Source organism: Streptomyces sp. NPDC050528, assembly GCF_044457795.1.
GTDB lineage: Bacteria > Actinomycetota > Actinomycetes > Streptomycetales > Streptomycetaceae > Streptomyces.
Window position 1 is genome coordinate 338,058 of record NZ_JBITHH010000004.1, and the last position, 112,883, is coordinate 450,940.

Sequence of the window (112,883 nt, forward strand, 5' to 3'; positions counted from 1 at the left end):
GCACGGCTGGGCGCTCACCCGGGTGTGGAGATCATCTGCCGGACAGGGCAGGCGCCTTTGCCGAGGGCGCACGGCTCGGCGCTCCCACCACGATCCAGGCCGCCGACCGGTTTCATCTGTGGCAGGGCATCGGCCGGGCCGTGGAGACCTGCGTCGCCGCCACCGCCAGTGTCTGAGCACACCAACGCCTACGAAAGCGGATGTTGAAATATCGAAAGGCAACTCGGTGCGCGTCGAACCGGCCCTTGAAGGCCGACGGGCGCAGCGCAAGAAGGCCGCGCACGCCGTGGTCCACGAACTGCTCGCCCAGAGCTGCTCCCGCAGAGCGGCCGCCAGGCATCTGGGGCTGGAGCCTCAACACCGTGTTGCGCTACGCACGAGCCGCCAACTGGCAGGACGCCCTTCGAGAGAACGGTCCCCGGCCCAGCCGGCTCGACCCGTATAAGCCCTATCCGGAGCGGCGGTCCCAGCCGCAGGCTGCACGAACGTGACCCACCTGCACCGCGAACTGATCGTCGAGAACGCCCCCGTCACCTACCAGCTGGTCCGCGCCTACATCGCCACCCTGCGCACCCCACCGTCGCAGGCGCCTCCTCCACCGACCGTGCGGCGGGTCACCGGCTGGTTCACCCGGCACCCCGCACCTCTCAGCGAAGACGAGCGCGCCGCACTGAAGGACGTCCTGGCCCGCTGCCCGGACTCACAGGGTTCGCACCCCACCTGCTCCGGAACTTCGACGCGGTGAGCGCCGGCCTCACCCTGCACTGGAGCTCCGGCGGTACGGACGGCGCCGTGAACCGCATGAAGAAGATCAAAAGTGCGTGGTGATCCCGAAGACGCGGCGGAGTCGCGCCATGTCCTGGCGGTCGCGTTCCGTTGGTTCGTACCCCTGATGGAAGTGGACCTGCTGCTCGGCGGACAAGCACGGGACGGGCGTTCCCTGGATGGTGCCCGTCACGAAGCAGGACGAGGGATAGGCGAAGGGACGTTGCGGGTCGGGTGACGCCTGCGCCGCTGAGCCGTCCTCACTGAAGACCAGGGGATGAAGGTCGATCTCCCGGTCGTCCGGAGCCTTCACGACGAATCGGATGGGCCTCCAGTTCAGGCTCTCCACGAAACCTGCCTCGGAGAGGGCCGTCAGCACGGCGGCTTCCTGGTCTTGCCGGTGCATCAAGTCCAGGTCGCGATGGTCTCGGCTCTGCTCGCCGATCAGAGCGTCGATTCCCCATCCGCCACCGACCCAGACATCAGCCTCCGCTCGTTGTAACAGGGCCAGGACGAACAACACGTCATCAGCTGTCATCACCCGACGCAGGCTAGGAGCGTCAGCGTCGGGCAGCGAGTGATTTCGTTCGGAAGAAGCACGGCATGTCCCGTGCAGGGGAGGCCTGCTACGTCTGCGGGTCAGCGGCCTTCGGCCCTTGGCCGGGACTCGGCGAGTTACTCTCCGCGACCGCTCCCCAAGATCTGTGCCAGAGCCACTTCTCACGAACAACTTCCCAGCCGACCAGCCGGTGACATCCGCTCGGACGGACAACGGACAACCCACGAACAGCGTCAGAGCCATCCTTGCGAAATCCATTGGTGCCCGGCTTGCTCCGCTGATGGACTGACGTCCCACCGTGAGTCTGCCGCGTGACGGAGGTAGTGGTTGTGACGGGCTATGGCGTGCTTGCCGAGGTGTACGAATGGCTCATCTCGGATGCGAAGTTGCCTCCAGCGGAGTTCGCCGCGTCGTTCGACGACGTCCTCAGTCTCCTGCCGTCGAACGCACACGTCCTCGACTGTTCGTGCGGAACCGGACAGTTGGCGGTTGGCCTCGCCGGTCGTGGCATGCGGGTTGTGGCAACTGACGCCAGCGAGGCGATGGTGCGCCGGACTGCAGAGCTGTCCGAGGAGTTCGGGGCATCCGTCCGGGCCGTACGGGCGAACTGGGAAGAGTTGCCCGACCATTTCCAGGACAACACGTTCGACATGGTGTTCTGCGTCGGCAACTCGCTTCACCATGCCGCGGGCGCGACCGGCAGGGGTGCCGCTCTGGAGTCGATGTCACGGCTTCTGCGCCCCGGCGGGCGCTTGGTACTCACATCCCGCACTTGGGAACTCGTGAGGGCCAGAGGTTCCCGGCTGGAGATCGGTGACCGACTCGTCCGCCGGAACGGTCGCGATGCCGTCGTGGTCTACCGCTGGGAGATCGCGCCGCATTGGGAGGAGGAGCACCACATCGAGATTGCGATCGCGCAAGTCGATGCGACCGGGTTGGTTCTTGTCCGCTCGGAACTGCTGTCCTGCTGGCCCTACCGGTACGAGGAACTCGAAGTCGAGCTGGACCGGGTCGGACTCCAAACGGAACTGAGCACGTTCGATCTTGAGGCCGAGAACTACATGGTGGTCGCGAGCAAGGTATGAACACCGGACTCTCCGTCCCTGGCCGGACCGCGCGGTTGCTCGCAGGACGCTCGCGCCCCCTCATCGATGCGGGTTCAAGTGGTCAACGCAACGCAACGCCTCGGACGAGGAGTGCTCGTCGATCAGACGGCGGTAGATCCGGGGTGACGGTGTGGCGCTGTTTGCTGGTCGCGTCCAAATGGATGAGCAGGATCTCGTCGATCAGCAGCGTGAGCGGATCCGGCTTCGACGGCCGCGCCGAAGCGGTTGTCGTGCGTGGCTGCGGCCAAGCCGAGGTCAGGACCGGCGCCGCGCTGCCGGGCCTCGCCGCCGCCTGCGGCCACGACACCCTTCCGGTACGACCACGCCCCCGCGTCCGTGCCCTGGTCACCGGCGACGAACTCACCCACACCGGCCACCCCGCCCCCGGCCAGGTCCGCGACGCCCTGGGCCCGATGCCGCCGTCCTTGGCGCACACGCTCGGCGGCGAGGTCACCGGCCCGCACCATGTGCCGGACCGCCCGACCAGTTCACTGGCCGACGCCTTGCGCCGCGCACCGTACGGCTCGGACGTGATCGTCGTGACCGGCTCCACGTCGGCCGGCGTCACCGACCAGCTGTGCGCCTTCCTGGCCGGGGACGGCGACGCCCGGTGGATCGTGGACACGGTCGCCTGCCGCCCAGGACATCCGCAACTCCTCGCCCAACTCCCCGACGGCCGCTGGATCTTGGGCCTGCCGGGCAACCCGTACGCTGCCGTGGTCGCCGCCCACACCCTGCTCGCCCCGCTCCTGGCCGGTCTCACCGGGCGCCCGATGCCAGCCCTGTCCCGCGTCGCGCTGACTGGGGACATTCGTACCGCGCCCGGACGTACCCGCCTGGTCCTGGTGACCTGGGACGGCGTCACCGGCCGCGCCGTAGGCGGTCATGGTTCCGCGTTCCTGCGCGGCGCGGCCCTCGCCGATGCCCTGGCCGCCGGACTGGCAGCCCCACGACCCGGTTCCCCTGATACTGCTCACGGGATGAGATGCGCCCGGCACAGGGCCATCGCCTTGACCAGGACCGGAGGGCACAACCCGCTTGCAGGCGCCGGAGCGAGGTACGTACGGTCGGCGCCATGACGGACGAATCCCTTCGCGCGGCACGGCTGCTCGACGCCCAGGCCAAGGCCGCCGAACTGTTCGCCGAGATCGAGACCCGGGACCTGGTCGCCGCGGGCCGGGGCGAACGCGAGGTGAGCGACCAGATCCGCGACCTGGCGAACGAGATGTTCGGGACCACGCACTACTGGCACAAGCGGATCGTGCGCTCCTGCCCCAACACCTTCCTCCCTTACAAGGAGAACCCGCCGGACCGCACCATCGCGGCCGACGACATCGCCTTCGCGGACTTCGGGCCGATCTTCGAGGAGTTCGAGGCCGACTTCGGGCGGACCTTCGTGCTCGGCGACGACCCCGTCAAGCACCGCCTGCGCGACGACCTCTCGACTGTCTTCGCCGCAGGGCGCCGCGCCTTCGCAGCGGACCCGGACATCACCGGCGAACAGCTCTACGCCAAGATCGAGCGACTGGCGGCCCAAGCGGGCCGGCACCTGGGCGGCTGGCAATCCGGCCACCTGGTGGGCGAGTTCCCGCCCGAGCACAACAACTGGGAGGACGTCGACTCCCACATCGTGCCCGCCAACGACAAGCCACTGCGGCGCACGGACGAGGCCGGACGACTCCTGCACTGGATCCTGGAGATCCATCTCATCGACCAGCAACGGCAGTTCGGCGGCTTCTACGAGGAACTGCTCACTCTCGGCTGAACCGGCTTAGGCACGTGCCTGCCTGCGCAAGCCCATCCATCGGCGATTTACGGTCCCCGAGCCGGTGGCCCGCATGCACCGACCATGGGTGCGCGACCGACGCGGTGTGAGCGGAGCGGGCTGTCAGGCACCCCCACCCCAAAGATCCCGGCACGCAAGGAGATCCGCATGTCCGCCGACCCCTGCCCGTACGCCGACGAGCCGGAGGCACAGGAGTTGACCGGAGGCGGCACAGCCCGCGTCTTCCGTATCGGTGAGACCGTACGCAAGCCGGTCATGCCCTGGAGCCCCGCCGTGCACCGACTGCTGGACCACCTCGAACGCCAGGGCTTCGAAGGCGCCCCCGCAGCGCACGGAACCGACGAACACGGCCGGATGATCCTGACCTACCTGGCGGGCGACGTCGGCAACTACCCACTGCCCGACTCGGTACGCAGCAGCCAGGCACTCACCACCTCCGCCCACCTCCTGCGCCGCTACCACGACGCCACCATCGGCCTCGCCCAAGACCCCGGCGGTGATTGGCAGTTCGAGGCTCTGGCGCCGGTCGAGGTCATCTGCCACGGCGACTTCGCCCCGTACAACTGCGTCTTCACCGGCGAGAAGGCCGTAGGGCTCATCGACTTCGACGCCGCCCGCCCCGGCCCGCGCGCCTGGGACCTCGCCTACGCCCTGTACCGCTACGCCCCGCTCACCCACCCCGACAACCACGACGGCTGGGGCACGACCGAGCAACAGGCGTACCGTGCCCGGGACTTCCTCGACGCGTACGGTTGCACGCGTCAGGAACGGCAGTCGGTGATGGACATGGCCGCACCACGGCTGGAGTCCCTCGCCGATTTCCTGGGCGAGGGGGCTGCGGCCGGTGACGAGAACTTCCGGCGGCACATCGAAGAAGGCCATCTCGCCCTGTACGTAAGGGACATCGACTACATCCGCGACCACGCCGAGGTCTGGGCCCGCCTCGTCGTCGGACCACGCGACGGGTGAATGGGACCGGCTGTCCGGCCTTGTCCTCTCAGGGAGCAGACTGGGGCGATCGAGTTAGAAGGGTGTCCGCTGTTTCCATGAAGTGGGTGTCGATGCGCGGCACGTCCGCCTACTGAGGGAGCGGGTAACGGCGGAAGACGGAGGTCTCGACCGTTCTCTGCGCTTCGGCGCGGTCGTTCCCGAAAGTCGCGGAGGATCTTCCAGCTATTCATGCAGGCGAAGGCGTGCCCGACGCGGGCGCGAACCTTGGGGTCTGATGATCTCCCTGTGCGTCAGCTCTGTGCGGTGGGAGTTGGCGGCGCGATCAGGCGGAGCCCCGCGTGCTGACGTGAGGTGCGGTTACTGCGGTGAGCTCCAGGAGTGGCCCCGGGGACGTGGACTTCGTCCCAGTAGGGGCTGCGCCTTGACGGGCGCGAGCGTCGCAACCTGCTTGTACGTCGGCGCGGACCGGCCGGTCACGCGGGCATGCCCGTACACGTCTCACTCCAAGTCCACGACCCGGTCCTGGGGGAGCAGGCTGGAGATCGGGACCTCGCGCGCCCTGCGGTCGGCGAGTGCTTGGGTGCGTACCTCGTCCAGATGCTTCACGTGGTCGAGCAGTCGTGCTTCGGCGCGGTCGGCGTCCTGGTCGCGGATGGCTTCGAAGATGGCGGTGTGCTGGGCCTGGATGGTGTCGCGGTCGAGCAGGTCGACGAAGACGGTGTTGGTCATCGGCCGGACAAGGTGTACCGAGGTCATCGCCAGTTCGAGAATGCGGTTGCCCGCCGCGCGGGTGATGGCCGTGTGGAACTCCAGGTCGGTGCTCAGCCACTCGGTGATGTCCAGTGCGGGGTCCTGTGCCCGGGCCAGCGGCGCGGCCATCGCCTCCAGGTCCGCGTCGGTGCGCCGCTCGGCGGCCAGGGCCACGCACTGGCGTTCCAGGGTCAGCCGTGCCTCGTCCACCTCTCCCACGGACACGTCCCCGGCCCGGAACCACAGCATGATCGCCTCGCTCAGGCGTGAGGCGACGTCCTCGGCGGCCGGGACCACCACGTAGGTGCCCCCTCCGCTGCCCCGGCTGGAGTTGATCATTCCGCTGGCCGAGAGGTGTTTCAGCGCCTCGCGGGCGGTGCCGCGGGCGACATCGAAGACGCCGGCGAGTTCCAGCTCGGTCGGCAGCCGGTCTCCGGGTTTCCACTGCCCTTTGAGAATCGCCTCGCGCAACTGCCGCGCGATCTGCCCTGCCGCGTCACGCCGTGTCAGGGCCTCGGGCTGGAACGCCGCCGCGGGCGAATCCCCCATGATCTCTCCTTCGGTGAAACCTTTTCGTTACCTCAGAGGCGCTTGCCCGGCACTGGACCTCCATCGGTGTCCAATGTTAGACATTGGATGTAGGACTAAGTGCTCGGCCTCAGATTACCTCACCGTCTCTGCCCTGGGAGGGCGCTGTGTTCGGAGGAATCCACGCACCACCGCCAGCCCGTCCGGCCGCACTGCGGCGAGCGCCCACGACGCCGCCGGTGGCTGCGCCGGGTCTACCGGAGCGGTCAGCGCCCCTCAGCTCCCTGTCCGTGAACCGTGAACCGTGAACCGTGAACCGTGTGCCCTGAGCCCGGCTCGGCAGACGGCACGCGTCACACCCCTTCACGGCAGCCGGAACCACCCCCGAAATGACGAGGCGGATACCGCGATGAACACGCAAATCGATCTGAACTGCGACATCGGCGAGGGCTTCGGCCGGTGGCAACTGCCCGCGGACGCCGACCTCATGGAACTCGTGACGACGGTGAATGTCGCCGCGGGGTTCCACGCCGGGGACCCCTCCACCCTTCGCGCCACCGTCGACCGGGCGGCGCACCGCGGACTGGACATCGGCGCGCATGTGTCGTTGCCGGATCTCGTCGGATTCGGTCGCCGCCGCATGGACCTGTCCCCCCAAGAGGCGTACGACATCTCGCTCTACCAGATCGCCGCCGTCGCCGGGTTCGCGCGCGCGGCCGGAACCGGGCTGACGCACGTCAAACCGCACGGCGCGCTCTATGCCATGGCCAGTGCCGACGCCGAGATCGCGCACGCGATCGCCCGCGCCACCGCCGCCTTCGACGATTCGCTGCGGCTGTTCCTGCTCGACGCACGCTTCGCGGACAGCATCGCCGCCGACCACAGCGTCCAGGTGGAGCCCGAGGGCTTTCCCGACATGGCGTACGCGCCGGACGGCCAACTCGTCCTCGAACGGTCCAAGCAGCCCTGGCCACCCGAACGGGTCGCCCACCGTGCCGTACGCATGGTGACCGAAGCGGTCGTCGACGCCGACGACGACTCCGAGATCCCCCTTCGCGCCCGGACGCTCTGCATACACAGCGACGCGCCGAACGCCGTACTCACCGCGCGCGCCGTGGTGGATGCCTTCGCCACGCACGACATCGCGCTGCGAGCGCTGAGCGATTTCGTCTGACCCCCCTTCTCCAGGCGCTTCCCCCGTCCTTTCCCAGGAGCAGATCATGACCGACCACTTCTCCGTCGACGAGACCACGATCGCCGACGTCCATGCCGCCTATCGGGCCGGAACCCTGACCGCCCGTGCCCTGGTCCAGGCATACCTCGGCCGCATCGCCGCCCTCGATGCCGCAGGGCCGGAGCTCAACTCGATCCTGGCCGTCAACGCCGAGGCGCTGACCGACGCCGACGCTCTCGACGAGCACCTGAGCTCCACGGGCGAACTCGTCGGCGTGCTGCACGGCATCCCCGTCGTACTGAAGGACCAGATCGAGACCGCCGGGCTGACCACGACGTTCGGATCGGAGACGGCGAAGGACTATGTGCCCGAGCACGACGCGACCGTCGTCGCCGATCTACGGCGGGCCGGCGCGATCATCCTGGCCAAGACGACCATGCCGGACTTCGCGACCTCCTGGCACTCGACCTCGTCGGTGAGCGGACTCACCCGCAATCCCTACGCCCTGGACCGTGACCCGGGTGGTTCCAGCAGCGGTACCGCGGCCGCGGTCGCCGCCAACCTCGCCACCGTGGGGATCGGTGAGGACACGGGCGGCTCCATCAGACTGCCGGCCTCCTTCTGCAACCTCGTGGGCCTCCGCGTGACTCCCGGCCTCATCAGCCGAAACGGCGTATCCCCTCTGGTGGAACCCCAGGACACCCCCGGACCCATGACCCGGACCGTCACCGACGCCGCTGTCCTGCTCGACGTCCTCGCCGGGTTCGACCCGGCCGACCCGTACACCGCCACCGCCGCCATCGGGCGACACCGCGGCAGCTACGCCGACGCCCTGGACGGTGCGGCACTGGGCAAGGCCCGGATCGGCGTGCTGCGCCAGGCGTTCGGGAGCGACGACGATCCCCGGGCCCGCGTGGTCAACACGGTCATCCACGCGGCACTGGACAAAATCACCGCGGCCGGCGCGGAACTCGTCGACGTGGCGATCCCCGACCTGGACCACTACGTCGCCTACACGTCGGTGTACTTCTCCCGCTCCCGCGCCGACATCGACGCCTTCCTCGCCGGGCGCCCGGGAATCGACGCCGAGTCCGTGGCCCAGCTGTACACCGATGGCCGGGCGCACCCCAACCTCGACCTGCTGGCCGGAATCGCGACCGGCCCGGCCACCCCGGTCGAAGACCCGGAGTACTACGGCCGATGGGAGGCCCGCGAACGCTTCCAACGCCTCGTCATCGGGATCATGGCGGCGAACGGACTCGACGCACTCTGCTTCCCCGACGTGCGCATCGGGGCCCCGACGCGAGATGAAGTGCTCGCTTCACGGTGGAGCTGTCTGGAGTTCCCGACCAACACGGTGATCGCATCCCAACTGTGGATGCCGTCGGTGAGCCTTCCCGCCGGATTCACCGACGAAGGCCTGCCCGTCGGGCTGGAACTCATGACACTGCCCTATCACGAGGCGGAACTGTTGAATCTGGCCTACGGCGTGGAGCAGACCACCCAGTCACGTCGGGCGCCCGACCTTCCGACCGTTGCCTGACAGCTCCTGTCCTTCGTAGCGCTCGCCGAGACGATCCCACGAGCCGTGCCGGGCCGGGTTTCCGGCGGAGCGCTGGACACCTCCGTCGACGCCGCCTTCGCCGCGTTCAGGACCAACGTCCGCGCCCGTCAGCCGAGTCGCTCGGCCTACGGCGCGGCACGGTGACTCCGTACGACACGACGTGCTGGTCATGCCGACCGTCCCCCGCACGGCCACGGGGATCCCGTCGGCCGACTACCCGCACGCCTGCCAACAGGTGGCCGGCGGATTTCCGATGCCTCCTGTCACCGGGAGGGGTTCATGGACCGATTCCGGAGCCGGACGACTCGGTACTGCCCGTCCGGTGTTCACAGCCAGGCGGGCAAGGCCGCCCATCCGACTTCGGCTCATCCATGACAGCAACCTCATCTGCGAGGTCTCGGACAGCAGCAGCACCGCCCCGCACCTGCGCCGCGCCCGCGTCTTCGACGAGGGAGGCCGCGGCCTGTTCCTCGTCGCCCAGCTCACCGAGCGATGGGGAACGCGCCACAACCGCACCGGCAAGACCATTTGGGCCGAACAGGCCATCCCGGTGCCGACAGTGGACCAGGCCGTCTGAACTCCCTTCATGTCCTCAAGGAGAGGCTCGATCCGTTTCCTTCTCCTGGCTCACCGTGTGTCGTCCAGCGCATTCCGAACCGGGCGGTCACCGGCGCGCACATCTGGTTCAGGGGGCCAGGATGTCTCGTTCGGTGGCCGCCTGCTCGCCGATGAGTGGCCGCAGTGTGCGGTGGGCGATGCGCAGGCCCTGTTTCACCTTGTCCTCGGTTCCGGACCAGACAGGGTCCTCGTGTTCGACGGAAACGGTGCCGGTGTAGCCGAGTTCGTGGAAGCGGTCGACGACACGGCGCCAGTCGACCTCGCCCAGACCGGGCACCCGGTAGCGCCACCAGCCCGTCTCCCAGGGGTTGTCGCCCTTGTGCACGGTGCCGAAGAAGCCGAACCGGTCGCGCTTGGCGGGGAAGAGTTCGACGTCCTTGGCCTGGGTGTGGACGATCCGGTCGATGTACGGCTCGATCGTCGTGAGGGGGTCGACGCCGATCCAAGTGAGGTGTGAGGGATCCCAGTTGAGGTAGAAGCCGAGCCCGAACATCCACTCCCACAGCTCGGGGGAGTAGGCGAGGTTGCCCGGGTAGCCGTCGGGGTGCCAGCCCTCCATCACACAGTTCTCGATCACGATCTTGACGCCGCGATCCGCCGCGTAGCCGACCAGCTCGGGCAGGATCTTCTCGCCCTCGCGCAGGTTCTCCACGACGGAGAGCCCCGGATCGCGTCCGATGAACGTGCCGACCGACTCCACGCCCAGCCGTGCCGCCACGTCGATCACATGCCGGAGATGGGTTCTGATCGCCTCGCGGGTCGCGGGGTCGGGGTGCAGGTTGTTCTCGTAGTAGGCCAGCGAGCTGATCTCCAGCCCGGTGCGGCGCAGCAGTTCGCGGGTCGCGTCCTCATCGACCGCGGAGAAGGACGCCACGGGGAGATGGGAGGCCTCGAAATCGCGGCCGCCCGTGCTGGGCCACACGGCGACTTCGAGGGTCTGATAGCCCTCGGCCGCGGCCCAGTCGGCGATGTCGTCGAGTGACAGGGACGGGAGGCAGGCGGTCAGGAATCCGAGCTTCATGGCGCGGGTCCTTCGGTGAGAGGGATGGGGGCGGGCAGCCGGGGCGAGGAGTCACAGGCGCCGGTCAGCCCAGGAGAGGAGCCGCATGCGTCGGCCGGTCGGGGTTCGTGGTGCGCGCCGGCCGGCTGGTCCGGGACAGCGGTCCGCGCGCACCGACCGGCCGAGGGCCGTGGCCCACTCGCACCGGTCAGTCGGGGATCGCGGTCCACTCGCGCTGATCGGCCGGGGGTTACGGTTCATGCGCGCCGCCTATCCAGGAACCGACGTCCACGCGCGCCGGTCGGCCGAGGCCAGGACCGCGTCGACGAGGTGGGCGGACCGGACACCGTCGAGCACGGTGGGCAGACCCTCCGGAGCCTCGCCGCGCAGAGCCGCGTAGGTGTCCTTGACAAAGTTCTCGAAGCACTCCAGGTAGCCCTGCGCGTGTCCGGCGGGCACGAGCGAGAGCCGGTTCGCTTCAAGGGAGTTGGACGCAGGATCGCGGACCACCGTCTCGGTGCGGTTGCCGTAGCCGAGCCACAGCGACTCGGGCAGCTCCTGGTCGAAGACGGCGCTGGCGTGCGCGCCGTCGAGTTCGAACCACAGCCGGTTCTTCCGGCCGGCCGAGACCTGCGAGACGGTCGTGGACACCAGGACCCCGTCCGTCGTCCGCCCGAGCACGCCGACCGCGTCCTCCGTGGTGACCGGGACGCGCACGGAGGACGCGAGCGAGCTCCCGGAGAACGACGGGCCCCCGGCACCGGGCCGTTCGGCCACCGTCGTGGCGGTCTCGGCCAGCACCTCGGCGATCCTGACCCCTGCCACCCACTCCACGAGGTCGAACCAGTGCGAGCCGATGTCGGCGAAGGCCCTCGACGGGCCGCCGGCCACCGCGTCCACCCGCCAACTGGTGCTCGTCGGCGAGAGCAGCCAGTCCTGGAGATACGAACCGTGCAGCAGCTGCCAGGGACCGAAGTCGCCGGCCAGGACCCGGGCCCGCAGTTCGCGGACCACGGGGTGATAGCGGTAGACGAACGGCACGGTGGCGATCCGGCCCGCGGCCGCGGCGGTGTCGGCGAGCGACCGGGCGTCGGCCGCCGAGGTGGCGATCGGCTTCTCGCAGACGACGTGCTTGCCCGCGAGCAGCGCGGCGCGCGCCTGGGCGACGTGGAGGTGGTTGGGCGTGCAGATATGGACCACGTCGACACGGTCGTCGCTCAGGACGGCGTCGACGTCCGGATAGCCGGCGTCGATCTGCCAGTCGTGTGCGACCGCCCGGCTCCGCTCAGGTGAGGAGGCCAGGATGCCGACCACGTCGGCGCCGGCCGCGCGGGCGCTGCGGACGTGGACCCCCGCGATCATGCCCGCGCCGAGGACGGCGACCCGTGGGCGCGGGATGCGGGGGTGTCGTAGCGGGGTTTCGGTGGCGCGTGTGGTGTGCCCGGTCGGGGCAGCCATGCAAGATCCTTTCGGCGCGTGCCGTACGGGAGCTCGCTGTTCCGGTCTCATCCGGGACCAACAGTAAGAGCCGGAGTTCTGTCAGGAAAGCCCTTTGAATATTGTCGTTTCTGGAATATTAATCGTCTGTTGGTGCCGTCGACCTCATCAAGGGAGCAACCGTGGCAGCACGACTGGGGGCCCCGAGCAGCGGCTCGCGCCGGCACCCCGACGCGGTGCGCAGCCAGATAGCCCGGCTGATCGCGGCCGGCGAGGCGTCCCACCGTCTTGATCTGTCCCGGCTCACCGGGCTTTCCCGGTCCTCGATCCACACGCACGTACAGGATCTGGTGGACGCGGGCCTGTTGCTCGGGGAGGACGCCGGCGGCGGGGGAAGAGGCAGGCCGGCGCTGCGGCTCAGCCTCGCGGGGGACGCGGGCGTCGTGCTCGTCGCCGACCTCACCACCTTCTCGACGCGCTGCCTGGTGACCGACCTGACCCAACGGGTGCTCGCCGACAGGGCCTTGCCCTGGCAGCTCGCCGAGGGCCCGGAGCGCACGGTGAACCTTCTGGTCGACCAGTTCACCGACCTGCTCGAACAGGCGAAGGTCCCGGTGGACCGGCCCCGCGTCCTGGTCGTCGGACTGCCGGGCCCGGTGGACGTGGCGCGCGGCATGGCCGTCCGCCCGCCGATCATGCCGGGCTGGGACGGCTTCCCGGTGGCCGAGCGGCTCGGGGGCGCGCTCGGCTGCCCCGTCCTGGTGGACAACGACGTCAACCTCATGGCGCTCGGCGAGGCGCGGACGGTGCCGTCCGAGCAGTTGCCCGTGCTGTTCGTGACCGTCGGCGCCGGCATCGGCGCCGGATTCGTGCTCGCCGACGGGACGCTGCACCGGGGCGCCGACGGAGCGGCCGGAGACATCGGGCACATCCGTGTCCCGGGCGCGGAGGAGGTGGTGTGCCGGTGCGGAAAGGCCGGCTGTGTCGAGGCGGTGGCGTCCACAGCCGCCCTCGCACGGCGGCTCGCGGCGAGCGGTGAACCGCCCCTCGACGTGGCGGAGGACGGTGCCGCGATGCGGGACTTCCTGGCCCGGCTGCGCGACGGCCTGCCGGACGCACTGCACGCCGCCCGCGCCGCCGGCGTGGCGCTGGGCGAGGTGATCGCCCTGTGCATCCACATGCTGAACCCCCGGCACGTCGTGGTCGGCGGAGAGATCGTCGAGGCCAGCGACGACCTGCTCTCCGCGGTACGGGGCGTGGTGTACCGACAGGCCCTGCCCCTCGCCACCCGCGAACTGTCCATCACCCGCAGCGAGTTGGGGCGGGACGCGGCGATGGTCGGTGCGATGGTGCTGGGCATCGAGCACCTGCTCTCGCCCGCCGGGATCGGGCGCTTCCTGGGGCCGCGCACCACCACCTGAGCCGGGCGGTCCGCCCAGTGAACCGGCGGCCTTTACCGCCTCTCGCCGCCGCCACTACCTTCCATCGTGTCTCGCACGTCCGGTCTCATCCACCGGCGGACCCGCTCCGCTCGACCGCGACCTGGGAGACACGGTGAACCGATCCACCCCTCGTGCACGCATCGGCGTCGTCGGCGCCGGCATGGTCTTCGACGCCTACGCCCGAGGACTTGCCTGGTACGGCGACCTGCCCGTCATCAGGATCGCCGACATCGACGTCGGCAGGGCCCGCGCCAAGGCCGAACAGCACGGCATCCCCGCGTACGGCACGCCCGCCGAGCTCTACGCGGACCCCGACGTCGACGTCGTCGTCAACATCACGCCCCCGACAGCCCATGGGGAGGTGACCCGGGACGCGCTCGCCGCCGGCAAGCACGTCTACAGCGAGAAACCCCTCGCCGCGACGGTCACCCTGGCCCGCGAGAACCTGGCCCAGGCCAAGGCGGCCGGGCGCGTCCTCGCCGGCGCCCCCGACACCTTCCTCGGCACGGCGGGCCAGACGGCACGGGCGGCCATCGACGGCGGCCTGATCGGCATGCCCTTCGCCGCCACGTCCTTCGTCCGCTCGTCCAAGGTCGAGGCCAAGCACCCCAACCCCGGCTTCTTCTTCCAGCCCGGCGGCGGCCCGACCCTCGACTGGGGTCCCTACCACGTGGCCGCCCTGGTCAACCTGCTCGGACCCGTCGCCGAAGTCGTCGGCACCAGCACGATCCCGAGCCCCCGCATCACCGTGACCACCCCGGACCGGGTCGTCGACGAGGTCGAGGTCACCGTCCCCACGACCGTCGCCGCCATCCTCCGCACGACCTCCGGCGCGATCGTCTCCACCCTGTACAGCTTCGACATCTGGGACATGACCCTGCCCCACATCGAGGTCTACGGCACGGAGGGCACCCTGAACATCCCCGACCCGAACCGCCACGACGCACCTGTCCTCATCAAGCGCCGTACGGACACGGACTGGTCCGAACTCCCGCCGGTCATCCCCCCCACCCGCGCCCCGGAAGCCGGCCCGTTCCGCGGCCACGGCGTGAACGACCTCGTCGAGTCCCTGCGCGGTCAACCGCTGCGCGTCCCGGGCGAGTTCGCGCTGCACGTGCTCGAAGTGCTGGAAGCCATCGAGCAGTCGACGTTCGCCGCCGGAGCCCGGGCCATCACCAGCCGCGCCGAGCGGCCCGCGCCCGCGGCCCTCCCGCAGTCCGTCTCCGCCTGAACCCCTCCACCTGAACCTCCCTGCCCGAACCTCCTCCGGCCCCGCACGCCGGCACCGAACCCGTGCACCACTGAATCGATCTCGCACGTCCCGAGAGGAAAATTCCATGCAGCGCAGAACCCGTGTAGTCGCGCTCGCGGCTGCGGCGATGCTGGCAGGCGCCGGTGTCACAGCGTGCGGCGGCGGCTCAAGCTCCGCCTCCGGTGACAAGACCATCACCTACTGGGCGACCAACCAGAGCACCAGCCTCGACGCGGACAAGAAGATCCTCCAGCCGGAGATCGACAAGTTCACCCAACAGACCGGCGTCAAGGTCAAGTTGGAGGTCATCCCCTCCGCCGACCTGCTCAACCGCATCCTCGCGGCGACGACCAGCGGCAAGGGCCCCGACGTACTCAACATCGGCAACACCTGGTCCGCGTCCCTCCAGGCGACCGGAGCCTTCGTCGCCTGGGACAAGGAACTGCTGGCCAAGGTCGGCGGCGAGTCCCGCTTCCTGCCCGCGGCGCTGAAGTCCACGGGCGCCACCGGCAAGGACCCGGCGAGCCTGCCGCTCTACACCAGTTCGTACGAACTCTTCTACAACAAGAAGCTGTTCAAGGCCGCGGACATCACCTCGCCGCCGAAGACCTGGAGCGAGTTCGTCGCCGACGCACACAAGCTCACCAAGGACACGAACAACGACGGCAAGACCGACCAGTGGGGCCTCGGGCTGCAGGGCGCCTCGTCCTCGTTCGCCGCGCACTTCGCGTTCATCCTCGGCACCCAGCACGGAGCCGAGGTCTTCGACGGCCACACCCCGAAGTTCGACGACACGGGCATGGTCGACGGGATCGACCAGTGGCTGTCCTGGATCGGCAAGGACGGCATCGTCAACCCGTCCGACGCCGAGATGACCGACAAGGTCGCCCTCCTGCAGAACTTCGCCTCCGGCAAGGCCGGAATGATCCTCGCCCAGTCCTCGACCGGCCAGACGCTCGGCCAGTACAAGATGACCACGGCCGACTACGGCGTCGTCCCGGTACCGGCCCAGGACCCGGCGGTCGCGGGCGGCAAGGACATCGGTTCGTTCGTCGGCGGCATCAACGTGGCGGTCTTCAAGAACACCGGGAACCTCGACGGTTCCACCCAGTTCGTGAAGTTCCTGACCAGCGCCAAGGAGCAGGTGTACCTCAACAAGACCTACGGGACGCTGCCCTCGGTCACCGACGCCAAGGACCCGGCGTTCGACACCCCGACGCTGGCCGTGGCCCGGCAGACTCTCGACTCCCGGGCCGTACCGCTTCCGCAGATCGCCGAGGAATCCCAGTTCGAGACCCTGGTCGGCCAGGCGATGAGCTCCTTCGCCGCGCAGACCGCGACCGGAAAGCAGCCCGGCAAGGCCAGGATCAAGAGCGAGATGACCGCGGCCGACCAGAAGCTCGAAGCCGGCAACTAGGAGCAGGACGATGGCAGTCATCAGTCCTTCCGGGACCCGCGAGAGCCCCGGAACCCCGGACACACCGAAACAGTCCACACGCGTCAGCCGCTTCCGGGGGCGCGGCCGCCGCTGGATCCCGTACGCCTTCCTGCTCCCCGCCCTGGCCCTCGAACTGCTGATCCACTTCGTGCCCATCGTGCTCGGTGTGGCGATGAGCGGCCTGCGGGTGACGCAGTACCAGATCAGCCACTGGTGGGACGCGCCCTTCACCGGTCTCGGGAACTTCAGGATCGTCCTGGACTTCGACGGCCCCACCGGCAAGGCACTGGCCCAGTCCTTCTTCGTCACCCTCGGCTTCACGGCCGTGGTCCTGTCCGGAGCCTGGCTCGTCGGCATGGCGGCGGCGCTCGCGCTGCAACGCGCCTTCCGCGGCCGGGGGTTGCTGCGGACGCTGTTCCTCGTGCCGTACGCACTGCCCGCGTACACCGCGGTCATCACCTGGCGTTTCATCTTCCAACGCGACAACGGCATGCTCAACCACCTGCTCGGCCAGCTCGGGCTGATCGACTCCAACCCGTTCTGGCTGATCGGCCACAACGCCTTCTGGGCCGAGTGCGTCGTCGCGATCTGGCGGATGTGGCCCTTCGCCTTCCTGATCCTCATGGCCGGCATGCAGGCGATACCGGGCGAGGTCTACGAGGCGTCGAGCATCGACGGGGCGGGCCCCTGGCGGCAGTTGCAGATGATCACGCTGCCGTTGCTGTCCTCGGTCAACAAGGTGCTGGTCCTCGTGATGTTCCTGCACACCTTCAACGACTTCAGCACGCCGTACATCCTGTTCGGCGGCTCGGCGCCGCCGGCCGGGGACCTGATCTCCGTGCACATCTACCAAAGCTCGTTCGCCACCTGGAACTTCGGCCTCGGCTCGGCCATGAGCGTGCTGCTCCTGCTGTTCCTGGCAGTGGTCAGCGCCTGCTATCTCGCCTTCACCCGGAGGACCGGCCATGAATCATGACACCCCGGGCTACCGGGCTTTCCGGTACGTCACCCTCACCCTGCTGTCGGTGTTCGTCCTGGCCCCGCTGTACGTCATGCTCGCCTCGTCGCTGAAGACGCTCCCCGACGTGCAGGGCGAGTTCACCTGGTTCCCGTCGTCGCCGACGTTCCAGTCCTTCGTCGACATCTGGCACACCGTGCCGCTGGCCCAGTACTTCGTCAACTCCCTGATCGTGGCCGTGACCGCGACCGTGCTGTCGGTACTGGTGGCGGTCTTCGCCTCCTACGCGCTGAGCCGCTGGACGTTTCCCGGCAGCGGCAGCTTCAAGTCGGCGGTGCTCGCCACCCAGATGTTCCCCGGCATCCTCTTCCTGCTGCCGCTGTACCTGCTCTTCGTCTACGCCGACCAGAACCTCGGCACCGACCTGGTGGGCACCCGCACCGGGCTCATCGTCACGTACCTGACCTTCTCCCTGCCGTTCGCGGTGTGGATGCTGGTCGGGTACTTCGACACGGTGCCGCGCGACCTCGACGAGGCGGCGAAGGTGGACGGCGCCGGCCCGCTGCGCACCCTGCTGCAGATCATCGTGCCCGCCGCGACACCCGGGATCGTCGCCGTGTGCATCTACGCCTTCATGACGGCCTGGGGGGAGGTGCTGTTCGCCTCGGTCCTCACCGACGAGCAGAGCCGCACCCTGGCCGTGGGTCTGCAGGCCTACTCCACCGAGGCGAACGTCTACTGGAACCAGGTCATGGCCGCCTCCCTGGTCGTGTCCGTCCCCGTGGTCGCCGGCTTCCTCCTCCTTCAGCGCTTCCTCATCACCGGATTCACCGCTGGCGCGGTGAAGTGACGGTGAAGTGACCAAGTGGCCCCGACAGATTGGAACTTGGCATGCCGGACATCGGCCTGCAGCTCTACACGTTGATGAACGTCCTGGAGGACCGTCCCGCCACGCTCGCCAGGATCGCCGACCTCGGGGTGACCTCCGTGGAACCCTTCCGTCTCGGCCGCACCGAACTGACCCGCGACGCGCGCCTGGCCGAGGCACGCTCCCTGAAGGCCGACATCGACGCGGCCGGCCTCACGGTCTCCTCGACGCACGCACGCCTGCCCGACGCGGAGGATCCAGGTTGGTTCTTCGAGGAGATGGCCGAGGCGGGCGTGCCCATCGCCATCGCCTCGACTCCCGAGGCACTCCCCGGATTCACCCGCGACGCCCTGGTCTCGGCCGACGGAGTGCGCCGGTACGCGGACCGCTTCAACGCCCTGGCCAAGGCCGCGGCCGTCCACGGCCTGCGGGTCGGCTACCACAACCACTTCTGGGAGTGGACCCTGCTCGACGACGGCCGCTACGGCTACGACGTCCTGTGGGACTCCCTCGACCCGTCGATCGTCGCCGAGGTCGACCTCTACTGGGCACAGACCGCGGGCCAGGTCCCCGCCGAGGTGGTCGCCAGGCTCGGCGAACGCGTCGAACTCGTCCACGTCAAGGACGGCCCGGCGGTCCGTGGCGAACCCCAAGTCCCCGCCGGACAGGGCTCGGTGGCCCTCGCGGACGCACTCGACGCCGGCCGGGACTCGATCCGCGTACACATCATCGAGGCGGACGGCATCGCGGAAGGGGCGGACATCTTCGACCTGGTAGCGGAGAGCGTGGCCTGGTTGAAGGAACGGGAGGGCGTGAGTTTCGGAACGTCGTGACCGTGAGGCGCGGGCGTCGGTGATCACCTCCGGGCATACGGAACGACCACCGACGCGGTCCCGGACATCGGTCGTCCTACCGCGCTCGCGCACGGACCTTGCCGGTTCTCGGTGAGTGACAGGGGTCCGAGCGCTTCACGGACCGACCTCAAGGCCACGGGCAGCGGCGACACGAATCCGCACAACACCTGCATCGCCAGCGGCCGGAACACCGAACTGGGCAACCTCCGCTGCACGGCGACGATGGAGGTGTACCGCTAGGCCGACGGCTCGGGCCCACGTGGCGGGGACCCGCGAAGGGCCTCGGCCGGAGAGTCTCGCGAATGCGCCATCAGGCCCACGTGACGTGTCGGTCCTCGGGGTGCGGATTGAAGGCATGGCGGTCCGGGCGTACCGGTCGCCCCGTCCGCCCGGACCGCCATGGAGGGCTCACCCGCCGTGCCGGAGCCAGCGCACCTGAGCACTGGTCAGGTTGAGGCGTCGGGCTTCGAGCGACCGGTCGAGCTGCTCGGTCGTTCTGGGGCCGATCGACGGCCAGATGCCGGGGTGGTGGAGGGTCCAGGCCAGGGCGACGGTCTCGGGCCGGGTGCCGAGTTGTCCGGCGAGTTCGCGGCAGCGGCGGCGCCGGGCCCGGTTGTCCTCGGTGTCGTACGGGTCGGGCCGGCCGTTGACCTGTTGTGTCCCGGTGCGTGCGAAGAACCCACGGGCCTGTGAGGACCAGCCGAGCAGGGGCAGGCGGTGTTCGCGGACGACACCGAGGAGGGCGGCGTCGGCGTGGAGACTGCCCTCCAGCAGTGCCGGATCGGGTTCCGCGAGGCTGAACTGGTAGCTGGCCACGAGGGTGTGCCCCCGTTCGGCCAGCTCGTGCGCGAGTGAAGTCAGGCGCTCCGCCCGCCAGTTGGAGACGCCGACGCGGCGGACGTGTCCGGCCTCGACGAGGCTCACGAGGGTGTCGGCGAGTTCGGTGACGGGCCGGACCGGATCGTCGCAGTGGTACAGCAGGAGGTCGATGACCTCGACGCCGAGGTTGTCCAGCGAGGCCCGTACGTGGTCATGCACGTTCTCGTGGCCGAGCGGGATGTCCTGGCCGGTGGTGTCGTGACCGATCTTGGTGGTCACGGCGAGCGTTCCGGGGTTCCTGCGCAGCCACTGGCCGACGGCCGCCTCGGCCCGGCCGCCCGCATAGCTGTGCGAGGTCTCGACCAGGAGACCGCCGGCGTCGGCGAAGTGGGAGAGCCGTTCGGAGGAGTCCTCGGCCGGCTCCGCTCCGAAGGGGCCGCCGAGGACGAACCGGTGCGCCGCGGTCGCCACGCCGTCCTGGTCGAGGAGGTCGTCGAGAAGGTCCAGGGGGGAGTGCGGCATCGGCCACATCCTTTCGTTCGCCTGCTGGATGTGGTCAGTCGTCCGAGGGAAGGCGCCGGAAGCCGTCGATCTCCGCGAACGGCCTCGGCAGGTAGTCCCGCAGCGAGATCTGGAAGGCGTTGAGCATCATCGCGGACATGCTGAAGCTGCCGACGCAGCCGATCAGGTCCAGCAGGCCGTCCTCGCCGAACAGCGCCAGCGCGGCGCCGTACGTCTCCTCCGAGACGAAGTGCTCCTCCAGCATCTCGTGCGCGAACGCGTGGAAGAGGCGCTCGTCCTCGGCCTTGAACCCCGGGTCCTCGCCACGTGCCATGCGGTCCAGGCACTCGGCCGGGACGCCCTCCACGATCGCCTGCTCGTAGTGGGCGTTCCAGGCGGACTGGCTGTCGAAGTGGCGCCCGACGATCAGCACGCTCAACTCCCGCAGCCGCTGCGGGAATCGCGACTCGTTGCGGCAGTACGCGCCGAGGTTCTCGACCCAGTGGGCCAGTTCCATGTTGCGCGCCCAGACCAGGAAGGGCGGCGGGGGTTCCACGCCGGCGCCGACGATGGTTTCGAGCAACTCGGTCTGTTCGGGGGTCAGGCTGGTCAGCGGGGTCAGTCGCATGTCCGTGGTTCCTTTCGGATGGGGTTCACCAGGCCGTGCTCTGTGCCAAGAGGAACCGTCGGTGGAAGTCGGCCTTCGCCGGTTCGGCAAGCGGGATCGGCGCCCAGCCGTGGCCGCTCTCGAAGACCTCCCGCACCTGCGGGCGGGTCGGCTGCCAGGCGGGGAGGCCCGGGCCGTTCGGGTCGCCGATGGTCGCGAAACGGCTGACGTACCCGGTGAGGAGCGCGGCGGTGTGCCGGTCCGTCTCGGTCCAGGACCGGTCCAGCGCGTCCAACGAGCCGAGCAGGTAAGGGATTTCGGATCCGTGGAAGGCACCGCGCGCCTCGCCGTCGGCGCCGGGTGGGGTGCGGGTCCAGAAGTGGGTGAAGACGGGGCTCCTGGCGCGGTGCGCCCACTCGCCGACCCAGAGATGGGTGCTGGTGCGGGCCGTGTCGCTGCGGGCCGCGTTGTGCTGCTCGGTCGCTTCGGCGTCCGTCGTCGCCGGATACAGGGTCAGGAACTCCTCGGTGAACTCCCCGTAGCGTCGGGCCGCGTTGCGTTCGTACGCCGCCACGGTCAGCCGGGTTCCCGGTCCCGCGCCGCTCTCGTCGCGGTTGTTGCCGACGATGAGCGGGACGTCGTTCTGGGCACCGGCGGCGAGCGTTTCGGCGTAGGTGCGGGGCAGCGCCCAGCCGTCGACCACGGGCCGGAACAGCGGGGGCGGCGGGGAACCGGGGATCTCCGGGTCGTTCGCCGTGCTGCCCTCCACCAGGGTGTCGACCGGCAGCGCCCGCAGCTCGCGGAGCGTGGTGGCGCCGCGCTCCTCGGCGTAGGCGGCGCCTTCGCGTTCGGCCCGGTCGAGGCGCCGGTGCGATGGGGCGAGGGTGGCGATCGCCGGGTCCTTCGGGTGGAGTACGGCGCTGTCGGCGATCGCCCCGTGGAACAGGCCCTTGGTGAGCGGCGAGTAGACCAGGTCCATCACCGAGGCCGCGCCCGAGGACTGCCCGGCGACGGTGACCCGGCCGGGGTCGCCGCCGAACGCCGCGATGTTGCGCCGTATCCAGGTCAGAGCCTCGATCTGGTCGAGCAGCCCGTAGTTGCCGGAGGCCCCGTCCACCGACTCGGCGCTCAGCTCGGGCATCGCCAGGAAGCCCAGCACACCGAGCCGGCTGTTGACGGTGACAACGACCAAGCCCTTGGCGGCCAGAGCTGAACCGTCGCTCTGCGGGTCGGCGCCGGAGCCGTAGAGGAAGCGGCCACCGTGCAGCCAGACCAGGACGGGCCGCAACTCGTCCGCCGGGCCGTTGGCCGTCCAGAGGTTGAGGTTCAGACAGTCCTCGCCACGCGGCAGCGCCGGATCGGCGAGGTCGGAGGGAGGCTGCGGGCAGATGGGACCGAAGACCGCGGCCGGTCGTACCCCGTCCCACGGTTGCGGCGGTACCGGGCGACGCCAGCGGCGCGGGCCCTCCGTGCTCGCCGCGTAGGGCACCCCCTTATATACGGTGACGCCGGGCAGCAGCGCCGGGATGCCGGAGACACGGCCGTACTCCGTGTGCACCGTGCGACCCGGAGAGCTCATGGGATCGTTCCTTTCTGGATGGGCCAGCACGCCTCGAACACGGCCTGGCCGTACGGCTGTTGGGGACGCCGCGCGGGTCGGCGGCGGAAGGCGTGGCGGGGTACCGGCTGCCCGGCCCGACCGGCGGGGAGGTGGTCACCGGCCGGTCGGCGGATTGTGCGGGGGAACCGGCGATCACGCCGGGGAATCACGTCGACATGGTGGAGACAGCGACGAGGTATCTGGAAGGGGTGCGGCTGTTGAGTCCGTTCGTTTCGGTCAGGCGGTGCGCCACCAGGCGTAGTACGCGTCGCCGTAGCCGTCCATGATGTCCGCGTACTCGTGGTCCTTGTCCTGGACCTCGAAGAAGTCGTGCGGTACGCCGAGTTCGGTGAAGCGGGCGTCCAGTGCGCGGATGGTCGGGGCGAGGCGGACGTCGAGCGAGCCGGACAGGAGTCGCACCTGGCTCGTGCGGCGCAGTTCGGGAGCGTTGGCGAGCACCAGGCTCCAGGGGCCGCAGGCGTCGTAGTACTCCTGGTCGCCGAAGTAGGTGTTGTTGACCCGGTCGGCGGGTTCGTCCTTGAGGTCGCGCAGGATCGCGGGGCCTACCGCCGACACCTTTCCGAAGATCTTCGGGTACTTGAGGCCGAGGTGCAGCGCGCCGAAACCGCCCATGGAGAAGCCCTCGACGGTACGGGCCCGCGCCTCGGGAATGGTCCGGTAGGTGCTGTCGACATGCTGGACCAGGTCGAAGGCGGTGATCTGCGCGAGCGGGCGGGCGCCGTCCTTGGAGTCGACGTACCAGCCGATCGGCAGGATCTGGGGGAGGACGACGATCGCCGGGGGCATCACGTCGTTCCGGATCGCCTTGTCGATGCGCGCAACCATGTCCGAACCCTGACGGGCGTTGCCGAACCCGCCGTGCAGCCAGTAAATGACGGGGAAGTGCCGCTCGGGCTCGGTCTCGTACTGCGGCGGCAGGTACAGCTGGTAGCTGCCCTCGGCATCGGTGGTGCCGCGGGAGGGCTGGGGGTAGAGCTGGAACGTGGTGAGTTCCTGGTCCTCCTGGACCGGGTCGATCCACTGCTGTTCGATCTCTGCCATTTGCTGCGGCGTCGTGCTTACCTGGTGAACCTTCTGCACCACGGTTGTGTCCTCTCGGGGGGTCTCACGCAGGGACCGGGGCTCTCCGAGGCGGGCGACGGCAGCCCTCCGGCCCGCCGCCCCGGTGTTCCATTACGTGGAATGCTGTATCTTGTGGTGGAACGTTCATCAGTGAAACCGTGAGGCGGGAGCCTGTCAATGGCCGGGATCGAAATTTCGGAGGACTCGCAGACCGGCGGTCGCGGGGGGCGCAGCTCCCTCGCGGGCAACGCCACCGACAAGGCGCTCAACCTGCTGGAGGCCGCCGTGGCGCCCGGATATCCGCACCGGCTGGGCGAAGTCGCGGCGGCGGCCGGGGTGCCGAAGGCCAGCGCGCACCGCATCCTGCAGAACCTGGTGGCGCAGTCGTTCCTGGCCTCCGACGGCACCGGCGGCTACGGCCCCGGACCACGGCTGCGGGCACTCGCCGCGAAGGTGACCCAGGGCTGTGAGGAGGACCAGGTGATGCGCGCCGAGCTCGAAGTGCTCAGTCGGCGCGTCGGCACCACCGTGCACCTGGGGGTGCGCACCGGGGACGCCGCCACCTGCCTCATCAAGGTGGCGGGTCCGGGCCCGGTGCAGACGTCCTCCCGGGTGGGCATGCACCTGCCGCTGCACGCGACGTCGATCGGCAAGTGCATCCTCGCCGGCCTGGGCGACGACGAACTGACCACGCTGGTGGAGCGCGTGGGGCTGCCGATCCGTACGGAACACACCCTCACCGACCTCGACGCCCTGCGCGCGGAACTCGTCACCGTGCGCGAACAGGGCTTCGCCCTCGACGAGGAGGAGAACGAGATCGGCGTCCGCTGCCTCGGCGCCCCGGTCCGCGACTCCAGAGGCGTCGTCGTCGGCGGCGTCAGCATCTCGACCATCACCTACGCGGAGTCCCGCGAGACGTTCCTGGGCTGGACCGACCTGGTCCGCACCACGGCACAGGCCCTGCACGGCCTGCTGGGCTGACCGCCGCCTCCTTCCCGGTCGTGTGTCTGTTCCGGTGGGCGACGCACGCCCGCACCGCGCGCGGTCCCTTCCGGAACGCGGCCATCGCACCCAACGGGATCCGCACGCTTATGCTGCGCCCTGGTCGCCCTGGTCGCCCTGGTCGCCCTGGTCGCCCTGGTCGCCCTGGTCGCCCTGGTCGCCCTTTTCGTCATGCACGACCTGTAGACACGAACGCGTCGTTTCAGCAGGGTTACAGCACTGGGCCGATCGCGTCTCATCCGCCGTCGGTGTACATGGCGCCCCTCTGCCCAGACTCACCGGCCAGCCCCCGATGAGGCCCAGCCGCAGCACCTGAGTACGACCCTCGCGAGCAGCGGGAGCACCTCCGGTTCGTTGCCGCTCATCCGCACCGCCGGCCTGGCACGGCCTTCTCTGCCACCGCGCGGCGGTACCCAGCGACCAACCCGCCCTCCCCCCTTCGGTCTGTCGGCCGACTCGCCCACTCCTGCGAACAGGCGCCGGCGATGCCCTTCCGGGCGCCGCCAGGACAGCGCGACCATCGTCGTCCTCGTCCGGCCACGCCCAGTGCACTACCTCCCCCCTGAGCTGTTCGCCCGTCCCGGTCTCCACCGCTGTGACGGGCCCGCCGTGGCGTTCGGCAGCCGCCCACGGCCATGCCCCGCCGAGCTCCGAGCAAGGAGAGCCATGAACTTCCACGATGTGGCAGCGCACGTGCCCAGCTCCAGAACACACCGTCCCCGCGCCGGCCTCGCCGGCCTGTGCGCCGCTCTGTCCCTCACGCTGGCGGCCTGCGGAGGAGCCGCCGGCGGTGCCGCCGCTGGCGCCGGGAGCAGCACCGGCAAGGCCGTCCCCGGCGACACCCTCACCGTCGCCGAGCAGCAGGCCCCGCCCTCGATGAACCCTGGCAGCCTGGACCTCGGGTTCGTCGACTTCACGATGCTGTCGTACGAGTCGCTGTTCTACCTCTCCCCGGCGGGCGAGGTGCAGCCGGCGCTCGCGAAGTCCTGGAAGTACGTGGGGTCGGGCAACAAGGAGCTGTCGATCACGCTGCGGTCCGGAGTGAAGTTCGCCGACGGCACCGCGGTGACCGCGGACGCGGTGAAGGCCTCGCTGGAGTACGCGAAGACGGCCCAGGGCAACCAGGCCCACTACCTGACGGACGCGACGATCACGGCCACGGGTCCGCTGGCGCTGACCATCAAGCTGGCCGAGCCCAACCCGATCCTGCCGACCCTGCTGACCCAGTCCTACGGCATCGGCCAGATCATCAGCCCGAAGGGCCTGGCCGGCGCGTCGAAGCTGACGCCGACCGCCACCAGCCAGGGTGCGGGCCCCTACATCTACGAGCCCTCCGACAGCGTGGCCGGCGACCACTACACCTACACGGCCAACCCGGCCTACTACGACAAGGCCAAGCAGCACTACAAGAAGATCGTCATCAAGATCGTCCAGAACGGCCAGACCGCGGTCAACGCCATGAAGACGGGCCAGATCGACGTCTACAAGGGCGACTACACCTCCGCCGCCTCCGCCAAGTCCGCTGGGATGTCCACCGTCGGACTGCCGGTGATCCTCCAGGGACTGAGCCTCATCGACCGCGGCGGCGAGGTGTCCAAGCCGCTCGGGGACGTCCGCGTCCGCCAGGCGATCAACTACGCGATCGACCGGGACGCGGTCACCAAGGCGCTGCTCGGCTCCAGCGGGACGCCGACCGTGCAGACCGTGATCAAGGGCGGTGACGGCTACGCGCCGGACTACGCGGACCACTACACGTACAACCCCGCGAAGGCGAAGGAGCTGCTGAAGGAGGCCGGCTATCCGAACGGCTTCCAACTGCCCGTACTCGCCGCCACGTTCGTCGGCTTCGACACGATGGCCGAGGCGATCGCCGGTCAGTTGTCGAAGGTCGGCATCAAGGTGAAGGTCACCGCCGTCACCAGCATCACCTCGTTCGTGGAGAACGAGACCAACCACAAGTACCCGGCGGTCTCAGGCGGTTTCACCGAGGAGCCCATGTTCTTGGAGGGCCAGGACCTGTTCATGCCCGGCTCGAAGGTCTTCAACGGCTTCGGTACCACGTCCCCGGAGCTGACCGGCCTCTACAACAAGGCCGCCGCGGCCGACGCCACGACGCGGGCCGACCTGGACAGGCAGATGCAGGAATACCTGGTGCAGAACGCCTGGTTCGCCCCGGTCGCCTTCACCCCGGTCAACTACTACGTCCGGCCCGGCGTCGGCGGGGTGAAGGTCAGCGCGGGCGCGCCCTTCGCCAGCCCGCTGGCCTTCTACGCCACCAAGTAGCGGTCACGGGCGGCCTCTTGCGACGACCAGGGGCCGCCCGGCCTCGGAAAGCAGTGAGGTGAGATGCACAGGATCCTGTTCCGTTGGCTCGTCGGCGCCGTCCCCGTGGTGTTCGGCGTCTCCGTCCTGACGTTCGTCCTGACCAGCTTGGTCCCGGGCGACCCCGGCCGCACCATCCTGGGCGCCAACGCAAGTCCCGCCCAGGTCGAGGCACTTGACCAGCAGCTCGGACTCGACCACTCCCTGCCGGTCCGTTACTGGGACTGGCTGACCGCCGCCCTGCACGGCAACCTCGGCGACTCGATCACCTCCGGCGTGCCGGTGAGCGACCAGCTCACCTCCCGCCTCGGGGTCACCCTGTCGCTGATCGGCGGCGCGATCCTCGTCGCGGCGGTCGCGGGCGTCGCGCTCGGTGTCCTCAGCGCCCTCAAGGGCGGCGTGCTGGGCCGGGCGGTCGACGGCCTCGCACTGGTCGGACTGGCCGTGCCGAACTTCTGGTTCGGGCTCGTCCTGATGACCGCCTTCGCCGTACAGCTGCCGCTCTTCCCGGCCACGGGGTACGTCCCGTTCACCGAGTCCCCGGTGCAGTGGTTCGAGTCGCTGGTCCTGCCGGTGCTCACCCTCGGGGTACCCGCGACGGCACCAGTGGCCAAGCAGACCCGCGACGGGGTGCTGACCCAGTTGAACCGCGACTACGTCCGGGTGCTGCGGGCCCGCGGCATCCCCGAACGGTCGGTGATCTTCCGGCATGTGCTGCGCAACGCGGCGGCGCCGATCGTCACCGTCCTCGGCGTGGTCGTCGTGACCCTGTTCGGCGGGACCGTGCTCGCCGAAACCCTGTTCGTGATGCCGGGGTTGGGCGGCCTGGCCGTGACCGCCGCCTCCACCCAGGACATCCCCATGGTCCAGGGAGTGGCCCTGGTGTTCACGGTGACCGTGATGCTGATCAACCTGCTGATCGAAGTGGTGTACACGATGCTCAACCCGAAGGTGCGGACATGAAGAGGTTCGTTCGCAAACGGGCGGCGCTGGTCTCCGCCTGCTATCTGCTCCTGGTCGTCCTGGTCACCGTCCTGGCCGACTGGATCGCCCCCTACGACCCCGACCAGCAGGACCTGAGCGCCGCGTTGAGCGGTCCGAGCGGCGCCCACTGGCTGGGCACAGGCGAGTTGGGCCGGGACGTACTGAGCCGGCTGATGCACGGCGGGCAGATCACCCTGCTCGGCGTGCTGATCACGCTGGTCGTCTATCTGTCCATCGGCGTCCCGGCCGGCATGATCGCCGGCTACCGGGGCGGCTGGTTCGACCGGCTCGTCGTCAAGAGCGCCGACCTGATCTCCGCAGTGCCCGTCATCATCGTGCTGCTGGTGGTCCTCTCGGTCTTCACCAACAACGAGAGCGCGGCCATGGCCGCCAACGGTCTCCTCGGCGCACCCCTGCTCGCCCGGGTCGTCCGCTCGGCCACGCTGGGCGTGAAGGAAGAGCTGTACGTCCGAGCCGCCGTCGCGAACGGCCTCCGGGACCGGGTCATCATCCGCCGACATGTCCTGCCCCGCGTCACCGGAGTGGTCCTGGTCCAGGCATCGGTCTACGGCGCGTACGCGGTACTGCTGGAGACCGGGCTCGGCTTCCTCGGCCTCGGTACCACCCGGGCCAGCTGGGGCGGCATGATCGCCGAGGCGTCGAAGAACGTCGGCACCGACCCGTGGCTCCTGGTGCCCTCCGGCGCCATGATCATCAGCTTCATCCTGGCACTCGGCCTGCTCGGCGACGGCCTGCGCGACACGCTGGCCGAGCGGTACTCGCCCCCGTCCACCCCGCCGCCGTCCCGTCGCCGGGCCGCCCGGGAGGCACTCCTGCGGGCGCCGAGGACGACCACGTCGGCGCTCGCACCCGCGGAGGGGGCGCTGCTGTCCGTGCGCGGACTGACCGTTGCCCTGCCCATCGACGGCACGTCGACCGAGGTCATCCGTGACGTGACCTTCGATCTGAAGGCGGGCGAGATCCTGGGCATCGTCGGCGAGACCGGCTGCGGCAAGACGATCACGGCGACCTCGCTGCTGGGCATGCTGCCCGCGGGCGGCGAGATCACCACGGGCTCCATCCACTTCGAGGGCACCGACCTGGCTCACGCCGACACCGCGTCGATGCGCCGCGTACGAGGCCGCCGTATCGGCTGGGTCTCCCAGGATCCCGTCTCCAGCCTCGACCCGTCCTTCACCGCGGGCGCCCAGGTCGCGGAGGCCGTCCGCGTCCACACCGGATGCACACGCAAGGAGTCCCGGCGGCGTGCGCTCGAACTCTTCGAGCGGGTACGGCTGCCCGATCCGGCGCGGGTGGCGGCCAGTTACCCGCACCAGTTGTCCGGCGGCATGGCCCAACGTGTGGGCATCGCGGCCGCGTTGGCCGGAGACCCCGTCCTGGTCATCGCCGACGAGCCGACGACCGCCCTCGACGTGACCGTGCAGGCCGAGATCCTCGACCTGTTGCGCGAACTCCAGAAGTCCGGCACGGCCGTCATCCTCATCACCCACGACTGGGGCGTCCTGGCCGACCTGTGCGACCGCGCCGTGGTGATGTACGCCGGCGAGGTCGTCGAGGAGGCCGAGGTCACCGCGATGGTCACCGCACCGGCCCACCCCTACACGGCGGGGCTGCTCAGGTCCGACCCGCACCACGCAGTGCCGGGCGAGCCGCTGCCCTCCGTGGAGGGTGCCGTGCCACCGCCCACCCAGTGGCCCGTGGGCTGCCATTTCCAGAACCGCTGCCCCCGGGTGACCGACGCCTGCCGTGAGAAGCCCGTCGTCATCGCCCGACTCGCCGAGCTGGAACGGTCGACGCGGTGCATCCGGCCCGCCGAACTGATCGGAGAAGGAGCACAATGACCGAACACACCGGGGGCACCGCCCTGTTGCCGGCCACGGACACGGGTCTCCTGCGAGTACGCGGCCTGAACGTCGCCTACCACCGGCCCCGCCGTCGGGGCGGCGACCTGCACGCCGTACGCGGTGTCGACCTGACCGTGCGCCGCGGGGAGACCGTGGGGCTGGTGGGAGAGTCCGGCTCCGGCAAGTCCACCATCGGTTCGGCGATCCTGGGACTCGTGCCCGCGACGGGCGGCACCGTCGCCTTCGACGGCGTCGACATCACCCACAGCTCGCGCGCGGACCGCCAGTTGCTCGCCCGCCGGATGCAGGTGGTGTTCCAGGACCCCTACGGCTCCATGAACCCGGCCCACACCGTGGGCGACACGCTCTCCGAGGCCCTGCACCACAACCTCGGGCTGCCCGCGGACGCCATGCGGGAGCGAGTGCTGCGCGCACTCGACGACGTGGGTCTTCCGCCGGGTGCCGCACACCGCTACCCGGCGTCCTTCTCCGGCGGCCAGCGCCAACGCATCGCGATCGCACGGGCGTTGGTCATGGAGCCCGACTTCATCGTCTGTGACGAGGCGGTCAGCGCCCTGGATCTCTCGGTGCAGGCCCAAGTGCTCAACCTGCTGGCCCGGTTGAAGCGCACCCGGGGACTCAGCTACCTGTTCATCTCACACGACCTGTCCGTGGTGCGCTACCTCAGCGACCGGATCGTCGTCCTCTACAGCGGCCGGGTGGTCGAGCACGGCCCGGCATCCCAGGTCGCCGACGAGCCGGGCCACCCGTACACCCGCGCGCTGCTCGCCGCGGCACCGGTCCCCGATCCGGTGATCCAGCGCCGCCGCCAGGCGGAGCGACGGCGCACGGTCTCCGCCACCCCGCCCCAGGGAAGGACGAGCAACGGCTGCGACTTCGCACCCCGCTGCCCGTTCGCCCAGGAGACGTGCTGGTCTACCGTCCCCGAACCGGTCGACCACGGGGGCGTCGCCGTCGCCTGCCACCGCTACGACGAGATCGCCGCAGGGCCCGTCAACTCCCTTCCCACGCAAGGAACTCGATGACCACCACCGCACCCGCCCCGCTCGACATCTCCGCGCTGCTCGCCGACGGCACTCACCTCATCGGTGGCGAGTGGGTACCCGCGCGCACCAAGTCCACGATCGATGTGGTCAATCCGGCAACAGGCGCGGTACTGGGCCGAGTTCCGCGCGGCACCGCCGAGGACGTCGACGACGCCGTACGGGCCGCCGAGGAGGCGCTGCCCGCCTGGCGCGACACGAGCCCCGCCCGACGTGGTGAACTCCTCTACCGCTGGGCCGAGTCGGTACGAGAACACGACGCGGCGATCAACGAGCTGGAGGCCGTCGAGGTCGGCCACCCGGTGGGCCCCTCCCCGATCGCGGCGCGACTCACCTTCCTGGCCGGCAAGGCCGACAAGATCCTGGGACACACGCTTCCCACGCGTTCCCCCGATGTCCTGGGCCTGACCTTGCGCGAGCCGTTCGGTGTCGTGGGCGCGATCATCCCGTGGAACGCACCCGGCCCGATGACCGTCTTCAACACCGCTCCCGCGATGGCCGCCGGGAACACCGTCGTCCTCAAGCCGGCCGAGGACGCTCCGCTGACCGCGCTGTACCTGGCCCGGCTCGCCCTGGAGGCGGGCATACCGCCCGGGGTGCTCAACGTCGTCACCGGATACGGCGCGGAGGCGGGCGCGGCACTGCCGGCGCACCCCGGCATCCGCAAGATGAGCTTCACCGGCTCACCGGCGACCGGCTCCGCCGTGATGACGGCCTGCGCCCGCAACCTCATACCGCTGCAACTGGAGTTGGGCGGGAAGTCCCCGCAGATCGTGCTGCCGGACGCCGATCTCACCAAGGCTGTACCGGCGATCGTGCGCAGCATCGTCATGAACAGCGGCCAGGTGTGCGCCGCCGGCTCGCGGCTGCTGGTCGCCTCCGCGCTCCACGACCAGGTGGTCGAGATGCTCGCCGAGCGCTTCCGGGCGGTCCGGGTCGGCCTGTGGCACCAGCAGGTCGACATGGGCCCACTGATCAACGCCCGCCAGGAGAAGCGGGTGCTGGACTATCTGGCTGTCGGCCGCGAGGAGGGCGCCGAGGTGGTCGTCGGAGGCGCCAAGCTCACCGAAGTCCCGTACGACAACGGGTACTTCGTCGAGCCGACGCTCTTCGACCGGGTGCGTCCCGAGATGCGTATCGCCCAGGAGGAGATCTTCGGTCCGGTGCTCTCCGTACTCACCTACGAGGACGAGGAAGAGGCCGTCGCCATCGCCAACGGCACCCGTTATGGCCTCACCGCGAGCATCTGGACCCAGGACGTCAGCCGCGCGGTGCGGCTCGCCCGCCGGGTCGAGGCCGGGCAGGTCGCCGTCAACACCGTTGGTGACGGTGGCCCGACCGGGTCGATCGGCACACCGTTCGGCGGCTACAAGAACAGCGGCTTCGGACGGTGCATGGGCCCCGACGCCGTCGAGGACTGGACCCAGGTCAAGGCCGTCATCATCGACGCCAGGAGCTGAGGCGCAGGCATTTCGGAGGTCCCTGCCCGACACCGGCCGCCCGGAGCGTGCCGTAGGCACCGCCAGGACGGAGGACACCCGGATCCTTCGGGGTCGGCAGTCGGCCGCTCCGCTCCGCGATCAACTCTGACCCAGTGCCTGCCCGCCGCGGACCTCGGCCGGCTCCGCCGGAGAGGAGCGTGGGCTGCTGTGTTCAGGCGGGCGGTGTGGCGGGGCCCGCCGCGTCCCTGAGTGCCCCGAGGGGATCGTCGATGCAGGGGTCGTCGGGGTCATTGGCGTGCAGGATGCGGCGGCTGATCTCGCGCAGTTGCCGCTGCTGTGCCGTGTTCAGCGGGTCGAAGACGAGGCGGCGGACCTCTTCGACGTACGGGGGAGCGCTGGCGACGACCTTCTCGCGTCCCTGCTCGGTCAGCACGGCCCGGGTGTAGCGGCCGTCCGAGGGGTCGGGGGTGCGGGTCACCCAGCCGCGCTTCTCCAGTCGGCCGACGACGTTGGACAGCCGGGAGAGGCTGCTGGCGGTGAAGTCGGCCAGGTCGCTCATGCGCAGGGTGTGCCCGGGGCACATGGACAGCCCGGCCATCACCAGGTACTCGAACTGGCTGATGCCGGCGTCGCGTTGCATCTGCGCGTCCAGGGCGGCTGGCAGCCGGATGAGCATGTACGCGAATGTGAGCCAGCTCTGCTGTTCCTCCGCGTCGAGCCACCGCGGCTCCTGCGTGTTCCCCATGCCGCGACTTTACTACAAGCGTGAAGTGATCCGCGCCACAATGAGTTTTAGCTTGAAGTCATCGACGTTAGGTTGAGTACAAGCTTGAAGTTGACACGGGGGCGTCGTGGGCGATGAATCCACTCACCCCCTTTCTCCTTTCCTGATATCGGAGCAGCGCATGATGGCCATCAACTCAACCGCTCGCAGGATCCTCGCCACCGGACTCGTCGCCGGCGCCTTCGCCGCGACAGCGGCCGTGCCCGCCACGGCGGCACCGGCACCGTTCGCGTCCGGCGCGGCGCACCACACCGCGGGCCACGGCGACAACGCCCGGCTCGGTTACGAGAAGTCCGTCGCCGTCCATGTCCTCAAGGGCGTGTTCGAACGCGGCGACACCTCGGTCGTCGACCGCTTCGTACGCGCCGACTACATCCAGCACAACCCGCTCGCCCCCAACGGTTCGCAGACCCTGAAGAACCTCGCCCCCGGCTTCCACCAGCAGTTCCCGGACGCCACGTACGACGTGAAGCGGGTCATCGCCGAGGGCGACCTGGTCCTGGTGCACTCCAACGTCGTCGCGACTCCGGGCACCCGCGGCAACGCCGTCATCGACATCTTCCGCTTCCAGGGCGGGAAGATCGCCGAGCACTGGGACGTCGGGCAGGAGGTGCCGGCGACCACGGCCAACGGCAACGACATGTTCTCCACCGTCTCCAGTCCGCGGACCGAACGGCCGGGTCCCGAGCGGCTCACGGCGTACAACAAGAAGCTGGTCACCGACTACGTCGAGCGCGTCGGGGTGAAGAAGGACGTCTCCGCCGTCGACGCCTACGTGGTCGCCAAGGGCTACCAGCAGCACAGCCCGCAGTTCCCCAACGGCTCGCAGGACCTGAAGGCCGCACTCGCCGCGAGCTACCAGCAGTTCCCCGACGCCACGTACGACATCAAGCGCGTCATCGCCGAGGGCGACCTCGTCGCCGTCCACGGCCACTACATCGGCGCCCCCGGCCAGCGCGGCCAGGCCGTCCTCGACCTCTTCAGGGTCCGTGACGGGAAGATCGTCGAACACTGGGACGTCATCCAGGACGTGCCGGCGACCTCGGCCAACGACAACACGATGTTCTGAGAAGCGATCCGCTCACCGCCCGACCGCCCGCAACGAAGCGTGCTGCCACCGCGCCGGAGTCCTCGATGTACCAGGACGAGTGCGAGCCGTTGAAAGGCGAGTAGGAACATGACCATCCAGATACCGGGTGCGGGGAATCTGCCGGCGGCTCTGACCACGTTCGTGGGCCGGCGCGCGGATCTCGCCGAAGTCCGCCGCCGGCTGGGGACGACACGGTTGCTGACGCTCACCGGTGCCGGCGGGGTGGGCAAGACACGACTCGCGCTGGTGGTGGCCGCCGCGTCGGCCGCCGATTTCGCGGACGGGGTATGGCTGGTGGACCTGGCCCCGGTGCGGGACCCCGAGTCGGCGGCGAACGCGACGGCGACCGCACTGGGGGTGCCGGACCTGGGCACCCGACCCGTCATCGACCAGCTCGCCGCGTTTCTGATGCGACGCGGTCCGCTCATCGTCCTGGACAACTGCGAGCATCTCGTCGACGCCTGCGCCGAGTTGGCCCATCGGCTGCTGTCGGCCTCGCCCGGGCTGCGCATTCTGACGACGAGCCGTCAGGCGCTGGGCATCTACGGCGAGCACGTCGTCGCCGTGCCTCCGCTGGCGCCGGACGACGCGGTGGAACTCCTGCGGGACCGGACCACCGCCGTACGCCCGGAGTTCCGGATCACCGACGGCAACCGTGCCCAGGTCCTGAGATTGTGCGACGACCTCGACCGGCTGCCGCTGGCCATCGAACTGGCCGCGTCCCGGCTGCGGACCCTCACCGTCGACGAGGCGCTGAACCGGCTGGAGGACCGTTTCAAGCTGCTCGTGAACGGCAGCCGGGTCGCCCGGCCGCACCAGCGGACGCTGCGTGGACTGATCGACTGGAGCCACGAACTGTGCACCCCCGCCGAACGGTTGCTGTGGAACCGGCTGTCGGTCTTCGCCGACGACTTCGGCCTCGACGCGGCCGAGGCCGTCTGTGCGGGCGACGGCATCGGCCGGGACGAGGTGTTCGAACTCCTCGACCGGCTGGTCCTCCAGTCCGTCGTCCTGCCCTGCGAGCGCGAGGGCCTGCAGCGCTATCGGCTGCTGGAGACCATCCGCCGATACGGCCGGGAACGGCTCGCCGAGTCCGGCGAGGAGCAGCGGATACGGCGACGGCACCACACCTTCTGTCTGGCTCTCGCCGAGCGCATCGCCGACGGCTGGTACGGCCCCGGCCAGTTGGAGAGCCTGACGCGGATGCGCGCCGAGTACGCCAACCTGCGCGCGGCACTGGACCAGGGCGGCGAGCCGCAGGCCACCCTGGAGTTGGCCGCCGCGCTGCGCTTCCACTGGTGCGAGGGCGGATTCCTCGGCGAGGGACGCCATCGGCTCGACCAGGCCCTCGCCGCCGCACCCGAACCCACCCCGGCCCGGGCCAGGGCGTTGTGGGTCGCCGCCTGGATCGCGGTGCTGCAGCGCGACCACGAAGCGGCGTACGGGCGGTTGGACGAGGCGGCGGAGCTGGGCGAGCGGCTGGCCGACCGGGTGGTGTGCGCCCATGTCACCAGCCTGCGCGGCACGTTGGCGTTGTTCGGCGGCCGGCTGCAGGAGGCTGTGCCCCTGTTGGAAGAGGCGGTGGCCGCCCACAAGGGGACCGACGAGGAGATCGGGGCGGTCTACGCGCTGATTCTGCTGGCCACCGCCCAGTCCCACCTCGGGGATCCGCGCACCACGCAGACGTGCAGACAGGCGGTCGCCCTCGCCGAGGCGCACGACGAACGACTTGTCCGCGCGCACGCGCAGTGGACGCTCGGCTACGACGCCTGGATGCGCGGCGACCTGAAGGAAGCCGCGCTCATGATCCGCACCGCGCTGGAGAACGAGCGGGGCTTCACCGACTACCTCAGGGTCGCCCTGATGCTGGAGCAGCTCGCCTGGGTCACCGCCGCGGGCGGTGAACACCCCCGGGCAGCGCGGCTGTTGGGAGCCGCGCGTGCCCTGTGGCAGGACATCGACACCCCCATCTCGACCTTCGGCCCGCACATGGCGCAGCAGCACGCCCAGTGCGAGGAAGAGATCGTACGGACCCTGGGCCCGGCAGCGTACGAGGAACTCCTCGCGGAGGGCGGGCACCACCGCTGCCCAGACGACGCCATCGCCTTCGCCCTGCGCGCCGAACACGAGTCCGAACCGACCCTCACGGCCGCCGTCCCGAGCCCGCTGACCCGGCGCGAGCAGGAAGTGGCCGCGCTGGTGGCCGAGGGCATGAGCAACCGGCAGATCGCCTCCGCGCTCGGACGCTCACCGCGCACGGTCGACGGCCACGTCGAGAACATCCTGGCCAAGCTCGACTTCGGCTCCCGTGCCCGCATCGCGTCCTGGTGGACAGCCAACCAGGCGGTCACCTCGTAGGACAACCCCGTACAAATACCCGGTTCCGGGCCGGTGGTCGGACCCGTAGAAGTACCCATGGACCCGGAGCGCACCCCGTACCGAGTCTTTCGGCATGACGAGCACAACGCACAGTGGGCCCTCCCGTAGATCATTTCTGGCCGCCGCCACGGCCGTCTGCCTCGCGACCGCCGGCGGAGCGGTGCTGACCGGCGCATCGAGCGCCGCCGCCGCGACCGGAGCAGACGTCACCTGGCGGATCAGCAGTGAGCCCGACGAGGCCAAGACCGGCTACGCCGGCATGCTCAACGGCATCAGGAACGCGATGCGGGCCGGCCGGCACCGGCCGGACACGACGGGCCCCGCCGTGGACGTCACCGACATCGACGGGACCTCCTCGTTCGTCCTCATCGACCTGCACGCCGAGGACCGGCCCGAGTTCATCCGGGTGTTCATGCGCCGGTCGGACTCCTACATCATGGGCTGGCGGGCAGGGGTCGAGGACGGCGCCGGCGCCCCGCAATGGGGCACCATCTTCAGGCTGGACTCCGAGGTGCAGCTGCCGGACGCCACGCTCGTGAACACGAACATACGGTTCCAGGGCCTGGCGAACTACAGCGATCTCCAACAACAGGGCGCCACCCGCGACGGCATGCAGATCACTCCGGCCAGTTTCAACACGGCGGTGCTGCGGCTCCAGGACGGTGACCAGGTCGAGACCAGGCTCGCGGCATCGGCGATCCTCCAGATCATCGTGGGCGTCGCCGAAGCCTCCCGGTTCCGCAACCAGGCGGCCGACACCGTGACCGCGTTCGCCAACGGGCAGGCGTACACCGTCACCCAGCAGGCCATGGCACAGCACAACAACTGGGCCACGATGAGCGCGACCCTGCTGGCCGTGACGGCCGTGGGCATCGGCGTCGCCCTCTCCGCGCCCCTCGACATCGGCGCCGGGATCGTCTTCGCGACCGCGTACGCCCTCCAGCGGGCGCTGATGACGGCGTACCACTCGAACCTGCCCCACACCAAGGGCAAGGGCCTCCTCGAAGAGGACGACGACGCGTACTACGTCGAGCCCGAGGGCATGGGTGACTACCCGACCCTCCAGGCCGCGGTGAGTGCCGCCCCCTCGGACGGCGTCCAGCGCACCATCCTGTTGGCCAAGGGCACCTACGCGGAGGCGGTCGTCGTACCGGCGAGCAGGACCAACCTGTTCATGAAGGGCGAGCAAGGCACCTCTGCCACGGATGTCGTCCTCACCGCCGAGCGCGCCCACGGGATGACCAACCCCGCGACCGGCACGATCTACGGCACCGAGGGCAGCGCAGTCCTCACGGTGAAGGCGACCGGCGTCACGGTCGACGGCATCACCATCCAGAACACCTTCGACCCGGCGAACCACCCCGAGGTCGACGCCTACTCGACCCAGGCCGTCGCGTTGGCCGCCGAAGGCGACCGGCAGATCTACACCCAGGTCCGGATCCTCAGCCGCCAGGACACGGTGCTGGTCAAGTCGCCGATGGCCACCGACCAGAACCGGCAGTACTTCATCGGCAGTTACGTCGAAGGCACGGTCGACTTCATCTTCGGCAACGCCACAGCGGTGTTCGACCGGTGCGACATCGCCATGCGCAACTGGGTCGGCGGCACGGTGCTCGCACCGAACACCGACTACCGCAAGGACTACGGGATCCTGATCACCGGCAGCGAGATCTTCACCAACGGTGTCCCGGAGAAAACGATGTACCTCGGCCGGCCCTGGCACAACACGGCGGACGCCTGGCCCCAGGCGGTCGTCCGCGACAGCACGATCCACTCGGGCATCGACGCCGACCAGCCCTGGACCGACATGACCCCCGACTACCCCTGGTCGTGGGCCCGGTTCAAGGAATACAACAACATCGGCGCGGGTGTCGGAGACAACGCCAACAGCCCGCAGCTGACCGCTTCCGAGGCGGCCGACCACACCGCCCAGAAATACCTCGCGGGCACCGACGGCTGGAACCCGGTCTACTGACGCCGACAGCGACATCGTGTACGTCAGTCGGGCGGATGCGTCGGGGAAGCGCCACAGTGTCAGGACGAACCGGCGCACCGACTCCAACTACCGCCGCACTCAAGGGCATTGGGCGTCGGCTCCGAGACAACCAGCTCCACATCATCGAAGTCGCTTTCCGGTACGTCCCACTGCTTCAGGATGCTCCGGGCGTGCCTGCCGACCCGGCGGACGGCAGTCGGTTCACAGGCCGACTCGAAGCGGCTGAACGGTCGAGGTGTGGGCGACGAGCGTCTTCCTGACAGGCACAGTGCTGGCCTCGTTCGAGGAGTACGTCCATCCCCGGCCGCTGACGGTGGGGACTCACACGTCGGTCATCGGCCGGATTGCCTGGCGATGAGAGGCCGAGTTCGCACGTCAAGGCGGTTGCCGGCGCCATGGGTTGGGCCTCGGTGATCCTCTCGATGTGCACGCCGTCCAGGCCGCATGGGGCTCGTCGGCCGCGCCCTCCTCGCTGAGCGGGGCGATGCCCGACTCTGTGGCCTCGGCCACCTTCTGACGGGTGAACTCCATCAGTTCCCCGCCGGCAGCGCACTCGACGTCGAGCGCGCTGCCGGCGGCCTGGCGTACGGCCGCCCGACGCATCCGGGCACGAAAATCCTCAACGCCGACCAGCTCGGCGAGCCCCACCCGGGCGGCGATCTGCTCGACGGTCGGATCATCAGGGAGATCGGGAGTGGCCACGCGAACCATGAGCTTGGTCCCCTCGGGACTGGACCCGCGGCCGGCCATGACCCGCAGATGCTCCGACGCAGTTGCAGCACTCGGATCCGGATGTCCATGGCGTCGGTGTGCGCAGCGGCGACTTCCGCCACCACGAGCTCACGGTCCGGCACCCGTTGCGTCGTGGGCAGGTCCGTGCCCAACCTGCGCAGTGTGCGCAGGAGTTCGTGACGAAGCGGTGCGTCAAGGTCGTAGGGCAGATAACCGGCGGGGCTACGGGTGGTCGGCGTTACCAGCCCCGAATCGGAGGAGAACCGGATGGTCCTCACAGACAAGCCGGTCCGCCGGGAAAGCTCCCCGATCGAGCACGCGTCGCGAGCTCCGCGCCGAGCGACGGAATGGAACAGGCACGCCTTGCACGCGCTGGGTTGGCGATGGCACGACATGCGACACCACTCGCCGGCGACCTACGGCTGCGAGCGCTTGGACTCCGTCATCCAGGTGCCGAGGGTGTCGGCGAGTTGGGCCACATGCCCGGTGCCATCGCCACCAACCTCCAGCGCCACACCGGCGGCCTCAGGACCCCGCCCGAGCGCCGCAAGTCGCCCCAGCAGGGCGCCGAGACCTCCGTACCGCTGGCCACCACGCCTCAGCTGGAAGGCATCGGCGGCCGCCACTTCGAGGACTGCAACGAGGCCGTCCCGGTCTCCGACGGCAACGGCTGGGCCGGCGGCGTCGCATCGTACGTACTCGTCACCGCCAACGCGGAACGGCATGTGGGAGGAGTCTCTACGATTCCTGTCCTGACCCCCTCCGACACCTACTCGCGGTCGCTCTGATGCGGCGACCCAGGCGGACCGCTACCGCGAGCGGGCCGGAATGCGGAAGCGGTCAGCACCAGCCGTCTTCCAAGTCCGGAACGACCTCGCAGGTTTCCGCGAACCGGCCCGTCTTCTGGAACGCGAGGACGCCTGGTACAGCGGGGTCCCGGCCCTGGTGATGCGCTCCAGGACGGTGCAGTTCGCCCTCGACACCGCCCGCCACCGGTGCCGGCCGCTGCATCACCCTCGGCCGCGCCGACACGACCACGGTGCGACGGTCACGGGAGGTGTCCGTCGCACCGCGCATCTTGCGAACTCGTCAGGCCGAGCCCTCCGGCGCCGACGCCGTGATCACGGCGAATCCGCCGCCCTGCGGGTCAGCGAGTACGGCCATCCGGCCGGCCGCCATGTCGAAGGCCGGTGCCATGACGGTGCCACCGGCCCGCACCACGGCTGCCTGAACGCTGTCGACGTCATCGACGTGGAAGTACGGCAGCCAGTGCGGCGGGACTCCGGGCGGCATCGCGGACAGGTCCATCATTCCGGCGACGCCGCGGCCGTCCACCTTGAACTCGGTGTACCCCTCCGCGCCCGGCATTGCGGACGGGGCCGCACTCATCGGCAGTACCGCCGAGTAGAACGCCGCCGCGGCGCTGGTGTCGCCGGTGCTCAACTCGTTCCAGATCAGCGCGCCGTGCTCGTTGACGATGCCCGCGCCGTCGAAGGAACCGGCCTGCCAGAGGCCGACCACGGCGCCGGTCGGGTCGGTGATGACCGCCATCCGACCGAGTTCCATGACGTCCATCGGGCCCGCCATGACGCTGCCGCCCGCGTCCCTGACGGCCTTGAGCGTGGCGTCGATGGCGTCGGTGGCCAGGTACGTCGTCCACACCGTGGGCGGCAGCGGGTCCGGCGCCGTCCCGTCGGGGTTCATCGCCTTCATGATCCCGGCGACCGGCTTGCCGTTGAGCAGACAGACCGAGTACCCGCCGGTCTCGGGCGGGCCGATCTCGCCCTGCCAGCCGAACAGGTCACGGTAGAAGTCGAGCGCCGCCTGCTGGTCGGGGACCATCAGGTCGATCCAGCACGGAGTGCCGGACTTGTAGGGGCTGTTCACTTCGGGCACGGGTACCTCCGGGGGAGAGGGGGGAAGGACGGGGCCATCCCATACTCGGCCAGGACAGCCTGAACCGGACCGAACGGGTGGCGGGAAGTGAGTCGTGTCGGCCCAGCGGCCAGTCGGCCCGGTTTCGCGTGCCTGCCACCTCCAAGTGATCCTGGCTGTCTGTCGTGCTCTGGGATCCCGGCTGTCGTACTTTTCGAGGCGGCCTGCGTCTCGGGCCCCGCCCCCTTGTAACCGGGTTGTAGGGCCTCACCGCGATGTCACCCAAGACCAGCCTCAGGATCGACGCCATTTCCTCGGCGAAACGATGAGTTTCCCTCGCCGCGTCGGTCTGTACGCGTGAGACCGATTCACGGAAGGCTGGCGCCATGCGGAAACTGATCTACGGCATGAATGTGAGCTTGGACGGCTACATCGCCGCGCCCGGCGGCGACATCGGCTGGAGCGTGCCGAGCGACGAGCTGTTCCAGTTCTGGTCCGACCAGTTGCAGGCGACCGAACTGACGCTGTACGGGGGCAAGTTGTGGCAGACGATGAGCTCCTACTGGCCGACCGGTGACCAGCAGCCGGGCGCCACCCCGGCGCAGATCGAGTTCGCGCGCCGTTGGCGGGACATGGCGAAGGTGGTGTTCTCCTCGACGGTCGACAAGGTCGACTGGAACACCCGGCTGGTCACCGGTGACGCGGTCGCCGAGATCACCCGGCTCAAGGCCGAGGATGGCGGCCCGATGGACATCGGCGGTGCGACGCTCGCCGGGGCGGCCATGCGGGCGGGGCTGATCGACGAGTACGTGCTGGCCACCGCGCCTGTCCTGGTGGGCGGCGGCACGCCGTTCTTCGCCGCGCTGGACAGTTGGGTGAACCTGAGCCTGGTGGAGACGCGGACGCTGCCCGGCGGCGTGATCCTGACCAGGTACGAGACGAGGCGTTGAGAGCCCGTCACGCGACTCGGGCCGGGCCGGGCCGGGCCGGGCCGGGACGAGGATGGCGAGGCCGTGAGATCTCTTCCATTCGCATTGGACCGTAAGCCGGCGGTAGTCGAACATTCAGACGATCGACCGCTCGACCTTCCAGCGGTACCGGCCGAGCCGCTCGCTCGATTCGATCCCGGGACGTGCGATGCGTGGGACCAATCGGCGTTCGCGCAGTGTGCCCCCGTTCGGCCCGGACCGAGGCGGCATCGACGATCGCCGAGGCCCAGTCCAGCTCACCCCGCACACACAGTTCGTCCAGGACTGCCCGGTGGAGCCGACGCCACAGCCCCGCCCGGGTCCATGCGGTGAACCGGCGTTGCGCCGTCGCCGACGAGATGCCGAACGTCCCCGGCAGATGCCGCCAGGCACACCCGCCGGGCAGCACATACACGACCGTCGTGACCACACCCGCTCGTAACAGGCAACGGTCCCGCCGTCCTGCGCACGGGAGTTGAACGACGGCAGCAACGGAGCGACGAGCTATCACAGACCATCACTGAGCGCTTCTTTCGCCAGGTAGCGCACTGAGCACCGGTCGTGGCGTCCCGTTGGCTCGTCGGCACCAGAAAATCCCGAACTCATCATTTACGCTCCGGGCAGGATGCCTCTGTGCATCACATCCTGTGCGGGCTCGCCGCCAATCCGGCCCTGTCGTCCGAGCTGGTCGACCATCTGATATCCGTCGCGGACGACGACATCGCCACGGAGCTGGCCTGTCGCGCGGACCTCAGCCACGTCCAGGCGGTGGCGTTGGCCGAGCGCGTCGAGGGGAGCGCGGTGCAGCTCGCGTACGCGGGCCGGCTGACGGCCGCCGACGTCGATCCCTCCGTCCGGCCGGATGTCGCCCTCGCCCTGCTCGACCAAGGTGTCGGCCGCCCGGAGTGGGCGCGTCTCCTCGCGGCGGACCCGGTCCGTGAACGCCGGGAGAAGCTGGCGGCCTGCCCCGGTCTCCCTTCCGACGTGCTGGACACGCTCGCGGCGGACCCGGACGTACGGGTCGTCGCCGAACTCGCTTTGTGGACCACCCCGGACGTGGCCGCGAGGCTCGCCGCGCATCCGCACGCCGAGGTACGCCGCGCGGTGGCGGCCAACGAGGCGACACCCCCCGCCGTACTGGCGGCGTTGCTGACCGGAGAGGGACTGCCCGCGGCGCGACGCTGTCTGGTCTGTGACCGCGAGGAGACTCCCTTCGTTCACGATCGGCAGTGCCCACGGCTCGACTGCGAACTACCGCCGGGCGCCTCCTGCGACGGCTCCCACGAGTCCACCGTCCATGACATGAGGGAGGCGGCACTGCGTAACGCTGCCACCCCCGTCGAAGCCGTCGTCGGTTTCGTGGACCATCCGTCGATGCTGTTGCGCTGGCCGCTCGCCGCTCGCCAGGACCTGCCCCGGGAGGCGTGTGCACGGCTCGCCTCGGACCCCGTTCCCGGTGTGCGCGCCGACCTTGCCGAAAATCCCGTGATCGACGATGCCCTGATCCGTGTGCTGGCCGGTGACCGCGACCCCGACGTGCGCCGCAGGCTTGCACACCATCCCCGCGTGCCGCTCGACGTGCTCACCCAGCTGGCCCGAACTGCCAAGATCGGCAACGCTCTTCTGCCCCGTATCGCCACCGCTTCTCCCGCCGAGGTCGAAGAACTGGCCAAGTCACCGGACCCGGCTGCCCGAATGCTCGTGGCCCACCGACGAGATTTGCCGCCCGAGATACGCGACCGTCTGGCCGACGACCCCGACGCGAAGGTGGTCAAGGCCCTCGCTCCGCACCCCGGCCTCACCGAAGCGCAGTTGCGCGCCATGGTCGACCGACACGGCGTCCGCGTCCTGGCCAAGGTAGCGACCAACCCGGACGCACCCCCAGCACTGCTGGAGGAACTGGTCCGGCACAAACCAACGGTGCAAAAGGTGTTCCGTGAGGTTGCCCGACACCGCGGAGCAACGGCCACGGCGCTACTCGTCTGCCTCACGGACAAACAGGCAAGACCCATAGCCGCCCGCCATCCAGCACTCCCGCCACCGGTCGCCGTAGAGCTGCTCGTCGATGCGGAGGGGCAGGTAAGGGAAGCGGCGGCAGCCAATCCGTCCCTGCCGCCTGCCGTGATATCCGACCTGGTGCACCAGCAGTGAGCGCGCCCCACCCGCCAGGTCGACCGCTCACTCGCCCGGCGAAGAATCGAGACTCTCGGTGAAGCCGAAGACGCGGATGTTCTTCACCGTCGTCCGTTTGACCTACGCGCCGAACTGCCCAGTTGCGAGCTGCCTTTGGCGAACAACGCGTCCGCCGAGAGCTCATGCGTCACGTCCGTGTTCGTGTCCTTGCGGCGTTCGGCGTCGTCCTGGGAGGGCGCCAGCGGCCAGCGAGAAGGCAGGGTCGCCCCGTGCCAAGAGTCACTGCTAAGGCGGTGAGAGTGCGGAGCGAGACGGTGAAGCGGGATCGGACCGGGTCCCAGCGCATGCTCGCCTCACCCGGAGATCTTGATGTTCGCCGTGTCAAACAAGGGCAGTTGGAATCCGACCGTGGTCGTACTCGTCGGTGGTGCCGGGAACTGCATGAAGCCCCTCACCGATGGCCACCCGGATCGCGTCCCGGACGGCTCGGACCGGACCGTCGGAGTCGATGTGCAGGAGTGCTGCCTCCGTGTCCACGGCTTCCGGTCCGAGCCGGAGATCGAAGGCCGGGATGGCGGTCAGCAGTGGACGGGCCGTGTCCCTGATGGCGTTGAGGTCGTGCTCCTTGGCCTCGCCCACGAAGTCGATGCCCTGCATGGTCAGGTGCAGCCACCAGTGAAGGGGCCGTAGACCTCGGCGGTGTCGATGTACATGACGCCCAGGTCCAGCGCCCGGTGGACGGTACGGGTGTCTGCGGAATCCCGGGCGCCGTACGCCGTGTCGCGCACTCCACGAGACGACGAGGGATCTTCTGCCGGCCTCTGAACGGCCTCCCACACAGGGGCTTGCCGGTCAGTCGGGCGTCTCGGGCGTCTCGGGCGTCTTGGAATCGCTGGCCGGCGTGGACTCGTCGATGTCGACGATGGCGTCGTTGGTCGCGGCCCAGCTGGCCAGCAGGTTGAGGGCGTCCTGTGAGCGTGACGCGGGCTCGGCGGTGTAAGTGAGGAGGAACTGGCTGGGGTCGCTGCCGAGCGGGAAGGTCTCGAACGGCAGGTCCAGGTCGCTGACGACCGGGTGGTGGAGGCGCTTCGCGCCGGTGGTGTGGATCCGGACGTTGTGGGCGGCCCAGCGACGGCGGAATTCCTCGCTGCGGGTGGACAACTCCCCGATCATGTCCGTCAGTCGGCGGTCGTAGGCGTCACGGCCGGCCTCGGCGCGCAGCATCGCGACTGTGTCGTCGGCGACTTCGTCCCAGTCGAGGAAGAACTCGGTCGCGTGCGGGTCGAGGAAGACGAACCGGGCGTTGTTCGGTGGCCGCATCGGGTCGGCGTAGACCGGGGAGAACAGGGCCCGCCCGAGGAGGTTGGCCGCCAGGACGTCCAGGCGGCCGTTCATGACGAACGCGGGCGTGCCGGTCATCGAGTCGAGGACGCGCTGCACCGCCGGCCGGACACGCTGCTGGGCCGGCCGGCGCCGCGGCGGGCGGCTCGTGCCGGCGCCACGCAGGAGATCGACCAGGTGGATGCGTTCGGCCTCGTCGAGCTTCAGCGCTTGCGCGATGCCTTCGATGACGCCCTCGGAGACGCCGGTGGCGTTGCCGCGCTCCAGCCGGGTGTAGTACTCGCTGGAGATGCCCGCGAGCAGAGCCACCTCCTCCCGGCGCAGCCCGCTGACCCGCCGACGGTCTCCGCCGTACGAGGGCAGTCCGGCCTGCTCGGGGGTGACCCTGGCCCGTCGCGTGCCCAGGAATTCCCTGATCTCCGCACGGAAATCACCGCGGATGTCGCGGTTGGTGCCGTAAGGGTCGTTTCTTCCTGTCATGTGCTCCACTCTACGAACGCTTCCCGCCGCCTGGGAGTCCCTCTCAGTGACCCCCTCATCAGGGACTCCCACATACCCGTGACAACCGGTTCTGTTGATGGTGCACCGCCCACGGCGGTGTGAACGGCCCGGAATCGGAGGACGGATCATGCGTCGATACACCAAGCCCGCTGTCGTCGTCACGGCGCTGGGAACGCTCGGCCTAACGGCCTTCGGGTCGGGTGAGGAAGTTCATCAGCCCGGACGTCGTCATGTACTTCGGCGGCCTGACGCAGCGGGGCCGGGCCGCGTATCTCGGCATCGTCGCCGCGAACATGAAGGCATTCCCCGACCTCAAGTGGACGGTGGAGGACATGCGGGCCGAGGGCGACACCGTGGGCGTCCGCTACACCATGACCGGCACGCATGAGGGCCCCTTCGCCGGAGTCGAGGGCACGGGCAAGAAGATCCACGCGGAGAGCTTCGCGTTCTACCGCCTGTCCCACGGCAAGGTCGTCGAGGAACGCGCCCAGCTCGACATGCTCGGCATCCTCCAGCAGTTGGGCGCCCTCCCCGCCGCATAGCGGCGGAGCGCCGTACGCCACCCGCCTCCGCCGTAGCCGCCCCTACGCCGACGCGACCCGACCACCGGCGCTCGGCGCATCCGGTTCCGTGCCGGCCTCGCGTCGCACACCCACAGCACCAAGAAAGAACAGGACACTCTCATGGCAACAAAGCTGACCGGTACCGTCGCGCTCGTCACCGGCGCGAGCAGTGGTATCGGCGCCGCCACCGCCCGCCGACTCGCCGAGGGCGGCGCCTCTGTCGCCCTGGTGGCCCGCCGCAAGGACCGGCTGAACGACCTCGCCGCCGAGATCGAGAAGGCGGGCGGCACCGCCCTGGTGGTGGGAGCGGACATCACCGATCGCACCCAGGCCGAGGCCGCCGTACAGCGGACCGTCGAGCACTTCGGACGTCTGGACACCCTGGTCAACAACGCGGGCGTGATGCTCCTGGGTCCGGTCGTCGGCGCGGACGCCGAGGAGTGGGACCGGATGATCGCCGTCAACGTCCAGGGCCTCCTCCACACCACCCGTGCCGCCCTCCCGCACCTGCTGAAGGCCGCCGAGGACGGGCCGCGCCGGGTCGCCGACGTCGTCAACATCAGCTCGATCGCGGGCCGGGTCGCCTGGAACGGCTACGGCGTCTACAACCTCACCAAGTTCGGCGTGAACGGCTTCACCGAGTCCCTGCGCCAGGAGGTCACCCGGCGCCACGTCCGCGTCGGCGTACTGGAGCCGGGCGGCGTGGACACCGAACTCGGCTCGCACAACGACCACAAGCCCGAGGTCCGCGAAGCGATCGGCACCTTCTACGAGCAGACCGAGGTCCTCGCTCCCGAGGACATCGCCGACGGCGTCGCCTACATGGTCACCCGGCCCCGCCACGCCTCCGTCGGCGAACTGTGGATCATGCCCACCGACCAGGCCTGACCTCCCACCCCACCCACCGAAACACCCCTAGAAACGCAAACACACTCCAAGGAACCCATCATGAGCAAGGTCATTCTCGTCACCGGTGCCGGACGCGGCCTGGGCACGGACATCGTCCGCGAGGCCCTCGCCGCCGGCCATCAGGTCGTCGCCACCGGCCGCCGCCCCGAAGAGGTGGAGAAGACGCTGGGCGGACCGCAGGACAACCTGCTGGTCACCAAGCTGGACGTCACCAGCATCGAGGACGCCGAGGCAGCCGCGCAGGCCGCCGTCGACCGCTTCGGCCGTATCGACGTCCTGATCAACAACGCCGGCAATTTCTTCGCGGGCTACTTCGAGGAGATCACGCCCGCGCAGATGCGCCGGCAGATCGAGACCAACCTCTTCGGCCCCATGAACGTCACCCGCGCCGTCCTGCCCGTCCTGCGCAAGCAGCGCGCCGGCCACGTCATCACCCTCTCCTCCTCCGCCGGCATCATCGGCCAGGAGTTCTGCGTCGCCTACGCCGCCTCCAAGTTCGGCGTCGAGGGCTGGATGGAATCCCTGCGCTACGACGTCGAGCCCTACGGCATCCACACCACGGTCGTGGAACCCGGTTTCTTCCGCACCGAGTTGCTCGTCGACGGCTCCACCATCTGGCCCGAACCGACCATCGACGACTACGCCGAGCGCACCACCGCCACCATCGCGGCCTGGAAGAGCATGAACGGCCAGCAGACCGGCGACCCCGCCAAGCTCGCCCGCGCCCTGCTCGCCATCGCCGACCAGGACAAGCCCCTGCAGCGCTTCGTCGCCGGCGCCGACGCCATCGAAGGCGTCCAGGCCAAGGCCAGGGAGCTCCTCGCGCAGGCCGAAGCCTCCCGTGAACTCGGCGGCGACCTGGGCTACGACGACATCAGCGCCTGACATGCCCGGACCGGGCTTCGGGCTCCCACCGCTGGGAGGAGCCCAGCACGCCCAGAGCACGCTCGACGGCATCAATCTCGCCTTGCACGACTTTGGCGCGGTTACGGCGATAGACGAGGACCGGGCCAGGGGTGCGCATCAGACGGTCGAACTCCTCATGAAGGCAATCTTGTGAGCTGGCCACCACGACCAGCTTCCTGGAGGCTGATCATCGAAATGCCCAGCGGGGACTGCTCTGCGGGCTCCGGGTGACTGCCCGTCGAACCCGGGCCGAAGTCCGCCGCGTCGTCCTCGAAACCTCTGGACGGTGTGCCTTCGAGCTGCGGGCGGACGATCAGCGGCGTCGCAGGAGGCCCCTCCGCGTCGGCCGGTCCGACTCGGTGGGGCGGAGTACCTTGCGGCACCCGGCGGTGAAGGCGTCGAGCATCTCCTCCGCATCGCCCTGGTCTCTGAGGGCGAATTGCAGCTGGCTCCCGAGCAGTTCGTCGCGGTCGCGGCCACCGGCGACTTCCGCTGCCCAGTCGCGGATCCGTCCGGACAGAAGCCCGATGGCCTTCGCGGCCGACGCGGCACCGTGGGCCACGTGGTACGGGCCCTCGATGGTTACGGCACCGACGGCCCGCGCGACCGGGTCGCGCTGCTCGTCAACCTCCTGGAGCCGTGCCTGCACGGCGGCCTGGTCGAAGTCGTCGCTCTTGAACAGGTCCAGGAGTGCGGCTGTCGCGTCCCGCCGGGCGAGAAGAGCCGTCGCGCATGCGCTGTACGCCTGCCGTCGGGCGTTCTGTTCGTCCATGGTCGCCTGGGCCCGGCTGGTGATCCTTGCCGAGCCCAGGATGCCGGCCGCTCCGACGACCGCGCCAAGAAGCGTGCCGCCGATGCCGGCGAGGCCGAGCAACGTCGTTGAGTCCACGGGGGCATTGTCCGGGGCTCTTCCTCAGTCGCAACTGCTTACCCCCGGTTTCGTCCGCCGAGCTGATCAGGCCGGAGCGGATGGCGTCGGTGGAGAGGGCGCGAGGATTGGGACGATGGGGTCCTGGCCGTGGGGGTCGAGCACCGCGACCGGATCCACCGTGGCTTGATCGAAAACACGGAAGGGCAGCCGTAGGACGCCGGCACCAGGCAACGCGCTCCTGGCAGCCAGCTCGCGGACCCGGCCGAGCCGACGGAGACAGACAAGGAAGAGATCCACATCTGTCGCACCCCTGATCGTCGGCGCAGCGCAGATGCTCGACCTCGCGGACAACGACGACTACACGCCCGACGACGCCCAGGAACTCCTGCACGCGCCGGTCGACAATCCGGGCGGAAAGAACGACGGTCGTGACCGGAACGACGAGAAGTGCGACGTCGGTCCAGGAGTGAGCCCGACGGGACACGCCGTGTACCTGCCGCGCGAGCGCTACTACGACACCTTCGAGGACCGCTACGAGTGCCGGGCGACCGGTGTGTACGGTCTGCTGGACCAGAGCGACTACAACAAGGGTCGCAAGGCGCCGGGGACGAACACCAACTCGTCCACGAAGCCTCCGGGCATGGCGGAGATCGCGCACCAGGGCCACAACCCGCCAACGGCCATCTGATTCCCGCCGCGGCGACAGGGTCCGGGATCGACCTGCGGGACCTGGTGGCGGAGTACGAGGAGACCAACAGCCCGTACCTCAATCACGGCGTGGAAAAGGAGATCAGGAACTCCGTCAAGTCGGGCAAGCACGTGGAGATCTCCGTGATCCCGCACTACGGCAACAGCGGCAGTGGCATACCCACTGAGATCGAGTACAACTACGGGACTGTGGAAGACGGAAACATGAAGCACCGTGTGATCACGCAGTCGCCGACGGGTGGGACCACTCGGGGCAGCGCCGACTGCCCGAGGAGGTGAGCGGGTTGAAGAACGAGAACTATGTTGAGCGCGTGCTGGAGATGCTCGGTGAGCCGTCGTGGCGGTACCGGGATCCCGAGGCGTGGCGGAGGGTGGAGAACGAGCTGGGGGTCAGTCTCCCGGCTGACTACAAGGAGATCGTTGACGCCTACGCCCCTGTTCAGATCAATGGGCACCTGTATCTGACCCATCCAGCGACCGAACGGTTCAATCTGGCCGAGGACATTCGCCGTACCTCCGCGTCCTGGTCGCAGGTCGAGTGGGACGAAGGGGAACCCGAGGGCGACCCCCGCATCTCGCTCGGCGTCCCCGAGCTGGTCTTCGGCACTCCGGACGGTCTGATTCCGATCGCGAGCACCGACCGGGGCGAGGTGATCTTCTACACTCCCAGGGGAGCCTCGGGCCGGGGGTCGCTGTTCATCGAGAACGGCGACCATGAATTCCTTGAGTACTCATTCTCGTTCGCGGAGTGGCTCTACCGCTGGTTGGTCGGCGAGGAGGTGACGGGCCCGGGCGGTTCCGCCTTCTACCCGGGGCCGGTGGCACTACAGGACCTGCCCATGACCCCGGACGAGCGACCTGAGACGCGGTACGGCCCACCTCGCGGAATGTGATGAGCAGCCCGCTGTGGCCGGTCGGTGCCCGTGAGCGTCGCCGTCCGGCTTCGGCCGAGTCCTGGCGAACCGTGGAGGAACGGCTTGGGCGCGGCCTTCCGAGGAAGCGATTCGCTGCTGGTGTTCATGAAGGGGGAGCGCCGAAAATTCCATGAGAGGTGCGGTTGGTCTCCAGGGCAACGTCGACTGAGTACGACCGGCCGGGCATCGTCTGGTGCTTGGCGTTGCCGCGGCCGTAGGTGTGGCAGAACGAGCGGTCCGCGACGGTGCCGACGTCCGGCCGCAGCCACGGCGAGACGTCCACTGCCAGGACTAGCCGCCTGCCGGCCGCCCGAGGCAACGGAATTCCGGCAAGAGCCCGCCGCGGTTCAGGCTGGCGTAGAGGGAACCGTGCCCGCGGCGGTGTTCGGGTACCAGGGCGAGGTCGACCGGCGACCGCACCGGTCCGTCGGTGCGCAGTACGGCATCGGTCAGTTCGAACAGTGCGTCGGCGCGGGCGGTCAGGCAGTCGTAGAAAACGGTCCGGAACCGGGATGACACGGTCAGGGACTCCGTGCGGGCAGCGTCGTGCAGGAGACGCACCCTCGCGGCCTGACATGATCAACAGCGTCTCGACAACGCACATGACCACACCATCAAAGCCGCATCGCTCTCGCACCAGCCCTCGTTGGTCAGCGGGCACTCAACTCGCCGCGCTGACACGGAGGCGAAACAACAAGCTCATATCATCCGGCATCCATTGGACTGCCGAAGCTGCTGCCTGACGGCATCCGCCGAGGTCCCCGCCACACCGCCAACGATGACCTGCGGCACTAGACCCCGGCGAGGATGGCGCCTCCGTCGACGGTGAGTACGGTTCCGGTGACGAAGCGGTTCTCCATCAGGTACAGGTGCGCCGCAGCGATCTGGTCCGCTTCGCCGATCGAATGGGTGAGCGTCCGATCGGCGAGGGTCGCGAACAGCGCGGCACGCTGCGGCTCCGGAACCGGGTCCCACAGCGGGGTGCGGATGGCTCCCGGCCGGACCGCGTTGACGCGCACGGGGGCGAGCTCGGCAGCCAGCCCTCGCGTCAGGCCCTCTGTGGCAGAGGCTGCGCCGGCCGCGAGCGCTGTACCGGGTGCGGGGCGAACAGCGACCGTCCCGGACGTCAGCACGATCGAGCCTCCCGGCCGGACGCGCCGTGCCGCGTGCTTGACCGCGGCGACGGCTCCCCAGAAGCGGACCTCGAACAGCTCCCGGGCGGCGTCGAGCGGCAGGTCTGCCAGCGGCTGCGGACGCACCGTGTCACCCGCTGTGTAAACCACGTGATCGAGCTCGCCGACGCGGTCGAACAGGGCGGCGACGCCGGCCTCGTCGCGGGTGTTGACGACGGCCCCGTCGCACGTGCCCGGCAACTGCGCGAGCGCGGCCTTCAGGCGCCCCTGGTCGCTCGACGCGATCGTGACCGCCGCCCCGGCCGCAGCTGCGGCGCGGGCCGTGGCCAGTCCCATCCCTGAACTGCCGCCGATGATGACGATGCGCTGGCCTGAAATAGCCATGATGCCTACTCCTATGCCTCAACAGTGATGACTCAGTGGGTCATCATCACCCTAGCAGCGATGACGACCCATTGAGTCATCACTGTTAGGATGGCGAGCATGCCGCGATGGGACCCACACGCCGAAGACCGGCTCCGCGAGGCAGCGCTGGAGCTGTTCCTCAAGCACGGGTACGAGAACGTCACCGTCGCGGAGATCACCGAGCGGGCCGGGCTGACCCGACGCTCGTTCTCCCGCTACTTCACGGACAAGCGGGACGTGCTGTTTGCCGAATCAGAACAACTTCCGGCCGCCCTCGCCCGCTCCGTCCGGCACGCCGGCGACAGCCTCTCGCCCTTCGAGGCCCTCCTGGCCGCTCTCGCGGACGTCGCCGGAGCGTTGGCCGACCAGGCCCCGGCCCCCCTCGCCGCACAACGGCGCGCGATTGTCCGGGCCAGCCCGGAGCTGCAGGAACGAGGGCGAACCAAGTTCGCCGCCGTGACGGACGCGGTGGCGGACGCGTTGCGGGACCGAGGCGCCGCTGAATCGGAGGCGATGCTGCTCGCGCAAGTCGGCGTCGCCATCTTCCGCACCGCGTTCGAGCGCTGGACCGACCAGCCGGACGACGTCGGCCTACCGGCCCGCATCTGGGAGGCAGCCGCCGAACTCGCCACCAGCGTGGGCGCGGTGGACTTCAAGCGACTCGTCCGCCTCACCACGTAGGACACGGTCCCAGCCGTGAATCCACCGACCAGGAGCCTCCTTCATGCCTGCGGCCGGGGCAACCCGCCCAACCACCTGTCGGGTTGGAGCTGACTCTGTGTCAGGTGGCGGTCCTCCTACCGCATCATGCATTCCGATGAGGTGCCTCGACGAGTAGGGCGAGCCCCTCTACGGTTCCGGCCGGAAGGCGCCCCGCCGACTCCAGTCGCCGAAGACGCTCAGGAAGACAGGGTTGTTGTCGAACCAGCTCGTCGGCAAAGGCTCTCAGTTCCGGATCGGTCAGGTCCTCCGTCCGGAGTCGGGCGAGCAAGTGCGCCGACGCAGTGACCGCGCTTTCCGGAGCGAGCTGGTAGGCAGCTTGGGTGGCCGCAACGTCGGCGTACTTGCCTTGCTCGTCGAGCGCCGAAGTGAGGAACCTGTGAGCCCGCTCGATCCGCACAAGGTGCACCAGTTGCAAGACAGGGTCCGGATGGCAGTCGACTCGCAAGTCCACCGGTCTGTATTCCGGATCGCTGTGGAATGTCCTGACGAAGGCCGACATGCGTCCACGCACATCGCCACCCAACATGTCTGCGTGGTGCGCCGACTGGACGAGTCGGGAAGCCAACGACATCCGGGGGTCGAGCGACCGGAAGTAATCGGTCACCAAGATGGGAAGGGAGTCAACCGCCATGAGGTTCGCGGCACAGCAGACGTTCTGCTCGCAAGCAGCCCCGGCGAACGCCTCCGTGTCCGAGCCGGTGAATGCGAAGGTGTCGCCGCTGGTCGACAGTCCAGCCACCTGACCGGATTCGAAACCAGGTGTTCGGCTGAGCTCGGCAACGCCATCGGACCACGCGTCCGAAGCAAGGTTCGGAAGCAGACGGGATGCCCACGCCGGATCGCCGAGCGCCTGCACGGCGACAAGTCCGTATGTGGGGGAGTGGTGCACAATGCCGGCTCCGACGGCAAGCCCGAAGCTGAACGAGGCAACCCCTAACTCGCCGGTTTGCGGGTCCGCCGCGAGAATCGTGAAAGTCACACACCTTCCCCCTTACAAGAATCGAGCAGAGACCTCGTCGCGGTAGGCCCTGGTGATGATGGGTGCGGCTTCAAAGACACTCACCAGGCCCAGCTTCACTGTCAAGGCTGTGTTCTGCGTTCTGGAAGTGCCGAAACCTGCACTTGTTTTGGGAGTACTGACGGCAGTGGTGCCGCGCGACGCGGTCGATGAGGCGGTCGCCGCCCGGCTGGCCGACACTCTCATGGGGGGGTGCCGGGATGTCGGCTGGCAGGTGCCGACCTCGGGTGGGAGCACCCGGGTCCGGGCCCGCCAGCGGCTGGGCGAGGAGCCGTTGCCGCCCTCCGCCACCTGTCATCGACCGGCTTGTCCAGCCGATCTGAAGGTTGGGGTGCGGGTGCCCCACATCCGGCCGAGGCGAGGTGAGCAGTGCCCTCACGACGTGCGCCGCCCGGCTCCCTCGGATTGAGTTCATTACCGGGCCCTGTGCCGGACATCCCCGTCACCGTCCTGTCAGCGACGGCCGCGCGGCAGCATGAGGGCCGCGGCCGTGGTGGCTGTCAGCATCACAGCCGCGACACACAAGGCGACCCGCAGACCCGCAATGAACTCACCCCGGTCCGCGACCAAGGCTCCGAAGACGGCCACGGCGAGCGCGCCGCCCGTCTGCCGGAAGGAGTTCAGGATCCCGGCGGCCATTCCGGCCCGCTCCGCGGCGATGTCGTTCAGCAGGATGGCGGTCAGGGAAGGGACGAAGAAACCCAGGCCGAGGCCGACCGGGACGAGCATCGCCGCGATCGCTGGTCTGCTGGTGCCCGCGTCGATCCAGAGCAGGCCGAACATCGCCAGCGCGAGGATCGCTTGTCCTACGGCGATCGGCATCCGCGGCCCGAACCGTGCCGCCGCCCTGGCCGAGGCCAGGTTGGCTGCGGCGATCACGGCCATCATCGGCAGGAACATCAGCCCCGCGGCCATGGCGGACAGGTTCAGAACGTCCTGAAAGAACAGGCTCAGCACGAACACCAGCCCGTAGAACGCCGCATTGACGACGAAGCCGATCGCGACCGAAACCGTCACCGTGCGCGAACGGAAGAGGTCGAGCGGGACCAACGGTGCGGCGGTACGCGCCTCGATCATGATGAACGCGGCCGTCGCCACCGCGGCGAGCCCCAGGCAGCCCAGCACCATGGGCTCGCCGAAGCCGTTCTCCCCTCCGTCGATCACCGCGAAGGTGAGTGCCGCGAGCGCGACGATCGCCGTGAGCTGGCCGTACGGATCGAGCGGTGTGGCACGGCGGGGCGAGCGTTCCGTCCGGGTCAGCACCGCGAGGGTGGCGATGCCGACGGGCAGGTTGACGACGAAGATCGCCCGCCAACTCAGCGTGCTGGAGAGCACCCCGCCGGCGACCGGGCCGGCGGCAACCGCGACGGCTCCGCCGGCGGTCCACAGTGCGATGGCCCGTGCCCGTTCGGCCGCGTCCGGGAAGGCCTGCCGGACGAGGGCCAGCGAGGAGGGCAGCATGATCGCCGCCGCGCTCCCTTGGATCAGGCGGGCGGCGATCAACTCGCCCAGCCCGGGCGCCAGTCCGCAGGCCGCCGAGGCGACCGTGAAGACCGCGACGCCGGCGCCGAACGCGCGGCTCGCCCCGATGCGGTCGGAGAGCGTGCCGGCGGAGAGCAGGAGTGCGGCGAACATCAGCGTGTAGGCGTCCACGATCCATTGCAGTCCCGCCGTGCTGCCGTCGAAGGTCCGCCCGATGCCGGGCAGCGCCACGTTCAGCGCCATGGTGTTGAGGTTGAGCAGAAAGATGCCCATGAACGTGGCCGCCAGGATCAGCTTCGGTGCGGCCGTGCGTTGCCGGGCATCCTGTGACGCGCGGGCCGGTTCAAGAGTGGTCATCCGTCCAGAGTGGAGAGGCTCGCGGCGGCGAGGCAGACCGTGATCTTCCGGGGTGCGCCACAGGGGGGTGTACCAGGGCCAGGCTCCGGGCTGGACCCCTGATCACACGCTGGCAGAATGACGCCATGACCGAGTTCGGGAAGTTTCTGCGGGCTCGCCGCGGCGACGTGCGCCCGGCGGACGTCGGACTGCCCGCCGGAACCGGCAAGCGTCGTACGCCGGGTCTGCGCCGGGAGGAACTGGCGGCGCTGGCCGGTGTGAGCATCGACTACTACATTCGTCTGGAACGCGGCAAGGAGACCCGTCCGAGCCCCTCCGTGGTCGATGCGCTGGCCGACGCGCTCCGCCTCAACCAGGAGGAGAGCGGCTTCCTGCACGAGCTGGCGGCGCGGGCGGCGCGGCGTGCGCCCGAGCCCCGTCCCTCGCCGTCACGGCGGGTCCGTCCGACCGTCATGCAGCTTCTGGAGACGCTCCGGCCCAACCCGGCGTACGTCGTGAGCCGCACCAACGACCTGCTGGCGACCAATCCCGGCGGGCTGCGGCTGCTCCACGGCATCGCCGACTGGCCGGAGCGGCGGCGGAACACCGTCCGGTACACCTTCCTGCACCCGGCTGCCCGCGAGCTGTGGGCGGACTGGGAACGGAAGGCCAAAGGGTGCGTCGCCCAGCTGCGGGCGATAGCCGGCACCGATCCTGATGCCCCGGACCTCGCCGCACTCGTGGGTGAACTGATCGTCAAGAGCCCCGACTTCAACCGGCTCTGGGAGCGGTACGAGGTGCACACGATCGGCGACGGCGAGAAGACGCTCCGACACCCGGAGGTCGGCACGATGACGCTCTCGCACGAAGGGCTGTCCCTCAACCGCGCACAAGGCCAGCGCCTCGTCGTCTACATGGCGCCGCCCGGCAGCCCGGACCACGACAAGATGACACTCCTCGACCTCTCCGCCCCCGGCCCGTCCATCGGTTCCGACGAGACGACGCCCGTCTCACCCTCCCGGAGACAGGGCTAGGCGCCATCCCCAAGGCCGCAGTCAAAGCGCAGGACTGCCATGGGGTGAGGCAAGTCCGTTCACAGCGTCATCGAGGGCACGCTCAATGGATTCCTGTGGGCAACACGTACAAGATCCCGCACCGCCCGACACGGCACGTCTGGGTCAGGCAACGGCTCGGACCCAGGCACCGGAGGCGCCGCTCAGCTGGAAGGGGTCGCTGAAGGTGTTCCCACAGCTCGTTCGACACGACCCACGGTGACGTCCTCACACGGGACCAGATGCTCAACCACCGGTCAGGACACGGCATCCACCGATCCACCTCATAGCGTTGGCTGTTGGCAGGGCGTAGATGAAGAACGACATGGGGTCAGGCCGCGAATGCCCGCCGGATCAGGGGACCCGCCTTCTCCAAGTCGGCAGCCGAGGAGATGCGGACTTCTACGTCGCCAGTACCGTGGTGGCCGATGCCACGCATGTCGCGGGAGAAGCTCTCCTCCAACTCGACTGTGTCCGGGGCGAGTCGGAGGTAGACCAGGAACAGCCTCGTGCGCCCAGGTCGGCCGCGGTCACTGGCCCGGGCAGGGTCTATGGCAGCTGAGTACCTGCGACGCGCCCGGAGACGTGCCGCCTTTCCTGTGGGGAAGCGCGTCGCAGGTCGGATGAGTCCGGTCAGGCGCTCTCTTCCGGGCCTCCTGGTTCGGGCCATGGGAAGCCGAGTGCCTCGGCGTGCGAGCGGCTGCCTCCCCGGACCTGTGCGTAGGCCTTCGGGTCCCGCTCGGACAGTTGCCGCAGTGCCGTAGAGGCCTGCTTCTCTGGGGGCGTGCCGTCGTCGGGGAGACTCCAGATGAACTGCAACCAGGGGCCGTCCGTGTCCTGCTGCCCGGTGGCGAGGCCCGGCCAGTACGTGAAGGAGACCATGGCCGAGTCCTGGTCGTGGAAGTCGGTGCCGATCCAGCCGACTCGGCCGTCCCATCGGGTGAGGAGATCGGGTTGTTCGCGTAGCCCTGCGGCTATCAGGCGGGCGGTGTTTCGAGCCGGCCAGGACCAGGACCGGTCGTTCTCCGCGCGCTTGATCTCGGCGTCGTAGTCGCCCGCGTCGAAGCGGTACTCGGGGAGTTCCGTGCGGGGGTGCCGCGCCGGCGGGCGACGCCAGTCACGCCACACCACCTGGTCGTCTTCCCTGTGGATGGTCACATAGAGCGCGCCGCAGCAGCCCTCGGTGCAGTACGCCTCGGCGAGTTGCACCTCTCGGGGCTCGGTTGCGGCCCGCAGGCGGCCGCTGTCGAGAAGGTACTCGGGGGAGTTGGCCGGCCCCTTGCCGAATGCTTCGGGTACCAGGGGTCGGCCGTCGATCAACAGCCGTGCCTCGACCGTGTCCGGGTCTGCCGGGTCCCGCACGGTGGCCTCCACCCGGAACCGGGAGACGGTCGCGCGGTGGAAAGGCTGCCGTGCCGCGCGGCGTATCCAATGGACCCGGCGGCGTTCGGTGGGTTCCTCGGGCTCGCTCTCCGCGACGGCTGTCCAGGACGGGTTGCTCAGGATGGCTTCGAGGGCGCGTAGGTGGGCTTCCCGCTGTCCCGGCTGCCAGTCGAGGAGCACGCTGGGGCCACTGTGCAGGTCCAGGGCGACGGACAGCAGGATGGCGTAGTGGTCCAGCGTCGGGGGCAGTTGGGAGGCACGTGCGACGAACGCGTTGTAAGTCGTGGTGGCCTGTGGGTAGTTGAGGATCTCGGGCTGGTAGTCGCGCAGTCCCGTCATTCGGGAGAGGAGACGTCCGGCCTGGGCCACGACCTGGGTGTCGGTCTGCTCCTCGCCGAGAACGTCGGCGAGTTGGACGGCCCTGGCAATCCTGCGGGCGGTGGAAGGTCCGACAGCACCTGAGTCGAGTGGGGCGTTGAGCAGCCAGGTGCGGGCCTCGTGGTCATCTCGTGCGGCGATCGCGTCGATCAGGTGGCGCAGCGCACGGCTCTCGGCGTGGTCGGCCAGCCATACCAGGGCTGCTGTCGGGCAGTCGAGAGCGGTGAGCGCGCCGACCACGGGACGGGCGAGAACCCTCAGCAGGCCGAGAACCTTGAGGTAGGGCACGTCCTCCGGCTCACCGAGGCGAGCCAGGAGCGCGATGCCGACGTTCACCGTCAGTGTGCTGGTGCCGGTGCGTGTCAGATGGCGGCCGAGCGCACGGGCTGCCGCTGTGTCTTCCAGGGGCAGCTCGGCCATCGCAGCCTGGACATGACGATCCCGAATGCTCAACGTGTGCAGCCTGCGGTGGATCTCGTCGGCGGCGCGGACCGTGTCCGGATCGGACAGCAGGGGAGCGATGCTCTCCCGCACACCTGCTTCGGCCTCGTGCCAACCCAGCGCTGCGCGCCTCTGCGGCGAGTCAGGCAAGGGGTGGCCACCGTGAGGCAGTCGACCGTCGGGCTTCGACTGGTACAGGCGCAGCGCGTATGCGTACAGGGAGGGCCGAGGGGCGGGGATTCCACCGCCTGCCTGGGCGCTCATCGGGTGGGGTAGGACTCGATTCCATAGGTCATGCTGCGGATCCTGTCACCACTGGTTGGTCGATGGCCAGGGGGTTTAGCCGGTCAGGAACGGACCTGAAGGACGGTCTCGGGAACAGTCAACCGGCCGCGCTGGAAGGGGGCCTTCTCTGGAGCGACCCGCGGGATACCCAGCGCACGGACGAAGAGTCTGTGGGAGACCAGCAATCTCAGGGCGTCTGCTCTCGCCATCCGTGGCGGCCTTCCCGGTGGCCGGCCGGTGGCCGGATGCCGAGCGTGCGGCCACGGTATTGCGTGTTCAGTCTGTTGCTTGTTTCCCCGGTGCGGGGCATGCCCCTACGCCGAGGCAGTGAGCGACAGATTGAGGATCTTGTGACTTCAAGGTCAATTGCCGTCGTGTCACCAGAGTGGCCGAGATGGTCCGCTGGCCTCGAAGTCCTGGTGGAAGCTCGCCTCCGGCACCGGCCTGGAGACTTCGATCGTCACGGTCCGCGCCTGACTCACCCTCACCTACAACTCCGGCGTCAACAACGAAGGCCGCGTCGCCGACGTGAAACTGATCAAACGCCGAAAGGGAGCCCGCGCCGACGACACCGAGGCGAGCATGGACCCTGGGCGATCAACGCCTGAGGATCCCTTCTGTAATCACCGTGGCACCAACGCCCCGGCATCGGCCAGGCATCGCCCACCCGCCGGCTCCATCGCTCAGCGGGCGCGGGCGAGGAAGACGTCGGTGACCTGGAGTACGTCGATTCCGCCGCCGTGGGCGTCGAGCAGGCGCCCGACCTCGGCGAGTGCCTGGTCGCGGTGGTCGCCGGGCAGGATGCGGTAGGCGGACAGCGAAGCGAGGTAGCCGAGGTAGCGGTCGGTGTCGTACCGCAGGTCCTGCCGAAAGCGGACCGAACGCAGGCCGGTGAAGCGGCCGTCCCGGCGGCACTCTGTATCCGGCCAGGCCTGGTCCCAGTTCCCGGGCTTGTCACCGGAGAGGTCGCAAGCCAGGAAGCGGTGCGGTGAACCGGTGATCCCGTGGCGGTCGCCGATGTCGGCGAGTTCGGCGCGCAATCCGCCGTCGTGGATCCCGTGCGGGTTCCTGATCAGCGCCATGGCACCGCCGGGTGCGAGTGCGGCGTGGACCAGGTCCCAGCGCCGGTCACGGTCCAGGAAATTCCAGGAGGATGCGGCGAACAGCAACCCGTAGTGCCGGCTGTCCGGCCGCCACTGCTCGAAGTCGCCGACCTCGACCCGGACGTTCGGGTAACCGGCGGTGTTGCGTCGCAGCACCTCGGCCATGCGCGCGTCGGGTTCGAGGCACACCAGCGGAATCCCCCGCGCGGCGAACGGCACGGTGGCCTTCCCGGTACCCGCGCCGACTTCAACAGCCGCACGGTCCCCGAGAGCCGTGTACGCCAGTACCTCCGTGACCATCGCGTCCGAGTAGCCGGGGCGGGCGGCATCGTAGAGCTCGGCCACCTCACCGAAGACCTTGCTACGGGCCGCGTTGACGTGTCTGTCTGAGGTCATGAGCGTCTCTCGGCTTCTTGATCGGCAGGCGGAAACCCTACCGACCGGACCCTCCGCAAGCCACTGGTTTAGGGGCCGCCCGCTTGCTCCGGGCATCGACCTCGCGCGATCAGGCTCAATGCCCACGAAGTTCTTGTATGAGCCCTGAACTCGCGTGCGGATTGGCGGATGTGAGCCTTCCCGCTCGCCCGCCTCTCACCAGCTGTTTCAAGACCTTCGGCAGAGCTGGACCACCGCTTACCGCGCTGCTCATAGCTCTTTGGAAGGCCAGTCCGGCAATCGGGCGCCGATGACGGCGGTCTGGAGCATGTAGCGGTGGGCCGGGTCGGCGGGGTTGGCGCCGGTGAGTTGGTGGATGCGCTCCAGCCGGTAGGTAAGGGCGCGCACGCTCAGTGTGAGGCGGCGGGCGGCTTCGGCGGCGACGCAGCAGGACGCGAAGTACGTGGCGAGGGTGTCGAGGAGGGGTTGGACGCCGCCGCGGGCGGTGGTGAGCGGGCCGAGGGTGTCGAGGACGAGGTCGGCCATGGCCTGGCGGTCGCGGGTGAGGACGGGGTGGACGAGCAGGTCGGCGGCGCGCAGGACCGGGTCGTCGAGGTCCAGCCGCTCAGCCAGTTCGAGGGTGTTCAGGACTTCCTCGTACGACTGGACGACCCCGCCTGTACCCGGCTGGGCGCGGCCGATCGCGACGCGTCCGCCGTCAGTGGCGGCGCACGCCTGCTTGGCGAAGGAGGTGAGGACCTCTTCCTGGTCGCCGGGTGCTACGCACAGCATCCGGCCGTCCTTCGTGGTGAGCGGGATGCTGCGGTCGCCGAAGCGGGCAATCAGGGAGCGTTCCAACTGGCGGGGCACCGGGGCGCTGTCGTCGTAGGGTGTCGGGCCCTGCGAGACGGCGACGGCGTGTGTGGGAGAGGCGCAGGCCGAAGCGCTCGGCGCGTTCGGCGAGCCGTCCCAGGTCGCTCCGGCCGTGGAGGAGGTCGTCGATGAACTCCCGCCGCGCCGCCTCCTCCTGCCGTACGGCGAGACGCTGGGCGCGTTCGTGGCCCTCGGCGAAGGCGTCGACGGCCTGTTGCATTGCGGCCAGGGTTCTGTCGGCGGAGCCGGGGGTCTGCGGCCAGGCGGCGCGGGTGGCGGCGAGATGGGCTTTGACGAGGGTGCGCAGTCCGTGGCCGGCGTCGGCGGCCTGTTCACCCAGGGCGCGGCGGGGCTCGATCTCCTCGCGGGTGAGGCGGCGGCCGGTGGCGGAGACGTCCGCCAGGAGTTGGGCATAGCCGTCCAGGTACTGCTGAGGTATTTCGTGCCCCTTCACGTCACCCCTTCGTTCCTTGACGCGCCGGTGACGTTTTCTTGGCGGCGACCGGCATCCAGACCTCAGTTAACTCTGCCGGGAACCGGCAATGCGGAGGTGCGCCCCTGACGTGCACGATGACTCAAGGGGAGCACGACGGACGGCCCCGCTGCCGGGCACCGGCAGCGGGGCCGACGGATGCCCGCAGTCCGGACAGCGATCGTCCTCCAACGCTATGAGGTCCTCGACGGACCTTCCGCGAGAAAGGCGTGGATCCGTTCGGAGATCAGGGGCCAGTCCCGACCGAACCAGATGAGGTGGCTGTCGGCCCGGCTTTCGATGAGCTCGGCGTGTGGGAGAACGGCGGCGAGTGCCCGGGCGTGCACGAAGCGCACCGCGGCGTCCTGGCGAGTGGCGATCACCAGGGCGGGCTGGGAGACCCGGACCGCATGCCCCACCGAATCTCCGGCAGTCGCAAGCTCCTTGAGATCACGTGTGAATCCTCGCCCCGACCGCATCCGCGAGAACAGTGCGAGCAGCCTCTCCCGGTCCTCCTGCCGAAGGCACGCCACCACATCCCGTACGGGCAGGAGGGTGAGGTCGCGCAGCAGCATCCGCAGGCCGACGTCGGGCGCGTACCGCACGAGGGAGTGAACGAGTGCCCAGGAGACGTGCTCCGTGTGCGGTGCGAAAACGATCCGGGCGCCGAGGCGGGTGCGGCGGTCGGGCCAGGGCAGCGGTCCGACGGCGCTCTGCAGAATCAGCCTCTGCACCAGTTCGGAATGGCGCGCCGCCATCGCCACCGCCGTGGGACCACCGCCCGATACGCCTACCACGGCAGCGACTTCGGTGATCCCGAGATGGGCGCCGAGCGCGGCGGCGGCGTCGGCGAACCCACCGGCCGATGCTCCGGTCGAGACCGGCGTGCGGCCGTACCCCGGGCGGGACGGCACGAGCACCGAGCATCCGGCTTCGGCGAACACCTCCTCGCCCAGCGAGAGCCCTGCGCGCAGGTGCCCGCCGTAGAAGACCACGACGGTGGCCGGACCACGTCGGTCGAGGCGGTACTCGACGCGCCCGGCGGCCAGCTCGGCCACCTCGGTGGGGTGTTCGTCCAGGCCGTGACGCCGGGCGTTGCTCACGGGGACTCCTTGCTCAGTCAGGGTGCGGGTGCGGCCGAGGACGAGCAGACCCTGCGGGATCCGGGCCGGGCACCGTCGTCGAAGCGGCCGTTGTCTGCCCCTGGACCGAGTCACCTGCGCATCGTGCCAGTGTTCGAGACCGGTGCCGCCCGACCGACCTGCTCTCCGCGTCGTAGGTCGCCGGGCAGGCCGGTTGTATCGTGCGAAGAGCTGTCCCGGCAGCGCATCCACATCATCGGCATGACGGTGGCCGCCGGGACTTGGAGAGTGAGACGGGAGCCGGCCGTGCGGGCGCGTGACTTGGCGGTGGAGTACGAGACGGTCGGCCTCGACAGCGATGCGATGGACGCCGCGCGGCTGATGGCCGAACACCGGCTGCCGGCGCTGCTGGTGGTGGACGAGCGGGGCGCGCCGAAGGCGATCCTGCCCGCCTCGCAGATGGTCAAGATCCTGGTGCCGGTGTACGTGGTCGAGGACCCGACGCTCGCCGCCGTGGTCGACGAACATCACGCCGACCGGTTGTGCCAGGCGCTCAAGGGCCGCAAGGTGCGCGACTGCCTGTCGAAGACCGTGCCCGCGCCGCCGGTCGCCGCCCCGGACGACACCGCGCTGGAGGTGGCCGCGCAGATGGCGCGGGTACGCAGCCCCCTGGTGGCGGTCGTGGAGCAGGACGCGGCCGGTGGCCGGCTCCTCGGCGTGATCACGGCGTCGCATCTGCTGGAACGGTTGCTCGCCGCTACGGCCTGACCTGCGGCGTCACCTGGTGTCCGGACTGTCGCCTTCATGGATGTCGAGGGCGCGGGGCACACCCAGTTGGTTGAGAGTGGCCCGTGCCTGGGCACCGGCGTGGGTGACGATCACCCGGGTGCCGTATGGCCGCGCCACCGTCGGAACTGAGGTAGGTCACCCGGCCCAGGTCGGCCTCCAGGACACGGGGCGGCCATGGCCGACCGGGCTTCCCGGCGCACCTGAACGCCACCCCAGGCCCAAGCGCCCTCGACCGCCGTTCGAGAGGCCGCCGGCCGGGCTGGTCAGGTTCCCAGGGCAGGGAGAAGCAGCGACCCCTTGTTGCCGGAACCCGGCAGAATTCCCACCTCGGCCTCGCTCACCAAGAGCTGTTAAAGAAGCGTCAAGGACCTGTATGGTTCCCAGCGGTGTGCCGGGAAGTCTGGTCGGCGAGTAGGGGATCACTCTCTCTTCCGATCGGGGGCGTAGGCCATGGTGCTCGTGATGATGTCCGGGGCCGCGCCGCTCTCCGCCTCCTCCCTCTTCTCGGTCGGCGGACTCCTGGTCACCGATGGCGTGCAGGTTTTCCCGCCCAAGCGATCGTGGTCCACGTCGCCTTTGCGGTTGTCGCCCACACCTCCACGCACCTCCTGGCTGCCCGGGCCCGCGCCCTCGATGTCGACGGCGAGTGTTGCGGCCCGCGGGGACTCCCGTCCGGATGGTGCGGACACCTGGGACGCCGCCCCGCCTCACATCACGGGCGCAACCGCCGAACCCGTCTCGGAATCCTGCGGAGGATCGTGAACGACTGGCACAGTTGGGCGGCGATCGCCGTGTTCGTCGGCGCGTACGCCCTGATCATCAGCGAGAAGATCCACCGCGTCGCCGTGGCCCTGGGCGGCGCGGGGCTGATGCTGGCGATCGGGGCGACCGACGACGTCTCGGCGTTCTACTCCGAGGACTCCGGCATCGACTGGAACGTCATCTTCCTGCTGATGGGCATGATGATGATCGTCGGCGTGCTGAAGAAGACCGGCATGTTCGAGTACCTGGCGATCTGGGCCGTGAAACGCGCCCGCGCCCAGCCGTTCCGGGTGATGGCCATGCTCGTCGTCATCACGGCCCTTGCCTCCGCGCTGCTCGACAACGTGACCACGGTGCTGCTGGTCGCCCCGGTGACGCTGCTGGTCTGCGAACGCCTTGCCCTGCCCGCGGCGCCGTTCCTGATCGCGGAGGTGTTCGCCTCGAACATCGGCGGCACCGCGACCCTGGTCGGCGACCCGCCCAACATCATCATCGCCAGCCGGGCCGGGATCACCTTCAACGACTTCCTGGTCCACCTCGCTCCGCTGTCCGCGCTGCTCGTCGTCGTCCTGGTCGTGCTGTGCCGGGTCATGTTCCGCAAGACGTTCGTGTACGACGGAGACCGAGCCGCCGAGATCATGGCGCTGGAGGAACGCGAGGCCATCAAGGACCCGCGCCTGCTGGTCCAGGGCCTGGCCGTCCTGGCCCTGGTGGTGGCCGGCTTCGTCCTCCACCCCGTACTGCACTACGAGCCCAGCATCGTCGCCCTGCTCGGCGCCGGACTGCTCGTCGCCGTCTCCGCGGCCGAGACGAGCGAGGTCCTCGCCGAGGTGGAATGGCCCACGCTCGCCTTCTTCGCCGGACTGTTCATCATGATCGGCGGCCTCATCGACACCGGTGTCATCGACGAGGTCTCCAAGGCGCTCGCCGACGCGATCGGCACGAACGAACTCGGCGGGTCCCTGACGATGCTGGGCGCCTCCGCGGTCCTGTCCGGGGTCGTGGACAACATTCCGTACGTCGCCACGATGGCGCCCATCACGAGCGACCTGGTGCACACCATGGGCGGCTCCGGAGACCACGTCATGTGGTGGGCCCTCGCCCTCGGTGCCGACCTCGGCGGCAACGCCACCGCGATCGGTGCCTCCGCGAACGTCGTCGTCCTCGGCATCGCCGAACGCAACCGACAACCCATCACCTTCTGGCAGTTCACCAAGTACGGCCTGATCGTCACCGCCGTCACCGTGGCCATCTCGCTCGGTTACGTGTGGCTGCGCTACTTCGCGCCGGCCTGAGCCGGCGCACTGGAATCCGACAGAGAGGAACAAGGAGACAGACATGGGTACTCCACGCTTGAGTAGTACGCCGTTGCCGGGGATCGGTGTTCGCTACGACCTGACGACACGTGAGCAGCGCCGTGTGTCGGTGGTCGCGCACCGGGACGGCGAGCGCACGCTGAACGCGTACCGTACGGACGACCCGGACGCCTGCGCCCTGTCGGTACGGCTGACCGCGGGGGAGACGACGGCGCTCATCGACGCCCTGCTGCCCTCGCACCACAGCCCGAATCTGCTGTCCACCACCGAACTCGGGCTGGTCGCGGAGCGCGTCGCGCTGTCGGCGCTCTCGTACTGGAACGGCCGTGTGCTGGGCGAGACCCGGATGCGTACCGAGACCGGCGTCTCGATCGTGGCCGTACTGCGCCGCGCCGAGGCCGTGCCGTCTCCCACGCCGGACTTCCGGCTGGCCGGCGGGGACACCCTGATCGTGATCGGCACGCGCGAGGGCGTCGAGTCGGCCGCGGCGATACTCGGGCGGGAGTGAACCGGTGCATTCCTCCGCGAGGTTCCTGATCGAGTTCGGCGCGATCATCCTGGCCCTGGGGCTGCTGGGCCGGTTCGCCGCGCGCTTCCAGTTCTCCCCGATACCCCTCTATCTGCTGGCCGGACTGGCCTTCGGCGAGGGCGGGTTGCTCCCCTTGGGCACGAGCGAGGAGTTCGTGGCCATCGGTGCCGAGATCGGCGTAGTCCTGCTGCTGTTGATGCTCGGCCTGGAGTACTCCGCCAGCGATCTCGTCTCCAACCTCAAGACCCAGTACACCGCCGGTCTCGTCGACGCCGCGCTGAACGCGCTCCCCGGCGCGGCCATGGCGCTGCTCCTCGGCTGGGGACCGGTCGCCGCGGTGGTGCTGGCCGGGGTCACCTGGATCTCCTCCTCCGGTGTCATCGCCAAGGTCCTCGGCGACCTGGGCCGCCTCGGCAACCGCGAGACCCCCGTCATCCTCAGCGTCCTGGTCCTGGAAGACCTCTCCATGGCCGTCTACCTCCCGATCATCACCGCCCTGCTGGCCGGCACGGGCCTCGCGGCAGGCAGCCTCACCCTGGCCGTAGCGCTCGGCGCCGCGGCACTCGTCCTGCTCGTCGCGGTCCGCTACGGCCGTCACATCTCCCGTTTCGTCTCCAGCGACGACCCCGAGAAGCTGCTGCTGGTCGTGCTGGGCCTGACCCTGCTGGTGGCCGGACTCGCCCAGCAGCTCCAAGTCTCCGCTGCCGTGGGCGCGTTCCTGGTCGGCATCGCCTTGTCCGGCGAGGCAGCGGAGGGCGCGCACAACCTGCTGTCCCCGCTGCGGGACCTGTTCGCCGCCGTGTTCTTCGTCTTCTTCGGCCTGCACACCGACCCGGCGAGCATCCCGCCGGTCCTGCTCCCCGCGCTGGCCCTGGCGGTCGTCACCGCGGGCACGAAGATCGCCACGGGGTACTGGGCGGCCCGGCGCGCCGGGATCTCGGCGAAGGGCCGCTGGCGGGCGGGCGGCACGCTGGTCGCCCGGGGCGAGTTCTCCATCGTCATCGCCGGACTCGCCGTCACCGCCGGCATCGAACCCTCCCTCGGCCCGCTGGCCACGGCGTACGTACTGATCCTGGTCATCGTCGGCCCCCTCACCGCCCGCTACACCGAGCCCCTGGCCACCCGCCTGACCGGACGATGGGACAAGGCCGACCCCAAGGCCGATACGGGGGAAGACCCTGAGATCACGGCCGAGGAGCAGTACGGGGTGGTCTAAAGGGGTTTGAAGGGTGTTGCACAAGGCCGTGTTCGGGCAGGTCAGGGCCCGTGTAGGCAGTCCTCTGGTCATGATGCAAGGGCGAGGTTGTGCATGGGGGCGACGGGGGTCCTCGCCGGATGACCAAGCAATCAACCAGGTCAGCAAGCGTGCGCGATGTGACGCCGACCGGCAGTCGGCCATTCGCCCCGTTTCGACTGCCCAAGACAGGTCCAAGCGCCTGTCGGAGCCCAGCCACTCGTCCTGGTTCGGTGACCCACGTCACACCCGGCTCCTGTCAGCAATCGGGGCGCCATCTCGTTCGAAGGGCACGCGAATGAGACAGGAGCAACGCCATGAAGCACCGCATCGTCGTACTCGGTGCCGGATATGCCGGGGCCTTCGCCGCCGGGAACCTGGCCCGCCGGCTCTCCCCCTCGGATATCGAGATCACCGTCGTCAACGCCGTGCCCGACTTCGTTGAGCGGATGCGGCTCCACCAGCTCGCGACCGGCCAGGACCTGGCGTGCCGCAAGCTCGCCGATGTATTCGAGGGCACCGGGGTGCGGCTGCGCCTGGCGCGCGTCATGCGCGTCGACCCTGGGCGCAGGACCGTCGCCGTGACCGGCGAGGACGGCGATGGCGAGCTCGCGTACGACACGCTTCTCTACACGCTCGGCAGCTCCGTGGCCCACCACGGCGTGCCCGGTGTGGTCGAGTACGCCTTCGATGTGACCGGCCTGTCCTCGGCGCTGCGTCTGCGCGAGCGCCTGGCCGGCCTGGGTGAGGGCGGCACCGTGCTGGTCGTCGGTGAGGGACTGACCGGCATCGAGACCGCCACCGAGTTCGCCGAGTCCCGGCCCGACCTCTCGGTCGCGCTCGCCGCCCGCTGCGAGCTGGGCGCCTGGCTCTCGTCAAAGGCCCGCCGTCACCTGCGCCGTGCCTTCGACCGGCTCGGCATCACCGTCCACGAGCACACCGGCATCGAAGCCGTCGAGCCGACCCGGGCGATCACCGCCGACGGTACGTCTATCCCGGCCGATGTGACCGTGTGGTCGGCCGGGTTCGCCGTGCACCCCATCGCGGCCGCCAGCGGCCTGGAGGTCGCCGAGACCGGCCAGATCGTCGTCGACCGCACCATGCGCTCGGTCTCCCACCCGGACGTCTACGCCGCGGGTGACTGCGCCTACGCGATCGGAGAGAACGGCCGGCCGCTGCCGATGTCCTGCGCCTCGGCCGGCTCCACCAACATGCAGGCGACCGCCGCGATCATCGCGCGCCTGACCGCCCGTGACGTGCCGACCATCGGGCTGAAGTACTACGGCAACCACATCAGCCTCGGGCGGCGGGACGCGATCTTCCAGATGGTGGACGGAGACGTCCGGTCGAAGTCCTGGTACCTGGGCGGCAAGGCCGCCGCGCGGCTGAAGTCGGGCGTGCTCAACGGGGCCGGGTGGGGCATCGACCACCCGACCTTCGGTATGCCGAAGCGCAAGCGCCGCCTGGCCACCGCGCCTGACCGGGTCGGTGTGAGGGCCGCTGCGTAGGGTGCTACGCATGGACAGCGCAGCCGTCGACCGGTTCGAGGCGAGCCGGGGCCGGCTGGCCTCGCTCGCGTACCGTCTGCTCGGCTCGGCCGCCGACGCCGAGGACGCCGTGCAGGACACGTTCCTGCGCTGGCAGGCCGCAGACCGCGAACGGGTCGAGGTGCCGGAAGCGTGGCTGACCAAAGTCGTCACCCGTCTCTGCCTCGACCGGCTCCGCTCGGCGCAGGCGCGCCACGAGCGGGCAGCCGGTGCCTGGCTGCCCGAGCCCCTTCTTGAGGGCGACCCCATGCTCGGCCCGGCCGATACCTTCGAGCAGCGCGAATCGGTGTCCCTCGCGGTCCTGACCCTGATGGAGCGGCTCTCCCCGGTCGAACGGGCCGTCTACGTCCTGCGTGAGGCCTTCTCGTACAGCCACGCCGAGATCGCCAGGATCCTCGACATCAGCGAGTCCGCGAGCCAGCAGCACGTCCACCGGGCCCGGGTCCGGGTCGCCGCCGAGCGCCGTCGCGGCGGCGAGGCCGACCCCGCGTCCGCGCGCCGGGTCGTCGAGGAATTCCTCGCCGCTGCCACGTCGGGGCGCACCGAACGGCTGGTGGCTCTGCTCACCGACGACGTGACGGCGGTCTCGGACGGCTACGGACTGAGCACGCGGCTGTTGCGCTACGAGACGCGCGAACGGGTCGCCTCCTACGTGCGAGCCGGCTTCAAGCCCACGCCGGCGAAGCGGCGGCTGGCCGGCGGCTCGCCCGCGATGCATGTCGCGCTGGTCAACGGCTCCCCGGCGGTCCTCGCGGTAGTCGACGACCGGGTCGTGGGCGCCGTGGCGTTCGAAGTCAGCAACGGCAAGATCGTGTCCCTGCGCGGGATCGCCGCCGCAGACCGGCTCGCGCGCCTCAATGAGGTCTGGCGGCAGCACGAACCCGACGCACCGGTCATCGACGCATGGTGACCGAATCCACCGGAGTGGCCAACCACGAATCGTCACGGGAGGGCTGACCAGGGCGGATCACAGCGCCCCTGGCCACCCATCGCTCGGATTCACACCCGAAGCCGATATCGGGACAGCCCTCAGGCAAGTCGACGGAGCAGGTCCTCCGCCACCGTGGTCGGGGCCCGGACCGTCATTTGGGGCGTTGAGTACGGCGACCTGGCGGGCCTGCCGTTGGCTTGGGGCGGGCGCACCTTCCAGCGGTGGCGGTGGGCGGTCCGGTCGCTGCGGACGCCGTCGGGACGGTGTGGGTACGTGCGCTGTCAGGAATGCATCAAGACCGCAGCCTTCCCGGTAGCCGGGCGGGGGCGGCAGCGGGATGCTGGCCCCGCCGACGCCGTACCGCGTCGATCCCCGTGCGGGCCGCCTCTTGGACATGGGGCAGCCCCGCGTTCTCGTGAGGTGGTGGACCATGCGGATGCCTCTGCGTGACCGGATCGCCCTGGCGGTTGCCCTGCCCGCTCCGCTGGTCGTCGCCCTGGCCCTGGTGCCCTTCCGTACGCACATGACGTCCGCGAACCTGGCGCTGATCCTGGTCGTGATCATCGTGGCGGTCGCCGCCCTCGGCAGCCGGACCGCCGGAGTGCTGGCCGCGCTCTCGGCAGCGGCATGGTTCGACTTCTTCCTCACCCGCCCCTACCAGCGGTTCACCATCTCCCAGGGCGACGACATCACCACCACGCTCCTGCTGCTGGCGGTGGGCGTGGCCGTCTCCCAACTGGCCGCCCATGCCCGCACCTTGAAGCTGGTGACCGTCACCGACGCGGCTCATCTGGCGCGGATCCACGAGACGGCGAGCATGGTCCAAGGGGGAGCCTCGCCGTACGCCGTGGTGGACCAGGTACGACAGCAGCTCGTCGAGATCCTGGGACTGCGTGGTTGCCGCTTCGAACACGGGACGCTGCTGGGCAGGCACCCCCGCTTGGAACAGGACGGCATGCTGACTGTTGCCCGGGCCCACTGGGACCTGGACAAGGACGGCTGGCCCGGTGAGGAGATCGAACTGCGTGCCTCGGTCGGAGGCCGCTACCTCGGCCGGTTCATGATGCGGCCGGAGCCCGGCACGCTGCCGCCACCGCTGCAGGCGCGGCTCGTGGCCGTGAGCCTGGCCGACCATGTCGGCGCCGCGTTGGACACCGCGGGACCGGTGCTCGACCGCTGACCACCTTCGCGCCCCGTTCGTTGGTAGGGCACGGCCGACGCGGGCCCGCTGTCACCACCTGTTTGCTTCATCCTGGATCTGTCGGGCGGCGTTCGCGTGGTGCTGCGGCGTGACGGCCTTGAGGCGGCGGGCCGTCCGATCGGCGCGAGGGGCTTGCCTCATGATCCGCGTGTGCCCCAGCCCCCAACCCCTGTTCCGATACCGCTGTGGGGCCAGTGGCAGGCGAGGGCTGGGCACGACGAGCCTCCTGCCCCGCCTCCCGGGGTCTGCCCGGCTCGCCGTCACCAGCCCGTCAGGAGCAGGTGGTTGAGGAGCAGGGCCAGGACAGCCTGTGCCGTGAGCCAGGCGCGGGGCCGGGGGAGGAACGCGCAGGCGGGGAGCAGCCACATCGCGAACGGCAGCCAGATGCGTTCCGTCTCCGCCTTGCTCATACCGGAGAGGTCGGCGACGAGAAGGGCGAGCAGTGCGGCGAACACGAGCAGGGCGAGGCGGGGTTCGGGCGCGGCGGTACGGAAACCGCCCCGGAGGTCCCGGAGTTCGGGACGTGCGGAAGCGGTGCCCGCCCGCCGCAGTCCCGCCACCGTCGCGGGGCCCACGATCAGCGCGGTGCAGGCCAGGTTCGCCCACACCCAGTAGCCGTAGGGCCGGGTCCCCCCGACGCCTTCGTAGTAGCGGGTGATCAACAGGTGGTACGCCTCCCACCAGTTGAAGCCGAGGAGCGTGAACACGAGGGGGACGACGGCGAGTCCGGCGGCGACGTACGGGAGGGGGCGAAGCCGTCGGTGGCCGAGCAGCAGTGCGGCGCCCGCGATCACGGCGAACAGTGTCAGGCCGTAGGAGAGGTACGCGGTGAGGCCGAAGAGGAGGCCGGAGGCGAGACCGGCGGAGCGTGGCCGGTTGCCTGTGACAGCGAGGGCGAGGAACGCGACCGACCAGGCGGCGACCGCCGCGAAGTAGCCGTCGGCGGAGGTGCCCATCCACACGGCGGCGGGGGCGAGGACGAGGAACGGCGCGGCGCGGCGGGCCAGTTCCTCACCGGCGAGTACGCGCACGGTGACGAGGACCGCCGCGCCCGCCGTCGCCCCGACGGTGATGCACCAGACGCCCGCCCAGGCCCCGCCGCCCAGCCCGATCCGGTCCAGGAGGACGAAGGTGACGGTGGCCGCCGGGGGGTGCCCGGCGATGTGTGCGGGCCAGGGGGCGGGGGAGTGGCTGAGGATGTGGTGGGTGAAGTCGCGCAGGGTGGCGGGGATGTCGTGGAAGCGGCCGATGACCGTGAGGTACTCGTTCGTGGTCGTCAGCCGTCCCGCGATGCCGCGCTGCCAGCCGTCGACCAGCGCCAGCGAGAACGTCCACGCCATGGCGGTGCCCCAGGCGGTGAACAGCAGGGCCCGCCAGGGCAGCCGGGCGGCGAGTGCGGGACCGTAGGCGACGACGGCGACCGCGACGGCGAGCGCCGCCGGGGTGCCGGGGCCGACGTGCGGTTCCCACTGGGCGAAGACGGGTGGCCAGGCGACGAAGAGCGAATGGTCACGGCGTTGGACGGCGTCGCCGACGAGGACGGCCACCAGGACGAGCACGGCGGCGGCGAGGGCTGCGGCCAGGTCGTGGACGAGGTCGCGTCGGCGGTCGCCCGGAACGTCACGAGGACGGTCGTCGGGACGGACACGGGGACGGTCGCGGAGAAGATCGCGGTTCACACCGACACGCTAGGCCGGGGGGTGGTCGATGGAGCCGCCGCCGGAGTGGACGTCAGGGTTTCGTCATGGTTTGCGAACCCGTTCGGGGGGTGTCCTCGGCCTACGGTCGGGTCATGCCACGTTCCCCCTCCTCACCTGCGTTCTGGCGCAGCCCGCTGCGCGGTCCCTGGTTCACCTCCGTGCTGGGCGTCGTGCTGCTCGTCGGGATCACGGTGCTGTTCGTGACGGGCCTGGTGTCGTACGCCGCCTACAACCCGGACCTGTCGCCGGTGAACGACCAGACCCCGGACAAGGGCCTGCTGGGCTTCTATCTCTTCTCCTGGCCGACGCACCCGTCCTGGCTGTACCGCCTCACGCAGGGCGTCCATGTCACCCTCGGCATCGCGCTGATTCCCGTGCTGCTGGCCAAGCTGTGGTCGGTCGTGCCGAAGCTGTTCGCACTGCCGCCCGCCCGCTCCCTGGCCCATGCGCTGGAACGGCTCTCGCTGCTTCTCCTCGTGGGCGGCGCTCTGTTCGAGTTCACCACCGGCGTCCTCAACGTCCAGCTGGACTACATCTTCCCCGGCTCCTTCTACCCCCTGCACTTCTACGGCGCCTGGGTCTTCTTCGCCGCCTTCCTCGCGCACGCCGTCCTGAAGACCCCCCTGGCCCTGCGCAACTTGCGCCATCTACGGGACGAACATCCTTCAGGGGAAGGGGAGTTGGTGTCGCCGAACCCCGCCGAACCCACCGTCTCGCGGCGCGGTGCCCTCGGTGTGGTGGGCGGCGGATCGCTGCTCCTGCTCGCCACGACGGCGGGCCGCAGCTTCGACGGACCGCTGCGGGAGACGGCGGTCCTCGCACCGCACGGCGGGCCCGAACCGGGCGGCGGTCCAGGCGGGTTCCAGATCAACAAGACGGCCGCCTACGCGGGCATCAGCCCGACGGAGACCGGAGCGGAAGCGTGGCGGCTGGTCGTGACCGGGCGCGACGGCCGCAGCGTACGGCTGGCCCGCCCCCAGCTCCTCCAACTGGCTCTCCACAGCTCGGCGTTGCCCATCGCCTGTGTGGAGGGCTGGTCGACCTCGGACCAGTGGTGGCGGGGTGTACGACTGCGGGATCTGGCCGCGCTGGTCGGACACGACGATCCCGTGGACGTGTTCGTGGAGTCGCTGCAACGCCACGGGGCGTTTCGGCGCGCGGCCCTGCGTGCCAACCAGGTCGCCGACCCGCGTTCCCTGCTCGCCCTGTTCGTCAACGGCGAGGACCTCACCCCCGACCACGGCTACCCGGCGCGCGTCATCGTCCCTGCGGCGCCCGGCGTGCTGAACACCAAATGGGTGGCCCGGATGACGTTCGGAGACCTGTGATGCGCATTCCGTTCAGACGGCCGCCCCTCGGCAGCCCGCTGCAGATCCTTCTCCTCGCCTGCTCGTTCGCGCTCGCCGGGTACGCGGGGGTGCGGCTGCTCGCGGACGACTGGTTCGGGGTGGCGCTGTGGTTCGTGGGCGCGGCGCTGGTGCACGATCTCGTGCTGGTGCCGTTGTACGCGGGGGCGGACCGGGCCCTGGCGGGAGCGTTGGGGGCGGTCGGTCGCCGGACGTGGACGGTCTACGTCCGGGTCCCGGCCCTGCTGTCCGGCCTCCTGCTGCTGGTGTGGTTCCCGTTGATCAGCGGGCAGGTGGCGGACCACTACCGGTCGGCCACCGGCCTGTCCGGCGACGGGTTCCTGTCCCGCTGGCTGCTGGTCACCGCGGTGCTGTTCGGGGGCTCGGCCGCGCTGCTCGTCCTGCGGTCGCTGCGGTTGCGCAGGGTGAGGAAGGAGCGGCCGTCGGCCGTCCACTGACCGTCCGGGCGCCACCCCGCCCGGCGGGCGTGGCGCAGCAGGGCAGGGGTGCCCAGGCGGGCCCAGGGGAAGGCTGTGCCGGAGGTGCCTCGGCCGTCGGCGACGTGCACCTGCACGCGTTCGTCGACATCGACCGGCACTGTCTCGGCGATCAACAGCCCGCCGGGGGCGAGGAGTTGGGACATCCGGCGGAGCAGGGCGTGGGGGTTGCCGCCGATGCCGACGTTGCCGTCGACGAGGAGGGCGGTGTCCCAGCGACCCTCGCCGGGGAGGGGTTCGAAGACGGGCCGGCGCAGCGCCTGCCCGCCCAGCCGCACGGTGTGTGCGACGGCGGCCTCACTGACATCGATACCCAGAGCTCGCCGCCCCCGCGCGGCGAGCGCCGCCACCAGCCGCCCGGGTCCGCACCCCACGTCGAGCACGGCCCCCTCGCACCGCCCCAGCACCTCCAGGTCCGCGGCATCGGCCTCGGCGCACCACCGCTCGACCTCCAGGGGCAGCAGCCAGCCGTCGCTGCGCCGCAGGTAGAGAGGACCGCGGCCGGTACGCAGAGCATCGGTGTACGGATCGGCGGACCAGGGGCGTGCTGTGACGTCGAGCGTTACGGAGGGCAGCCGCCCGGCGGTCGGCGCGGATCGCTTGCCGAGATCCGCCGTCGGGTGACCGGCCAGGCTCGGCGGGAGATGGTTCATGAGGGCGGTTGCCGGGCTCCTCTTCACCGTCGGCTGCTCCGTCTCGTGTCCGGCCGTCACCGGGCAACTGCCGTGCGCAGCCTGGCCAGTTCGCCGGCGAATCGCCCCTCCGGCGCTTCGGCGGCGACCAGTTCGGCGTCGTGGGCCGTGTCGACGTCACGCAGACTCGGCAGGTCGTGGACGCGCAGTCCCGCGGCGGTGAGCCGGGCGCGCTGCACAGCACCGGTGGTGGGTGTCGACATCGGTACGCCGCGCAGGAGCGCCGGGTCGGGGTCGGCGAGGCCCAGGGCCCAGAAGCCGCCGTCCTCGGCCGGCCCGAAGTACGCGTCGCAGTCGGTGAAGTCGACGGTGAGGAGTTCGGGTGTCACCTGCGGGGTGTCCATGCCGATGAGCAGCGCGGGCCCGTCGCAGCCGGCGAAGGCGGCGGCCAGCCGCTCGTCGAGCCCGCCGTCGCACTGCGGTACGACGGCGAAGCCCGGCGGCAGCCAGGGGCCCGGCGCTCCGGCGAGCACCAGCACCCGCCGCCGTGCGGGCGTCGCCAGCACCACGTGCAGGGTGTCGACCAGCGACGCCTCGGCGAGCGCGGCGGCCTCCTCGGGCGTGAACGACGGTGTGAGCCGGGTCTTCACCCGTCCCGGCAGCGGTTCCTTGGCGATGACAAGAAGAGTGGTCACCGAGAGATCACTCCTTGGGAGGGGGAGAAGGAGCCGGTGGCCGACACGCCCGTGGGTGCCGGGGGTTCGGCCAGGACGCGGCGCATGTCCCGCACCGCCTGCCAGGTTCCGCGCCAGGTCCCGGTGACCTTGGAGGCGCCGGTGCGTGGCAGATACGGCACGTCGTGCTCGGCCACCCGCAGGCCGGCGTCCGCGGCGCGCACGACCATCTGGAGCGGGTAGCCGCTGCGCCGGTCCGTCAGACCGAGGGCGAGCAGATCCGCGCGGCGGGCCGCACGGAGCGGCCCGAGGTCGTGCAGGCGCAGTCCGGTGCGGCGGCGCAGCATCCCGGCGAGCGCCAGATTTCCGGCCCGGGCGTGCGCGGGCCAGGCACCTCGTCCCCGCGGACGGCGCCGCCCGAGTACCAGGTCGGCCTCGCCGTCCCGGACTTCGCGCACGAAGGACACCAGCAGGGACGGGTCGAGCGAGGCGTCGCAGTCGCAGAAACACACGATGTCCGCGGTGGCGGCCGTCAGCCCGGCGTGGCAGGCGGCACCGAATCCGCGGCGCTCCTCATGCACGACGGTGGCGCCGAGGCCGCGGGCCAGTTCCGCCGAACCGTCCGTGGATCCGTTGTCCACGACGAGCGCACGCCAGCCGGCCGGGATGCGGGCGAGTACCCAGGGCAGGGCCTCGGCCTCGTTCAGACAGGGGAGGACCACGTCGACAGACGCCGGGTCCGGTTCCGTTGCGGGGAAGGTCGTCACGGCTTTCACCCTACGGGCGAGAATCCGACATATCGGGCTTCCGGTCCTTACGAAACGCGGACGTCGAGGCGCGAAAACGGGTGGCGAGCGCGGCCGGTGGGACGCTGGACGACATGCAGCAGCCGTACGAATCCCCAGCCGCCGTACCCGTCCTGAGCAGGCCCCGGGACACGATGCGCGTCCTGGTCGTGGACGACGACCCGACCGTCGCCGAGGTCGTCTCCGGATATCTCGACCGTGCCGGATACGTCGTGGACCGCGCCGAGGACGGGCCGGAGGCTCTCGCCCGGGCCGCCGCCCACTGGCCCGACCTGGTGGTGCTCGACCTGATGCTGCCGGGCATCGACGGCCTTGAAGTATGCCGCCGGCTGCGCGGCCACGGCCCCGTGCCGGTCATCATGCTCACGGCCCGCGGCGACGAGGACGACCGCATCCTCGGCCTGGAGGTCGGCGCCGACGACTACGTCACCAAGCCGTTCAGCCCGCGCGAACTGGTCCTGCGCGTCGAGTCGGTGCTACGGCGCACTCGGCCCGCGACCGCCGCACGCACCCTGCGATCGGCTGGCCTCTCTGCCGACCCGGCCGGCCGCCGTGCCACCAAGAACGGCACCGAACTCGCCCTTACGGTAAGGGAGTTCGACCTTCTCACCTTCTTCCTGCGAAACCCTGGGCGGGTGTTCAGCCGGGAGGACCTCATGCGGGAGGTGTGGGGGTGGGACTTCGGTGACCTCTCGACGGTCACCGTGCATGTGCGGCGGCTGCGAGCCAAGGTCGAGGACGATCCCGGGCGGCCCCGGCTGATCCAGACGGTGTGGGGCGTCGGGTACCGCTTCGAGTCCACCGGCACGGTCGGCACCGGGGAGGGCTGATCATGCGCGACATATCACTCATCGCTCTGTTCGCCTTTCTCGGTGCTGCCGGTGCCGGGGTGCTGGGTGCGGGCGCGTTGTGGCTGCTGCGCCGGCGGTCGCTCACCGCGTCCGTGTCCGTGGTCGCCGCCGTCGCCGTGACCGCGATGCTCGCCGGCACCCTGGCCGTGGCCCAGGCGATGTTCCTCTCCTCGCACGATCTGACCGTCGTCACCACCGTCGTCGCCATGGCGGCCGTGGTCTCCCTGGCCACGGCCCTGCTGCTCGGCCAGTGGGTCGTCGCCCGCAGCCGTGAACTCGCCCTCGCCGCCCGCGACTTCGGCGACGACGGCGACTTCTCCGCCCCAGGCCGTCCGACGACTGCCGAACTGGCCGCCCTGAGCCGGGAGTTGGCCGCCACCAGCGCCAAGCTCGCCGAATCCCGCGACCGTGAACGGGCGTTGGAGTCCTCACGCCGTGAACTCGTCGCCTGGATCTCCCACGACCTGCGCACTCCGCTGGCCGGTCTCCGCGCGATGTCCGAGGCCCTGGAGGACGGCGTCGCCGCCGACCCCGCCCGCTACCTGCGCCAGATCCGCACCGAGGTGGAACGCCTCAACGACATGGTCGGCGACCTCTTCGAACTTTCCCGCATCCACGCCGGGACACTCACTCTCTCCCCTTCACGGATGTCCCTGTACGACCTGATCGGCGATGCCCTCGCGGGAGCCGATCCGCTCGCACGTGAGCACGGTGTACGGCTGGTCGGCGACTGGATCGAACCGGTGCCGGTCGAGGTGGACGGCAAGGAGATGAGCCGGGTGCTGGGGAACCTGCTGGTCAACGCGATCCGGCGGACACCGGCCGACGGCACGGTCGCCGTCGCCGCCGAGCGGTCCGCCGACGGGGTCGTCCTGTCCGTGACAGACGGCTGCGGCGGCATCCCGGAGGAGGATCTGCCGCGCGTCTTCGACACCGGGTGGCGCGGCACCCACGCGCGGACTCCGCCGGCCGGTGCCGGGCTCGGCCTCGCGATCGTGCGCGGCATCGTGGAGGCCCACCAGGGCCGGGCGGCCGTACGGAACGTGTCCGGCGGCTGCCGCTTCGAGGTGACGCTGCCCATGGCCGAGGCGTGAACGCCGGAGACGTCCTCGGCCGGCTACTGCTCCCCGCGCAGCTTCGACGTCGCGAACTCGCGCATCCCCTCCGTGAATTCGACGTCGGCCTTCCAGCCCAGCTCGGCCCGTAGCCGGGACGAGTCCGCCGTGATGTGGCGGACGTCCCCGAGCCGGTACTCCCCGGTCACCACGGGGGCGGGCCCGCCATATGCGGCGGCCAGCGCGTGCGCCATCTCGCCGACCGTGTGGGGGTCCCCGCTGCCGGTGTTGTACGCGGTCAGCGCCCCCTCCCGGGGCTCGGACTCAAGAGCCGCCACGTTGGCCGCGGCCACATCCCGGACGTGTACGAAGTCCCGCCGCTGGCCGCCGTCCTCGAAGACGCGCGGCGATTCACCGCGCGCCAGCGCGGAGCGGAAGAAGGAGGCGACCCCCGCGTACGGGGTGTCGCGCGGCATCCGCGGACCGTACACGTTGTGGTAGCGCAGCGACACGGCCGAACCGCCGGTGGAGCGAGCCCACGCGGCCGCCAGATGCTCCTGGGCCAGCTTGGTCGTCGCGTACACGTTCCGGGGGTCGACCTGAGCGTCCTCACCCACCAGCCCCGGCGCCAACTCCGCACCGCAGCGCGGACACCGGGGCTCGAAACGCCCCGCGTCCAGATCGGCCACGGACCGGGGGCCCGGCCGCACCGGTCCGTGCTCCTCGCAGGCGTAGGCGCCCTCGCCGTAGACGACCATGGACCCGGCGAGCACGAGCCGCCGTACCCCCGCGTCGGCCATGGCGGTGAGCAGCACCGCCGTACCGAGGTCGTTGTGCGAGACGTAGTCGGCCGCGTCGCCGAACCTCGTCCCCAGTCCCACCATCGCCGCCTGGTGACACACTGCGTCCACATCCGGCAGCGCGGACGCGACCGCCTGGGGATTGCGCACGTCGTGGCCGTCGCGCAGGTCGAAGACGACCGCTTCGTGGCCGCGTGCGGTCAGTGCCTCGACGACATGGGACCCGATGAACCCGGCACCGCCGGTGACCAGTACTCGCATACACCCGACGCTAGGACCGCGACCCCGCCACGCGGCAGCACCACGCCCGTCACGTCACCGGTCCGTAAGACCTGACCAGCGCCTCGGCAGTGCCGCCCGAGACGCCATGGCCCGTCAGCCGGGCACGGGCGCGGCCCGGTTCTGCTCACTTGGGCGGCAGACCGGCGGCGAAGGCGTGTCCCTCGTCGACCCACCGGCCGAGCGCGTCGTCCTCGGCCAGGACCGAGGAGTCGACCAGGATCCAGCCGCGCATCGGGCGGCCCGTCATGTCGAAAACGCGGGTGCCGGGCCGGGCCAGAGCCGTGTCGGTGTGCTCGGGCCCGACGCGCACCATGAGGTCGTCACCGCTGACGCCCACGGCCATGTTCCCTCGGTACAGGAAGGCGATCCCGCCGAACATTCGCTTCTCGGTGACGCCCGGACGCACGCCCAGCCGTTCGCGTACGCGCTCGGCCAGCCCTTCGTCGTATGCCATGGGTCTCTCTCATTCCGTGCCGGTGAGCCTGAGTTCCAGGTCGCGCAGGTCCTTGCCGAGTGACGTGCGGACCTGGCGGGCCATGAGGGGAGCGGCCATCCGGTAGAAGCCGCCCCCGCCGCCCTGGACGCGGATACGGGCTGTCGTCCCGGCGGGGTGCGGGGCGAAGGTGTAGGTGACGTGCATGGGCATCGGCCCGGCCACCGACACCATGTCCAGCAGCCGAGGCGGTTCGTGTGCGGCGACGCGCAGGACGTAGTCGATGCGGCGGCCCAGAAAGTACGCCGTACGGGTGATCTCGGCCCCCACACCGAAACCACCGCTGTCGGCTTCCCTCGTCAGCTCCGCGCTACGGATGCCCTGCGTCCATTCGTCGTCGTGACGCCAGTCCATGGCGTACGTCGCCACCTGCTCCGGCGGAACGGGAATCACCCGTTGCGCGGACACGTCGATGGCCATCGCACCGCCGCCTTGTCGTCCTGCCCGGTGCCCGTCGCGCCCGGGGCCGAGTCCAGGATCCTCGTGATGGACGGCGGGCGCACGGTGTACGACCGGGCGCCGTGCGCAGGCGTCGGGTGCCGGTGCGTCGCAGAGGGACAGGCCTGGATCCGTGCGAGACGCTGTCGCCGAGCCGCGGCTCGGACCGGATGGGGGACTCGCCCCGGCGGTCTCGCCTGAAGGAGCCTCCATGACCCAGTCACCACCCGCCCCCGACCAGCTCGACGACCCGTACCGCTTCGACGAGCTGCGCGCCCTGTTCGTCAACTGCACACTCAAGCCGTCGCCGCAGCAGAGCCACACCGAGGGACTGATCGACAAGAGCCGGGCGATCATGGACGCGCACGGCGTCACCACGGACGTCGTACGCGCCGTCGACCACGACATCGCGCCGGGCGTCTACCCGGACATGACCGAGCACGGGTTCGCCACCGACGCGTGGCCGGCGTTGTACGAGCAGGTGATGGCCGCCGACATCCTGGTGCTGGCCGGGCCGATCTGGCTGGGCGACAACAGCTCGGTCATGAAGAAGGTCGTCGAGCGGCTCTACGGCGGTTCGGGACTGCTCAACTCCGCGGGCCAGTACGCCTATTACGGGCGCGTCGGCGGCTGCCTGATCACCGGCAACGAGGACGGTGTGAAGCACTGCGCGATGAACATCCTCTACAGCCTCCAGCACCTCGGCTACACCATCCCGCCGCAGGCCGACGCGGGCTGGATCGGCCCGGCGGGGCCCGGACCCTCGTACCTCGACCCCGGCTCGGACGGTCCGGAGAACGACTTCACCAACCGCAACACCACGTTCATGGCCTGGAACCTGATGCACCTGGCCGCCATGCTCAAACGCGCAGGGGGCATCCCGGCACACGGCAACCAGCGCTCCGAATGGGACGCCGGCTGCCGCCTCGACGCGGCCAACCCCGACTATCGCTGAGGCGTGCGCCGCAGCAGGATGTTCATCGCCGTCATGGTGAGCACGGGTTCGCCCCGCTGGTTGACCACCTCGATGGCGGTGTGCACGATGCCGCGGTCCGGCTTGGTCCGCGAGGCGCGGGCCTCCTGGATCGTCGTACGGATCGAGAGGCTGTCGCCGGGCTTGACCGGGCGGACCCAGCGCAGTTCGTCGATGCCGGGAGAGGCGAGGCTTGCGACCTCGCTGACGTAGTGGTCGGCGTACAGGCGCATCATGATGGCGCAGGTGTGCCAGCCGCTGGCGATCAGCCCCTTGAAGGGACCCTGTTCGGCGGCCTCGGGGTCGGTGTGGATGCTCTGCGGATCGAACTCGCCGGCGAACCGCAGGATGTCCTGCTCGGTCATGGTGATGCTGCCGTAGACGTACACCGAGCCCGGGATGTAGTCCTCGAAGAAGCGGTCCTGGGTCGGGGTGTCGAAGTCCGTGTCGCTCAGCGTCGTGGTGGCAGTGGTCGTCATTGGCGGCACGATAGCTGCGGGCGATGGCCGCGGGTACGGCCGACTGCCGCTCGGAGGCCCGGACCCCGAACCGGGCCCCACGAAATGAAGTAGGCGAAGCGGTCCTCCTGGAGTGATCGTGAGATATACCCGCCGACTCCTTCGCCGGGGTCCCGCAGGCACCTGGGTGTGCCGCCGACGGGTGCGGTGGACTAGACGGCGGTCCGGCCCGCGTCGGCCGCGACGGTGGCACCGGTGAGGTAGCCGGCACGGTCGGAGGCGAGGAAGAGGATCACCTCGGCGATCTCGCGCGGTGTCGCGAGCCGGCCGAGCACGGTGGTCTTGGCGAACTGTTCGGCGCCCTCCTCGCCCACGGTGGCCAGGACCATGTCGGTCCGCGTGGGGCCCGGCGCGACGGTGTTCACGCGCACACCGGCCGGACTGAACTCAGCGGCCCAGGTACGCGTCAGCGACTCCAGCGCGGCCTTGGTGGCGCTGTAGACGGACAGCCCGGGCAGGCCGATCCGGGCGGCCATGGTGCTGACGTTGACGATGGAGCCGGAGCCCCTGGCGAGCATCGCGGGAACCACGGCCGCGGTGAGGAGGTACGGGGCGCGGACGTTGGCCGCGAGGGCCTCGTCGAGCGTGCCCGGGTCCTGGTCCACGGTCGGCGCTCCGGGGAAGATCGCCGCGTTGTTGACCAGGATGTCGACCGGTCCGGCCGCTTCGGCGAGGCGGCGCAGCGCGGCCGGGTCGGTGAGGTCTGCGGCGACGAAGCGCGCCCTGCCGCCGGTGTCCGTGATCGACCGTACGGTCGCGGCCCCGCGCTCCGCGTTGCGGCCGGAGACGACGACCTCGGCGCCGGCCGCGGCCATCAGCCGGGCCGTCTCGGCGCCGATGCCGCCGGTCGAGCCGGTGATGAGGGCGACCTTGTCGGAGAGCTCCATGCTGGGTCCTTCCAGGGATCCCGGCCGCTGAATGCGGCCTGACTGGGTTGTCTGACCCAGAATTGCGCGCAAAAAATGGGTTGTCCAATCCAGAATCTGTTAGCGTTGTCGCCATGAGCACCGAGACGCGACGGCCCGCCGAGAAGAGACTGACCCGCAAGGGGCAGGAGACCCGGCGCCGGATCGTGGCCGCGGCGGCGCAGTTGATGTACGAGCGGGGTGTGACGGAGGCGACGCTGGAGGACGTGCGGACCGCCGCCGGGGTGAGCGGCTCGCAGATCTACCACTACTTCGCCGACAAGCAGGAGCTGCTGCTGGCCGTGATCGACCACCAGACCGGGGCCGTCCTGGGCATGCAGGAGGCGCTCTTCGCCGACCTCGACAGCATGGCGGGCCTACGGCGGTGGCGGAACGCACTGGTCGAGTACCAGCGGCGGCTGCAGTGCCGAGGCGGCTGCCCGATCGGCTCGCTGGGCAGCGAGGTCGCCGAGACCAACCCCGAGGCCCGGCTCGCGGTGGCTTCCGGATTCCTGCGCTGGGAGTCCGCGATCCGTGACGGACTGCGAGCCATGCACGCGCGCGGCGAACTCGACACCGACCCGGACGACCTCGCCCTGGCCACCCTGGCGGCACTGCAGGGGGGCCTTCTGCTCACTCAGATCCAGCGCGAGGTCAGACCGTTGGAGGTGGCGCTGGACTCGATGCTCGACCACATCGAGTCGAGTGTGAAACGGCACTGATACCCCGGGGGCTGCCCGTGCTGCCGCCGCGCGATCGCGGGGTATTGCGCGTCGTCCGTTCCTCACGCCGCCCTGTCCCCTCGTGCTCGAGTCGGTTTCTCCGGGCCCGGCAATCGGGGGAGCGCGGGTCAGGACCTTCGCGGGCTGTCGGACGCAGAGGGGCAGACCATGCCGTCCGGAGGCGGTGCATGCGGCACTTCGGCCCCGGCGTCCGGCCGGACTCGGCGAACGGGCCACGCCGCAGACCTGCAAGGGCGCCGAGCCGGTGAACCCGTCCGATTCCCCTTCGGTCCAGTCGGTGACGGCACGCCGGGTGGCGGCGGCGTCGTTCGGGCCACGCCGTCGAGAACCCGACGAGGCCGGCCGGTCGCGCCCGGTGTGTACGCGCCGTTGTATCACTCGTATCCGGTGCGGCGCGGTTCCGTGGCGAAGTCGTCGCCGGTCGCCAAGTGCCCTGCTGCCCGGCCCTGTTGAGCCCGTAGGCCGGACCGCGGGGATGGCCCAACTCTTCGTGGGGTTCACGGGGTTCGTGGCAGGCTCCCTGTCGAGATCCATGTCGATCCATCGTGCCGGTTCCACCGGTCGGCCGTGAGAAGTCGATCCGGCCGGATGGGGTCAGCGGACGCTACGGCGACGCAGGACGCGTGCCGCACGGCTGCGTGAGGTTCCCGCGCCGGCTTTCATCGCGCATTCTGATCATCCGCAAGGGCAACTCCGCACGGTCAAACCGCGCTCGTCCTCGTCGCCCCCGCCGCCACGGTCATGACCGTTCCGCTGCTGAGCCGACTGGACCGCCGCGACGCCGGTTCACGGTCGGCCGAGGAGGCACACGAGGGCGAGGAGCCGGTGGCGCGACCTTGAACCGAGCGGGGCGCGCGGCAGGACCTCCCTGCAACTCCCGCCAACGCGCGCGGAGTTGTTACGGGAAACTGACGTGACGGCCGAATCCCTACCGGCTCACTCACCCCATGGGCAACTCTGGTCCCCGTTCTCCACCGACCCCGCGGTGGCGGCGAAGGCCCGAGGAGCGGCGTATGAGCAGGCACATCAGGCGAAGGTCACCGTTACAGATCAGGCTGACGGTCGTCGGAGCGGGCATTCTCGCCGCCGCGGCGGCCGTGACGGCGGTGACCGTCGCCTCGGCGGGGGAGCCCTCGCGCGTGCACGACGTCGTGAAGAAGGCCGAGGCCGGGGCCGACCACGTGGTCTTCGTGCAGGGCAACGAGCTCAAGGGCAACACGATCCATGTCTTCAAGCGCGCCCAGGACGGCACGCTGAGCGCCGCGGGCAGCTACGCCACCGGCGGCAAGGGCGGCGACCAGGTCGACGCGCCCACCGACTCACTCGCCTCCCAGGGCTCACTCGTCTACGACGACCGGTCCCGGCTGCTCCTCGCGGTCAACGCGGGCAGCAACACCGTGACGTCGTTCCGGGTCGAGGGCCAGAAACTGACAGGCCGTCAAGTGGTGGGTTCCGGGGGTGACTTCCCCGCCTCGATCGCGGTCTCGGGACGCATTGCCTACGTCATGAACGCGGGCGGCGCGGGCAGCGTCCAGGGGTTCGGCCTCACGGCCAAGGGCCTGGCACCGTTGAGTGACACACACCGTTCGCTCGGGCTGGACAACGAGAAGGTGCCGCTCTTCAGCAGTTCACCCGGCCAGGTCGCGTTCACCCCCGGCGGCCGTGAGCTGGTCGTCACGACCAAGTCAGCCAACACGCTTGAGGTCTTCCCGATGTCCCGTGCGGGACGGCCCGCGCGGAAGGCGAAGGTCAACGACTCGGCCGGTGCCGTGCCGTTCGCGATCACCTTCGACAAGGGCGGCCGGATGCTGGTGGCCGAGGCCAAGGACTCGACGGTCAGCACGTACAAGGTGCGCGCCGACGGCACCCTCAAGACCGTCCGGAAGAGCCTGCCCAACGGCCAGGACACGCTGTGCTGGCTGGAGCGCGCGGGTGACTTCTTCTTCGGCGGCAACACCGGCAACTCGACCGTCACCGGCTACCGCACGGACCGCCACGGCAAGTTGGCGCTCACTAACGACGTCGGCGTCGCCACCCCGCCGTCCGCCAAGTCCCAGGGCGTCATCGACCTGGCGGTGACGAAGGACCAGAAGTTCCTGTACGTGCAGAACGCGACGTCCGGCACCGTCGACGGCTTCCGCATCGGCCGTAACGGCACGCTGACCAAGGTCGGCACGACCACGGGACTGCCTCCCTTCGCCGAGTCCGGCATGGAGGGCATCGCCGCGGTGTAAAGAAGCGGCCACCGCGGCCAGGGCGCCCCGGACATCACCTGTCCGGGGCGCCAGGCGCTGTCAGCACGCCGTGCTCGTCGGCGAAGATCCGCCGGAGTCGCCCGTTGCGGAGGCCGTAGAACGCGCCGCCGAACCCCAGGGGGAGGTCTGTGGGTGGTGTCCAGGTTCACGGTGGACGGCTGCGCGATGGTGGCGAGGTGTCGGCACGTGGGAGCAGGCGAGTCTCACCGTTCACGATCAGGGCTGCGGGAACTGGTAGCGATGGTGAGCCTCTGCTTGACCAGGGATCCCCGCAGCCGCGGACGGGTCTTCGTGATCCAGGGAGAGGGCGCTCGTGAAGCCGTGCCCGTACAGGGCGTCCACGACGGCGGTGACGGATTGCTGGCGGGCACCACTGGAAGCCGGAGTCGGCTCGCATCGCTGAAGCACCGTTTGTGCGCGGTGTGGTGACTGGGGTCCTCCGGGTGTCTTGTCCGATGGGGCGGTCCTGCTACGCGAGTACGTGACGTCGTTGCCGCCCACGGTGAGTTGCAGACGGCTAACAAGATCTTTTCGCTCGGGAGGACCACCGGCTACGGTCCGGCCAAGCGGTGCGAGTATCCGTGCAAGGTGCTGAAACTGGGTAACACCTACCGGGTGGTGACCGCCAACCTTCAGCGTCTCCTGGCACTCGATGGGCCGGCAGACGTGCCGTCGCAGGGCCATAGGGGTGCTCCCATGCAAGAAGAAGGGACACGGAATCGCTGCCCAGGGCACGGTCGCCCTGGTCGCCGCCCACACCTTCGTCTTCTTCTTCACCGTCTCCTGTGGCGTCATCCTGTGGGTCATGGTCGGCGAGATGTTCCCCTTCCCCTTCCCCATCCGAGCTGCCGCGATGTCCGTGGCCACGGCCTTCAACTGGCCCGCCAACTGGGCCGTCACGGAGAGCTTTCCGCGCATGGCGGACTGCTGGGGCAGGCGGGCGGGGAAGGGCGACCTCAGGCATACTGTGCGCGCCGATCGCCGGGATGGAACGCTGGGGGCGTCCATCTATCTGGTGTTGAAGAAGGCCACGGCGTGAGTACGAGGGCGGTGTGGGCGGCGGCAAGGACCTGATGGCGACACCGCGCACCTCAGGTGACGGCCCGATCGTTCCCCTCGAGGGGCGGCGTCCGGTACTGCTCCGACCAGGCTTCGCCCGGACCGGCACCCCGTTGCTCATTCTGCGGTGATCCGCCCGCCCGGCGACCCGCGAGCTCACCGAGCCCGCCAAGAGCGATCAGAAACGATCGACTGGCGGACCCGGTAGCTCGGACTCGACGACTACGTCGGCAGCCAGGTCACCAGATCGAACGCGTTGCCCGCCGGGTCGGCGAGCGTGGTCCAGCGGACCTCCGGGAGACTGACCTCGTCGATCGGCTTGGCGCCCAGGCCGGTCAACCGCTCGATCTCTTCGGCGTAGTACTCGGTGACCAGGACGGGACGGAACCCGTTGTTGGCCGTGCCGACCTCGGGGACGGTGTGGAAGATCATGCGAGGGCCGCTCTCGGGGCCGGCCATGTCGACCGCCGTGTCCCCGGCGACCTTGCCCGGGCTGACCGGGCGGCCGAGGGCCTGCCCCCAGAAGCCCGCCAGGGCGTCGGAATCGGTGCAGTCGATGTTCAGGGCGGCGAAACTCACACGGGCAGGGGCGGTCATGATTGCTTGCTTCCTTTCGGTGGGTTCATTCATGTCGGTGGGTTCAGTCATGGACGACCACGTTCGGTGTACGGCGCCGGCGGCTCTCCTGTCGGCCGGGACCGGTCGCCCTTCCGTGACGGTCGCGCTGTCACTCCGTCTCGGAGATCACGTCGAATTCGTTGCCTTCCGGATCCAGGAGGGTGGTCCAGCGCATGCCGCCCGGCTTGAGATCCGCCTTCCAGGTCGCGCCGAGGCCGATCAGCCGCTCGACTTCCGCCTCAAGGTCCGCGGTGATCAGGTCCGGGTGCATCCGGTTCTTCGCCGATTTGCCCTCGGGGACCTGAACGAAGCACCAGCGCGGCTCGGACCGGTCGGAGTCGCGCAGCCCGATGGAGGCGAACTCCTTACTCGCGCCCGGATCCAGCTCCTGACTGAGCGCCTGTGCCCAGAATCCGCCTAGTACGGCGGCGTCCGCGCAGTCGAAGGTCACCGCGTGCAGTCGGATCGTCATGATTCCTCTTCTCCTCTGGTGGAGAGCACTGGCCAGCACACCTCAGTGACCAGACCGTGCTCGTCGTTGGTGTCGAACCGGCTCACCAGGTAGTTCTCCCGGATCGCCGTGCGTGTACGTGAACCCAGACCTTGTTCGGCGACGAAACCGCCCAACGCGGTGTAGGTCCGGTCGAGTTCGCTCAGTGAGCCGCGATGCACCGCCACCGCCACCGGGCCCTCCGGCAACCGGCCCCCGATCCGACCGGCGGACGCGTCGAGTGGAATGAACGCGGTGACCTCGCCCACGTGTGATTCGAAGAACTCCGCGCTGTAGAGCGCGCCGTCCGGACCACCACGGAGACCGGCGTCCGAGCCGAGATCCCGGCGCAGGCCGGCGAGCGTGTCGGGCAGCCACTCGAAGGCCTCGTCCCAGGCCACCCGCGCGCTGACCAGCAAGGCCTGGGTACCGGTCAGGGTGTGGAAGGCGACGTCCGGTGAGGGGGATCCACCGCCTTCGAGCAGTTGACGCAGAGAGGCCACCGCGGTCTGGGTCTGCTCCAGTTGGCGCTCCATGCTGCGCAGGTGGTCGGCGATCACCTGTTCACGCACGGTTGGGTCGGTCGCGTTCAGTACGACCCTGACCTGGTCCAGTGGCATGCCCAGATCTCGGAAGCGCCGGATGAGTTGGGCCGTAGGGCCCTGGGCCGTGGCGTAGAACCGATAGCCGCTGCTCGGGTCGATCCGCGCAGGACGCAGCAGGTCCAGATCGTGGTAATGGCGCAGGGCTTTGACACTGATATGGGTCAGCCGGGAGAAGTCCCCGATGCTCAGCAAAGGGGCCATCAGTTCTTCCTCCCGTCCCGGCGGGCCGTCCGAGGGCGCACGTCGCCGACTACGACGGCCACGCCCGCCGGGTCCACGGCGGCGAACGCCCCACGGCCCGAGGCGATCGTCGAACCCGCCGCACCCGCAGCGGCCTTGTGAGCAGATGAGGCACTCAATACGGACAAGGCGCTCATCGCGGAATCTCCTTCCAGGTGTCGTTCAACCGATGTCACGACTCTCGGCTCTCCCCTTACAGGAGGGTCAACAGGTGATCCATTCGTGCCGCCAGCGTTCGAGGATGTCCGCGAGCAGGGTGGCCATGGCGGCGTCGTCGAGTCGGGCCGCGTCCCAGGTGGTGATGAACCGGGTGATGCGGCCGACCACGTCGAGTGCGACCCCGATGATCCGGTGACTGCCGGCGAATCCGTCGCCGATCCACGCGTAGTCGTGTCCCCGGCCGTTGCTGAGAGTGCGGCGCACGGTGACGCCGACGCCGTAGGGAAGACGGGTGTGGGCCCGGCTGACGTAGGTGCCGATGGCGTCGATGGCCGAGGCGCCGGTGAACTCGGTGTTCGGCGCGAGGTCCTCGAAGGCGGTGTCCTCGGCGAACAGTCCGGCCGTGTCGTCGGCGGTGAGGGCGACGCGTGGGCGGCCGAGTGCCCGACGCCGGGCCGGAGCGGAACATTCGGCGAGGTGTTCTTCGCCGTAGGCCGTCGGAAAACGGAGGTTGGAGGTGCACGGCGCGTTGGCGACGGCGATGCCCAAGCGACGCCCTTCCCAGGAGTCGACCTCGCGCCTGATGAGGCCGTGGAGGAAGTCGACGGCAGCGATCGCCCGGATCTCGCGGCCGAAGAGTTCCGGCGAGTCGGTGAACTCGACGATCGCGCTGTTCTCGTCTCCGGTACTTCGGGTGACGTGGGAACGCGTGGTGCCGGGCCATGCCGGCATGTACTGCGCGAAGGCCGCCTGCAGGGCCGTCCAGCTCGGCATGTACCAGCCCGGGGGGCGTTCGTGTAATACGGCGTATTCGCGGAGAAGCGCGACGTGAAGCGGCTGACGTCGAGGGCGGTCTTGTCGCGCATCAGGTGGTCGATCCGGCGTACGAGTAGGGGAGTCGCGTGCGTGACGTCCATCGGTGGATCCGGGAGGGGGTCGGGCGGCGCGCTCCGGGTTGCGGCGAGGGCGGGTGCCGGGCCGGCCAGGACCGTGGCGGCGGGGATCACCCCCGCTTCTCCGAGGACGACGGCACGGCTGGTGGGCTGGTGCACGGTGGCTCCTCACATCTGGCTTCGACGTTCACCAACGGGTGTCACGACTTTCAGCCCTCCTCCCCTCTACGGGAGCGTCACCATGTGATCCACCGAGCGCCGCGAGTATCAGCAATCAACGGGCTCACCAGCACTGGAACGTCGGAGGCCGGCCCGTCTGCGTGGCTCATCGACGACCAGTCGATGCGGTCCAGATCGTTGATCATGGGCGGCACTATGCCGGAGGGCACTGACATCGGCCGTGTCCCGTACCAAGAACGCAGGTAGATCCGGGATGGGCGGAGGGCGAGTGGGTTGGTGTGCGGGGCCGACGGAACCGGGTAACGTCCTTGTCATGTTCTTCCAGGCGCCGATTTACGAGTGAGAGCGTGATGGGCCTCTGTAGACGTCTTTCGACGTCGCCGCCCGTCCCCCACCGATGAATCCGTAGATCACTTCACTTCACATCACTACCGGGAGAACCCGTGACCGTGAGCAAGAACATCAACAACCCCGTGGGCATGGGCGGCGGCCAGCGCAAGAAGCTGTCCCGCGCCGAACGGCAGAACCACGGTCCGCACCGCAACCTCGACCGCCAGGGTGCGGCCGATCTGAAGGCGGAGCTGGTGCGCAAGATGCGCGAGAAGGCACGCGCGGCCGAGGACGCCGGGCAGGCGGGCGACAACACCGCACAGAGCTGACGCACGGCCGCCGTGGGGCGGCACCGCACGGGGCAGGGCCCGGACCGCACGTCGCGGTCCGGGCCCTGCTGCCGTACCGGGCGCGGCCGATCCCGCTCCCGACCGTGTCCTTTTCCTTCGCCGCGCCGCTGCATGCCCGGATGACACCGCCCGTGGCTTTGACGTTGGCTACCCGCACCCGGGCGATCATTGAGGCGGCCGCGCTGTTCCGGGGTTTTCTACCTGAGCGTGCGGAGTTTGGGCAGCGGAGCCGCGTACGTTCCGCTCTTGCTGGTGGTGAGGCGGCGGTGGGCCAGTGACTCGACGAGGGCGACCGCACAGCTGACGCCGTCGACCACCGGGATGCCTAGCCGGTCGGTCATGCGGGTGTCCAGTCCGGTCATGCCGGCGCAGCCGAGGCAGATGACCTCGGCACCGGCGGCCATGGCCTGGCGGGACGCGTCGATGAACGCCTGCTCGGTGGTGGCCGGGTCGAGTTCGAGGTCGAGTACGCCCAGGCCGGTGGCGAAGACGCCGGCGCAGCGGTCCAGGAGTCCGGCGGTGCGCAGGCTGTCCTCGATGGGGCCTTGGGCCCGGGCGAGTGTGGTGACGACGGCGAAGCGGCGGCCCAGGACGAGGGAGTAGAGGGCGGCGGCCTCCGTGATGTCGACGACCGGGACGTCGAGGAGTTCGCGTGCCCCTTCGCGACCGTGTTCGCCGAAGCCCGCCATGACCACCCCGTCAACCGGCTGATCGAGGTTCTGGAGCAGGTCCAGGACGGAAGCCGCGCTGAGGAAGCTGTCGAACCAGCCCTCCGCGGACGCCACGCCCCAGGTGGGGGTGAGGGGCAGGATGTGGGTGCCGGGCAGGGCGACGGCACGCGCGCCGGAGGCGATGGTCTCGGTCATGGCGGTGCTGGTGTTGCAGTTCACCACGGCGATCACGGTCATCGTGCCGCTCCCGCTCCCGCTCGCGCTACCGCTGTGAGGCGTAGGCCCGAAGTGCCGTACGCCGTGCGGGTGTTGATGCCGATTCCGGCGGTACGGGCTCGGTCCACGGCCAGTGCCGCGTAGGCGAGGTCCTGGAGGGCGATGCCGACCGAGTTGAACAGGGTCACCTGCTGCGGATCGGTGCGACCCGGGGTCAATTCGGCCAGGACCGCGCCGAGTTCACGGCTGAAGGTCTCGGCCGTCGTGATGCCTTCCGCGATCGAGAGCACGGCTTCTCCGGACTTCAGGAGTTGGGTGGGGGTGCTGTCCACGACGACCGAGGCGCGGGCCATGCCCGCCGCATCGATCTCGCGGTGGTCGGGGCGGGGTGGCGCGCCGACCGCGTTGACGTGCAGTCCCGGGCGGAACCACTCCCCATGGACGACGGGGAACCGGGCCGGGGTGAGGGTGCAGACGATGTCCGCAGCCTCGACCACGCACTGCGGATCGGGTGCCTCGACGACCTCGACGACATCGCCCACCGCGTCGTGAAAGGCGCACAAGGTGGCGGCGGAACGGGACCAGACGTGCACGGTGTCGATGGCGCGGACCTCCCGCAGCGCGTGCACGTGCTCGATTGCGAGCCGCCCCGCGCCGACCAGGCCCAGCACGCGGGCGTCCGGGCGGGCGAGCGCGTCGGTGGCCACCGCACTCGCCGCCGCCGTACGCGTCCGGGTGCCGATCTCGCCGTCGAGTACGGCGAGGCACTCTCCCGTGCGCGCGTCCAGGAGCAGGACCGTCGAACGCTGGGTGGGCAGACCGGCCGCACGGTTGTCGGGTGCGTCGGACATGACCTTGACCGCCGACAGGCCCAGCCGGTGGGAGGTGGCGGCCATCGGCAGGAATTGTGTTGTGCCCGTTCCCGGCAGAACCACGGGGGCGGGCTGTTCGGCCCGGCCCTCGGCGAGGTCGATGAGTGCGGTGCGTACGGCGGCGATGACCTCGGCGCGGCTGACCAGCCCGGTGAGGTCGGCGGAGCCGAGCAGCAGCGTCATCGGTAGTCCGCCATGAAGCTGTCGTCGGCGAGGGAGTCGTAGGAAGGCGCGGTGCGCACCAGGCCGCCCTCCGCCAGGATGCGCATCCAGCGGTCGCTGGCGCTCTGGTCGATCGCGACGGTGTCCCATACGGCGCTCTCCGCCATCTGGTGTTGTGCCTCGCGCAGGATGCCCTGGTCCTTCTCGGGCCAGCGGCGCTTGAGGATGGCGTCGATGGTGTGCGGGTCGACGGTCGGTACGAGTCGCATCGCGGTGTCGATGCCGGCGACGAACCGGGTGATGCGGTCGCGGAGTTCGGCCACGCGCTCGGTGCGGCAGTAGTAGACGCTGTTGGGCATGATGCCGCCGTCGTCGAGGTGGCGGAAGACGATCCGGGCGGCGCCGGACGCCTCCAGTTCGGTGGCGGTGACCAGGTCGGCGATGATGGCGTCGCCGAGTCCGGCGGTGAACAGTTCCACGAGCATCGCCGTGGAAAGGTCGCGGACGAAGCGGATGCCTGTCGGGTCCACGCCCGCCTCGCGCAGCAGTCCGGCGGTGAACTCGTAGGGGGCGCTGCCGCCCGCGCCGGGGGCCAGGACGACCTTGCCGAGCAGGTCCTCCAGGGAGAAGTCGTCGGAGCCGCCGTCCCGTACCGCGATGGCCATCGGGAACTGGTGGTTGAGCTGGCACACGACGCTCAACTCGCGTTCGCTGCCCGCGTACATGGCCGGTACCCACAGGCCGCCGAGCGCGATGTCGGCGCGGCCGGATTCGAGGTCGTCGAGGACCCCGGTCCAGGGGTCGCAGGCGGCGGCGGTGACATCGAGTCCCGCGTCGTGGAAGAGACCTTCCTGGTCGGCGAGGTATTCGGGGAGGTAGTTCAGGCCGTTGGCGGTGGCGGAGATGCTGAGCTTGTCCATGTTGGTGGTCCTCTCTAGGGGATGAAGGGGTACGGGGTGCGGGTGCCGCTGGTCAGGCGCGGGTCGGGGTGGGGGCCGTTGTCTCGTTGACCTCTTCGAGCGTGCGGCTGCGGGTCTCGGGGGCGAACCGGGAGGCGATGACGAGCGCCGCGTACATCACCGCGACCATCCCGAAGACACCGGCGAAGGAGAACCGGTCCCACAGCGCGACGGCGGCGAAGGGCATGACGGCTCCGGCGATGTTGCCGATGCCGTTGACGATGGAGGTGCCGCTGGCCCGGATCGGGGTCGGGTACAGCTCGGGGGACCAGACGGCGAGGGTCGTGTTGGTGAGCATGGTGAAGAACTGGAAGAGCGCGCCCAGGATGAGGATCGCCGCGGTCTCGTGGGCGAACACCGCGAAGGCGACGGCGGTGAGGCAGCCCAGGCTGCCGGCCACGCCGATGACCGACCGCCTGCCGTAACGCCCCGCGAGCAGCGCCGAGGCGCAGGCCCCGAGCAGCGAGCCGACGTTCATGATCATCGTGTAGAGCAGGCTGTCGGACAGGGTGTAGCCGCGCTCGGTCAGCAGCGTCGGCATCAGGAAGTTGAGGGTGACCTGGGCGCCGAAGGCCATCCATGACGCGGCGCCGATGGTGACCGTACGGGACAGGACCGTAGGGCCGAAGACCGCCGCCGGTGACGCCTTCACCTGGCGAGCGGGGATGTCCGCCTCGGTCAGCACGGGCGGGACGGACGCCGGTAGGCGTTTCGGGTCGAGCCGGTCGCCGGTGAGACGGGCCAGGGAGTGGTTGGCGTCGTCGACGCGGCCCTGGGAGAGGAGGAAGCGGGGGGTCTCCGGCAGGCGCCTTCGGTATACCACCACGATCAGGGCGGGCAGGGCGAGGAGCACGAACGTCCAGCGCCACACCAGGTGGTCGCCGCCGAGCGCGGGGGCGAGCGGGCCCAGAAGCAGGAGGAAGAGGCCGTAGGAGAGGAAGTTGCCTACGCCGCCGGAGCCGACGTTGAGGATGGCGACGAGCGTGCCGCGGTGGCGGGTGGCGACCATCTCGCACAGCATCGCGATGCCGATGGTGAACTCGCCGCCCAGGCCGATCCCCACGATCAGTCGACTCGCCAGCAGGGTCGGGTAGTTCATCGCCACGGCGCTGAGCAGGCCGCCCAGGGTGTAGACGAGGAGATTGACGCTGAGCGAGGTGCGGCGGCCGTAGCGGTCGGCGATCCAGCCGCCCGCGAACCGGCCGATCAGGCCGCCGATCACGGTGAAGCTGTTGATCGCCGTCAGTTCGTTGTTGCCGATGTGCAGGGACGACTTGATGAGGCTGCCCATCGCCCCGACGGAGTTCTGCTCCAGGGTGTCGAAGAACATCCCGGCCAGGATGATCATGAGAACCCAGAACTGGGCGCGGGTGAAGCCGGCTTCGTCCAGGGCCCGCGCGAGGGTGTTGGTCGCCGGGCGGGCCGTTGTCGGCGCGGAGAGCTGCGGGGCGCTCATGCGGCACCTGCCGGGGATGCCGGTGCGGGGGTCGGTGCTGCGGTCGGGGTCAAGGTCGGGGTCGTGTTGTCCAGGTGACTCGGTTCGGTGCGATCCATGAGGGCCTCCGTCAACCAGTGAGTGCTATTGGTATACCAACGACGATTCGGTGGCCACAGGGCTGCGATGTTAACTCGGTGTAAGGGGTGGGGGCTTCAGATTCCATCCCGGTTAAAACACCAGGTGGGAGTGGGTGGTTGATGGATGCGGATGGCGTGAATGTCGATCAAGGGGCTTGATGGCCCAAACGGAGCCTCGGCTATCTTGTATGCCATGTCACTCACGGACTCCTCCGGCACCGACGGCCGCTCCTTGGTCCACAAGGTCTACGAGTACCTGCGGGACGGCATCATCGAAGGCGAACTGCCGCCCGGCACAAGGCTGTTGGAGCGCGAGCTGTCCGAGCGCCTCGACGTCTCCCGGATTCCGATCCGCGAGGCGCTGCCCCAGCTCGAAGCGGAAGGGCTGATCACCACGCTGCCCCGGCGCGGATCGATGGTCACCCAGCTGACCCTGCGCGACATCGACGAACTGTTCAGCGTGCGCACGAGCCTCGAAGTGCTCGCCGCCCGCCTCGCCAGCGGACAGGCCGCCGAGCGCTCCACCGCGCTGCTCTCACCCGCCTTCGCCCGCGCCGAGCTCGCCACGGCCGAAGGGCAACAGGCCGAGATCGCCGCCGCCAACGCGGCCTTCCACGAAGCGATCGTGCGGCTGTCGGGCAGCCGCCTGCTCAACTCGCTGATGGCGCCCATCAGCGCCCGGGTGCGCTGGCTGTTCCGGCTGACCTCCGACCGCGACCCGGGCATCCTGTGCACCGAACACCGCGAGCTGTACGAGGCGATCTGCGCCGGCGATACCGAACTCGCCGCGTCCCTGGCCTTCGTGCATGTGGAGCGGGGGCGGCGTCCGTCGCTGGAGTCGCTGGCCGGGGTGCTGCCGGCGGGTATCGACCCCGCCGAGGAGGACGGGGTGGGGTGAGCGGTGGTCGGGCGCGGGTACTCAGGGCGGAACCGGCTTACCGCCAGGGCCGGTTCCTGACGTCGATCACGTTCATGCCTGCGGCCGTGGCTGTCGTAATGCCCTCGTCGGTGTCCTCGTGGGCGAGGCACCGGTCGGGGGTCACGTGCAGGAGTTGGGCGTCGTGGAGGTAGGCGTCGTGCGCTGGCCGCGGCGCACGAGACGTCCTGCTGCGCCACATGTCACTCCGGAACGTCGACGGAGCAGAGGTCGGACGCGTCCGCGTGGACGAGGCCCGGGTCCACGTGGTCACCCCGCCGGAGGCGGACCGGGACGATCCGCGGGTCTACCTCGACATCCACGGCGGTGCGTTGTTCGTCGGAGGCGGCGACTGCTGCCGCGCGACCGGAATCGCCACTGCCCAGCGGGTCCGGATACGTACCTGGGCGGTCGACTACCGCATGCCGCCCGATCGCCCGTACCCGGCCGCGCTCGACGACTGCGTCACCGTCCACCGGGCCCTGCTCAAGGAACGAAGCCCGCACGACATCGTCGTCGCGGGTACGTCCGAAGGCCGCAATCTCACGGCCGCACTCCTGCTGCGGGTCAGGGACGAGGGATTGCCGTTGCCGGCTGCCTAACTCTTACTCGGTCCCGAACTGGATCTCACCGAATCCGGTGACTCCTTCCGCGCCAACCTCGGCGTCGACACCGTGCTCACCCGAGGAACCCTGCCCGTGAACCTGCTCTACGCAGGCGACCGCGACCTGACCGATCCGTATCTGTCGCCCCTCTCCGGCGACTTCTCCGCGGGTTTCCGCCCACCCTGCTCGCGAGCGGTACCCGGGACCTGTTCCTGTCCAACGCGGTACGTATGCACCGCGCGCTGCGAGCGGCAGGGCCCCCGGCAGACCTCCATGTATTCGAAGCCGCACCCCGCGGACTGATGCCGTCGGGCACGCTGGAGGTCGAGTAACTCCTCCAGGAAATCCCCCGGCCGACCGGACGGTGATCGGAACGGCCACGGGAGGCGATCTGGGTGACGACAAGCGCGAGGGCGACCAGATCATGAAAAGATCCGACGCACCTTTCTCCGTGAGAACTCTCGACGAAGCGAACCGCATGCCCTGGCGAGCCGGAAAACTCCTGCGCAGGGTGCAGAGGAGCGGCAGGACGGGGGTTCTGCTGATCGCCGAGATCAGAGAGCCGATCCGAAGTTTTACCGACAGGGCGGGTGTCGTGTCCATCCGCGAGAACGGCCTGGAGATCTGTTCTCGGGACCGCTTCGTCAAAGCCCCGAAATTCGTCGAGCTTGCACCTGGTCCTCATGACATGGAATTTTTGGTAATTCGCCTGAGGGCAAGCAGGACCAGCTCATTCCGGAGAGCCGTGGAGCTGCGCGAGGGTGACGTCCTGGTTGCACTGTGCGATCCGGTGCAGCCGAACACCTTCTACAGGAAAAGCCGGCCTGTGGACTCCTGGTTCGTCGGAATCCTTTCGCCGCCGGGGAAGCGTTGACGGGACGGAAGCAGAACACGTCGGCCTTCTCCGGGCGGAGCCGTCAGCCGCATGGCCGAACTGTAGGCTCCACCCCCGCCCGCCGCGCGGTAGTTTGACCATGTTTTCCCCGGCTCCCGGCTTCAGAACTACGGGCTGTAGGGTGCTGGAAACCCTACAAACTGTAGGGGGGAGGGGTGGGCAATGTCCGGCAGCGCGTACGCCACACTCGCCGGGACCCGACGGCTCGGAGCGCCGACCGCGTCCCGCCGTTCGGAGTACCCGCTCGCCGTGGTGGCGGTGGTCTTCACCCTGGCCCAACTGGTCTTCGTACGCCCCGGGTTGGGCCTCGGCTGGGACGAGTCCGTGTACGTCAGCCAGATCAGCACGCACGCCCCCGCCGCCTTCTTCAGCGCACCCCGCTCCCGCGGCATCTCCCTCCTCGTCGCCCCCGTCACCTCCTGGTCCTCGTCCACCACCCTGCTCCGCGTCTACCTCGCCGCCCTCTCCGGCCTCGCCCTGTTCCTCGCCCTCCGCACCTGGCGCGGCCTCTTCCCGACCCGCGTCCTCGCCCTGGCGGGCGCCCTGTTCGCCTCCCTCTGGGTGACCCTCTTCTACGGTCCGCAGGCCATGCCCAACTACTGGGTCGCCGTGGGCGCCCTCGCCGCCGCGGGCTGCTGCCTGCGCGCCCGGGCCGACGGCTCCGACCGGGCCGCCCTGTGGGGCCTGGCGGCGAGCGCGTCCCTGATGGCGTGGATGCGGCCGACCGACGCGGTGTGGGCGACGCTGCCGTTGCTCGTTCTCGTGGTGGCCGGCCGACGCCGGCGCCTCCTCGTCGTCCTCCTTGCCGGGCTCGCGTCCGGAGCCGTGGAGTGGGTGATCGAGGCGTACGTCAGTTACGGCGGCCTGACCGAGCGGCTGCACGAGGCCTCGGCCATCGAGGGCGGACTGGGTTGGAACGTCGCGGTGCTCGACCAGCTGCGCAGCTTGGGCGGACGCGCCCTGTGCCGCCCGTGCACGGGGGAGATGCCCAACCCGGTGGTCGACGTGTGGTGGCTCGTGCTGCCCGTCTTCGCCGTCGTCGGACTCGTCGTGGCGGTCCGGGCGCGGCGCACGACGGCCACCCTCGTCCCGCTCGCCTGTGCCGCCACGGCCGCCTTCCCGTACCTGTTCATGATCGGCTACGCCGCCCCGCGCTTCCTGCTGCCCGCCTACGCGCTGGTCGCGATCCCGGTCGCCGACGCGCTGATCCACCTGGTCACCAGACCGACCGGAGCCTGGCGGAGAGTGGCCGTGACCCTGCTCGCGGTGGGGCTCGCCGGGCATCTGGCGGTCCAACTCGCCGTCCTGGAACGAACGGTGAGCCGTACGAACACCCAGCACCGCGACTGGTCCCGCACCGCCGACGAACTCCACCGCCTCGGCGTCCGCAAGCCCTGCCTGCTCACCGGCCAGGACGCCATCCCGATCGCGTTCTCCATGGGCTGTGGCTCCGCCGCGACCGGGGGGCACAACGCCAACATCTCCCGTACGGCCCTCGACCGTACGGCGCTTCGCATGCCCGTCGCCGCCATCACGCCGGCCGGCGGCCGCCCACCGACGTACGCCCGCGACTGGACCGTGCACCGTTACGGCACGCTGGACCTCCGGGTCTCCCCGAGCGCGGAGAAGGGCGGAGGCGGATGACGGCACCGCCCACGCCCACCCGGACGACGACCCCCAACCGCCGCCGACATGCCTACTGGCAGAGCGCGTTGACCCTCGTCGTCCTGGTCGCCGTCGTCTGTCTCGTGCGACGGCACTGGCCCGTCCTCGCGCGCGGAGCCGGGCAGCTCGCCGTCGCCGATCAGGGATGGCTGCTGGTGGCGGCGACCGCCGCGCTCGGGACCTGGGTGTGCTCGGCGCTCGCCCAGCAGGGCGCCGTGCCCCAACGGCTGCCCGGCGGACGGCTGGTGGCCGCGCAGCTCGCCGCGTCCGCCGCCAACCATGTACTGCCCGCCGGACTCGGCGCCGGTGCCGTCAACCTGCGCTTCCTGATGCGCTGCGGGCTGCCGGTCGGCCGTTCGGCCAGCGCTCTCGCCGTCAAGGCCACCGCAGGCGTGGTCGTCCGGATCGTACTGATCGGCGTCCTCGCCGCGGTCTGCCCGGGCGTGCTGCGCGTCCCGGACATCTCTCTGGGCGTGGTGGGTGTCGTACTCGCCGTCCTCGTGCTTGTGACCGTGCTGCTCAACTGCCCGCTGTGGCCCCGGTGTCGGCGCGCTGTCGGCACGGTGCTGACCGACATCCGGGCCGTGCACGTCCGGCCGCACCGGGCGGCTGCCCTGTGGGGCGGCTCGCTGGCCTTCGCCGCGCTGAACTGTCTGGTGCTGATCTGTGTCACCCAGGCCGTCGAACTGCCCCTGTCCCCGGCCCGGGTGGCGCTGCTGTACCTCGCCGCCAGCAGCGCCGCCGCTCTGCTGCCCACACCGGGCGGTATCGGTTCCCTCGACGCCGCCCTGGTCTTCGCGCTCACCGCCTCGGGAACCACGGCGTCGGCCGCCGCCTCCGTCGTCCTCGGCTACCGGTTGCTCACCGTGTGGCTGCCGTTGATCCCCGGTCTGCTGGTGCTCGGGGTGCTGGTGCGGCGCAAGGCGCTCTGATCCCCACTGCGTTTCCCCCGCGGCCGGTTCAGGTAGGAGTCCGATATCGGTCCACGGATGAGGGAGAACGGATGAGGGAGAGTCGGATGGCGGAGAACGAGACCAGCGGCCGGTTGGCGGACGAGTTCTTCACTCCCGGGACCCCGTCCTTCAGCGAGTTCCTGGCGACGCACCGGCCCACGCTGCTGCCCACCCGCAGCCCCTTACCGGCCGGTGTCCGCGCCGCCGACGGCCAAGTCCCGCACGGCACCACGGTGTTGGCCCTCTCCTACCGCGACGGCGTACTCATCGCCGGCGACCGCAGGGCCACCATGGGCAACGTCATCGCACAGCGCGACCTGGAGAAGGTGCACCCCGCGGACGACTACACCGCGGTCGCCTTCGCCGGCACGGTCGGGCTCGCCGTCGACATGGTGAAGCTGTACCAGGTCGAGCTCACGCACTTCGAGAAGATCGAGGGCATCCCGATGACCCTCAACGCGAAGGCCACCCGCCTCGCCGCCCTGATCCGGCAGAACCTCGACCAGGCCATGCAGGGCCTCGCCGTCGTACCCCTTCTCGTCGGTTACGACCCGGCGGCCCCCGAGGGCGCCAAGGGCCGTATCTTCACCTTCGACGTCGTCGGTGGCACCTACGAGAAGCCGGACTTCCACGCCGAGGGCTCCGGCTCCCCGTACGCCAGGGGCGCCCTCAAGAAGCTGTTCCACCAGGGCATGTCCCGGCGCGACGCGGCACTGGCAGCGCTGCAGGCCCTCTATGACGCGGCCGACGACGACTCGGCCACCGGCGGGCCCGACATCAACCGCCGTATCTTCCCCATCGTGTCGGTCATCACCGAGGACGGCTTCGAACGGCTCCCGGAGCCGGAGACCGAGGCGCTGGCCCGCGAGATGGTCGAGCAGCGCCGGAGCCGTCCGGACGGGCCGACCGCCGCGCCCTGAACGACCCTGGCCCACGGCCGCGGAGAGGGCGGGCGGTAGCGTCGGGGCCGTACCGTCGCGGAAAGGGAAACGCGTTGACCAGTGCCGTAGCCGATAAGCCGTCCCCTGTCTGGTCGCATCCGGCGCTGGGGCTGCACGCCTTCGTCGATGCCGCCGGAGGGGTCCGGCTGGGGGCGGCCGGTCAGGACTGGGACCGCCTGGTGCCGCTCGTCGAGGTCACCGCCACGGGGCACGGGCGCAACTGGTCGGGGGAGCGTTTCATCGAGACGGTGATCGGTGACCGGCTGGCCTACCGCGACCACGAAACCGCGCGGGAGGGGAACCGGGAGCGTACGACGATCCGGCTGGCGGACCCGGTGACCGGGCTGGCCGCCGAAGTCACCCTGGAGGCGAGTGCCGGCGCGGGCTTCCTGCGCTCGCGGGTGCGGCTCGTCAACGAGGGTGTGGAACCAGTCCGGTTGGAGAGCGTGACGACCCTGACCCTCGGCGGGATCTGTGATGCCGACGGTGGTCTCGACGGGCTGACCCTGCACTGGGCCGACAACGACTGGCTCGCCGAATGCCGTTGGAGCCAGGCCCAACTCCGCGACCAGGTCGTGCCGTTGAACCGGTCCGCCCACGGACACGAGGGGCGCGGCTGCTTCGAGCGCTCCTCACAAGGGAGTTGGTCCACCGGACGCCACCTTCCCGTCGCCGCCGTCACCGACCGGGACGGTGGTGCGTGGCTGTGGCAGATCGAGTCCAGCGCGGGCTGGCGCTTCGAGACCGGTGAACGTGAAGGCGCGGCCTACGTCGCCCTGTTCGGGCCCGACGACGCCCATCACCAATGGCATCAACTCCTGTTGCCCGGTGAGGAGTTCCATACCGTTCCCGCCGTTCTCGTCCGTGCGGAGACCGGCGGTCTGGACGCGGCCTTCGGGACCCTCACGGACTATCGCCGGAGCATCCGCAGGCCCCACCCCGATCACCGCACCCTCCCGGTGATCTACAACGACTACATGAACACCCTGATGGGCGACCCCACCACCGAACGGCTCCTCCCGCTCATCGAGGCGGCGGCGCGTGCCGGTGCGGAGGTGTTCGTCATCGACGCGGGCTGGTACGACGACGACGCGCAGGGCTGGTGGGACGCCGTCGGCGCGTGGGAGCCCGCGCCCAACCGTTTCCCGGGCGGCATCCAGGAAGTCCTGGACGCGATCACGAAGCACGGCATGACCCCGGGCCTGTGGCTGGAGCCCGAAGTCGTGGGCGTACGCAGCCCGTTGGCGCAGACACTGCCGCCCGAGGCGTTCTTCCGGCGCGGCGGTCTGCGCGTCACGGAACACGGCCGGCACCACCTGGACCTGCGCCACCCGGCCGCCCGCGCCCATCTCGACGAGGTCGTGGACCGGCTGGTGGGGGAGTGGGGCGTCGGCTATCTGAAGCTCGACTACAACGTCAACATCGGGCCGGGGACGGAGAACGGGACCGAGAGCGCGGGCGCCGGACTGCTCGGGCACCACCGCGCCCACCTCGACTGGATGCATGGACTCCTCGACCGCCATCCCCAACTCGTCCTGGAGAACTGCGGATCGGGCGGTCTGCGCATGGACTACGCCCAACTGGCCGTCGCCCAGCTCCAGTCCACCAGCGACCAACAGGACCCCCTGCGCTACCCGCCCATCGCCGCCTCGGCCGCCACCGCCGTGGCGCCGGAGCAGGCCGCGGTGTGGGCGTACCCCCAGCCGAACCAGAGTCTCGACGAGATCGCCTTCACCCTCACCGGCCCGCTCCTCGGCCGTATCCATCTCTCCGGGTTCCTCAACCGCATGAACGACGAGCAGTTCGACCTCGTCCGCTCGGCGATCTCCGTCTACCGGGAGGTCCGGGCGGAGATCGGCGTGGCGCGGCCGTTCTGGCCGTTGGGGCTGCCCGGGTGGGAGGACGGGTGGATCGCCCAGGGGCTGCGTGGGGAGGACGCCACGTATGTGGCGCTCTGGAGGCGGGAGTCGGGCGACACCGAGTGCACCTTCACCGTCCCGCACCTGCTCGGGGCGCGCGTGCGGCCCACGGTGCTGTACCCGACCACCGCCGATGCCGATGTGCGATGGGACGCGGCCGAGGGGCGGTTGACGGTTTCGCTGCCTCGGGCCGGCACCGCTGTGCTGGCACGCTTGATCCACAGCTGATCGCCCTGCGTCAGTCCCTGCGCATATTCCGTCAGGAATGCGCCTTCATCTGGCAATGCCGGGCTGGAGGTGTTTCGTCCGGGTCCCGCCCATAGAGTTCTGGACGTCCATGCGCGGCGAGGCCATGGCGGGCACCGGGCGTACCACTTTCGGAGGCGGGACCGATTGTGCAGGTATCCGTGACACGGCAGACCATTGGCCCACCCGTCAGGACGTCGAGTTTCGTCGGCCGGCGTCAGGAGACCGCCGAGGTCAAACGTCTGGTGACCGCCCACCGGCTGGTGAGCCTCACCGGGACGGGCGGTGTCGGCAAGACCAGGCTGGTGCTGCACGCCGTGCCCCGGCTGGCGCGGGCGTTCGCCGACGGGGTGCACCTCGTCCAGCTGGCCGGTGTGCGGGACGCCTCGCTGGTGCCGCTCGCCCTGATCGAGGCGCTCAACATCCGTGACGTGTCGGGTCGTTCGCCCGTGCGGGTCCTCGGCGACCATCTCCAGGGCCGGGAGTCGCTCCTCGTCCTGGACAACTGCGAGCACCTGGCGGACGCGTGCGCACGGCTCGTCGAGACGTTGCTCGCGGAGACCGACGGGGTGCGCGTGCTCGCCACCAGCCGGCATCCCCTGGACGTGCCCGCCCAACACGTCCTGGAACTCCAGCCGTTGGCGACCCCCACGGCGGGCGAGCCGTTGCCTCCCAAGCCCGCGCTGGAGTACCCGGCACTGGCCCTGTTCGCCGACCGGGCCGCCGCCGTCCTCCCCGGGTTCTCCCTCACCGAGGCCAACCAGGACGCCGTGGCCGCCCTGTGCCGCAGGCTGGACGGACTGCCGCTCGCGATCGAACTGGCAGCCGTACGGATGCGCGCACTCGGAGTGCAGCAGTTGCTCGAACGCCTCGACCGGCGTTACCGGTTGCTGGCCGACGGCGCGTACGGAACGGACGGCGAGGACCCCCTGCCCCGGCACCGCACCCTGCGCGCGGCCGTCGACTGGAGCCATGACCTGTGCACCCGGGAGGAGCGGGCGGTGTGGGCACGCGCCTCCGTCTTCGCCGGGAGCTTCGACCTGGGCGCCGCGGAAGAGGTGTGCGCCGAACCCGGCCTGGACCGCGACGAGTTGGTGGACGCCGTCGCCGGTCTGGTCGACAAGTCGCTGCTGGTCCGGGACGGCGACGCCGTGCATGCCCGGTACCGGATGCTGGAGTCGATCCGGCAGTACGGCCTCGACCGGCTCCGCGAGGACGGCGCCCACGCGGAGGAGGCGGCCCGGCGCCGGGCGCGGGACTGGTGCCTGGACTTCGTCGAGGAGTGCGAGGAGCGCTGGTTCGGCCCCGACCAGCCGGAGTTGGTACGACGGCTGCACGCGGAGTCGGACCTGATCCGCTCGACGTTCGAGTTCTGCCTGACCACACCGGGGGAGCTGCGGGCCGGGCTGAAACTCGCCGGGCATCTGTGGTTCTTCTGGTTCGCGACCGGCGCCCTGGTCGAGGGCCGGTACTGGCTGGAGCGCCTGCTCGCCGCCGCACCCGAGCCCACCGTCGCACGCGCCCGCGCCCTGTGGGCCCTCGCCCTGATGCTGCTCAGCCAGGGCAACGCCGTCCGCGCCGCGCCCCTCGTCGAGGAGGCACGCGACCTCGCCCTCCGGCTGGGCGACGAGGCCGAGGTCGCGCACACCTTCTTCGGCCGGGGCGGCGCCTGCCTGATCAGCGGTGACTACGAGCGGGCCAGGGCCGTGTACGAGGACGCGCTCTCCCGGCCGCCGCGCGCGGGCGAGTCGATGAGCCTGGTCGGCTTCAAGTACGTGGAACTGGCCCATGTCCTCGCGATCCAGGGCGAGTTCGACCGTGCCATGGCCCTGTGCGAGGAGTTCCGGCAGATCTGCCTGGCCCACGGCGAACAGTGGATCCACTCCTACCTCCTGCGCATCCTCGCCTTCGCCGAATGGGCCAAGGGCGACCAGGCGGCGGCCGGAGTCCATGCCCGGGAGTGTCTACGGCTCAAGCGGGCGGTCGGCGACGTGTTCGGTACCGGCATGACACTGGAACTCCTCGCCGCCGTCCACGCCCGCGACGGCGAGGGCCGCGCCGCCGCCGTCCTGCTGGGCGCCGTCAAGCGGATCTGGCAGGACGCCCACGTCGCCCTCGACCGCACTCCGTCCCACGGCCCGGTGCGCACCGAGGCCGAGGACGGCGCCCGCGCGCTGCTGGGCGATGCCGCGTTCCAGAACGCCTACCGCGAAGGCCTCGCCCTCACCTCGGACCACGCGGTGGCCTACGCGCTCGGCGAGCGGGAGTCCGCGCCCCGGCCGGTGCTCGACAGCCCGCTCACCCGCCGCGAGAGCGAGGTCGCCGAGCTGATCGCGGAGGGGCTGACCAACCAGCAGATCGCCGACCGGCTGGTCGTCGCGCTGCGCACGGCGGAGGGTCATGTCGAGCGCATCCTCAGCAAGTTGGGCTTCACCTCACGCAGCCAGGTCGCCGTCTGGACCGAGGGACGCCGGGCCACCCGCCCTTGATGCCGTACGGCCGTGACGACGTACCGCCGAGACCACGTACTGCCGCGAACCCACCGAGAAGGAAGGCAGACCAATGGAACACGGAGAACCCAGCACGCCCACCCCGTCCGTCCCACCCGTCAAGCACCACGCCGGCATCCACTCCTCCGACGATGAGTTCCTGGCGGTGGTGGTGCCGTTCCTCAGGGACGGCATTCTCGCCGAGGACGAACCGGACCCGGTGGTCATCACCACCCCGCGCAAACTGGACCTGCTGCGGGACGCGCTCGGCCCGGACGCCGGCCGGGTCGACTTCCGCGACTCCACCTGGTGGTACCGGGGAAGCCCCGCGAACAGCATGGCCACCGCCCTCGACTACTACGTCACGCACGCGAGCCCCGAAGGCCGCCTCCACATGACGGGCGAGCCGGTCTGGGACGGCCGCTCGCCGCGCCAGATCCCCGAGTGGAAGCGGTACGAGGCCCTCGCCACCGAACTCTTCACCGGCGCCCCGCCTGACCTGATGTGCCTCTACGACACCCGCACCGCACCACCGGACGTTGTCGACGCCGCCCGCCACACCCACCCCACGGAACTCAACAGGCAGGGAATCCAGCCCAGTTCGCTCTTCACGGAACCCGCCGTCTACGCGACCCAGGGCCTCGGCCCGCTGCCCGCCCCGCCGCAGGACGCGGTCGGCGTCGGCCTCGCCGGGGACCTGACCGCCGGCCACCGGTTCGCCGCAGACCAGGCACGGGCCCGCGGCATGGCAGCCGACGAGGCGGCCCGCTTCGGGCAGGCCGTGTCCGGTGCCACACGCTACGCGGCCTCCCAAGGCTGCGACCGCGCCCACCTGCGCCTGTGGTCGACCCGGCAGCGCATCATCTGCGAACTCCGCACCCCACGCGGCCGTATCACCGACCCGTTCCTCGGCTTCCGGCCGCCGGGCGCCGAAGCACGGCCGGAGGACGGGCTCTGGCACACCCGGCAGGTCTGCGAGTTCGTGGACATGCGGTCCGGCGACGGGGCTAAGGAGGGGTGGACCATCCGCATGGAGACGGACCTCGTATCGGCAGGTTGACGAACCGGCCCGCGGATTCGGGTAGTTCCCCCCGCGCCTCGAAGGGCACGGCGGACGCATGGTGGAGAGGAGGCCGGGTCTGTTGTCGGCGGACCCGGCTTCGCACCGCACGAACCGAACGCCCCACGGGCCGAAGGGAAACGACCATGCCGAACGACCGTCCACGCGGCCTGCCGACCGTGGGCGAAGGCTGCACCACGATCCTGGGCCCGGGAAAGTCCTCGGTCCGCCAGGCCAGGGAACTCGTCCGCAAACGGCTGTCCGAGTACGGCCTCCAGGACCTGGTGGACATCGCCGAACTGCTGGTCAGCGAACTCGCCACCAACGCCGTCGTACACGCGGGCGGCCGCTACCGGCTCACCCTTTCCCTCGGCATCGGCACCCTGCGCTGCGAGGTCGCGGACGAGCGGCGCCACCTTCCCCGACCGCCACACCGGCAGACCGAGAGCGACGACGACCGCGCCCTCGACCTCGACAGCGAGAACGGCCGCGGACTGTTCCTCGTCGACGCACTCGCCCACCGCTGGGGCAGTCGGCTCGTGGAGGAGGGCAAGGAGGTGTGGTTCGAGCTGCGGCTCGACGCATCGGACAGCGAGGGCGACGCGGTGGAGACGGACGCGCACCTCCCGGCACCGGCTCGGCCACGGCCCCAAGAGTCGTACGCCCGCACCGAGTCGCACCACGAGCGGACGGACCACCACTACAGTCCCGACGGCGACGGCACCGAGGAGGATCTGGGACTGCTCGGCCGCCACCGACCCCGACACCCGCGACCTCGTACGGCGTCCCGGCCGGCCCGCGGTTCGGCGCCGGCGGCTGTTTCCGCCTGAGTACGGCTAGAGGTGGGTGTGCTCCCTCGGCGATTCGGCTCCGTCGGCGACCAGGCGCGTCGGCAGCCACCAGGCCGCCGCGCACAGGCACACCCCGAGCCAGCCGACGGCGAACAGCCAGCCGCCGATGACATCCGTGAACCAGTGCACGCCCAGATACACCCGGGTGAGTCCGACCAGCGCGCCCCAGCAGCCGACGGCCAGGCAGAGCGCGGTTCTCCCGTGCGGGGCGCGCACGGATATCGCGAGGATCACCAGCCCGGCGGTGAGTGCCGCCGTGGTGGTGTGGCCGGAGGGGAAGGACCAACCCGAGGCGTGCGTGGCCCAGTTGCCCAGCGCCGGGCGGGGCCGCGCGACCAGTTCCATCACGCCGTAGCGCAGGCCCTGGCCGGTGGCGAGGCAGGTGGGGGCCAGGGTCGCGGCGAGGAGGCGTTGGCGTGCGGTGCGGCCGGTGAGGAGTCCGGCGAGGACGACGAGCGCGTACGGGATGACGCCCGTGCCGGTCGCGGTCAGGCCGCGGGCCACCGCCAGGGCCATGTCCGGGCGGTGCGCGACGGACCAGGACAGCGCGTCCTCGTCCCCGAACAGCGGGGCGCCCTCGTGCCCGATCACGACCATGCTCAGCACGCCGAACGCGGTCCAGGCGCCGAGGCCGACGCTGCCCGCCAGTTCGGAGATGTCCTTGCGGTTCATGACACCAGCAGGGGTCGCAGCCGGGTGGCCGTGATCCGCCGGGCCAGGGAGTCCGGCCATCGTCTCAGCAGGACCATCGCGCCGAGTGCCAGGAGCGCGCCGACCGCCACGCCCGCCACGACGTCGTGCGGATAGTGGACCCCGACCCACACCCGGGAGAGGGCCATCGCGAGCGCGGCCACAGCGGCGACCGCACCGAGGCGGCGGGAGACGAAGAACAGGGCGACCGCAGCCGCCGCGGCGATCGTCGCGTGGTTGCTGGGGAAGGACCAGTCGCCCGGCGCCGGACACGCCTCCAGCGTCGTCACCCGCAGACTCCGGCAGGGCCGGCTCTCCCGCACCGCCGACTTGAGCAGCGTGTCGATGCCGTACGCGGCGACCACGACCACCGGCACGGCCAGCGCCGTCACCGCCGCCTCGGCACCGACCCGGCGCGCCCGCCACCAGCCCACGACCATCAGCACGGCGAACACCGCGAGCCCGTACGTCGACCACGCCGAGACCGTGCCGTCCAGCCAACCGGGCGCGTGCTGCGCGGAGTCGACCACATCCGTGTAGGCCTCGCCGTCGATCGACGACCCCTGGAACGCGACCAGGATCATCCGCGCACCTCCCCGGCCTTCGCCGCACGGGACGCCTTGCGGGAGCGGTACACCTCGGCGGCGAGGGGCAGCAACGACACGACCACGATCACGGCGACCATGGGCAACAGGTACTTGTCGACGTTCGGGATCGAGGAACCCAGCGCGTACCCGGCGAGCGTCAGCCCCAGGCTCCACACCAGTCCACCGACGACCTGCCACACGGTGAACGTCCGTACGGGCACGCCGAGTGCGCCCGCCATGGGGTTCAGAACCGTCCGCACCACGGGCACGAACCGGGCCAGGACGATCGCCTTCGCGTGGCCGTACCGCTCCAGCAACTCCTCGGCCCGCCGGGCGCCCTCGTGCAGGTGGGCCGACTGACTGCGGGCGAGCAGCGCACCGCCCGCCTTCCGCCCGAGCAGATACCCACACTGCGCTCCGGCCAGCGCGCCCACCGCCGCCGCGACCAGCAGGGGCGGCAACGACAGCTTCACGGCTCGGTCGGCGCCGCCGGTGCACAGCAGACCCGCTGTGAACAGCAGGGAGTCGCCGGGCAGGAAGAACCCGATCAGCAGGCCCGTCTCGGCGAACATCACCACGCCGACCCCCAGCACCCCGAAGGCGGCCAGCAGCGACTTGGCGTCCAGCACGTTCACGGCGAGCTGGGACGCCAGGTCCAAGGGTGTGGTCATCGTCGTGAGCCCCTTCGCCGAACGGTCGGGCGTCTCGTACGACACCCATCTTTGACTACAAATCTGTAGACGGTCTACTCAACTGTAGACGAAAACCGTGAGGGGAAAGTTCCGCACTTTTGCCCGGCCGTTGCCACTTCATGACTGATCGACTACACGCATGTAGTCATGATGGTCCGCGAAGTAAGGCATGCCTGCACTAACCCAGGAGGGGTCGCACCCAATGTGGGACGACGCGTTTCCGAGCTTTCTGATCGGGTTGCGGGAGGGGTTGGAGGCGGGACTCATCGTCTCGATCCTGATCGCCACCCTCGTCCGCGCCGACGCCAAGTCCCGGCTGCCACAGGTGTGGACGGGCGTGTTGGCCGCGATCGCCCTCGCGCTGAGTTTCGGCGCCGTCCTCACCTTCACCGCGGCGAACCTCTCCGCCACGGCCCAGGAAGCCTTCGGCGGCGTCCTCAGCGTGATCGCCGTCGCGTTCGTCACCGCCATGGTGTTCTGGATGCGCCGCTCGGCCCGCACCTTCTCCGGCGAGATCCGGGACAAGGTGACCGGCGCGCTCGGCATGGGTGCGGGCGTGCTGATGCTCACCTCGTTCCTCGCGGTGGGCCGCGAGGGCCTGGAGACGGCCCTGTTCCTGTGGACCACGGCTCGCGCGGCCGGTGAATCCGCGGGCCCCCTGACCGGCGCCGGCATCGGACTCGTCCTCGCGGCGGCCCTGTGCTGGGGCCTGTACCGCCGCGTCCTCCGGATCAACCTCACGAAGTTCTTCACCGCCACCGGCGCCGTCCTCATCGTGATCGCGGCCGGCGTCCTCGGCTACGGACTGCGCGACCTCCAGGAGGGCGGCATCCTCCCCGGCCAGACCGCCTACGCCTTCGACCTCAGTGGCAGCGTCGACGCGGGCTCCTGGTACAGCACCCTCATCCAGGGCGTCTTCAACCTGATGCCCACGATGACCTGGCTCCAAGTGGTGGGCTACGTCGGCTACTTGGCGGTGGTGATGCCGCTGTTCGTGCGCGGCGTGAAGGCGAAAACGCCCGAACCCACGCCTGCACACACCGAGTTGAGCGAGCCCACCCCGTCGTCGCCGCGCCACCGACCCGTCTGGGTCGTGCCGGTCGCCGTGGTGGCCGTACCCGCGGTCGTCGCCGGTCTCGTCGTCGCCTTCTCCCGCCCCAAGCCCGCGAGTTCGGAGACCGTGGCCGTCTCCGAGACGGAGTGCGGCAAGGGTTTCACCGCGCCCGACACCGGCCGGCAGACCTTCCAGATGCACAACACCGGCGACAAGACCGCCGAGGTGTACCTGATCGACCCGGCCACCAACGCGGTCTACGGCGAGGTCGAGGGCCTCGCTCCCGGCACCACCCGGGACCTGGTCGCCACCGTCGCGGGCGGCTCGTACGCCTGGCGCTGCGTGCCCACCGGTGCGAAGGCCGTCACCTCCGCCACGGTCCACGTCAGCGGCGGGGGAGGAGCGGTGAAGGCGGTCGTCCCCGTCTCCGAGAACGACCTCGCCGCACCCCTCAAGGCCTACAAGGTGTACGTCGACCAGGGCCTGGCCACGCTCGAAACCCAGACCCGGCAACTCGGCGCCGACATCGCGGGCAACCACCTCGCCAAGGCACGCACCGACTGGTTGACCGCACACCGCACGTACTCCTCCCTCGGCGCGGCCTACGGCACGTTCGAGGACTTCGACCAGAAGATCAACGGCCGGGCCGACGGGCTGGCCGGGGGAGTCGAGAACAAGGACTTCGCGGGTTTCCACCGCATCGAGTACGGGCTCTGGCACGGGCAGTCGGCGGGCGAGTTGAAGGCGCCCGCGCAGCAACTCGCCGCCGCTGTCGTGGGGTTGCGCAAGGCGTTCCCCACCCAGGACTTCGACCCCGGTGACCTGCCGCTGCGGGCCCACGAAATCCTGGAGAACGCCCTGCAGTTCGAGCTGACCGGCGACACCGACGAGGGCAGCGGCACCAACCTCGCGACCGTCGACAGCAACCTCGCGGGCACACGCGAGCTGCTCACCGTACTCAAGCCGCTGCTCACCAAAGAGTCCCCGAAGCTGCTTCCGGGCGTCGACGCCGACATCGCCCGACTGCAGAAGCTGCTCGACTCGGCGCACCAGGGCGGGAGTTGGACGCCGGTCGAGCAATTGAACGGTACGGCGAAGGCCCAACTCGACGGGG

General features: G+C 69.9%; 105 protein-coding genes and 6 pseudogenes (2 of these 111 cut by a window edge). 62 read left to right on the plus strand and 49 right to left on the minus strand.

Translation table 11 applies throughout. The annotated features are described in order from the left end of the window. On the plus strand, positions 1–207 hold the 3' portion of the coding sequence (locus ACIBK4_RS16445; RefSeq protein ID WP_398995415.1) for a hypothetical protein. Its footprint begins 363 nt before the window's first position; the window shows 207 of its 570 coding nt (coding positions 364–570); the start codon falls outside the window, past its left edge; its stop codon occupies positions 205–207. A gap of 280 nt (positions 208–487) precedes the next feature. Further along, positions 488–745 (plus strand): hypothetical protein, encoded by a 258-nt coding sequence (locus ACIBK4_RS16450; RefSeq protein ID WP_398995416.1) that lies wholly within the window; start codon positions 488–490, stop codon positions 743–745. 66 nt (positions 746–811) lie between these two features. On the opposite strand, the gene ACIBK4_RS16455 is transcribed toward ACIBK4_RS16450, so the two are convergent. Beyond that, complete coding sequence (locus tag ACIBK4_RS16455) at positions 812–1,303, minus strand: nucleotidyltransferase domain-containing protein (protein WP_398995418.1); 492 nt, start codon at positions 1,301–1,303, stop codon at positions 812–814. A gap of 350 nt (positions 1,304–1,653) precedes the next feature. Between ACIBK4_RS16455 and ACIBK4_RS16460 the strand changes: the two genes are divergently transcribed. From ACIBK4_RS16460 to ACIBK4_RS16475, 4 genes are all read left to right on the plus strand, one after another. Next, complete coding sequence (locus tag ACIBK4_RS16460; protein ID WP_398995779.1) at positions 1,654–2,409, plus strand: class I SAM-dependent methyltransferase; 756 nt, start codon at positions 1,654–1,656, stop codon at positions 2,407–2,409. A 182-nt stretch (positions 2,410–2,591) separates the two neighbouring features. Next, complete coding sequence (locus ACIBK4_RS16465; protein WP_398995420.1) at positions 2,592–3,509, plus strand: molybdopterin-binding protein; 918 nt, start codon at positions 2,592–2,594, stop codon at positions 3,507–3,509. After that, complete coding sequence (locus ACIBK4_RS16470) at positions 3,506–4,195, plus strand: M24 family metallopeptidase (RefSeq protein ID WP_398995421.1); 690 nt, start codon at positions 3,506–3,508, stop codon at positions 4,193–4,195. Before ACIBK4_RS16465 ends, ACIBK4_RS16470 begins: the two co-directional genes overlap by 4 nt. A 168-nt stretch (positions 4,196–4,363) precedes the next feature. Then, a complete protein-coding gene (locus ACIBK4_RS16475; protein WP_398995422.1) occupies positions 4,364–5,185 on the plus strand; it encodes a phosphotransferase in 822 nt (273 codons plus the stop codon). Between the two features lie 480 nt (positions 5,186–5,665). Here the strand turns inward: ACIBK4_RS16475 and ACIBK4_RS16480 are convergent, their stop codons facing one another. Next, complete coding sequence (locus ACIBK4_RS16480) at positions 5,666–6,466, minus strand: FadR/GntR family transcriptional regulator (protein WP_398995423.1); 801 nt, start codon at positions 6,464–6,466, stop codon at positions 5,666–5,668. A 388-nt stretch (positions 6,467–6,854) separates the two neighbouring features. Between ACIBK4_RS16480 and ACIBK4_RS16485 the strand changes: the two genes are divergently transcribed. The 3 genes and pseudogenes from ACIBK4_RS16485 to ACIBK4_RS16495 all read left to right on the plus strand — a co-directional run. After that, positions 6,855–7,619, plus strand: a complete 765-nt coding sequence (locus tag ACIBK4_RS16485; RefSeq protein WP_398995424.1) for a LamB/YcsF family protein — start codon at positions 6,855–6,857, stop codon at positions 7,617–7,619. Between the two features lie 46 nt (positions 7,620–7,665). Next, positions 7,666–9,162: an amidase gene (locus ACIBK4_RS16490; protein ID WP_398995425.1), complete on the plus strand. Its 1,497-nt coding sequence runs from the start codon at positions 7,666–7,668 to the stop codon at positions 9,160–9,162. A 355-nt stretch (positions 9,163–9,517) separates the two neighbouring features. Next, positions 9,518–9,760 (plus strand): annotated as a pseudogene (locus ACIBK4_RS16495) (ATP-binding protein); the annotation flags it as partial. A 108-nt stretch (positions 9,761–9,868) separates the two neighbouring features. Here the strand turns inward: ACIBK4_RS16495 and ACIBK4_RS16500 are convergent. Further along, positions 9,869–10,822, minus strand: a complete 954-nt coding sequence (locus ACIBK4_RS16500) for a sugar phosphate isomerase/epimerase family protein (RefSeq protein ID WP_398995427.1) — start codon at positions 10,820–10,822, stop codon at positions 9,869–9,871. Positions 10,823–11,071: 249 nt separating this feature from the next. Then, positions 11,072–12,259, minus strand: a complete 1,188-nt coding sequence (locus tag ACIBK4_RS16505; protein WP_398995429.1) for a Gfo/Idh/MocA family protein — start codon at positions 12,257–12,259, stop codon at positions 11,072–11,074. A 161-nt stretch (positions 12,260–12,420) separates the two neighbouring features. Between ACIBK4_RS16505 and ACIBK4_RS16510 the strand changes: the two genes are divergently transcribed. The 7 genes from ACIBK4_RS16510 (at position 12,421) to ACIBK4_RS16540 (ending at position 19,290) form a co-directional block, all read left to right on the plus strand. Beyond that, positions 12,421–13,659: an ROK family protein gene (locus tag ACIBK4_RS16510; RefSeq protein ID WP_398995430.1), complete on the plus strand. Its 1,239-nt coding sequence runs from the start codon at positions 12,421–12,423 to the stop codon at positions 13,657–13,659. Positions 13,660–13,792: 133 nt separating this feature from the next. Then, positions 13,793–14,911 carry a Gfo/Idh/MocA family protein gene (locus ACIBK4_RS16515; protein WP_398995432.1) on the plus strand — a complete coding sequence of 373 codons (1,119 nt, stop codon included), beginning with the start codon at positions 13,793–13,795 and terminating at the stop codon, positions 14,909–14,911. A gap of 106 nt (positions 14,912–15,017) precedes the next feature. Then, positions 15,018–16,349, plus strand: a complete 1,332-nt coding sequence (locus tag ACIBK4_RS16520) for an ABC transporter substrate-binding protein (protein WP_398995434.1) — start codon at positions 15,018–15,020, stop codon at positions 16,347–16,349. A gap of 10 nt (positions 16,350–16,359) precedes the next feature. Beyond that, positions 16,360–17,346 carry a carbohydrate ABC transporter permease gene (locus tag ACIBK4_RS16525; protein ID WP_398995436.1) on the plus strand — a complete coding sequence of 329 codons (987 nt, stop codon included), beginning with the start codon at positions 16,360–16,362 and terminating at the stop codon, positions 17,344–17,346. Then, positions 17,336–18,178, plus strand: coding sequence for a carbohydrate ABC transporter permease (locus tag ACIBK4_RS16530; protein WP_398995438.1), 843 nt, complete (start codon positions 17,336–17,338; stop codon positions 18,176–18,178). Before ACIBK4_RS16525 ends, ACIBK4_RS16530 begins: the two co-directional genes overlap by 11 nt. 41 nt (positions 18,179–18,219) lie before the next feature. Beyond that, positions 18,220–19,029, plus strand: a complete 810-nt coding sequence (locus ACIBK4_RS16535) for a sugar phosphate isomerase/epimerase family protein (protein WP_398995439.1) — start codon at positions 18,220–18,222, stop codon at positions 19,027–19,029. A 111-nt stretch (positions 19,030–19,140) separates the two neighbouring features. Next, positions 19,141–19,290, plus strand: coding sequence for a hypothetical protein (locus tag ACIBK4_RS16540; protein WP_398995440.1), 150 nt, complete (start codon positions 19,141–19,143; stop codon positions 19,288–19,290). A 168-nt stretch (positions 19,291–19,458) separates the two neighbouring features. On the opposite strand, the gene ACIBK4_RS16545 is transcribed toward ACIBK4_RS16540, so the two are convergent. The 4 genes from ACIBK4_RS16545 to ACIBK4_RS16560 form a co-directional block, all read right to left on the minus strand. After that, a complete protein-coding gene (locus ACIBK4_RS16545) occupies positions 19,459–20,391 on the minus strand; it encodes an aldo/keto reductase (protein WP_398995441.1) in 933 nt (310 codons plus the stop codon). Positions 20,392–20,425: 34 nt separating this feature from the next. After that, the gene (locus ACIBK4_RS16550; protein WP_398995442.1) at positions 20,426–20,998 is read right to left on the minus strand and encodes a carboxymuconolactone decarboxylase family protein; all 573 of its coding nucleotides are present in this window, start codon (positions 20,996–20,998) and stop codon (positions 20,426–20,428) included. Positions 20,999–21,023: 25 nt separating this feature from the next. After that, positions 21,024–22,556, minus strand: coding sequence for a carboxylesterase/lipase family protein (locus tag ACIBK4_RS16555; protein ID WP_398995443.1), 1,533 nt, complete (start codon positions 22,554–22,556; stop codon positions 21,024–21,026). Between the two features lie 258 nt (positions 22,557–22,814). Next, positions 22,815–23,639: an alpha/beta hydrolase gene (locus ACIBK4_RS16560; protein WP_398995444.1), complete on the minus strand. Its 825-nt coding sequence runs from the start codon at positions 23,637–23,639 to the stop codon at positions 22,815–22,817. A 198-nt stretch (positions 23,640–23,837) separates the two neighbouring features. Between ACIBK4_RS16560 and ACIBK4_RS16565 the strand changes: the two genes are divergently transcribed. The 6 genes from ACIBK4_RS16565 to ACIBK4_RS16590 all read left to right on the plus strand — a co-directional run bounded on the left by ACIBK4_RS16565 (position 23,838) and on the right by ACIBK4_RS16590 (position 32,357). Next, a complete protein-coding gene (locus ACIBK4_RS16565; protein ID WP_398995445.1) occupies positions 23,838–24,641 on the plus strand; it encodes an IclR family transcriptional regulator in 804 nt (267 codons plus the stop codon). A gap of 687 nt (positions 24,642–25,328) precedes the next feature. Then, the gene (locus ACIBK4_RS16570) at positions 25,329–26,945 is read left to right on the plus strand and encodes an ABC transporter substrate-binding protein (protein ID WP_398995446.1); all 1,617 of its coding nucleotides are present in this window, start codon (positions 25,329–25,331) and stop codon (positions 26,943–26,945) included. Positions 26,946–27,008: 63 nt separating this feature from the next. Beyond that, positions 27,009–27,947 (plus strand): ABC transporter permease, encoded by a 939-nt coding sequence (locus ACIBK4_RS16575; protein WP_398995447.1) that lies wholly within the window; start codon positions 27,009–27,011, stop codon positions 27,945–27,947. Further along, complete coding sequence (locus tag ACIBK4_RS16580) at positions 27,944–29,830, plus strand: dipeptide/oligopeptide/nickel ABC transporter permease/ATP-binding protein (RefSeq protein WP_398995448.1); 1,887 nt, start codon at positions 27,944–27,946, stop codon at positions 29,828–29,830. The genes ACIBK4_RS16575 and ACIBK4_RS16580 overlap by 4 nt, the downstream gene beginning before the upstream one ends. Then, complete coding sequence (locus ACIBK4_RS16585) at positions 29,827–30,879, plus strand: oligopeptide/dipeptide ABC transporter ATP-binding protein (RefSeq protein ID WP_398995449.1); 1,053 nt, start codon at positions 29,827–29,829, stop codon at positions 30,877–30,879. The genes ACIBK4_RS16580 and ACIBK4_RS16585 overlap by 4 nt, the downstream gene beginning before the upstream one ends. Continuing rightward, entirely contained in the window at positions 30,876–32,357 is a 1,482-nt protein-coding gene (locus tag ACIBK4_RS16590; RefSeq protein ID WP_398995450.1) for an aldehyde dehydrogenase family protein, read from the plus strand. The genes ACIBK4_RS16585 and ACIBK4_RS16590 overlap by 4 nt, the downstream gene beginning before the upstream one ends. 193 nt (positions 32,358–32,550) lie before the next feature. On the opposite strand, the gene ACIBK4_RS16595 is transcribed toward ACIBK4_RS16590, so the two are convergent. Beyond that, on the minus strand, positions 32,551–33,084 hold the full coding sequence (locus ACIBK4_RS16595; RefSeq protein WP_398995451.1) for a MarR family winged helix-turn-helix transcriptional regulator: 534 nt from the start codon (positions 33,082–33,084) through the stop codon (positions 32,551–32,553). Positions 33,085–33,244: 160 nt separating this feature from the next. Here ACIBK4_RS16595 and ACIBK4_RS16600 point away from each other — a divergent pair, with 160 nt between their 5' ends. The 3 genes from ACIBK4_RS16600 to ACIBK4_RS16610 all read left to right on the plus strand — a co-directional run bounded on the left by ACIBK4_RS16600 (position 33,245) and on the right by ACIBK4_RS16610 (position 38,567). Continuing rightward, entirely contained in the window at positions 33,245–34,192 is a 948-nt protein-coding gene (locus ACIBK4_RS16600) for a nuclear transport factor 2 family protein (protein WP_398995452.1), read from the plus strand. 108 nt (positions 34,193–34,300) lie between these two features. Further along, positions 34,301–36,571 (plus strand): ATP-binding protein, encoded by a 2,271-nt coding sequence (locus ACIBK4_RS16605; RefSeq protein ID WP_398995453.1) that lies wholly within the window; start codon positions 34,301–34,303, stop codon positions 36,569–36,571. A 94-nt stretch (positions 36,572–36,665) separates the two neighbouring features. Then, positions 36,666–38,567, plus strand: a complete 1,902-nt coding sequence (locus ACIBK4_RS16610) for a pectinesterase family protein (RefSeq protein WP_398995454.1) — start codon at positions 36,666–36,668, stop codon at positions 38,565–38,567. 396 nt (positions 38,568–38,963) lie between these two features. On the opposite strand, the gene ACIBK4_RS16615 is transcribed toward ACIBK4_RS16610, so the two are convergent. Both ACIBK4_RS16615 and ACIBK4_RS16620 read right to left on the minus strand, forming a co-directional pair. Then, entirely contained in the window at positions 38,964–39,290 is a 327-nt protein-coding gene (locus ACIBK4_RS16615) for a hypothetical protein (protein WP_398995786.1), read from the minus strand. Positions 39,291–39,511: 221 nt separating this feature from the next. Further along, positions 39,512–39,715: pseudogene (locus ACIBK4_RS16620) on the minus strand (MerR family DNA-binding transcriptional regulator); the annotation flags it as partial. A gap of 84 nt (positions 39,716–39,799) precedes the next feature. Here ACIBK4_RS16620 and ACIBK4_RS16625 point away from each other — a divergent pair. Further along, positions 39,800–40,108, plus strand: a complete 309-nt coding sequence (locus ACIBK4_RS16625) for a hypothetical protein (RefSeq protein WP_398995455.1) — start codon at positions 39,800–39,802, stop codon at positions 40,106–40,108. Between the two features lie 301 nt (positions 40,109–40,409). Here the strand turns inward: ACIBK4_RS16625 and ACIBK4_RS16630 are convergent, their stop codons facing one another. After that, complete coding sequence (locus ACIBK4_RS16630; protein ID WP_398995780.1) at positions 40,410–41,207, minus strand: VOC family protein; 798 nt, start codon at positions 41,205–41,207, stop codon at positions 40,410–40,412. Between the two features lie 374 nt (positions 41,208–41,581). Here ACIBK4_RS16630 and ACIBK4_RS16635 point away from each other — a divergent pair, with 374 nt between their 5' ends. Continuing rightward, positions 41,582–42,145, plus strand: coding sequence for a dihydrofolate reductase family protein (locus tag ACIBK4_RS16635; RefSeq protein WP_398995456.1), 564 nt, complete (start codon positions 41,582–41,584; stop codon positions 42,143–42,145). Positions 42,146–42,152: 7 nt separating this feature from the next. Here ACIBK4_RS16635 and ACIBK4_RS16640 read toward each other — a convergent pair whose 3' ends face one another. Further along, positions 42,153–42,674, minus strand: coding sequence for a transposase (locus ACIBK4_RS16640; protein ID WP_398995457.1), 522 nt, complete (start codon positions 42,672–42,674; stop codon positions 42,153–42,155). A gap of 122 nt (positions 42,675–42,796) precedes the next feature. Here ACIBK4_RS16640 and ACIBK4_RS16645 point away from each other — a divergent pair, with 122 nt between their 5' ends. After that, positions 42,797–44,314 carry a hypothetical protein gene (locus ACIBK4_RS16645; protein ID WP_398995458.1) on the plus strand — a complete coding sequence of 506 codons (1,518 nt, stop codon included), beginning with the start codon at positions 42,797–42,799 and terminating at the stop codon, positions 44,312–44,314. Positions 44,315–44,677: 363 nt separating this feature from the next. On the opposite strand, the gene ACIBK4_RS16650 is transcribed toward ACIBK4_RS16645, so the two are convergent. From ACIBK4_RS16650 to ACIBK4_RS16660, 3 genes are all read right to left on the minus strand, one after another. After that, entirely contained in the window at positions 44,678–44,953 is a 276-nt protein-coding gene (locus ACIBK4_RS16650; protein ID WP_398995459.1) for a hypothetical protein, read from the minus strand. Between the two features lie 2 nt (positions 44,954–44,955). Continuing rightward, positions 44,956–45,084 (minus strand): hypothetical protein, encoded by a 129-nt coding sequence (locus ACIBK4_RS16655; protein ID WP_398995460.1) that lies wholly within the window; start codon positions 45,082–45,084, stop codon positions 44,956–44,958. 64 nt (positions 45,085–45,148) lie between these two features. After that, positions 45,149–46,117, minus strand: a complete 969-nt coding sequence (locus ACIBK4_RS16660) for a helix-turn-helix domain-containing protein (protein WP_398995461.1) — start codon at positions 46,115–46,117, stop codon at positions 45,149–45,151. Between the two features lie 221 nt (positions 46,118–46,338). Here ACIBK4_RS16660 and ACIBK4_RS16665 point away from each other — a divergent pair, with 221 nt between their 5' ends. The 3 genes from ACIBK4_RS16665 to ACIBK4_RS16675 all read left to right on the plus strand — a co-directional run bounded on the left by ACIBK4_RS16665 (position 46,339) and on the right by ACIBK4_RS16675 (position 48,495). Beyond that, positions 46,339–46,680: an ester cyclase gene (locus ACIBK4_RS16665; RefSeq protein ID WP_398995462.1), complete on the plus strand. Its 342-nt coding sequence runs from the start codon at positions 46,339–46,341 to the stop codon at positions 46,678–46,680. Positions 46,681–46,821: 141 nt separating this feature from the next. Next, positions 46,822–47,589, plus strand: a complete 768-nt coding sequence (locus tag ACIBK4_RS16670; protein ID WP_398995463.1) for an SDR family NAD(P)-dependent oxidoreductase — start codon at positions 46,822–46,824, stop codon at positions 47,587–47,589. A gap of 60 nt (positions 47,590–47,649) precedes the next feature. Continuing rightward, positions 47,650–48,495: an SDR family oxidoreductase gene (locus ACIBK4_RS16675; protein ID WP_398995464.1), complete on the plus strand. Its 846-nt coding sequence runs from the start codon at positions 47,650–47,652 to the stop codon at positions 48,493–48,495. Between the two features lie 334 nt (positions 48,496–48,829). On the opposite strand, the gene ACIBK4_RS16680 is transcribed toward ACIBK4_RS16675, so the two are convergent. Beyond that, positions 48,830–49,405 carry a hypothetical protein gene (locus tag ACIBK4_RS16680; protein ID WP_398995465.1) on the minus strand — a complete coding sequence of 192 codons (576 nt, stop codon included), beginning with the start codon at positions 49,403–49,405 and terminating at the stop codon, positions 48,830–48,832. Between the two features lie 519 nt (positions 49,406–49,924). Here ACIBK4_RS16680 and ACIBK4_RS16685 point away from each other — a divergent pair. Next, entirely contained in the window at positions 49,925–50,374 is a 450-nt protein-coding gene (locus ACIBK4_RS16685) for a DNA/RNA non-specific endonuclease (protein ID WP_398995466.1), read from the plus strand. A 5-nt stretch (positions 50,375–50,379) separates the two neighbouring features. Beyond that, positions 50,380–50,988, plus strand: a complete 609-nt coding sequence (locus ACIBK4_RS16690) for an SMI1/KNR4 family protein (RefSeq protein ID WP_398995467.1) — start codon at positions 50,380–50,382, stop codon at positions 50,986–50,988. A gap of 154 nt (positions 50,989–51,142) precedes the next feature. Here ACIBK4_RS16690 and ACIBK4_RS16695 read toward each other — a convergent pair. Both ACIBK4_RS16695 and ACIBK4_RS16700 read right to left on the minus strand, forming a co-directional pair. Beyond that, positions 51,143–51,570, minus strand: a pseudogene (locus tag ACIBK4_RS16695) (transposase); the annotation flags it as partial. A gap of 230 nt (positions 51,571–51,800) precedes the next feature. After that, on the minus strand, positions 51,801–52,526 hold the full coding sequence (locus ACIBK4_RS16700; RefSeq protein WP_398995468.1) for an SDR family oxidoreductase: 726 nt from the start codon (positions 52,524–52,526) through the stop codon (positions 51,801–51,803). Between the two features lie 99 nt (positions 52,527–52,625). On the opposite strand from ACIBK4_RS16700, the gene ACIBK4_RS16705 reads away from it, so the two are divergent. Further along, complete coding sequence (locus ACIBK4_RS16705; RefSeq protein WP_398995469.1) at positions 52,626–53,228, plus strand: helix-turn-helix domain-containing protein; 603 nt, start codon at positions 52,626–52,628, stop codon at positions 53,226–53,228. Positions 53,229–53,352: 124 nt separating this feature from the next. Here ACIBK4_RS16705 and ACIBK4_RS16710 read toward each other — a convergent pair whose 3' ends face one another. Beyond that, positions 53,353–54,249, minus strand: coding sequence for a DUF1028 domain-containing protein (locus tag ACIBK4_RS16710; RefSeq protein WP_398995470.1), 897 nt, complete (start codon positions 54,247–54,249; stop codon positions 53,353–53,355). Between the two features lie 492 nt (positions 54,250–54,741). Then, positions 54,742–56,127: an MFS transporter gene (locus ACIBK4_RS16715; protein WP_398995471.1), complete on the minus strand. Its 1,386-nt coding sequence runs from the start codon at positions 56,125–56,127 to the stop codon at positions 54,742–54,744. 125 nt (positions 56,128–56,252) lie between these two features. Between ACIBK4_RS16715 and ACIBK4_RS16720 the strand changes: the two genes are divergently transcribed. Continuing rightward, the gene (locus ACIBK4_RS16720) at positions 56,253–57,140 is read left to right on the plus strand and encodes a helix-turn-helix transcriptional regulator (protein WP_398995472.1); all 888 of its coding nucleotides are present in this window, start codon (positions 56,253–56,255) and stop codon (positions 57,138–57,140) included. Between the two features lie 88 nt (positions 57,141–57,228). Here the strand turns inward: ACIBK4_RS16720 and ACIBK4_RS16725 are convergent. The 5 genes and pseudogenes from ACIBK4_RS16725 to ACIBK4_RS16745 all read right to left on the minus strand — a co-directional run. Further along, positions 57,229–57,429: pseudogene (locus ACIBK4_RS16725) on the minus strand (IS5/IS1182 family transposase); the annotation flags it as partial. Positions 57,430–57,791: 362 nt separating this feature from the next. Further along, entirely contained in the window at positions 57,792–59,453 is a 1,662-nt protein-coding gene (locus ACIBK4_RS16730) for a hypothetical protein (protein ID WP_398995473.1), read from the minus strand. 875 nt (positions 59,454–60,328) lie between these two features. Then, entirely contained in the window at positions 60,329–61,144 is an 816-nt protein-coding gene (locus ACIBK4_RS16735; protein ID WP_398995474.1) for a class I SAM-dependent methyltransferase, read from the minus strand. A gap of 249 nt (positions 61,145–61,393) precedes the next feature. After that, positions 61,394–62,450, minus strand: a pseudogene (locus ACIBK4_RS16740) (PucR family transcriptional regulator). A 212-nt stretch (positions 62,451–62,662) separates the two neighbouring features. After that, positions 62,663–63,571 carry an alpha/beta fold hydrolase gene (locus tag ACIBK4_RS16745; RefSeq protein ID WP_398995475.1) on the minus strand — a complete coding sequence of 303 codons (909 nt, stop codon included), beginning with the start codon at positions 63,569–63,571 and terminating at the stop codon, positions 62,663–62,665. A gap of 285 nt (positions 63,572–63,856) precedes the next feature. On the opposite strand from ACIBK4_RS16745, the gene ACIBK4_RS16750 reads away from it, so the two are divergent. From ACIBK4_RS16750 to ACIBK4_RS16780, 7 genes are all read left to right on the plus strand, one after another. Further along, the gene (locus tag ACIBK4_RS16750; protein WP_398995476.1) at positions 63,857–64,318 is read left to right on the plus strand and encodes a CBS domain-containing protein; all 462 of its coding nucleotides are present in this window, start codon (positions 63,857–63,859) and stop codon (positions 64,316–64,318) included. A gap of 779 nt (positions 64,319–65,097) precedes the next feature. Further along, positions 65,098–66,396 carry an SLC13 family permease gene (locus tag ACIBK4_RS16755; protein ID WP_398995477.1) on the plus strand — a complete coding sequence of 433 codons (1,299 nt, stop codon included), beginning with the start codon at positions 65,098–65,100 and terminating at the stop codon, positions 66,394–66,396. Between the two features lie 43 nt (positions 66,397–66,439). Next, positions 66,440–66,925 (plus strand): cation:proton antiporter regulatory subunit, encoded by a 486-nt coding sequence (locus tag ACIBK4_RS16760; protein ID WP_398995478.1) that lies wholly within the window; start codon positions 66,440–66,442, stop codon positions 66,923–66,925. Between the two features lie 4 nt (positions 66,926–66,929). Next, the gene (locus ACIBK4_RS16765; RefSeq protein WP_398995479.1) at positions 66,930–68,162 is read left to right on the plus strand and encodes a cation:proton antiporter; all 1,233 of its coding nucleotides are present in this window, start codon (positions 66,930–66,932) and stop codon (positions 68,160–68,162) included. A 335-nt stretch (positions 68,163–68,497) separates the two neighbouring features. Beyond that, entirely contained in the window at positions 68,498–69,688 is a 1,191-nt protein-coding gene (locus ACIBK4_RS16770; RefSeq protein WP_398995480.1) for an NAD(P)/FAD-dependent oxidoreductase, read from the plus strand. A 10-nt stretch (positions 69,689–69,698) separates the two neighbouring features. Continuing rightward, entirely contained in the window at positions 69,699–70,637 is a 939-nt protein-coding gene (locus tag ACIBK4_RS16775) for a sigma-70 family RNA polymerase sigma factor (protein ID WP_398995481.1), read from the plus strand. Positions 70,638–71,088: 451 nt separating this feature from the next. After that, positions 71,089–71,838: a DUF4118 domain-containing protein gene (locus tag ACIBK4_RS16780; RefSeq protein WP_398995482.1), complete on the plus strand. Its 750-nt coding sequence runs from the start codon at positions 71,089–71,091 to the stop codon at positions 71,836–71,838. A 281-nt stretch (positions 71,839–72,119) separates the two neighbouring features. Here ACIBK4_RS16780 and ACIBK4_RS16785 read toward each other — a convergent pair whose 3' ends face one another. Then, positions 72,120–73,538, minus strand: coding sequence for a hypothetical protein (locus ACIBK4_RS16785; protein ID WP_398995483.1), 1,419 nt, complete (start codon positions 73,536–73,538; stop codon positions 72,120–72,122). A gap of 113 nt (positions 73,539–73,651) precedes the next feature. On the opposite strand from ACIBK4_RS16785, the gene ACIBK4_RS16790 reads away from it, so the two are divergent. Continuing rightward, positions 73,652–74,887: a molybdopterin-dependent oxidoreductase gene (locus tag ACIBK4_RS16790; protein WP_398995484.1), complete on the plus strand. Its 1,236-nt coding sequence runs from the start codon at positions 73,652–73,654 to the stop codon at positions 74,885–74,887. Positions 74,888–75,209: 322 nt separating this feature from the next. On the opposite strand, the gene ACIBK4_RS16795 is transcribed toward ACIBK4_RS16790, so the two are convergent. The 3 genes from ACIBK4_RS16795 to ACIBK4_RS16805 are packed head-to-tail and all read right to left on the minus strand — an operon-like array spanning position 75,210 to position 77,484. After that, positions 75,210–76,055 (minus strand): class I SAM-dependent methyltransferase, encoded by an 846-nt coding sequence (locus ACIBK4_RS16795; protein ID WP_398995781.1) that lies wholly within the window; start codon positions 76,053–76,055, stop codon positions 75,210–75,212. Positions 76,056–76,111: 56 nt separating this feature from the next. Next, complete coding sequence (locus ACIBK4_RS16800) at positions 76,112–76,729, minus strand: DUF2064 domain-containing protein (protein ID WP_398995485.1); 618 nt, start codon at positions 76,727–76,729, stop codon at positions 76,112–76,114. Next, complete coding sequence (locus ACIBK4_RS16805) at positions 76,726–77,484, minus strand: glycosyltransferase family 2 protein (protein ID WP_398995486.1); 759 nt, start codon at positions 77,482–77,484, stop codon at positions 76,726–76,728. Before ACIBK4_RS16805 ends, ACIBK4_RS16800 begins: the two co-directional genes overlap by 4 nt. A gap of 104 nt (positions 77,485–77,588) precedes the next feature. On the opposite strand from ACIBK4_RS16805, the gene ACIBK4_RS16810 reads away from it, so the two are divergent. Together ACIBK4_RS16810 and ACIBK4_RS16815 are read left to right on the plus strand one after the other, a co-directional pair. After that, positions 77,589–78,344 carry a response regulator transcription factor gene (locus tag ACIBK4_RS16810; RefSeq protein ID WP_398995487.1) on the plus strand — a complete coding sequence of 252 codons (756 nt, stop codon included), beginning with the start codon at positions 77,589–77,591 and terminating at the stop codon, positions 78,342–78,344. Positions 78,345–78,346: 2 nt separating this feature from the next. Then, positions 78,347–79,459 carry a sensor histidine kinase gene (locus ACIBK4_RS16815; RefSeq protein WP_398995488.1) on the plus strand — a complete coding sequence of 371 codons (1,113 nt, stop codon included), beginning with the start codon at positions 78,347–78,349 and terminating at the stop codon, positions 79,457–79,459. Between the two features lie 23 nt (positions 79,460–79,482). Here ACIBK4_RS16815 and ACIBK4_RS16820 read toward each other — a convergent pair whose 3' ends face one another. The 3 genes from ACIBK4_RS16820 to ACIBK4_RS16830 all read right to left on the minus strand — a co-directional run bounded on the left by ACIBK4_RS16820 (position 79,483) and on the right by ACIBK4_RS16830 (position 81,415). Further along, positions 79,483–80,481: an NAD-dependent epimerase/dehydratase family protein gene (locus tag ACIBK4_RS16820; RefSeq protein ID WP_398995489.1), complete on the minus strand. Its 999-nt coding sequence runs from the start codon at positions 80,479–80,481 to the stop codon at positions 79,483–79,485. A 145-nt stretch (positions 80,482–80,626) separates the two neighbouring features. After that, positions 80,627–80,956 carry a TfoX/Sxy family protein gene (locus ACIBK4_RS16825; protein WP_398995490.1) on the minus strand — a complete coding sequence of 110 codons (330 nt, stop codon included), beginning with the start codon at positions 80,954–80,956 and terminating at the stop codon, positions 80,627–80,629. 9 nt (positions 80,957–80,965) lie between these two features. After that, entirely contained in the window at positions 80,966–81,415 is a 450-nt protein-coding gene (locus tag ACIBK4_RS16830; protein WP_398995491.1) for an SRPBCC family protein, read from the minus strand. A 229-nt stretch (positions 81,416–81,644) separates the two neighbouring features. Here ACIBK4_RS16830 and ACIBK4_RS16835 point away from each other — a divergent pair, with 229 nt between their 5' ends. After that, a complete protein-coding gene (locus ACIBK4_RS16835; RefSeq protein ID WP_398995492.1) occupies positions 81,645–82,388 on the plus strand; it encodes a flavodoxin family protein in 744 nt (247 codons plus the stop codon). On the opposite strand, the gene ACIBK4_RS16840 is transcribed toward ACIBK4_RS16835, so the two are convergent. Both ACIBK4_RS16840 and ACIBK4_RS16845 read right to left on the minus strand, forming a co-directional pair. Further along, positions 82,379–82,885 carry a MaoC family dehydratase gene (locus tag ACIBK4_RS16840; protein WP_398995493.1) on the minus strand — a complete coding sequence of 169 codons (507 nt, stop codon included), beginning with the start codon at positions 82,883–82,885 and terminating at the stop codon, positions 82,379–82,381. The two genes, ACIBK4_RS16835 and ACIBK4_RS16840, sit on opposite strands and share 10 nt — an antisense overlap. A gap of 191 nt (positions 82,886–83,076) precedes the next feature. Next, a complete protein-coding gene (locus ACIBK4_RS16845; RefSeq protein ID WP_398995494.1) occupies positions 83,077–83,811 on the minus strand; it encodes an SDR family NAD(P)-dependent oxidoreductase in 735 nt (244 codons plus the stop codon). A gap of 113 nt (positions 83,812–83,924) precedes the next feature. On the opposite strand from ACIBK4_RS16845, the gene ACIBK4_RS16850 reads away from it, so the two are divergent. From ACIBK4_RS16850 to ACIBK4_RS16860, 3 genes are all read left to right on the plus strand, one after another. Further along, positions 83,925–84,551 (plus strand): TetR/AcrR family transcriptional regulator, encoded by a 627-nt coding sequence (locus ACIBK4_RS16850; RefSeq protein ID WP_398995495.1) that lies wholly within the window; start codon positions 83,925–83,927, stop codon positions 84,549–84,551. Between the two features lie 1,034 nt (positions 84,552–85,585). Next, positions 85,586–86,806: a lactonase family protein gene (locus tag ACIBK4_RS16855; RefSeq protein WP_398995496.1), complete on the plus strand. Its 1,221-nt coding sequence runs from the start codon at positions 85,586–85,588 to the stop codon at positions 86,804–86,806. 709 nt (positions 86,807–87,515) lie between these two features. Beyond that, positions 87,516–87,866, plus strand: coding sequence for an MFS transporter (locus ACIBK4_RS16860; RefSeq protein ID WP_398995497.1), 351 nt, complete (start codon positions 87,516–87,518; stop codon positions 87,864–87,866). A 242-nt stretch (positions 87,867–88,108) separates the two neighbouring features. Here ACIBK4_RS16860 and ACIBK4_RS16865 read toward each other — a convergent pair whose 3' ends face one another. The 6 genes from ACIBK4_RS16865 to ACIBK4_RS16890 all read right to left on the minus strand — a co-directional run bounded on the left by ACIBK4_RS16865 (position 88,109) and on the right by ACIBK4_RS16890 (position 91,256). Further along, positions 88,109–88,483, minus strand: coding sequence for a VOC family protein (locus tag ACIBK4_RS16865; protein ID WP_398995498.1), 375 nt, complete (start codon positions 88,481–88,483; stop codon positions 88,109–88,111). A gap of 130 nt (positions 88,484–88,613) precedes the next feature. Continuing rightward, the gene (locus ACIBK4_RS16870) at positions 88,614–88,976 is read right to left on the minus strand and encodes a VOC family protein (protein ID WP_398995499.1); all 363 of its coding nucleotides are present in this window, start codon (positions 88,974–88,976) and stop codon (positions 88,614–88,616) included. Continuing rightward, a complete protein-coding gene (locus ACIBK4_RS16875; protein WP_398995500.1) occupies positions 88,973–89,800 on the minus strand; it encodes a MerR family transcriptional regulator in 828 nt (275 codons plus the stop codon). The genes ACIBK4_RS16870 and ACIBK4_RS16875 overlap by 4 nt, the downstream gene beginning before the upstream one ends. Continuing rightward, positions 89,800–89,976: a hypothetical protein gene (locus tag ACIBK4_RS16880; RefSeq protein ID WP_398995501.1), complete on the minus strand. Its 177-nt coding sequence runs from the start codon at positions 89,974–89,976 to the stop codon at positions 89,800–89,802. Before ACIBK4_RS16880 ends, ACIBK4_RS16875 begins: the two co-directional genes overlap by 1 nt. Positions 89,977–90,043: 67 nt before the next feature. Then, on the minus strand, positions 90,044–90,772 hold the full coding sequence (locus ACIBK4_RS16885; RefSeq protein ID WP_398995502.1) for a hypothetical protein: 729 nt from the start codon (positions 90,770–90,772) through the stop codon (positions 90,044–90,046). A gap of 355 nt (positions 90,773–91,127) precedes the next feature. After that, on the minus strand, positions 91,128–91,256 hold the full coding sequence (locus tag ACIBK4_RS16890) for a hypothetical protein (RefSeq protein ID WP_398995503.1): 129 nt from the start codon (positions 91,254–91,256) through the stop codon (positions 91,128–91,130). 258 nt (positions 91,257–91,514) lie between these two features. Here ACIBK4_RS16890 and ACIBK4_RS16895 point away from each other — a divergent pair, with 258 nt between their 5' ends. After that, entirely contained in the window at positions 91,515–91,730 is a 216-nt protein-coding gene (locus ACIBK4_RS16895) for a DUF6243 family protein (RefSeq protein WP_398995504.1), read from the plus strand. Positions 91,731–91,948: 218 nt separating this feature from the next. On the opposite strand, the gene ACIBK4_RS16900 is transcribed toward ACIBK4_RS16895, so the two are convergent. The 4 genes from ACIBK4_RS16900 to ACIBK4_RS16915 are packed head-to-tail and all read right to left on the minus strand — an operon-like array spanning position 91,949 to position 96,087. Then, complete coding sequence (locus ACIBK4_RS16900; protein WP_398995505.1) at positions 91,949–92,659, minus strand: aspartate/glutamate racemase family protein; 711 nt, start codon at positions 92,657–92,659, stop codon at positions 91,949–91,951. Further along, on the minus strand, positions 92,656–93,693 hold the full coding sequence (locus tag ACIBK4_RS16905) for an ornithine cyclodeaminase family protein (protein ID WP_398995506.1): 1,038 nt from the start codon (positions 93,691–93,693) through the stop codon (positions 92,656–92,658). The genes ACIBK4_RS16900 and ACIBK4_RS16905 overlap by 4 nt, the downstream gene beginning before the upstream one ends. Then, positions 93,690–94,592 carry an ABC transporter substrate-binding protein gene (locus tag ACIBK4_RS16910; RefSeq protein WP_398995507.1) on the minus strand — a complete coding sequence of 301 codons (903 nt, stop codon included), beginning with the start codon at positions 94,590–94,592 and terminating at the stop codon, positions 93,690–93,692. The genes ACIBK4_RS16905 and ACIBK4_RS16910 overlap by 4 nt, the downstream gene beginning before the upstream one ends. A gap of 52 nt (positions 94,593–94,644) precedes the next feature. Beyond that, positions 94,645–96,087: an MFS transporter gene (locus ACIBK4_RS16915; RefSeq protein ID WP_398995508.1), complete on the minus strand. Its 1,443-nt coding sequence runs from the start codon at positions 96,085–96,087 to the stop codon at positions 94,645–94,647. A gap of 312 nt (positions 96,088–96,399) precedes the next feature. On the opposite strand from ACIBK4_RS16915, the gene ACIBK4_RS16920 reads away from it, so the two are divergent. Continuing rightward, a complete protein-coding gene (locus ACIBK4_RS16920; protein WP_398995509.1) occupies positions 96,400–97,104 on the plus strand; it encodes a GntR family transcriptional regulator in 705 nt (234 codons plus the stop codon). Positions 97,105–97,141: 37 nt separating this feature from the next. Here the strand turns inward: ACIBK4_RS16920 and ACIBK4_RS16925 are convergent, their stop codons facing one another. After that, positions 97,142–97,324: an HAD-IA family hydrolase gene (locus ACIBK4_RS16925; protein WP_398995510.1), complete on the minus strand. Its 183-nt coding sequence runs from the start codon at positions 97,322–97,324 to the stop codon at positions 97,142–97,144. Here ACIBK4_RS16925 and ACIBK4_RS16930 point away from each other — a divergent pair. The 10 genes and pseudogenes from ACIBK4_RS16930 to ACIBK4_RS16975 all read left to right on the plus strand — a co-directional run bounded on the left by ACIBK4_RS16930 (position 97,323) and on the right by ACIBK4_RS16975 (position 108,725). Beyond that, entirely contained in the window at positions 97,323–97,724 is a 402-nt protein-coding gene (locus tag ACIBK4_RS16930) for an alpha/beta hydrolase (RefSeq protein WP_398995511.1), read from the plus strand. The genes ACIBK4_RS16925 and ACIBK4_RS16930 overlap by 2 nt on opposite strands. Positions 97,725–97,873: 149 nt before the next feature. Continuing rightward, positions 97,874–98,059, plus strand: a pseudogene (locus ACIBK4_RS16935) (alpha/beta hydrolase); the annotation flags it as partial. Between the two features lie 32 nt (positions 98,060–98,091). Next, the gene (locus ACIBK4_RS16940) at positions 98,092–98,601 is read left to right on the plus strand and encodes a hypothetical protein (protein WP_398995512.1); all 510 of its coding nucleotides are present in this window, start codon (positions 98,092–98,094) and stop codon (positions 98,599–98,601) included. 183 nt (positions 98,602–98,784) lie between these two features. Beyond that, positions 98,785–100,266, plus strand: a complete 1,482-nt coding sequence (locus tag ACIBK4_RS16945; protein WP_398995513.1) for a hypothetical protein — start codon at positions 98,785–98,787, stop codon at positions 100,264–100,266. Next, positions 100,263–101,219 (plus strand): YbhN family protein, encoded by a 957-nt coding sequence (locus ACIBK4_RS16950; protein ID WP_398995514.1) that lies wholly within the window; start codon positions 100,263–100,265, stop codon positions 101,217–101,219. The genes ACIBK4_RS16945 and ACIBK4_RS16950 overlap by 4 nt, the downstream gene beginning before the upstream one ends. Positions 101,220–101,305: 86 nt before the next feature. Further along, positions 101,306–102,160 (plus strand): proteasome subunit beta, encoded by an 855-nt coding sequence (gene prcB, locus ACIBK4_RS16955; RefSeq protein WP_398995515.1) that lies wholly within the window; start codon positions 101,306–101,308, stop codon positions 102,158–102,160. 74 nt (positions 102,161–102,234) lie between these two features. Then, positions 102,235–104,328 carry an alpha-galactosidase gene (locus ACIBK4_RS16960; RefSeq protein WP_398995516.1) on the plus strand — a complete coding sequence of 698 codons (2,094 nt, stop codon included), beginning with the start codon at positions 102,235–102,237 and terminating at the stop codon, positions 104,326–104,328. Positions 104,329–104,507: 179 nt separating this feature from the next. Continuing rightward, positions 104,508–106,835 carry an ATP-binding protein gene (locus ACIBK4_RS16965; RefSeq protein ID WP_398995517.1) on the plus strand — a complete coding sequence of 776 codons (2,328 nt, stop codon included), beginning with the start codon at positions 104,508–104,510 and terminating at the stop codon, positions 106,833–106,835. Between the two features lie 73 nt (positions 106,836–106,908). After that, positions 106,909–107,895 (plus strand): anti-sigma factor RsbA family regulatory protein, encoded by a 987-nt coding sequence (locus tag ACIBK4_RS16970; RefSeq protein ID WP_398995518.1) that lies wholly within the window; start codon positions 106,909–106,911, stop codon positions 107,893–107,895. A gap of 146 nt (positions 107,896–108,041) precedes the next feature. Next, on the plus strand, positions 108,042–108,725 hold the full coding sequence (locus ACIBK4_RS16975; protein ID WP_398995519.1) for an ATP-binding protein: 684 nt from the start codon (positions 108,042–108,044) through the stop codon (positions 108,723–108,725). A gap of 6 nt (positions 108,726–108,731) precedes the next feature. On the opposite strand, the gene ACIBK4_RS16980 is transcribed toward ACIBK4_RS16975, so the two are convergent. From ACIBK4_RS16980 to ACIBK4_RS16990, 3 genes are read right to left on the minus strand one after another with little or no spacing between them, the layout of a single operon-like run. Continuing rightward, on the minus strand, positions 108,732–109,418 hold the full coding sequence (locus ACIBK4_RS16980; RefSeq protein ID WP_398995520.1) for a phosphatase PAP2 family protein: 687 nt from the start codon (positions 109,416–109,418) through the stop codon (positions 108,732–108,734). Beyond that, complete coding sequence (locus ACIBK4_RS16985) at positions 109,415–110,020, minus strand: phosphatase PAP2 family protein (RefSeq protein WP_398995521.1); 606 nt, start codon at positions 110,018–110,020, stop codon at positions 109,415–109,417. Before ACIBK4_RS16985 ends, ACIBK4_RS16980 begins: the two co-directional genes overlap by 4 nt. Next, on the minus strand, positions 110,017–110,694 hold the full coding sequence (locus tag ACIBK4_RS16990) for a DedA family protein (RefSeq protein WP_398995522.1): 678 nt from the start codon (positions 110,692–110,694) through the stop codon (positions 110,017–110,019). The genes ACIBK4_RS16985 and ACIBK4_RS16990 overlap by 4 nt, the downstream gene beginning before the upstream one ends. A gap of 223 nt (positions 110,695–110,917) precedes the next feature. On the opposite strand from ACIBK4_RS16990, the gene efeU reads away from it, so the two are divergent. After that, positions 110,918–112,883, plus strand: the 5' portion of a protein-coding gene (gene efeU / locus ACIBK4_RS16995; RefSeq protein WP_398995523.1) for an iron uptake transporter permease EfeU. 68 nt of this gene lie beyond the right edge of the window; only the first 1,966 of its 2,034 coding nucleotides appear in the window; its start codon is at positions 110,918–110,920; its stop codon lies off the right edge, out of view.

Coding starts and splice junctions, on each gene's coding strand:
- ACIBK4_RS16700 (WP_398995468.1), bottom strand. CDS start 52,526: ATGGCTATTTCAGGCCAGCGCATCGTCATCATCGGCGGCAGTTCAGGG.
- ACIBK4_RS16705 (WP_398995469.1), top strand. CDS start 52,626: ATGCCGCGATGGGACCCACACGCCGAAGACCGGCTCCGCGAGGCAGCG.
- ACIBK4_RS16825 (WP_398995490.1), bottom strand. CDS start 80,956: ATGGCATACGACGAAGGGCTGGCCGAGCGCGTACGCGAACGGCTGGGC.
- ACIBK4_RS16845 (WP_398995494.1), bottom strand. CDS start 83,811: ATGGAGCTCTCCGACAAGGTCGCCCTCATCACCGGCTCGACCGGCGGC.
- ACIBK4_RS16485 (WP_398995424.1), top strand. CDS start 6,855: ATGAACACGCAAATCGATCTGAACTGCGACATCGGCGAGGGCTTCGGC.
- ACIBK4_RS16905 (WP_398995506.1), bottom strand. CDS start 93,693: ATGACGCTGCTGCTCGGCTCCGCCGACCTCACCGGGCTGGTCAGCCGC.
- ACIBK4_RS16835 (WP_398995492.1), top strand. CDS start 81,645: ATGACCCAGTCACCACCCGCCCCCGACCAGCTCGACGACCCGTACCGC.
- ACIBK4_RS16535 (WP_398995439.1), top strand. CDS start 18,220: ATGCCGGACATCGGCCTGCAGCTCTACACGTTGATGAACGTCCTGGAG.
- ACIBK4_RS16815 (WP_398995488.1), top strand. CDS start 78,347: ATGCGCGACATATCACTCATCGCTCTGTTCGCCTTTCTCGGTGCTGCC.
- ACIBK4_RS16670 (WP_398995463.1), top strand. CDS start 46,822: ATGGCAACAAAGCTGACCGGTACCGTCGCGCTCGTCACCGGCGCGAGC.
- ACIBK4_RS16525 (WP_398995436.1), top strand. CDS start 16,360: ATGGCAGTCATCAGTCCTTCCGGGACCCGCGAGAGCCCCGGAACCCCG.
- ACIBK4_RS16760 (WP_398995478.1), top strand. CDS start 66,440: ATGGGTACTCCACGCTTGAGTAGTACGCCGTTGCCGGGGATCGGTGTT.
- ACIBK4_RS16875 (WP_398995500.1), bottom strand. CDS start 89,800: ATGGCCCCTTTGCTGAGCATCGGGGACTTCTCCCGGCTGACCCATATC.
- ACIBK4_RS16465 (WP_398995420.1), top strand. CDS start 2,592: ATGAGCAGGATCTCGTCGATCAGCAGCGTGAGCGGATCCGGCTTCGAC.
- ACIBK4_RS16720 (WP_398995472.1), top strand. CDS start 56,253: ATGACCGAGTTCGGGAAGTTTCTGCGGGCTCGCCGCGGCGACGTGCGC.
- ACIBK4_RS16950 (WP_398995514.1), top strand. CDS start 100,263: ATGACGGCACCGCCCACGCCCACCCGGACGACGACCCCCAACCGCCGC.
- ACIBK4_RS16810 (WP_398995487.1), top strand. CDS start 77,589: ATGCAGCAGCCGTACGAATCCCCAGCCGCCGTACCCGTCCTGAGCAGG.
- ACIBK4_RS16865 (WP_398995498.1), bottom strand. CDS start 88,483: ATGACCGCCCCTGCCCGTGTGAGTTTCGCCGCCCTGAACATCGACTGC.
- ACIBK4_RS16920 (WP_398995509.1), top strand. CDS start 96,400: ATGTCACTCACGGACTCCTCCGGCACCGACGGCCGCTCCTTGGTCCAC.
- ACIBK4_RS16455 (WP_398995418.1), bottom strand. CDS start 1,303: ATGACAGCTGATGACGTGTTGTTCGTCCTGGCCCTGTTACAACGAGCG.
- ACIBK4_RS16715 (WP_398995471.1), bottom strand. CDS start 56,127: ATGACCACTCTTGAACCGGCCCGCGCGTCACAGGATGCCCGGCAACGC.
- ACIBK4_RS16555 (WP_398995443.1), bottom strand. CDS start 22,556: ATGAGCTCTCCGGGTCGCACGGTGCACACGGAGTACGGCCGTGTCTCC.
- ACIBK4_RS16795 (WP_398995781.1), bottom strand. CDS start 76,055: ATGAACCATCTCCCGCCGAGCCTGGCCGGTCACCCGACGGCGGATCTC.
- ACIBK4_RS16925 (WP_398995510.1), bottom strand. CDS start 97,324: ATGTGGCGCAGCAGGACGTCTCGTGCGCCGCGGCCAGCGCACGACGCC.
- ACIBK4_RS16775 (WP_398995481.1), top strand. CDS start 69,699: ATGGACAGCGCAGCCGTCGACCGGTTCGAGGCGAGCCGGGGCCGGCTG.
- ACIBK4_RS16985 (WP_398995521.1), bottom strand. CDS start 110,020: ATGATCCTGGTCGCGTTCCAGGGGTCGTCGATCGACGGCGAGGCCTAC.
- ACIBK4_RS16625 (WP_398995455.1), top strand. CDS start 39,800: ATGCCCGGTGCCATCGCCACCAACCTCCAGCGCCACACCGGCGGCCTC.
- ACIBK4_RS16885 (WP_398995502.1), bottom strand. CDS start 90,772: ATGCCGAGCTGGACGGCCCTGCAGGCGGCCTTCGCGCAGTACATGCCG.
- ACIBK4_RS16820 (WP_398995489.1), bottom strand. CDS start 80,481: ATGCGAGTACTGGTCACCGGCGGTGCCGGGTTCATCGGGTCCCATGTC.
- ACIBK4_RS16780 (WP_398995482.1), top strand. CDS start 71,089: ATGCGGATGCCTCTGCGTGACCGGATCGCCCTGGCGGTTGCCCTGCCC.
- ACIBK4_RS16970 (WP_398995518.1), top strand. CDS start 106,909: ATGGAACACGGAGAACCCAGCACGCCCACCCCGTCCGTCCCACCCGTC.
- ACIBK4_RS16870 (WP_398995499.1), bottom strand. CDS start 88,976: ATGACGATCCGACTGCACGCGGTGACCTTCGACTGCGCGGACGCCGCC.
- ACIBK4_RS16675 (WP_398995464.1), top strand. CDS start 47,650: ATGAGCAAGGTCATTCTCGTCACCGGTGCCGGACGCGGCCTGGGCACG.
- ACIBK4_RS16790 (WP_398995484.1), top strand. CDS start 73,652: ATGCCACGTTCCCCCTCCTCACCTGCGTTCTGGCGCAGCCCGCTGCGC.
- ACIBK4_RS16520 (WP_398995434.1), top strand. CDS start 15,018: ATGCAGCGCAGAACCCGTGTAGTCGCGCTCGCGGCTGCGGCGATGCTG.
- ACIBK4_RS16605 (WP_398995453.1), top strand. CDS start 34,301: ATGACCATCCAGATACCGGGTGCGGGGAATCTGCCGGCGGCTCTGACC.
- ACIBK4_RS16610 (WP_398995454.1), top strand. CDS start 36,666: ATGACGAGCACAACGCACAGTGGGCCCTCCCGTAGATCATTTCTGGCC.
- ACIBK4_RS16660 (WP_398995461.1), bottom strand. CDS start 46,117: ATGACAGGAAGAAACGACCCTTACGGCACCAACCGCGACATCCGCGGT.
- ACIBK4_RS16480 (WP_398995423.1), bottom strand. CDS start 6,466: ATGGGGGATTCGCCCGCGGCGGCGTTCCAGCCCGAGGCCCTGACACGG.
- ACIBK4_RS16945 (WP_398995513.1), top strand. CDS start 98,785: ATGTCCGGCAGCGCGTACGCCACACTCGCCGGGACCCGACGGCTCGGA.
- ACIBK4_RS16910 (WP_398995507.1), bottom strand. CDS start 94,592: ATGGACAAGCTCAGCATCTCCGCCACCGCCAACGGCCTGAACTACCTC.
- ACIBK4_RS16505 (WP_398995429.1), bottom strand. CDS start 12,259: ATGGCTGCCCCGACCGGGCACACCACACGCGCCACCGAAACCCCGCTA.
- ACIBK4_RS16890 (WP_398995503.1), bottom strand. CDS start 91,256: ATGATCAACGATCTGGACCGCATCGACTGGTCGTCGATGAGCCACGCA.
- ACIBK4_RS16470 (WP_398995421.1), top strand. CDS start 3,506: ATGACGGACGAATCCCTTCGCGCGGCACGGCTGCTCGACGCCCAGGCC.
- ACIBK4_RS16990 (WP_398995522.1), bottom strand. CDS start 110,694: ATGACCACACCCTTGGACCTGGCGTCCCAGCTCGCCGTGAACGTGCTG.
- ACIBK4_RS16595 (WP_398995451.1), bottom strand. CDS start 33,084: ATGGGGAACACGCAGGAGCCGCGGTGGCTCGACGCGGAGGAACAGCAG.
- ACIBK4_RS16975 (WP_398995519.1), top strand. CDS start 108,042: ATGCCGAACGACCGTCCACGCGGCCTGCCGACCGTGGGCGAAGGCTGC.
- ACIBK4_RS16770 (WP_398995480.1), top strand. CDS start 68,498: ATGAAGCACCGCATCGTCGTACTCGGTGCCGGATATGCCGGGGCCTTC.
- ACIBK4_RS16880 (WP_398995501.1), bottom strand. CDS start 89,976: ATGAGCGCCTTGTCCGTATTGAGTGCCTCATCTGCTCACAAGGCCGCT.
- ACIBK4_RS16830 (WP_398995491.1), bottom strand. CDS start 81,415: ATGGCCATCGACGTGTCCGCGCAACGGGTGATTCCCGTTCCGCCGGAG.
- prcB (WP_398995515.1), top strand. CDS start 101,306: ATGGCGGAGAACGAGACCAGCGGCCGGTTGGCGGACGAGTTCTTCACT.
- ACIBK4_RS16980 (WP_398995520.1), bottom strand. CDS start 109,418: ATGAACCGCAAGGACATCTCCGAACTGGCGGGCAGCGTCGGCCTCGGC.
- ACIBK4_RS16580 (WP_398995448.1), top strand. CDS start 27,944: ATGAAGAGGTTCGTTCGCAAACGGGCGGCGCTGGTCTCCGCCTGCTAT.
- ACIBK4_RS16590 (WP_398995450.1), top strand. CDS start 30,876: ATGACCACCACCGCACCCGCCCCGCTCGACATCTCCGCGCTGCTCGCC.
- ACIBK4_RS16915 (WP_398995508.1), bottom strand. CDS start 96,087: ATGAGCGCCCCGCAGCTCTCCGCGCCGACAACGGCCCGCCCGGCGACC.
- ACIBK4_RS16490 (WP_398995425.1), top strand. CDS start 7,666: ATGACCGACCACTTCTCCGTCGACGAGACCACGATCGCCGACGTCCAT.
- ACIBK4_RS16855 (WP_398995496.1), top strand. CDS start 85,586: ATGAGCAGGCACATCAGGCGAAGGTCACCGTTACAGATCAGGCTGACG.
- ACIBK4_RS16635 (WP_398995456.1), top strand. CDS start 41,582: ATGCGGAAACTGATCTACGGCATGAATGTGAGCTTGGACGGCTACATC.
- ACIBK4_RS16585 (WP_398995449.1), top strand. CDS start 29,827: ATGACCGAACACACCGGGGGCACCGCCCTGTTGCCGGCCACGGACACG.
- ACIBK4_RS16575 (WP_398995447.1), top strand. CDS start 27,009: ATGCACAGGATCCTGTTCCGTTGGCTCGTCGGCGCCGTCCCCGTGGTG.
- ACIBK4_RS16850 (WP_398995495.1), top strand. CDS start 83,925: ATGAGCACCGAGACGCGACGGCCCGCCGAGAAGAGACTGACCCGCAAG.
- ACIBK4_RS16500 (WP_398995427.1), bottom strand. CDS start 10,822: ATGAAGCTCGGATTCCTGACCGCCTGCCTCCCGTCCCTGTCACTCGAC.
- ACIBK4_RS16930 (WP_398995511.1), top strand. CDS start 97,323: ATGTCACTCCGGAACGTCGACGGAGCAGAGGTCGGACGCGTCCGCGTG.
- ACIBK4_RS16475 (WP_398995422.1), top strand. CDS start 4,364: ATGTCCGCCGACCCCTGCCCGTACGCCGACGAGCCGGAGGCACAGGAG.
- ACIBK4_RS16545 (WP_398995441.1), bottom strand. CDS start 20,391: ATGCCGCACTCCCCCCTGGACCTTCTCGACGACCTCCTCGACCAGGAC.
- ACIBK4_RS16900 (WP_398995505.1), bottom strand. CDS start 92,659: ATGACCGTGATCGCCGTGGTGAACTGCAACACCAGCACCGCCATGACC.
- ACIBK4_RS16565 (WP_398995445.1), top strand. CDS start 23,838: ATGGCCGGGATCGAAATTTCGGAGGACTCGCAGACCGGCGGTCGCGGG.
- ACIBK4_RS16650 (WP_398995459.1), bottom strand. CDS start 44,953: ATGCAGGGCATCGACTTCGTGGGCGAGGCCAAGGAGCACGACCTCAAC.
- ACIBK4_RS16735 (WP_398995474.1), bottom strand. CDS start 61,144: ATGACCTCAGACAGACACGTCAACGCGGCCCGTAGCAAGGTCTTCGGT.
- ACIBK4_RS16560 (WP_398995444.1), bottom strand. CDS start 23,639: ATGGCAGAGATCGAACAGCAGTGGATCGACCCGGTCCAGGAGGACCAG.
- ACIBK4_RS16530 (WP_398995438.1), top strand. CDS start 17,336: ATGAATCATGACACCCCGGGCTACCGGGCTTTCCGGTACGTCACCCTC.
- ACIBK4_RS16550 (WP_398995442.1), bottom strand. CDS start 20,998: ATGCGACTGACCCCGCTGACCAGCCTGACCCCCGAACAGACCGAGTTG.
- ACIBK4_RS16600 (WP_398995452.1), top strand. CDS start 33,245: ATGATGGCCATCAACTCAACCGCTCGCAGGATCCTCGCCACCGGACTC.
- ACIBK4_RS16570 (WP_398995446.1), top strand. CDS start 25,329: ATGAACTTCCACGATGTGGCAGCGCACGTGCCCAGCTCCAGAACACAC.
- ACIBK4_RS16840 (WP_398995493.1), bottom strand. CDS start 82,885: ATGACGACCACTGCCACCACGACGCTGAGCGACACGGACTTCGACACC.